Origin of the sequence: Tersicoccus sp. Bi-70, assembly GCF_001968825.1 — a bacterium.
Taxonomy (GTDB): Bacteria; Actinomycetota; Actinomycetes; order Actinomycetales; family Micrococcaceae; genus Tersicoccus.
In genome coordinates this window covers 226,659-337,467 of sequence record NZ_MIEU01000010.1, presented here as the reverse complement: position 1 = coordinate 337,467, position 110,809 = coordinate 226,659, and the positions used below count along the sequence as shown (strand labels likewise).

Annotated in this window: 110 protein-coding genes, 1 tRNA gene and 1 pseudogene (2 of these 112 only partly in view); 46 read left to right on the top strand and 66 right to left on the bottom strand. The window is 72.0% G+C overall.

Translation table 11 applies throughout. The features are described 5' to 3' along the window. On the top strand, window positions 1-515 hold the 3' portion of the coding sequence (locus tag BGP79_RS05550) for a Vms1/Ankzf1 family peptidyl-tRNA hydrolase (RefSeq protein ID WP_076693632.1). 658 nt of this gene lie to the left of the window's left edge; only the last 515 of its 1,173 coding nucleotides appear in the window; its start codon lies off the left edge, out of view; it ends in the stop codon at window positions 513-515. 43 nt (window positions 516-558) lie between these two features. Here BGP79_RS05550 and BGP79_RS05545 read toward each other — a convergent pair whose 3' ends face one another. Genes BGP79_RS05545 through BGP79_RS05535 form a run of 3 tightly spaced genes read right to left on the bottom strand, consistent with a single transcriptional unit; the run spans window position 559 to window position 1,570 of the window. Further along, window positions 559-858 (bottom strand): transcriptional regulator, encoded by a 300-nt coding sequence (locus BGP79_RS05545; protein WP_076693879.1) that lies wholly within the window; start codon window positions 856-858, stop codon window positions 559-561. Continuing rightward, window positions 855-1,319, bottom strand: a complete 465-nt coding sequence (locus BGP79_RS05540; protein WP_076693631.1) for a hypothetical protein — start codon at window positions 1,317-1,319, stop codon at window positions 855-857. Before BGP79_RS05540 ends, BGP79_RS05545 begins: the two co-directional genes overlap by 4 nt. Further along, the gene (locus BGP79_RS05535) at window positions 1,316-1,570 is read right to left on the bottom strand and encodes a hypothetical protein (RefSeq protein WP_143588313.1); all 255 of its coding nucleotides are present in this window, start codon (window positions 1,568-1,570) and stop codon (window positions 1,316-1,318) included. Before BGP79_RS05535 ends, BGP79_RS05540 begins: the two co-directional genes overlap by 4 nt. 103 nt (window positions 1,571-1,673) lie before the next feature. On the opposite strand from BGP79_RS05535, the gene arfB reads away from it, so the two are divergent. Continuing rightward, window positions 1,674-2,114, top strand: coding sequence for an alternative ribosome rescue aminoacyl-tRNA hydrolase ArfB (arfB, locus tag BGP79_RS05530; RefSeq protein ID WP_076693629.1), 441 nt, complete (start codon window positions 1,674-1,676; stop codon window positions 2,112-2,114). Window positions 2,115-2,153: 39 nt separating this feature from the next. On the opposite strand, the gene BGP79_RS05525 is transcribed toward arfB, so the two are convergent. After that, window positions 2,154-2,651 carry a GNAT family N-acetyltransferase gene (locus tag BGP79_RS05525; protein ID WP_076693628.1) on the bottom strand — a complete coding sequence of 166 codons (498 nt, stop codon included), beginning with the start codon at window positions 2,649-2,651 and terminating at the stop codon, window positions 2,154-2,156. After that, a complete protein-coding gene (locus BGP79_RS05520; RefSeq protein WP_076693627.1) occupies window positions 2,648-3,199 on the bottom strand; it encodes a putative immunity protein in 552 nt (183 codons plus the stop codon). Before BGP79_RS05520 ends, BGP79_RS05525 begins: the two co-directional genes overlap by 4 nt. A 104-nt stretch (window positions 3,200-3,303) precedes the next feature. Between BGP79_RS05520 and BGP79_RS05515 the strand changes: the two genes are divergently transcribed. Beyond that, a complete protein-coding gene (locus BGP79_RS05515) occupies window positions 3,304-4,122 on the top strand; it encodes an SDR family oxidoreductase (RefSeq protein ID WP_076693626.1) in 819 nt (272 codons plus the stop codon). Between the two features lie 462 nt (window positions 4,123-4,584). On the opposite strand, the gene BGP79_RS16365 is transcribed toward BGP79_RS05515, so the two are convergent. From BGP79_RS16365 to ychF, 3 genes are all read right to left on the bottom strand, one after another. Beyond that, window positions 4,585-5,064 carry a hypothetical protein gene (locus BGP79_RS16365; protein ID WP_143588312.1) on the bottom strand — a complete coding sequence of 160 codons (480 nt, stop codon included), beginning with the start codon at window positions 5,062-5,064 and terminating at the stop codon, window positions 4,585-4,587. Between the two features lie 60 nt (window positions 5,065-5,124). After that, a complete protein-coding gene (locus tag BGP79_RS16360) occupies window positions 5,125-6,069 on the bottom strand; it encodes a hypothetical protein (protein WP_143588311.1) in 945 nt (314 codons plus the stop codon). A 199-nt stretch (window positions 6,070-6,268) separates the two neighbouring features. Further along, window positions 6,269-7,354 (bottom strand): redox-regulated ATPase YchF, encoded by a 1,086-nt coding sequence (gene ychF, locus BGP79_RS05505; protein ID WP_076693624.1) that lies wholly within the window; start codon window positions 7,352-7,354, stop codon window positions 6,269-6,271. Window positions 7,355-7,496: 142 nt separating this feature from the next. Here ychF and BGP79_RS05500 point away from each other — a divergent pair, with 142 nt between their 5' ends. Then, entirely contained in the window at window positions 7,497-8,732 is a 1,236-nt protein-coding gene (locus BGP79_RS05500) for a DNA recombination protein RmuC (RefSeq protein WP_076693623.1), read from the top strand. 96 nt (window positions 8,733-8,828) lie between these two features. Here the strand turns inward: BGP79_RS05500 and BGP79_RS05495 are convergent, their stop codons facing one another. Further along, window positions 8,829-9,554, bottom strand: a complete 726-nt coding sequence (locus BGP79_RS05495; RefSeq protein ID WP_076693622.1) for a TetR/AcrR family transcriptional regulator — start codon at window positions 9,552-9,554, stop codon at window positions 8,829-8,831. Between the two features lie 246 nt (window positions 9,555-9,800). On the opposite strand from BGP79_RS05495, the gene BGP79_RS05490 reads away from it, so the two are divergent. Together BGP79_RS05490 and BGP79_RS05485 are read left to right on the top strand one after the other, a co-directional pair. Next, window positions 9,801-10,598, top strand: coding sequence for a hypothetical protein (locus BGP79_RS05490; RefSeq protein ID WP_076693621.1), 798 nt, complete (start codon window positions 9,801-9,803; stop codon window positions 10,596-10,598). Window positions 10,599-10,713: 115 nt separating this feature from the next. Next, window positions 10,714-11,637: a DUF2382 domain-containing protein gene (locus BGP79_RS05485; protein WP_076693620.1), complete on the top strand. Its 924-nt coding sequence runs from the start codon at window positions 10,714-10,716 to the stop codon at window positions 11,635-11,637. Window positions 11,638-11,787: 150 nt separating this feature from the next. Here the strand turns inward: BGP79_RS05485 and BGP79_RS05480 are convergent, their stop codons facing one another. Then, entirely contained in the window at window positions 11,788-12,477 is a 690-nt protein-coding gene (locus BGP79_RS05480; protein ID WP_076693619.1) for a TetR/AcrR family transcriptional regulator, read from the bottom strand. Window positions 12,478-12,610: 133 nt separating this feature from the next. Between BGP79_RS05480 and BGP79_RS05475 the strand changes: the two genes are divergently transcribed. Next, on the top strand, window positions 12,611-13,396 hold the full coding sequence (locus BGP79_RS05475; protein WP_233121168.1) for an NAD-dependent epimerase/dehydratase family protein: 786 nt from the start codon (window positions 12,611-12,613) through the stop codon (window positions 13,394-13,396). Continuing rightward, window positions 13,344-13,547 carry a hypothetical protein gene (locus BGP79_RS16865; protein ID WP_233121165.1) on the top strand — a complete coding sequence of 68 codons (204 nt, stop codon included), beginning with the start codon at window positions 13,344-13,346 and terminating at the stop codon, window positions 13,545-13,547. Before BGP79_RS05475 ends, BGP79_RS16865 begins: the two co-directional genes overlap by 53 nt. Before the next feature lie 111 nt (window positions 13,548-13,658). Here the strand turns inward: BGP79_RS16865 and BGP79_RS05470 are convergent, their stop codons facing one another. From BGP79_RS05470 to BGP79_RS05460, 3 genes are all read right to left on the bottom strand, one after another. Beyond that, entirely contained in the window at window positions 13,659-14,450 is a 792-nt protein-coding gene (locus BGP79_RS05470) for an isocitrate lyase/phosphoenolpyruvate mutase family protein (RefSeq protein ID WP_076693618.1), read from the bottom strand. A gap of 92 nt (window positions 14,451-14,542) precedes the next feature. Further along, window positions 14,543-15,622 (bottom strand): 4-hydroxy-3-methylbut-2-enyl diphosphate reductase, encoded by a 1,080-nt coding sequence (locus BGP79_RS05465; RefSeq protein WP_076693617.1) that lies wholly within the window; start codon window positions 15,620-15,622, stop codon window positions 14,543-14,545. Between the two features lie 51 nt (window positions 15,623-15,673). Beyond that, window positions 15,674-16,537, bottom strand: coding sequence for a hypothetical protein (locus BGP79_RS05460; protein WP_076693616.1), 864 nt, complete (start codon window positions 16,535-16,537; stop codon window positions 15,674-15,676). A gap of 118 nt (window positions 16,538-16,655) precedes the next feature. Here BGP79_RS05460 and xseA point away from each other — a divergent pair, with 118 nt between their 5' ends. Then, window positions 16,656-18,146 carry an exodeoxyribonuclease VII large subunit gene (gene xseA, locus BGP79_RS05455; protein WP_083701593.1) on the top strand — a complete coding sequence of 497 codons (1,491 nt, stop codon included), beginning with the start codon at window positions 16,656-16,658 and terminating at the stop codon, window positions 18,144-18,146. Then, complete coding sequence (locus BGP79_RS05450) at window positions 18,139-18,441, top strand: exodeoxyribonuclease VII small subunit (protein ID WP_076693615.1); 303 nt, start codon at window positions 18,139-18,141, stop codon at window positions 18,439-18,441. The genes xseA and BGP79_RS05450 overlap by 8 nt, the downstream gene beginning before the upstream one ends. 10 nt (window positions 18,442-18,451) lie before the next feature. Here the strand turns inward: BGP79_RS05450 and BGP79_RS05445 are convergent, their stop codons facing one another. The 9 genes from BGP79_RS05445 to BGP79_RS05405 form a co-directional block, all read right to left on the bottom strand. After that, window positions 18,452-19,390 (bottom strand): PPK2 family polyphosphate kinase, encoded by a 939-nt coding sequence (locus BGP79_RS05445; RefSeq protein WP_083701592.1) that lies wholly within the window; start codon window positions 19,388-19,390, stop codon window positions 18,452-18,454. 72 nt (window positions 19,391-19,462) lie between these two features. Next, window positions 19,463-20,683 carry a pyridoxal phosphate-dependent aminotransferase gene (locus tag BGP79_RS05440; RefSeq protein ID WP_076693614.1) on the bottom strand — a complete coding sequence of 407 codons (1,221 nt, stop codon included), beginning with the start codon at window positions 20,681-20,683 and terminating at the stop codon, window positions 19,463-19,465. Between the two features lie 147 nt (window positions 20,684-20,830). Further along, window positions 20,831-21,790 carry an ABC transporter substrate-binding protein gene (locus BGP79_RS05435; protein WP_076693613.1) on the bottom strand — a complete coding sequence of 320 codons (960 nt, stop codon included), beginning with the start codon at window positions 21,788-21,790 and terminating at the stop codon, window positions 20,831-20,833. 94 nt (window positions 21,791-21,884) lie between these two features. Beyond that, entirely contained in the window at window positions 21,885-22,556 is a 672-nt protein-coding gene (locus tag BGP79_RS05430; RefSeq protein WP_076693877.1) for an ABC transporter permease, read from the bottom strand. Window positions 22,557-22,612: 56 nt separating this feature from the next. Beyond that, a complete protein-coding gene (locus BGP79_RS05425) occupies window positions 22,613-23,263 on the bottom strand; it encodes an ABC transporter permease (protein ID WP_076693612.1) in 651 nt (216 codons plus the stop codon). Further along, window positions 23,260-24,387 (bottom strand): ABC transporter ATP-binding protein, encoded by a 1,128-nt coding sequence (locus tag BGP79_RS05420; RefSeq protein ID WP_076693876.1) that lies wholly within the window; start codon window positions 24,385-24,387, stop codon window positions 23,260-23,262. The genes BGP79_RS05425 and BGP79_RS05420 overlap by 4 nt, the downstream gene beginning before the upstream one ends. A 180-nt stretch (window positions 24,388-24,567) precedes the next feature. Next, window positions 24,568-25,983, bottom strand: coding sequence for an NAD-dependent succinate-semialdehyde dehydrogenase (locus BGP79_RS05415; RefSeq protein WP_076693611.1), 1,416 nt, complete (start codon window positions 25,981-25,983; stop codon window positions 24,568-24,570). A gap of 60 nt (window positions 25,984-26,043) precedes the next feature. After that, window positions 26,044-26,793 (bottom strand): SDR family oxidoreductase, encoded by a 750-nt coding sequence (locus BGP79_RS05410; RefSeq protein ID WP_083701591.1) that lies wholly within the window; start codon window positions 26,791-26,793, stop codon window positions 26,044-26,046. A 112-nt stretch (window positions 26,794-26,905) separates the two neighbouring features. Next, on the bottom strand, window positions 26,906-28,351 hold the full coding sequence (locus BGP79_RS05405; RefSeq protein WP_076693610.1) for a DUF6421 family protein: 1,446 nt from the start codon (window positions 28,349-28,351) through the stop codon (window positions 26,906-26,908). 122 nt (window positions 28,352-28,473) lie between these two features. Between BGP79_RS05405 and BGP79_RS05400 the strand changes: the two genes are divergently transcribed. Then, entirely contained in the window at window positions 28,474-28,929 is a 456-nt protein-coding gene (locus BGP79_RS05400; protein WP_076693609.1) for an Lrp/AsnC family transcriptional regulator, read from the top strand. Window positions 28,930-29,003: 74 nt separating this feature from the next. On the opposite strand, the gene BGP79_RS05395 is transcribed toward BGP79_RS05400, so the two are convergent. Together BGP79_RS05395 and BGP79_RS05390 are read right to left on the bottom strand one after the other, a co-directional pair. Then, on the bottom strand, window positions 29,004-29,387 hold the full coding sequence (locus BGP79_RS05395) for a PRC-barrel domain-containing protein (RefSeq protein ID WP_076693608.1): 384 nt from the start codon (window positions 29,385-29,387) through the stop codon (window positions 29,004-29,006). 116 nt (window positions 29,388-29,503) lie between these two features. Continuing rightward, complete coding sequence (locus BGP79_RS05390) at window positions 29,504-30,496, bottom strand: N-acetylglucosamine kinase (RefSeq protein WP_076693607.1); 993 nt, start codon at window positions 30,494-30,496, stop codon at window positions 29,504-29,506. A 127-nt stretch (window positions 30,497-30,623) separates the two neighbouring features. On the opposite strand from BGP79_RS05390, the gene BGP79_RS05385 reads away from it, so the two are divergent. Together BGP79_RS05385 and BGP79_RS05380 are read left to right on the top strand one after the other, a co-directional pair. Continuing rightward, window positions 30,624-31,589, top strand: coding sequence for a magnesium and cobalt transport protein CorA (locus BGP79_RS05385; protein WP_076693874.1), 966 nt, complete (start codon window positions 30,624-30,626; stop codon window positions 31,587-31,589). Window positions 31,590-31,626: 37 nt separating this feature from the next. After that, complete coding sequence (locus tag BGP79_RS05380) at window positions 31,627-32,784, top strand: phosphatase domain-containing protein (protein WP_076693606.1); 1,158 nt, start codon at window positions 31,627-31,629, stop codon at window positions 32,782-32,784. 99 nt (window positions 32,785-32,883) lie between these two features. Here BGP79_RS05380 and BGP79_RS05375 read toward each other — a convergent pair whose 3' ends face one another. The 3 genes from BGP79_RS05375 to BGP79_RS05365 form a co-directional block, all read right to left on the bottom strand. Then, complete coding sequence (locus BGP79_RS05375) at window positions 32,884-34,260, bottom strand: glucose-6-phosphate dehydrogenase (protein ID WP_076693605.1); 1,377 nt, start codon at window positions 34,258-34,260, stop codon at window positions 32,884-32,886. Window positions 34,261-34,338: 78 nt separating this feature from the next. Continuing rightward, on the bottom strand, window positions 34,339-35,283 hold the full coding sequence (locus BGP79_RS05370) for a CHAD domain-containing protein (RefSeq protein WP_076693604.1): 945 nt from the start codon (window positions 35,281-35,283) through the stop codon (window positions 34,339-34,341). Then, complete coding sequence (locus BGP79_RS05365; RefSeq protein ID WP_083701589.1) at window positions 35,283-36,176, bottom strand: aspartate dehydrogenase domain-containing protein; 894 nt, start codon at window positions 36,174-36,176, stop codon at window positions 35,283-35,285. Before BGP79_RS05365 ends, BGP79_RS05370 begins: the two co-directional genes overlap by 1 nt. A gap of 122 nt (window positions 36,177-36,298) precedes the next feature. Here BGP79_RS05365 and BGP79_RS05360 point away from each other — a divergent pair, with 122 nt between their 5' ends. Then, entirely contained in the window at window positions 36,299-36,964 is a 666-nt protein-coding gene (locus BGP79_RS05360; RefSeq protein WP_076693872.1) for an alpha-ketoglutarate-dependent dioxygenase AlkB, read from the top strand. Between the two features lie 27 nt (window positions 36,965-36,991). Here BGP79_RS05360 and BGP79_RS05355 read toward each other — a convergent pair whose 3' ends face one another. From BGP79_RS05355 to BGP79_RS05345, 3 genes are all read right to left on the bottom strand, one after another. After that, window positions 36,992-39,040 carry an NAD(+) synthase gene (locus tag BGP79_RS05355; RefSeq protein ID WP_076693603.1) on the bottom strand — a complete coding sequence of 683 codons (2,049 nt, stop codon included), beginning with the start codon at window positions 39,038-39,040 and terminating at the stop codon, window positions 36,992-36,994. Window positions 39,041-39,400: 360 nt separating this feature from the next. Further along, the gene (locus tag BGP79_RS05350; RefSeq protein WP_076693602.1) at window positions 39,401-40,426 is read right to left on the bottom strand and encodes an LLM class flavin-dependent oxidoreductase; all 1,026 of its coding nucleotides are present in this window, start codon (window positions 40,424-40,426) and stop codon (window positions 39,401-39,403) included. A gap of 39 nt (window positions 40,427-40,465) precedes the next feature. After that, window positions 40,466-41,881, bottom strand: coding sequence for an NAD(P)/FAD-dependent oxidoreductase (locus BGP79_RS05345; RefSeq protein ID WP_076693601.1), 1,416 nt, complete (start codon window positions 41,879-41,881; stop codon window positions 40,466-40,468). Between the two features lie 59 nt (window positions 41,882-41,940). Between BGP79_RS05345 and BGP79_RS05340 the strand changes: the two genes are divergently transcribed. The 6 genes from BGP79_RS05340 (at window position 41,941) to BGP79_RS05315 (ending at window position 47,213) form a co-directional block, all read left to right on the top strand. Continuing rightward, entirely contained in the window at window positions 41,941-43,395 is a 1,455-nt protein-coding gene (locus tag BGP79_RS05340; RefSeq protein ID WP_076693600.1) for a lipase maturation factor family protein, read from the top strand. 137 nt (window positions 43,396-43,532) lie between these two features. After that, window positions 43,533-43,862 (top strand): hypothetical protein, encoded by a 330-nt coding sequence (locus BGP79_RS05335; protein WP_076693599.1) that lies wholly within the window; start codon window positions 43,533-43,535, stop codon window positions 43,860-43,862. Between the two features lie 4 nt (window positions 43,863-43,866). After that, a complete protein-coding gene (locus BGP79_RS05330; protein ID WP_076693598.1) occupies window positions 43,867-44,685 on the top strand; it encodes a nitroreductase family protein in 819 nt (272 codons plus the stop codon). A 52-nt stretch (window positions 44,686-44,737) separates the two neighbouring features. Further along, on the top strand, window positions 44,738-45,319 hold the full coding sequence (locus BGP79_RS05325; protein ID WP_076693597.1) for an RNA polymerase sigma factor: 582 nt from the start codon (window positions 44,738-44,740) through the stop codon (window positions 45,317-45,319). Next, window positions 45,316-45,948 (top strand): methylated-DNA--[protein]-cysteine S-methyltransferase, encoded by a 633-nt coding sequence (locus BGP79_RS05320; RefSeq protein WP_083701587.1) that lies wholly within the window; start codon window positions 45,316-45,318, stop codon window positions 45,946-45,948. The genes BGP79_RS05325 and BGP79_RS05320 overlap by 4 nt, the downstream gene beginning before the upstream one ends. Before the next feature lie 227 nt (window positions 45,949-46,175). Next, window positions 46,176-47,213, top strand: a complete 1,038-nt coding sequence (locus BGP79_RS05315; RefSeq protein ID WP_076693596.1) for a peptidoglycan bridge formation glycyltransferase FemA/FemB family protein — start codon at window positions 46,176-46,178, stop codon at window positions 47,211-47,213. Between the two features lie 63 nt (window positions 47,214-47,276). Here BGP79_RS05315 and BGP79_RS05310 read toward each other — a convergent pair whose 3' ends face one another. Beyond that, on the bottom strand, window positions 47,277-47,966 hold the full coding sequence (locus BGP79_RS05310) for a methyltransferase domain-containing protein (protein ID WP_076693870.1): 690 nt from the start codon (window positions 47,964-47,966) through the stop codon (window positions 47,277-47,279). A gap of 100 nt (window positions 47,967-48,066) precedes the next feature. Further along, window positions 48,067-49,272, bottom strand: a complete 1,206-nt coding sequence (locus BGP79_RS05305; RefSeq protein ID WP_076693595.1) for a type III polyketide synthase — start codon at window positions 49,270-49,272, stop codon at window positions 48,067-48,069. 106 nt (window positions 49,273-49,378) lie between these two features. Here BGP79_RS05305 and BGP79_RS05300 point away from each other — a divergent pair, with 106 nt between their 5' ends. After that, entirely contained in the window at window positions 49,379-50,194 is an 816-nt protein-coding gene (locus BGP79_RS05300; RefSeq protein WP_076693594.1) for a VOC family protein, read from the top strand. Between the two features lie 34 nt (window positions 50,195-50,228). On the opposite strand, the gene BGP79_RS05295 is transcribed toward BGP79_RS05300, so the two are convergent. Further along, the gene (locus BGP79_RS05295; protein ID WP_076693593.1) at window positions 50,229-50,819 is read right to left on the bottom strand and encodes a TetR/AcrR family transcriptional regulator; all 591 of its coding nucleotides are present in this window, start codon (window positions 50,817-50,819) and stop codon (window positions 50,229-50,231) included. On the opposite strand from BGP79_RS05295, the gene BGP79_RS05290 reads away from it, so the two are divergent. Then, window positions 50,818-51,474, top strand: coding sequence for a dihydrofolate reductase family protein (locus BGP79_RS05290; protein ID WP_233121207.1), 657 nt, complete (start codon window positions 50,818-50,820; stop codon window positions 51,472-51,474). The two genes, BGP79_RS05295 and BGP79_RS05290, sit on opposite strands and share 2 nt — an antisense overlap. Window positions 51,475-51,486: 12 nt before the next feature. On the opposite strand, the pseudogene BGP79_RS05285 reads toward BGP79_RS05290, so the two are convergent. Beyond that, window positions 51,487-51,905, bottom strand: a pseudogene (locus tag BGP79_RS05285) (DUF302 domain-containing protein). Between the two features lie 227 nt (window positions 51,906-52,132). Here BGP79_RS05285 and BGP79_RS05280 point away from each other — a divergent pair. Together BGP79_RS05280 and BGP79_RS05275 are read left to right on the top strand one after the other, a co-directional pair. Further along, the gene (locus tag BGP79_RS05280) at window positions 52,133-52,828 is read left to right on the top strand and encodes a GntR family transcriptional regulator (RefSeq protein ID WP_076693591.1); all 696 of its coding nucleotides are present in this window, start codon (window positions 52,133-52,135) and stop codon (window positions 52,826-52,828) included. 144 nt (window positions 52,829-52,972) lie between these two features. Then, window positions 52,973-53,953 carry a VOC family protein gene (locus BGP79_RS05275; protein WP_076693590.1) on the top strand — a complete coding sequence of 327 codons (981 nt, stop codon included), beginning with the start codon at window positions 52,973-52,975 and terminating at the stop codon, window positions 53,951-53,953. A gap of 62 nt (window positions 53,954-54,015) precedes the next feature. On the opposite strand, the gene BGP79_RS05270 is transcribed toward BGP79_RS05275, so the two are convergent. Continuing rightward, window positions 54,016-54,897: a PD40 domain-containing protein gene (locus tag BGP79_RS05270; protein WP_076693589.1), complete on the bottom strand. Its 882-nt coding sequence runs from the start codon at window positions 54,895-54,897 to the stop codon at window positions 54,016-54,018. Window positions 54,898-55,090: 193 nt separating this feature from the next. Here BGP79_RS05270 and BGP79_RS05265 point away from each other — a divergent pair, with 193 nt between their 5' ends. The 6 genes from BGP79_RS05265 to BGP79_RS16715 are packed head-to-tail and all read left to right on the top strand — an operon-like array spanning window position 55,091 to window position 61,355. Continuing rightward, window positions 55,091-56,155 (top strand): Lrp/AsnC family transcriptional regulator, encoded by a 1,065-nt coding sequence (locus tag BGP79_RS05265; protein WP_255363061.1) that lies wholly within the window; start codon window positions 55,091-55,093, stop codon window positions 56,153-56,155. Then, window positions 56,152-57,057 (top strand): polysaccharide deacetylase, encoded by a 906-nt coding sequence (locus BGP79_RS05260; RefSeq protein ID WP_083701584.1) that lies wholly within the window; start codon window positions 56,152-56,154, stop codon window positions 57,055-57,057. Before BGP79_RS05265 ends, BGP79_RS05260 begins: the two co-directional genes overlap by 4 nt. A 26-nt stretch (window positions 57,058-57,083) precedes the next feature. Beyond that, complete coding sequence (locus BGP79_RS05255) at window positions 57,084-58,406, top strand: MFS transporter (protein ID WP_076693587.1); 1,323 nt, start codon at window positions 57,084-57,086, stop codon at window positions 58,404-58,406. Then, entirely contained in the window at window positions 58,403-59,164 is a 762-nt protein-coding gene (locus BGP79_RS05250) for an SDR family NAD(P)-dependent oxidoreductase (RefSeq protein WP_076693586.1), read from the top strand. The genes BGP79_RS05255 and BGP79_RS05250 overlap by 4 nt, the downstream gene beginning before the upstream one ends. Window positions 59,165-59,175: 11 nt before the next feature. Continuing rightward, on the top strand, window positions 59,176-60,204 hold the full coding sequence (locus BGP79_RS16720; protein ID WP_076693585.1) for a ketopantoate reductase family protein: 1,029 nt from the start codon (window positions 59,176-59,178) through the stop codon (window positions 60,202-60,204). Continuing rightward, complete coding sequence (locus BGP79_RS16715; RefSeq protein ID WP_076693584.1) at window positions 60,201-61,355, top strand: M20 family metallopeptidase; 1,155 nt, start codon at window positions 60,201-60,203, stop codon at window positions 61,353-61,355. Before BGP79_RS16720 ends, BGP79_RS16715 begins: the two co-directional genes overlap by 4 nt. Before the next feature lie 35 nt (window positions 61,356-61,390). On the opposite strand, the gene BGP79_RS05235 is transcribed toward BGP79_RS16715, so the two are convergent. Further along, a complete protein-coding gene (locus tag BGP79_RS05235) occupies window positions 61,391-62,305 on the bottom strand; it encodes an alpha/beta fold hydrolase (RefSeq protein WP_233121135.1) in 915 nt (304 codons plus the stop codon). Between the two features lie 91 nt (window positions 62,306-62,396). Here BGP79_RS05235 and BGP79_RS05230 point away from each other — a divergent pair, with 91 nt between their 5' ends. Then, window positions 62,397-62,864 (top strand): heme-degrading domain-containing protein, encoded by a 468-nt coding sequence (locus tag BGP79_RS05230; protein WP_076693583.1) that lies wholly within the window; start codon window positions 62,397-62,399, stop codon window positions 62,862-62,864. A 40-nt stretch (window positions 62,865-62,904) separates the two neighbouring features. Here BGP79_RS05230 and BGP79_RS05225 read toward each other — a convergent pair whose 3' ends face one another. The 5 genes from BGP79_RS05225 to galU form a co-directional block, all read right to left on the bottom strand. After that, the gene (locus BGP79_RS05225; protein WP_076693582.1) at window positions 62,905-63,513 is read right to left on the bottom strand and encodes a hypothetical protein; all 609 of its coding nucleotides are present in this window, start codon (window positions 63,511-63,513) and stop codon (window positions 62,905-62,907) included. 148 nt (window positions 63,514-63,661) lie between these two features. Next, window positions 63,662-63,737: transfer RNA gene (locus BGP79_RS05220), tRNA-Ala, on the bottom strand. A gap of 48 nt (window positions 63,738-63,785) precedes the next feature. Then, the gene (locus BGP79_RS05215) at window positions 63,786-64,676 is read right to left on the bottom strand and encodes a hypothetical protein (protein WP_076693581.1); all 891 of its coding nucleotides are present in this window, start codon (window positions 64,674-64,676) and stop codon (window positions 63,786-63,788) included. Between the two features lie 89 nt (window positions 64,677-64,765). Further along, entirely contained in the window at window positions 64,766-65,383 is a 618-nt protein-coding gene (locus BGP79_RS05210) for a GNAT family N-acetyltransferase (RefSeq protein ID WP_076693580.1), read from the bottom strand. Between the two features lie 8 nt (window positions 65,384-65,391). Continuing rightward, window positions 65,392-66,327 (bottom strand): UTP--glucose-1-phosphate uridylyltransferase GalU, encoded by a 936-nt coding sequence (galU, locus tag BGP79_RS05205; RefSeq protein WP_076693579.1) that lies wholly within the window; start codon window positions 66,325-66,327, stop codon window positions 65,392-65,394. A 49-nt stretch (window positions 66,328-66,376) separates the two neighbouring features. On the opposite strand from galU, the gene BGP79_RS05200 reads away from it, so the two are divergent. From BGP79_RS05200 to cpaB, 3 genes are all read left to right on the top strand, one after another. Further along, window positions 66,377-67,015, top strand: coding sequence for a 5-formyltetrahydrofolate cyclo-ligase (locus BGP79_RS05200; RefSeq protein WP_076693578.1), 639 nt, complete (start codon window positions 66,377-66,379; stop codon window positions 67,013-67,015). A gap of 79 nt (window positions 67,016-67,094) precedes the next feature. After that, entirely contained in the window at window positions 67,095-67,400 is a 306-nt protein-coding gene (locus BGP79_RS05195) for an FmdB family zinc ribbon protein (protein ID WP_076693577.1), read from the top strand. A 202-nt stretch (window positions 67,401-67,602) separates the two neighbouring features. After that, the gene (cpaB, locus tag BGP79_RS05190) at window positions 67,603-68,370 is read left to right on the top strand and encodes a Flp pilus assembly protein CpaB (protein WP_083701582.1); all 768 of its coding nucleotides are present in this window, start codon (window positions 67,603-67,605) and stop codon (window positions 68,368-68,370) included. 40 nt (window positions 68,371-68,410) lie between these two features. Here cpaB and BGP79_RS05185 read toward each other — a convergent pair whose 3' ends face one another. The 10 genes from BGP79_RS05185 to BGP79_RS05140 all read right to left on the bottom strand — a co-directional run bounded on the left by BGP79_RS05185 (window position 68,411) and on the right by BGP79_RS05140 (window position 83,818). Continuing rightward, window positions 68,411-68,788: a hypothetical protein gene (locus tag BGP79_RS05185; RefSeq protein ID WP_076693576.1), complete on the bottom strand. Its 378-nt coding sequence runs from the start codon at window positions 68,786-68,788 to the stop codon at window positions 68,411-68,413. After that, window positions 68,769-72,944 (bottom strand): DEAD/DEAH box helicase, encoded by a 4,176-nt coding sequence (locus BGP79_RS16575; RefSeq protein ID WP_076693575.1) that lies wholly within the window; start codon window positions 72,942-72,944, stop codon window positions 68,769-68,771. The genes BGP79_RS05185 and BGP79_RS16575 overlap by 20 nt, the downstream gene beginning before the upstream one ends. An 87-nt stretch (window positions 72,945-73,031) precedes the next feature. Continuing rightward, complete coding sequence (gene guaA, locus BGP79_RS05175) at window positions 73,032-74,624, bottom strand: glutamine-hydrolyzing GMP synthase (protein WP_076693574.1); 1,593 nt, start codon at window positions 74,622-74,624, stop codon at window positions 73,032-73,034. Between the two features lie 125 nt (window positions 74,625-74,749). Next, window positions 74,750-75,304, bottom strand: a complete 555-nt coding sequence (locus BGP79_RS05170) for a DUF3817 domain-containing protein (protein ID WP_083701643.1) — start codon at window positions 75,302-75,304, stop codon at window positions 74,750-74,752. A 2-nt stretch (window positions 75,305-75,306) separates the two neighbouring features. Next, window positions 75,307-76,293, bottom strand: a complete 987-nt coding sequence (locus tag BGP79_RS05165; RefSeq protein WP_076693572.1) for an SURF1 family protein — start codon at window positions 76,291-76,293, stop codon at window positions 75,307-75,309. Between the two features lie 183 nt (window positions 76,294-76,476). After that, window positions 76,477-77,013: a PTS sugar transporter subunit IIA gene (locus tag BGP79_RS05160; protein WP_076693571.1), complete on the bottom strand. Its 537-nt coding sequence runs from the start codon at window positions 77,011-77,013 to the stop codon at window positions 76,477-76,479. Between the two features lie 30 nt (window positions 77,014-77,043). Continuing rightward, on the bottom strand, window positions 77,044-78,783 hold the full coding sequence (locus tag BGP79_RS05155; protein WP_076693570.1) for a glycerol-3-phosphate dehydrogenase/oxidase: 1,740 nt from the start codon (window positions 78,781-78,783) through the stop codon (window positions 77,044-77,046). 79 nt (window positions 78,784-78,862) lie between these two features. Continuing rightward, on the bottom strand, window positions 78,863-80,002 hold the full coding sequence (locus tag BGP79_RS05150; RefSeq protein WP_076693569.1) for a GuaB3 family IMP dehydrogenase-related protein: 1,140 nt from the start codon (window positions 80,000-80,002) through the stop codon (window positions 78,863-78,865). Between the two features lie 75 nt (window positions 80,003-80,077). Next, window positions 80,078-81,601 (bottom strand): IMP dehydrogenase, encoded by a 1,524-nt coding sequence (gene guaB, locus BGP79_RS05145; RefSeq protein WP_076693568.1) that lies wholly within the window; start codon window positions 81,599-81,601, stop codon window positions 80,078-80,080. 162 nt (window positions 81,602-81,763) lie between these two features. Next, entirely contained in the window at window positions 81,764-83,818 is a 2,055-nt protein-coding gene (locus BGP79_RS05140; protein WP_233121133.1) for an acyltransferase family protein, read from the bottom strand. A gap of 391 nt (window positions 83,819-84,209) precedes the next feature. Here BGP79_RS05140 and BGP79_RS05135 point away from each other — a divergent pair, with 391 nt between their 5' ends. Next, window positions 84,210-84,878, top strand: coding sequence for a 4'-phosphopantetheinyl transferase superfamily protein (locus BGP79_RS05135; RefSeq protein ID WP_076693567.1), 669 nt, complete (start codon window positions 84,210-84,212; stop codon window positions 84,876-84,878). A 48-nt stretch (window positions 84,879-84,926) separates the two neighbouring features. Here the strand turns inward: BGP79_RS05135 and BGP79_RS05130 are convergent, their stop codons facing one another. Next, a complete protein-coding gene (locus BGP79_RS05130; RefSeq protein WP_158067142.1) occupies window positions 84,927-85,889 on the bottom strand; it encodes a helix-turn-helix domain-containing protein in 963 nt (320 codons plus the stop codon). A gap of 295 nt (window positions 85,890-86,184) precedes the next feature. Between BGP79_RS05130 and BGP79_RS05125 the strand changes: the two genes are divergently transcribed. From BGP79_RS05125 to BGP79_RS05110, 4 genes are read left to right on the top strand one after another with little or no spacing between them, the layout of a single operon-like run. After that, complete coding sequence (locus BGP79_RS05125) at window positions 86,185-86,595, top strand: carboxymuconolactone decarboxylase family protein (RefSeq protein WP_076693566.1); 411 nt, start codon at window positions 86,185-86,187, stop codon at window positions 86,593-86,595. Further along, entirely contained in the window at window positions 86,588-87,517 is a 930-nt protein-coding gene (locus BGP79_RS05120) for an NAD(P)-dependent oxidoreductase (protein ID WP_076693565.1), read from the top strand. The genes BGP79_RS05125 and BGP79_RS05120 overlap by 8 nt, the downstream gene beginning before the upstream one ends. Window positions 87,518-87,524: 7 nt before the next feature. Beyond that, on the top strand, window positions 87,525-88,832 hold the full coding sequence (locus tag BGP79_RS05115; protein ID WP_083701641.1) for an MFS transporter: 1,308 nt from the start codon (window positions 87,525-87,527) through the stop codon (window positions 88,830-88,832). A gap of 10 nt (window positions 88,833-88,842) precedes the next feature. Further along, entirely contained in the window at window positions 88,843-89,145 is a 303-nt protein-coding gene (locus tag BGP79_RS05110) for an EthD family reductase (RefSeq protein WP_076693563.1), read from the top strand. 120 nt (window positions 89,146-89,265) lie between these two features. Here BGP79_RS05110 and groL read toward each other — a convergent pair whose 3' ends face one another. Together groL and groES are read right to left on the bottom strand one after the other, a co-directional pair. Further along, entirely contained in the window at window positions 89,266-90,870 is a 1,605-nt protein-coding gene (groL, locus tag BGP79_RS05105; RefSeq protein ID WP_076693562.1) for a chaperonin GroEL, read from the bottom strand. 71 nt (window positions 90,871-90,941) lie between these two features. Then, entirely contained in the window at window positions 90,942-91,238 is a 297-nt protein-coding gene (gene groES / locus BGP79_RS05100; protein WP_076693561.1) for a co-chaperone GroES, read from the bottom strand. A gap of 244 nt (window positions 91,239-91,482) precedes the next feature. On the opposite strand from groES, the gene BGP79_RS05095 reads away from it, so the two are divergent. From BGP79_RS05095 to BGP79_RS05080, 4 genes are all read left to right on the top strand, one after another. Next, on the top strand, window positions 91,483-92,727 hold the full coding sequence (locus BGP79_RS05095) for a class I SAM-dependent methyltransferase (RefSeq protein WP_076693560.1): 1,245 nt from the start codon (window positions 91,483-91,485) through the stop codon (window positions 92,725-92,727). Window positions 92,728-92,876: 149 nt separating this feature from the next. Beyond that, window positions 92,877-93,854, top strand: coding sequence for a carbon-nitrogen hydrolase family protein (locus BGP79_RS05090; protein WP_233121130.1), 978 nt, complete (start codon window positions 92,877-92,879; stop codon window positions 93,852-93,854). Window positions 93,855-93,927: 73 nt separating this feature from the next. Next, window positions 93,928-95,340, top strand: coding sequence for an APC family permease (locus BGP79_RS05085; RefSeq protein ID WP_083701579.1), 1,413 nt, complete (start codon window positions 93,928-93,930; stop codon window positions 95,338-95,340). 94 nt (window positions 95,341-95,434) lie between these two features. After that, window positions 95,435-96,583 carry a glutamate--cysteine ligase gene (locus BGP79_RS05080; protein WP_076693559.1) on the top strand — a complete coding sequence of 383 codons (1,149 nt, stop codon included), beginning with the start codon at window positions 95,435-95,437 and terminating at the stop codon, window positions 96,581-96,583. A 36-nt stretch (window positions 96,584-96,619) separates the two neighbouring features. Here BGP79_RS05080 and BGP79_RS05075 read toward each other — a convergent pair whose 3' ends face one another. Beyond that, window positions 96,620-97,204 (bottom strand): TetR/AcrR family transcriptional regulator, encoded by a 585-nt coding sequence (locus BGP79_RS05075; RefSeq protein ID WP_076693558.1) that lies wholly within the window; start codon window positions 97,202-97,204, stop codon window positions 96,620-96,622. Between the two features lie 38 nt (window positions 97,205-97,242). Between BGP79_RS05075 and BGP79_RS05070 the strand changes: the two genes are divergently transcribed. Beyond that, window positions 97,243-98,472, top strand: coding sequence for an MFS transporter (locus BGP79_RS05070; protein WP_076693557.1), 1,230 nt, complete (start codon window positions 97,243-97,245; stop codon window positions 98,470-98,472). A 66-nt stretch (window positions 98,473-98,538) separates the two neighbouring features. On the opposite strand, the gene BGP79_RS05065 is transcribed toward BGP79_RS05070, so the two are convergent. The 8 genes from BGP79_RS05065 to BGP79_RS05030 all read right to left on the bottom strand — a co-directional run bounded on the left by BGP79_RS05065 (window position 98,539) and on the right by BGP79_RS05030 (window position 105,400). Next, window positions 98,539-99,075 carry a cupin domain-containing protein gene (locus tag BGP79_RS05065; RefSeq protein WP_076693556.1) on the bottom strand — a complete coding sequence of 179 codons (537 nt, stop codon included), beginning with the start codon at window positions 99,073-99,075 and terminating at the stop codon, window positions 98,539-98,541. Between the two features lie 151 nt (window positions 99,076-99,226). After that, complete coding sequence (locus BGP79_RS05060) at window positions 99,227-99,778, bottom strand: GNAT family N-acetyltransferase (RefSeq protein WP_076693555.1); 552 nt, start codon at window positions 99,776-99,778, stop codon at window positions 99,227-99,229. A gap of 21 nt (window positions 99,779-99,799) precedes the next feature. Continuing rightward, window positions 99,800-100,912: a tRNA (adenosine(37)-N6)-threonylcarbamoyltransferase complex transferase subunit TsaD gene (gene tsaD, locus BGP79_RS05055; protein WP_076693554.1), complete on the bottom strand. Its 1,113-nt coding sequence runs from the start codon at window positions 100,910-100,912 to the stop codon at window positions 99,800-99,802. Continuing rightward, window positions 100,909-101,394: a ribosomal protein S18-alanine N-acetyltransferase gene (gene rimI, locus BGP79_RS05050; protein ID WP_076693847.1), complete on the bottom strand. Its 486-nt coding sequence runs from the start codon at window positions 101,392-101,394 to the stop codon at window positions 100,909-100,911. Before rimI ends, tsaD begins: the two co-directional genes overlap by 4 nt. Window positions 101,395-101,558: 164 nt before the next feature. Next, window positions 101,559-102,308, bottom strand: a complete 750-nt coding sequence (gene tsaB / locus BGP79_RS05045) for a tRNA (adenosine(37)-N6)-threonylcarbamoyltransferase complex dimerization subunit type 1 TsaB (RefSeq protein ID WP_076693553.1) — start codon at window positions 102,306-102,308, stop codon at window positions 101,559-101,561. A gap of 166 nt (window positions 102,309-102,474) precedes the next feature. Beyond that, on the bottom strand, window positions 102,475-103,032 hold the full coding sequence (gene tsaE, locus BGP79_RS05040; protein WP_076693552.1) for a tRNA (adenosine(37)-N6)-threonylcarbamoyltransferase complex ATPase subunit type 1 TsaE: 558 nt from the start codon (window positions 103,030-103,032) through the stop codon (window positions 102,475-102,477). Next, a complete protein-coding gene (gene alr / locus BGP79_RS05035; protein ID WP_076693551.1) occupies window positions 103,029-104,234 on the bottom strand; it encodes an alanine racemase in 1,206 nt (401 codons plus the stop codon). The genes tsaE and alr overlap by 4 nt, the downstream gene beginning before the upstream one ends. Window positions 104,235-104,290: 56 nt before the next feature. Further along, window positions 104,291-105,400, bottom strand: a complete 1,110-nt coding sequence (locus BGP79_RS05030) for a PfkB family carbohydrate kinase (protein ID WP_076693550.1) — start codon at window positions 105,398-105,400, stop codon at window positions 104,291-104,293. Window positions 105,401-105,456: 56 nt separating this feature from the next. Between BGP79_RS05030 and BGP79_RS05025 the strand changes: the two genes are divergently transcribed. Next, a complete protein-coding gene (locus tag BGP79_RS05025; RefSeq protein ID WP_076693549.1) occupies window positions 105,457-106,869 on the top strand; it encodes a 6-phospho-beta-glucosidase in 1,413 nt (470 codons plus the stop codon). Window positions 106,870-106,895: 26 nt separating this feature from the next. Here the strand turns inward: BGP79_RS05025 and BGP79_RS05020 are convergent, their stop codons facing one another. From BGP79_RS05020 to BGP79_RS05010, 3 genes are read right to left on the bottom strand one after another with little or no spacing between them, the layout of a single operon-like run. Then, window positions 106,896-108,254: a sugar ABC transporter substrate-binding protein gene (locus BGP79_RS05020; protein WP_076693548.1), complete on the bottom strand. Its 1,359-nt coding sequence runs from the start codon at window positions 108,252-108,254 to the stop codon at window positions 106,896-106,898. Between the two features lie 20 nt (window positions 108,255-108,274). Beyond that, complete coding sequence (locus tag BGP79_RS05015; RefSeq protein ID WP_076693547.1) at window positions 108,275-109,180, bottom strand: carbohydrate ABC transporter permease; 906 nt, start codon at window positions 109,178-109,180, stop codon at window positions 108,275-108,277. After that, entirely contained in the window at window positions 109,167-110,036 is an 870-nt protein-coding gene (locus tag BGP79_RS05010) for a carbohydrate ABC transporter permease (RefSeq protein WP_076693546.1), read from the bottom strand. The genes BGP79_RS05015 and BGP79_RS05010 overlap by 14 nt, the downstream gene beginning before the upstream one ends. Window positions 110,037-110,181: 145 nt before the next feature. Between BGP79_RS05010 and BGP79_RS05005 the strand changes: the two genes are divergently transcribed. After that, window positions 110,182-110,809: the 5' portion of a glycosyltransferase gene (locus BGP79_RS05005; RefSeq protein WP_233121125.1), read on the top strand. Its footprint extends 584 nt past the window's final position; the window shows 628 of its 1,212 coding nt (coding positions 1-628); the start codon lies at window positions 110,182-110,184; the stop codon falls past the right edge of the window.

The window sequence follows — 110,809 nt, the reverse complement described above, 5'->3', positions numbered from 1 at the left end:
CGCTGTTGAAGGATGAGCTCGGCACCGAGGCGCGGGCCCGGCTGCAGGTCGTCTCCGGCGGGACGCGGGGCGTCAGCATGGAACGCGCGTCCTTCCGGGAGGAGCTCGAGCGCGTGACGCAGGAGTTCATCGACCAGCGGCAGCGTGACCTGGCAGGCCAGTTCCACGAGAACCAGCAGCGCGGCGGTGAGTCGGTGGCCGGCATCAGCGAGGTCGGCGAGGCTCTCGGCCGCGGGCAGGTGGACGAGCTCCTCTTCGTCGTCGGCCAGGAACCCGAGAACATCGAGGAGATGATCCGGCAGGCCATCGCGACGGACGCCGGCGTCTTCGCGCTCGAGGACGGTGTCGTCGCCATCCCCGAGGGCGTCGGGGCGCTGCTGCGCTGGCGCGACGAGGCAACCCCGTCGAACGAGCTCTCCAGCATGAGCGGTGACCCGCGCCGCGAGAACGCCGTCGATCCGGACCGCGACGAGCGGACCCCGCACGAGCGCGAGGAGGACGCCATCCGAGAGTGAGGATGCGCCGGCCACCGCGGCCGCGGTTCCAGACCGCTGCTGGTCAGAGCCCCGTCGTCATCTCCCGCAGAGCTGCCACGTGCTCGGTGAGCGCCTTCTGCCCGTCGGGAGTGAGGGACAGCCAGGAGCGAGGCCGCTTGCCGATGAAGCCCTTGCGCATGGCGACGTATCCGGCCTGCTCGAGGGCCCCGGCGTGCTTGGACAGAGCGGAGTCGGTGAGGTCGACGGTCTCCTTGAGCGTCTTGAAGTCGACCTCGTCGACACCGGCGAGGGTGGCCATCAGGGCGAGCCGGATGGGGTTCGTGAAGTGGTCGTTGAGGCGATGGCGGGAATGGGTGCTCACGTGCGTCGCCACCAGCCGGCAATCGTGAGGGGCGCGGCAATCAGCAGCCCGATCAGGATGGCGACGGGCCACGTCTCCCACGGCGTCAGGGCCAGGCCAGCGAGGTAGAGCGCCATCGTGACGAGAAGGCCGACCGTGTAGCGTCGCCCGCCACCGCGCGGGGTGGCGGAACGCGTGCGCAGGTACGCGTAGGTCAGCAGCAGCACCGCCACCACCCAGAGGCCCATGGCCACCAGGAACGCGGGCAGGGACGCCTGCGGCGGGAACACCACGGGCACGGTATGGGCGGCACCGATCAGCAGGGCCAGAACCGTCGAGAACCAGCCCAGGTGACGACGAGCGCGGGTCAGCATCGTCGCCCGGCGGGCCGTCACCGCGGCGATCGCCGCCTCCTCCCGCATGCTCGCCTCCTGCGCCGGGTCCCCGGCGCGCCGCACCGGACCCGTCGTCTCGTCCGTCATCGGATCGCTCGCCGGCGAGACGTCCGGTACGTGCTGTAGCCAGCGGCGAGGGAGGCTCCCCCGGCCGCCATGCTGGAGGACGCCACCACGCTGAGGCCGGGTTGACCGGTGACGATGCCGGCGACGATCAGGGTGATGCCGACCACCGAGATCACCACGGCGGCCACGGCGAGACCGATCCGGGTGTAGCGAAGCCTGTCGTTGGTCGCCGTGATGGTCATGGTGCTCTCCTCGAGGTCTCGACGTTTCATGCAATCAGTGTGACAAGTATTTTCCACTTTGGCAAGTACTTGTTCTGTTGGACGATCGGTCTCTGCTGCCTCGTCCGCGCTCAGGAGCGGTCACACTGGGACGATGGACGATCTGCAGGTGCCGCCCGGGCCCGGCGTGCCGCACGGGCTCGTGGTGCCCGGCTCGGACCTGGTCGAGCGCTTCTCCCATGCGTCCGGCCCGGGTGGGCAGGGCGTGAACACGGCCGACTCGCGGGTGCAGCTGAGCCTGGATCTGGCCGCCACCACGGCGCTGGACGACGTGCTGCGTGCACGTCTGCTCCGGGTACTGGCGGGCCGGCTCGCCGGCACCGTCCTCACCGTCGAGGCTTCCGAGCACCGCTCGCAATACCGCAATCGCACCGCGGCCCGCGAGCGTCTCGCGGCGCTCCTGCGGGAGGCGGCGGCACCGCCGATCCCGCGCCGGCCGACCAGGCCGACCCGCGGCTCCCGACGGCGTCGGCTCGAGGCGAAACGGCAGCGGGCCGAGGTCAAGCAAGCCCGCCGGCGGCCGCGCGCGGAGTGAGCTGCGTCGTCTCACGCGTCTCTGCCCAGCAGTGGCCGCTCAGGGAGCGCCGGTGCTGCCCACCCACCGGGTTCCCCCGTCGACGGCCACGGACGTCGGTTCCAGCCCGAGCCGCGCGGCGACGCGACGGGACGCCTCGTGCGCCGGGTCGATGTGGGCGATCACCCGGGTCACCCCGAGATCCGCCAGCTCGGCCAGGAGCAGGGACGCCGCCCGCCAGGCGAGTCCGCGCACCTGCCACGGCCGGCCGATCACCCAGGCGATCGTGGCCGGCCCGTCGTCGTCCGGGATGGTGGCCTGGACGTATCCGACCGGTTGCGTGCCCTGGAGCACGATCAGGTTCACCCATCGTTCGCCGCCGCCGGCGGGTCCTCCGCGCAGCTGTGCGGCGTACCGATCGTGCAACTGCTCGACCGTCGGCGGCTCGCCGCCGGTGAATGCGTAGAGGGACGGGTCCGCCAGCACCTCGGCCATCACTGATGCGTCCTCGAGGCGGAGAGCACGCAGGCTGATCCTCGCGGTGGGCTCCGGTCTCATTCGACCACCGCGTCGCCGCTGCCGACCTCCGCCTGGATCCGGCGGATGACGTCCCCCAGGATGCCGCGGGCGAGCAGCCCCGGCCCGAGTGGGCCGGACGAGTCGGCGCCCAGGGCCGGGAGGCGTCGGAGCACGGCGCGCTCGTCGGCCGTGAGGTGCTCGAGCTGCCAGCGGATCTCCGCCTGTTCCGCCTCCGGGGACCCCGGGTGGGCGAGGGAGACGGCCTTGACGGCGTAGGCGGCCGCACCGAGCGCGTGCGCGGCGAGGTGGGCGACGCCCGAGGCCTGCGCGGCCGAGCGGGCGGCGGCCGCACCGGCGGGCGTGCTCGCCCTGCTCGCGGCCTTGACCGCGATCATCCGCTGGGCGATCTTTTCGGCGGCCGTGCTCTCCCCCGCACTGTAGGCCCGGGTGCGCGTGACAGCGTCGTGCACCTGGTCCAGGGCGGCGGGCTCGACGTCGACCAGCGGGAGCACCCGCTCGGCGCAGGCCGCCGCCCAGCGGGCGATGGTGCGCCGGTCCGCGTCGCTGAGGGTCTGGATCGAGGCCACGGCCCAATCCTGTCACGGACGAGATCGGGTCACGGGGAAGTCTTCGCCGTGGTCGCGCGTTGGCGCCAGAGAGACAGCGTGTACACGATCGAAAGGACAGCACCATGACCACGACCTGGTTCATCACGGGGGCATCCAAGGGCTTCGGGCGGGAGTGGGCCGAAGCGGCCCTGGAGCGAGGCGACAACGTCGCCGGCACCGCGCGCAAGCTCGACACGATCCGCGACCTCGCCGAGAAGTACAGCGATACCTTCCTGCCGATCCAGCTCGATGTCACGGAGCGGGATGCCGACGTCGCGGCCGTCCAGCAGGCCGCCGAGCACTTCGGCCGCCTCGACGTCGTCGTCAACAACGCCGGCTACGGGCACTTCGGCATGATCGAGGAGCTGGCCGAGGCGGATGTCCGGGCGCAGCTGGAGACCAATCTCTTCGGTGCGCTCTGGGTCACCCAAGCGGCCCTTCCGATCATGCGCGAGCAGGGGTCGGGGCACATCATCCAGGTGTCCAGCATCGGCGGGATCAGCGCTTTCCCGACCGTCGGCGCGTACCACGCATCGAAGTGGGCGCTGGAGGGCTTCTCCCAGTCGCTGGCGCAGGAGGTGGCCGGCTTCGGCATCAAGGTGACGCTGATCGAGCCCGGCGGGTTCTCCACCGACTGGTCCGGTCCGTCCGCCACGCACAGCGAGGAGATGGAGGAGTACGCCTCGGTGCGTGAGGCGGCGGCGAGCCGTCCCTCCGCGAACAACCCGGGCGACCCGAAGGCCACCCGGAGCGCGATCCTCAAGGTCGTCGACGCGGAGAACCCGCCCCTGCGCATCTTCTTCGGCAAGGCGCCGCTGGGCATCGCGACGAAGGACTACGAATCACGCCTGGCCACGTGGAACGAGTGGCAGCCGGTGTCGGTGGAGGCCCACGGCAACTGAAACCGGGCTCTGACGACCCTGAGCACTCAGGACAATGACGAGGAGCAGGCGATTCCAGTCGGGTAGCCCCTTTGTCGTCGGCCCTAGGAGGCCAGGCAACCCCGCTGCACCGGAACTCCACCACGTCGCATTCATACACGGCGCGGGCCTTCACTTACCGCTCAGGATTTGTCTTCCGCCTTCGACCCGACGTCCACCGAACTAGATCATCTCGGCCTGCAAAGACCTGCTCCGAAAGCTCACGTAGCCATGCGATCGCCCGATTCGGCGTACTTGTAGTAATGCCTAGGAACTAGGCGTGAAAACATGCTCAGCAATCTCACGTAGTTTTCGATCGTATACAGACAACCATCGCTTTGGTCGCGATCTATTGCGCTGGCCGCCTTCCGCGCCAGAGCTACGAACGCACTCGCTCAAAACGAAACCAAGAAGTGCCGCAGCACTGTACGCTGATCTCATACTTCAGTGAAGAAGCTCGCCGTATGCCACTCGAGTTCGCTTGGTAATTGTCCACAACAAGGCGATAAGGTGAGAGGTCGCCAGACAAATTAGTGCCGACACCGCCGCTGGCAGTGGGTCACCTTCATTTTGCATTGTTGTAGACAGATACATCAACCAGCCCACCAAGGTCACGGAAACTATGATAGCGTGACCAACGGTAACAAACAATTCGTCAATTAGTCGTTTGAGCGCGACGTTCACGCCCATGGTGGTCGACTGCCCAACGTCAGCACGTAGTTGAAAAATGAAAACCAACAGGGTAAAGAGAAAACCGGCAAGGATTGCGATACCTGCGGTTACCTGAGACACGAATCGAAGTTGAAGATTTGCGTATAACGCCAGCGCGAAGACAAAGAGCGGCAAGATTAGGTGCGTCGCAACTTGCGACCACAAGATCGCGCGGGAAAGAAAATGCCGGTAAGTCGACGCGTAGTTGGGCATTCGCCGATGGGCTCGCTCAGTGACTGGATTTGACTCGCGATCTACGGTGATCATGGACACTCACTCCCAAGTTGAGTTCAGGGCGTCATCGTCCCAGTCCCCACTGACAGTATCCACGGGAAGCGCCTTGCCTGTCATCCCCTGGTAGTGCTCATCCGCGATGAGCCTGCATCGCTCGACGAACTCGTGATCCGCAGGTGGCGGGTCGCCCGCGTCCGACAGCACCTCTCGGACGGTAGGCGTCCGATGGTTCCCAAGCTCGATCTGCTTCGTACGTCCGTGGCTGCTGACTTGGGCCAGCACTGCATCCGGATCGTCGCCCCCGTCATCGATCTCTGAACCAATAATTGAGGAGGCAGTCATGTCTCCTCGCCGGATCTCATCCCAGAGTCGCTTCGGCAGGGATGCTTCGCCCTCCACAGGGTAGAGATGGCGCTCTAGCCTCCCTACCACGCGCCGCGGCTGGGAACCATCGCCGATGTCCCGCGACCATCTGTGGTAAACCGCCGTCAATTGCTTCAATTCGGATAGAGCGAACCAGTCCTCTTTCTCGTAGATGCGATCCAGAGGCCAATAGTCTTTATCCCAGCGCGATAGACACGCCGCCTTGAATTTATCGACGAGCGCAGCGCCTCCCGCCGATCCTGCGACCGACTCAACGGCGAATATACCTACAGTAGAGGCTACAGGCAGAATAAAGAGCAATCGACTTCGTTGAACGGTGGCTTCGTTGCTCGTGCGAGTGTGTGATAGTGAATGGGTGTAAACTTCCCAAGTGTTCCCAGGCTCACCAAAGCGGCCAGCTTCGACGGTCACTAACACGGATCGCCCTGCCGGTACCACATCAGCAACTCTTACATACGACCCTTTGTCGTCGTCGCGGATCGGATCAAGATTGGTTACCCATCCGAAAAAGCCGTGGAGTAGGTCTACACCATTCACCGCATCGAGTTTACCTCGATCCTGCTTCTTGGCGACTCTTCGACTCAGAGCAGTGAGCCCCACGCTGCGACGATGCAAGATTACCCCCTCTTAATACAGTCAATCTCCAATGATCCTATCTTGCATCACAATAATTCGACTCCTTGACGGAGTCCTTTACGAGATTCATAGCACGGTCGACCTCAAGACTTGCTCTGACACTCCGATGGCGGATGGTTACGTGAGCACGCCACCAGAGCCGTAGGGATTGCGAGCTCTCAGATCACACGTTGAAGCGGAACTCCACCACGTCGCCGTCGTGCATGACGTAGTCCTTGCCCTCCATGCGGACCTTGCCGCGGGACTTCGCCTCCGCCATTGACCCGGCGTCCACCAGGTCCTCGAACGAGACGATCTCGGCCTTGATGAAGCCGCGTTGGAAGTCGGTGTGGATGACGCCCGCGGCCTGGGGCGCGGTGTCGCCGGCATTGATCGTCCAGGCGCGCGCTTCCTTCGGCCCCGCCGTCAGGTAGGTCTGCAGCCCGAGGGTGTGGAAGCCGACGCGCGCGAGCTGGCCCAGGCCCGATTCGGTCTGCCCCTCCATCTCGAGCATCTCGCGGGCCTCCTCCTCGGAGAGTTCCACCAGCTCGGACTCCAGCTTCGCGTCGAGGAACACGGTGTCGGCCGGGGCCACCAGGTCGGCCAGCTGCTTCCGCTTCGCCTCGTCGGCGAGGACATCGGCGTCAGCATTGAACACGTAGATGAACGGCTTGGCCGTGAGCAGGCTCAGCTCCCGCAGGTGCTCCATCTCGAGCTTGTCGGAGTCGATCGAGGAGAAGATCGTGCCACCGCGCTCCAGCACGGCCTGCGCCTTCTGCAGCTCGGCGAGCTCGGCGGCGTCCCGCTTCTTGATCTTCACTTCCTTCTCGACCCGCGGCAGCGCCTTCTCGAGGGTCTGCAGGTCGGCGAGGATCAGCTCGGTGTTGATGGTCTCCATGTCGGAGGCGGCGTCGATCCTGCCGTCGACGTGAATGACGTCCGGGTCGTCGAACACGCGCACCACCTGGGCGATCGCCTGCGCCTCGCGGATGTTGGCGAGGAACTGGTTGCCGAGGCCCTCCCCCTCGCTGGCGCCCTTGACGATGCCGGCGATGTCGACGAAAGACACGGTCGCGGGCATCACGCGCGCCGACGAGAACAGCTCGGCGAGCTGGTCCAGGCGCGGATCCGGCAGGTTCACCACCCCGATGTTCGGCTCGATGGTCGCGAACGGGTAGTTCGCGGCGAGCACCTGGTTGCGCGTCAGCGCGTTGAAGAGGGTGGACTTGCCGACGTTGGGCAGACCGACGATACCGATAGTGAGAGCCACGGTCGTCCATTCTACGGGCGGACCGCCACGCGTTCCGTCGGCGACGACGTGACCGTGCACCGAGCACCTTCGTCCGCTCGACCGCCGACGACTTCAGACCGGCCTCACGAGTTCTGTCGGTGGCCGGTGAGACCGTGGACACATGGACGTTCTCGCCGCTCTGCTGCTGGCCCTGCTGACCCTCGTGATCGGTGCGGGCCTCGGTTTCGCCGTCGCCCGCCGGGCCTCCACCGCGGGTGCGGGTGACGCCCGCGCGCACGCCCTCGGTCTCGAACTGGCGCAGGCCCGCGAGGCCTGCCGGCAGCTCGAACAGCGGGCCGTGGCGTCCGACGCGCACAACCGGGAACAGCTCGACGTCCTCCGGGCCCTGGCCCCGGTGCAGGAGAAGCTCGCCGCCGTCGAGCAGCACGTCCGGGTGATGGAGCGCGAGCGGGCCGAGCAGTACGGCGGCATCCACGAGGCGCTGCGGGACGCGCGGACCGCGAACGGCGAGCTGCAGGTGGCGACGTCCTCCCTCGCCGGTGCGCTGCGGTCGACCTCGGCACGGGGCATGTGGGGCGAGGCTCAGCTGCGCCGGGTGGTCGAGGCGGCCGGCATGCTGCCCCACGTGCACTTCACCGAGCAGGTACACGGCGAGCGGACCGACGCCGATGGCGTCCGGGTGCTGCAGCGGCCGGACATGGTCGTCGCCCTGCCCGGTGGCAAGGAGCTCGTCCTCGACGCGAAGGCTCCCCTGTCCTCCTACCTCGAGGCGCAGGAAGCCGACGACGACGCCGAGCGCGCGGCGTGGATGGCCAAGCACGCCAAGGCCGTGCGCGCCCACGTGGACGCCCTCGCGGGCAAGAAGTACTGGGAGGGTCGCGCGGAGAGCCCGGAACTGGTGCTGTGCTTCCTGCCCGCCGAGTCGGCCCTCGCGGCGGCGCTCACCGCCGACGCCGGGCTACTGGACCACGCCGCCTCCCGGCAGGTGGCGCTGGTCTCACCGGTGTCCCTGCTGGCGGCCCTGAAGGCGGTGTCGTTCTCGTGGCGGCAGGAGTCGCTCGCGGAGAACGCCCGCGAACTGTTCACGCTGTCCCAGCAGCTGTACGACCGGCTCGGCTCCACCGGCAAGAGCCTGGCCGCCATGGGCACCTCGCTGCGGCGCACGGTGGAGAGCTACAACACGATGATCGGCTCGCTGGAGAGCCGCGTGTTCGTCACGGCACGGAGGATCGCGGACCTCGACCCCACCATCGTCCGGTCCGAACAGCTCAGCCCGGAGGGCATCGAGACCACCCCGCGCACGCTCACGGCGGTGGAGTTCCTGCGGGACGAAGCCGAGACGTCAGCCGTCGACGGCGACCAGCCGGAGCGGCGAGAACTGGGTCGCACCGGCTGAGACACCACATCGGCTGTGGACGCGCCGGCCGGCACGGTCGTCATGAGTAGCCGAGGTAGCCAGCGCCCTGCGCCACCGGGTCACCGGGTCACCGGGTCACTGGGTGAACAGCAGGTCCAGCCGGTCCAGCAGCGCCTCGAGGGAGCGCTCGAACTCCTCGTCGGAGTGGTCCTCCGAGAGCAGCGGCCGCAGGCGGGCGACCAGCGGGAACTGTGACAGGTCGAGGTCCTCGTCCTGGTTCGGCAGGTCCGCGTCCCCCTCGTCGAGCGGCTCCTCGGCCGGTGCCGTGGACACCCCCCGCTGGGCGACCTCGAGCAGCAGCTGCCCCAGCAGGAAACTGGTGAACACCCGGTAGACCTCGACCGCGCGATCCTCGGTGAAGCCCCGTTCGAGCAGCGCAGCGAGGAACTCCTCGACCACCCGCAGACTGCGCAGCGGCGGCCGCAACCAGGCGGCGGCCGGGTGACGCGTCGCCATCAACGGGAAGATGGCGGGATGCTCGAGGGCGATGTCACGCACCGAGTGCGCCATCCACTGCAGATAGCCGTGCCAGTCCGTCGTCAGCTCGTGACCAGCCGGCGGCGTCGCCTCGACGCGATTCACCAGGGCCGCGACGATGGCTTCCAGCAGATCCTCCCGACCGTTGACGTAGCGGTACAGCGACATGGCCTCGACGCCGAGGCGGGCACCGAGGGAGCGCATGGTCAGCTGATTGATGCTGCGCTCGTCGATGAAGGCGATGGCCTCCTGAACCACGCGATCGCGGCTGAGCGGCCGTCGCGTGCTGGCCTTCTCCTCCGTGGACCCGCCTTGCTTCGCCACCGGTGATCACCTTCCCGTCCGGTCGGATGCGGCTGTCCTTTCGTTCGACCCTAGCCCTCGACCTCGGACGATGCACGGCATACAGTTTGATCAGCCTGCTTTGCATCATTTGACTTAGCTTGTAAGCTCGGGGCAATGAGAAAGTGACTTACGTCGTAAGTCATTGACGGGTCGTCGCGAACGCCCCGTCGATCTCCCCAGCTCGACCGGTCGCCGACCGGCGAGACACCGACCTGAAAGCTGGACATGACTGATTCCCTGACCAACGGCCTGAGCGCTGCGTGGACTGCCATCGCGACGTTCGTGCCGGCGCTGCTGCTGTTCCTCGTCATCCTGATCATCGGCTGGATCGTCGCCAAGGTGCTGTCCCGTGCCATCGCGAAGCTCCTCGACCGTGTGGGCCTGAACCGCGCCATCGAGCGCGGCGGCATCGGCCGGGCGCTGCAGCACTCGAAGTTCGACGCGAGTGACATCCTGGCCAAGCTCGTCTTCTACGCGATCATGCTGTTCACCCTGCAGCTCGCGTTCAGCGCCTTCGGCCCGAACCCGATCAGCAACATCCTGACGGCGATCATCGCCTTCCTGCCGGCTGCCTTCGTCGCCATCATCATCGTGATCATCACCGCCGCGATTGCCGCAGCCGTCAAGACGCTGATCCAGAACACCCTGGGCGGCCTCTCCTACGGCAAGGCGCTGGCCAACATCGCCGCCGTCTTCATCCTCGGCTTCGGCATCATCGCCGCGCTCAACCAGGTGGGCATCGCCACCACCGTGACGACGCCGATCCTGATCACCGTGCTCGCCACCATCGGCGGCGTGATCGTCGTCGGCGTCGGCGGCGGTCTGATCAAGCCCATGCAGTCCCGCTGGGACTCGTACCTGAACAAGGTCGAGGACGAGGCCCCGCGTCTGCGCGCCCAAGCCGACCGTGCCCCGAGCGTCGAGCAGCAGGCCAAGTCGGCCGGCCAGAAGGCCAAGTCGGCGGCCAACCAGTCCGGCAACGGCCACGGCGGCGGCGCCGTCCGCGACAACCAGCACCGCTGAGCGGATCCTGGCCCCACGCGTGAAACGGCGGGCCGAGACGGAGATCCGACTCGGCCCGCCGGGAACATCGGTTCCCACCACCTTCCGCAACATCCCTATCCGAAGGAGAAGCTCCATGGCTATCGACAAGAACGCGATCTCCACCCTGTTCGGCGCTGACGTGCTGACCAACGACGACCACCGTCTCGGCGACGTCGGGCAGGTCTACCTGGACGACGAGAGCGGTTCGCCCGAGTGGGTCACCGTCCGCACCGGCCTCTTCGGCACCAAGGAGACCTTCGTGCCGATCCGCAACGCCGATCTGGACGAGCGCGGCCTGCGCGTGCCGTTCGACAAGCAGCTGGTCTCCGACGCTCCGCGCGTCGACGCCGATCAGGACCACCTCTCCCCCGAGGAGGAGCAGGAGCTCTACCGCCACTACGGCCTGACCCAGGCGGGCGGCGACGCCAACGACGATCGCACCCGTACCGGCGAGACCACCACGGGCACGATGACCGGTGACGTGGACGAGCGCCCGGCCGGCCTGGTCGGTGGCGTGGACGAGCGGTCCGCCGGCGTGACCGGTGACCGCTACTCGGACACCAACACGGACACGGCCGGCACCGTCGGCCACGACACCTCCGGCCCTACCACGGACGAGGCAATGACCCGCTCCGAGGAGCGGCTCCGCGTGGGTACCGAGAACGTCGAGACCGGTCGGGTGCGCCTGCGCAAGCACGTCGTCACCGAGCAGCAGACCGTTCAGGTGCCGGTCACCCGGGAAGAGGTCACCCTCGAGCGCGAGCCGATCACCGACGCCAACCGCGGTGCCGCCGAGGCCGGGCCGGAGCTCTCCGACGAGGAGCACGAGGTGATCCTCCACGAGGAGCGCCCCGTCATCGAGAAGGAGGTCGTCCCGGTCGAGCGCGTGCGCGTCGGCAAGGAGACCGTCGAGGAGACCACGACGGTCAGCGACCAGGTGCGCAAGGAAGAGATCGAGACGGACACCGACGGCTCGATCGACGGCAACGTCGACGGCAAGGTCGACGGCAACCGCTGACCGACCGGCGTTCGCGCCACCAGCACGACACGAGGCGCCCCGGATCGTCGTTCACGACGGCCCGGGGCGCCTTCGTCATGAACGGGATTGTGCAGCGCCCGGGGCTGTGCGTTCCGCCTCATTCAGCCGAGCGAGTCCACCGCGGACGTGTCAGACCGGGCAGATCCTCATGGCCGTGTCCTCGAACCACGCGTCGTAGTCGTCGACGCCGCGGTGCAGGTGACCGAAGAGCTGCAGGCTGATCGCGCCGAGCAGGGCACCCCACGCTTGCACCCCGCGCAGCAGAAGGTCGTCGGCGATGCTGTTCTCCGTCACCTGCCGCATGCCGGCGATGGCGCGGTGCACGGGCCGGGGCACCGGCCGCGGCTCCGGTGATCGACCGGCCGCCTGCACCTCGGCCAGCAGCCCCAGCAGCACCCCCGTCACGCGGCCCGCCGGCGCCACCGTGTCCCGCGGCGCCCGGTAGCCAGGCACCGGCGACCCGTACACGAGGGCGTAGTCGAACGGATGCGCGACCGCCCAGCGGTGCAGTCGCCGGGCGACGGCCATCCACCGGGCGCGGAACTGGGTCCAGTCGGTGACGCTCCGGTCCGCCGCCGTCAGCTCCTCGGCCAGCTCGGTGTACACCTCGACAATCAGGGCCGTCAGCAGATCGTCGCGGCTGCGCACGTACCGGTAGACGGCGGAGGACACCATACCGAGTTCCCGGGCCACCGCCCTGAGGGACAGCTCCGACGGTCCCACCTCGGTCAACTGCCGCCGGCCCTCCGCCACGATCGCGCGCGTGATCTCCTCGCGGGCGATGTCGCGGGCGGTGCGGTGGATCGAGGGTTCGGCCATGCCGACACTCTCGCATCGAAAGAGAGCAGGTGCAACAACCGAGAGCAGTGCTCTTGCCAACGTGTCGGCGGCGCGCTAGCGTACCGACCGAGAGCACTGCTCTCTTCATGGAGCATCGATACGAGGAGAACTCATGAGCACCCAGGTGATCGTCGGAGCGGGCCCGGTCGGCCGCCACACCGCCCGGCTCCTGGCCGAGCGCGGCGACGACGTCGTCGTCGTCACCCGCAGTGGACGCGGTCCTGAGCTGCCCGGAGTTCGCCGGGTGGCCGCCGACGCCGCCGACCCCGCCCGTCTCACCGAGCTCGCGACGGGTGCAGCGGCCCTCTACAACTGCGCCAATCCCCCGCACTACGGCACCTGGGAGACCGTCTGGCCCGCCCTGGCCGGCAGCCTGCTCACCACGGCCGAGCGGACGGGAGCAACCCTGGTGACGGCCTCGAGCCTCTATGCCTACGGGCCGGTGGACGTGCCGATGACGGAGGAGCTGCCGGACGTGGCGACGGAGAAGAACGGGCGGATCCGCGCGCAGATGTGGGCGGAGGCGAAGGCAGCGCACGACGCCGGGCGGGCCACCGTCGTCGAGGTCCGTGCGTCGGACTACGTCGGTGCCGGCGTCGGGGCGAACGGGCATCTGACCCGCGACGTGCCGGGCGCGCTGCGGGGACGGCGCGCGTGGGTGGTCGGCGACCCGGACCTGCCCCACTCGTGGACCGACGTCGCCGACGTCGCCCGGACGCTGGTGGCCGTGGCGGACCGCCCGGACACCTGGGGGCGGGGTGTGGATCGCGCCGACGAACGCCCCGCGCACCCACCGCGAGGCGCTGGCCGACGTGCTCGCCGCGGGCGGCCACCCGATGGTGAGCATGAGCAGCATCCCGCGCGTCGCGCTCCGGGCCGCGGGCCTGGTCAACGTTGACATGCGGGAGATGGCGACGATGAGCTACATCCAGGCCCGGCCGTACGTCGTGGACAGCAGCGCCGCCGAACGTGAGCTGGGCCTGGCGCCGACGCCGTGGTCGGAGGTGTGCCGCCGGACCCTCGACGGGGTGGAGTCGACCGCCGCGTGATCGGGCGTGATCGACAAGCGAGCCAGTTCGCCAATAGTTGTCGCATCGACCCTCTCTGGGGCCCAGATGGAGCAACTAGTGACGAGCTGGCACCAGAAAGTGGGCCGACCCTCACGCCCCGGAGGGCGCCCAGGGCTGGATCAGTTCACTCATCGACCGGGTCAGCTCGGCCTGCAGGAGCGGCCCGTAGCTGATCCGGCGCACGCCGGCGTCACGCAGCTCCTCCATGGACCCGGAGGGCGCGCCGGTGCGGGGATTGGCGGTGATGTTGACGGGGACGGACACGGCGTCGACGAGGGTGCGCACGGAGGACAGGTCCGGGACCCGCACCGGGTAGACCGACCGGGCGCCGGCCTCGACGCAGGCCTGCAGCCGGGTGACGGCCTCGCTCAGCGGGTCGGCGAACTCGTCGGAATGCAGGTAGGCGTCGGTCCGGGCGTTGATCACGAGTTCGACGCCGGCCACGTCGGCGGCAGTCCGGAGCTGACCGATGTAGTCGGCGTGCTCCTGCACGGAGCGGACGCGGTTCTCGTGGTGGACGGTGTCCTCGACGTTGATGCCGACGGCACCGGCGTCGAGCACCCGCTCGACCAGTTCCGCGGCGGGGGTGCCGTAGCCGGACTCGACGTCGGCGCTGACCGGCACGTCGACGGAGGCGCAGACCCGGGCGATGCCCTCCAGCGCGTCGTCGAGCGTCATGCCCTCGTGGTCGTCCTGACCGCGGGAGTCGGCCAGCGGGTGGCTGCCGATCGTCAGCGCCGTGAAGCCGGCGTCGACGGCCGTGCGAGCGGACCAGGCGTCCCACACCGTCGGCAGCACCAGCATGCCGGGCTCGGTGTGCAGGCGGGCGAGGGTCGCGGCGCGCGCGACCACCTCACTGCGGGCGGCGGGGGTCGAGCTCATGCGGCACTCCTTCACGCGGTGGATCGGACGCGGGGTTGGTCGGACGCGGGTGGATCGGACGCGGGGCGGATCGGACGAGGCGAAGCGACGGCTCAGGCGGTGGGCCGGCCGCCGCGACCGCCGAGACCGCGGGAGGCGTCCCCGGCGGCCTTGAGCGTGGTGCGCAGCTCCTTGGGGAGGGAGAAGAGGATGTCCTCCTCGGCGGTGACGACCTCCTCGACGTCGCCGTAGCCGTACTCGGCGAGCAGGCTCAGTACCCGCTGGACCAGGACCTCGGGCACGGAGGCGCCCGAGGTGACGCCGACCGTAGCGACGCCCTCGAACCAGGACTCGTCGATCTGCTCGGCGAAGTCCACGCGGTGGGCGGCACGAGCGCCGTACTCGAGCGCCACCTCGACGAGGCGCACCGAGTTCGACGAGTTCGCCGATCCGACGACGATCACCAGGTCCGCGGCCGGCGCGATCTTCTTGATGGCGGCCTGCCGGTTGGAGGTGGCGTAGCAGATGTCGTCGCTCGGCGGGTCCTGCAGATTCGGGAACCGCTCCCGCAGGATGGTCACGATCTCCATCGTCTCGTCCACCGACAGGGTGGTCTGGGAGAGCCAGATCAGGCGGTCCGGGTCGGCCACCTCGACCGTGCGCGCCTCCTCGGGGTTGTTCACCACCGTGGTGTCGTCGGGCGCTTCCCCGTAGGTGCCCTCGACCTCCTCGTGGCCCTCGTGGCCGATCAGCAGGATGTGGTCCCCGGCGCGGGCGAAGCGGACGGCCTCGCGGTGCACCTTGGTGACCAGCGGGCACGTCGCGTCGATGGTGCGCAGATCGCGATCCACGGCGGACTGCTTGACGGCCGGGGAGACGCCGTGCGCGGAGAAGACGACGAGTGCGCCCGAGGGCACCTGGTCGGTCTCCTCGACGAAGACCGCGCCCTTCTCCTGCAGCGTGCTGACGACGTGCTTGTTGTGCACGATCTCCTTGCGCACGTAGACGGGCGCCCCGTAGTGCTCGAGCGCCTTCTCGACGGCGACGACGGCCCGGTCCACGCCCGCGCAGTAGCCGCGGGGCGCCGCCAGCAGCACCTTCCGGTCACCGTCCACCGGAACCGCGGCGATCTCCTCGGGGGTTCGACGGCGGCGCGGCACGACCGGCATGGGCACGGAGACAGCGGTGGTCATGCCCCCATCGTACGGGCGGCCGCCCGCCCGGCCCGGTCGGTGCGGGGCGCGTCAGCGCTGGGCTGAACCGGTTTCGGCCCGGCCGACGACGAGGCGGCCGACGACGCCCACCGCCAGCAGCACCGCGCCCCAGACGGCCAGGCCCACGGCCCACGGCACGGCGGCGCCGGACGCCACCCCGACCAGCCGGTACCGCAGGTAGTCCCCCAGCCCCGGCGCGTTCTGCCCACTCGCGACCGCACCCTGGACCAGCAGTCCCGCCACCACGAGCAGCGCCGTGCCCACCAGCACCCCGATGCCGAGCCAGGCCAGTGTCGTCGTGCGGCGACGGGCGACCAGCAGCGCGAGAACCGCCGCGACGGCCGCCCCGGTGAGGGCCGCCGGCGCGAAGCCGGCGGCCCTGACCACGGTGGCGGCGACGCTCGCCTGCTGGGAGGCGCCGAGATCGACGACGACGGGGTCGTCGGAGATGACCGAGCCGTCCAGCGGCACCCCGAGGCTGCCCGCGGCCTTGTCCACGAGCAGCCTGACGATCGGCTGGATGTCGGCCTGGAGCGCGTCCGGCTTGGACGGGTCCGTCAGCGCGCCCAGGCTCAGATCGTGGCTGCGCTGCATGGTCCGCTCCCAGGCAGCGGGGAAGCCGACGTCCTCCGTCAGCGCCTGGGCGGCCCGGTCGATCACCCCGGCTGCGGCGTCCTGGAGGCCCTCCGGCAGCGCGATCCGGTTCCGCGCCTCCGTGGCCACCGTGCTGGCGAGCCGGTCGTGCAGCCCGGCGTCGGACGAGAGCGGGGAGGTGAGCGTCACGAACCCGTCCGTGTCGACGACCGTGCGCTGCACGGCGGTGGCGCTGACGCCGGCCAGGAGCAGCACGACGGCGACCAGGCCGAGCAGGAAGGACAGCACGGTGCGGGCCATGGGCAACCTCGAGACGACGATCGGAACGGGCCGGTGCACGGCCGCACGTTGTCCACAGGTTCGCCGCATGCCGACGTGCGGCCGCAGTTCTGGGGACGGTGGGTGGTAAGTGTAGAACATGAGCCAATCCCGCCAGTCGCCCGAGGCACCGCATGCCGGCGCCGAGCCGCGCGGCCTCGACCGCGCCACGGTCGGTGGTGCGGTTGCGACCGTGGACGGGGTGACGGTGACGGCGCTGGAGCCGGCGGACCCGGGCAACGGCGGTGCCGGGCAGAGCCCCGCGGCCGGGGAGGACGGCCGGGCCGAGCAGGCGCCCGCGACCCTGCCGGCCACCGCCGCCGAGACGTCCGCCGACGCGCCGTGGCCGCTGCGCGTGCTCTCGCAGAAGCTGAAGACCTACATCGACCGGGCCCCGTTCGCCTGGGTCGAGGGGCAGGTCATCGAGCTCAACCGGCGCGCCAACGTCACCTACCTGACGCTGCGGGACACAGACGCCGAGGTGTCCTTCTCCGTGGCGGTCCTCGGCCGGGTGCTGGACCAGATGCCGGTGCCGCTCGAGCGCGGCGCCCGGGTGGTCGCCCAGCTCAAGGCCGACTTCTGGATGAAGACCGGCCGGTTGTCCATGCAGACGCGCGACATCCGTCCGGTAGGTCTGGGCGACCTGCTCGCCCGTATCGAGCGGCTGCGGCAGGCGCTGGGCGCCGAGGGCCTGTTCGCCCCCGAGCGGAAGCGGCCACTCCCCCGGCTGCCCCACCGCATCGGGCTGATCACCGGCCGGAACTCGGACGCCGAGAAGGACGTGCTGCGCAACGCGGCCCTGCGGTGGCCGGCCGTGCAGTTCGAGATCCGCGAGGTGGCCGTCCAGGGCGTCACCGCCGTCGCGCAGGTCAGCGCTGCCCTGCGCGAGCTCGACGAGCACCCCGACGTGGACGTCATCGTCATCGCCCGCGGCGGCGGCTCCCTCGAGGACCTGCTGCCGTTCAGCAACGAGGACCTTGTCCGGGCCGTCTCCGCCGCCCGCACCCCCGTGGTCAGCGCCATCGGCCACGAGGCGGACCGGCCCATCCTCGACGACGTCGCGGACCTGCGGGCGTCCACCCCGACGGACGCCGCGAAGCGCATCGTGCCCGACGTCGCCGAAGAGCTGGCCCGCATCGGCCAGGCGCGGCAGGTGCTCGATCGGGCCGTGCGGTCGCTGCTGCACCGGGAGACCGACCGGCTTGCCGGCCTGCGCAGCCGCCCCGTGATGCTGCGGCCCGAGACCATGCTCACTGCGCGCACCGAGGACGTCGAACGGATGCGGCACCGCGCCCGGCGCGCCACCGAGATCGCCGTGCACCGGGCGACCGACCGCATCGCCCACCTGCGCGCGCAGATGCGCTCCCTCTCACCGCAGAACACCCTGGACCGCGGCTACGCCGTCGTCCAGCTGGCCGACGGCGCCGTCGTCCGCTCGTCCACGCAGACCCGGCCGGACGACCGGGTCCGCATCCGCGTGGCCGCCGGGGAGATCGGCGCCCGCGTGTTCGCGGTGCGAGAGCCCGACGAGGGCCCGCCCCCGATGAGCTCCCCCAGCCCCAAGTACGACCCAGGAGAACCCGATGAGTGACGCCACCCCCACCAGCACGGCACCCGGTGGAGCCGGATCCGGCTCCACCGGGTCGAAGGCCGCCGGCACCACCGACGGCGACGCGAACGGCGTCGACCAGCTCAACTACGAGCAGGCCCGCGAGGAACTCGTCGCGGTGGTCAACCGGCTCGAGGCCGGCGGCGCCAGCCTGGAGGAGTCACTCGCCCTGTGGGAGCGCGGCGAGGCCCTGGCCAACCGCTGCGAGCAGTGGCTGCACGGGGCGCAGCAGCGCCTCGAGGCGGCCCGCCCGCGTGAGGACGCCGACCGGGACTGACCCGAGCCCGTCAGAGGGCGGCGAGCCGCGCCTTCTCCGCCTCGACGTCGAACTCCGCGGCCGGCCACTGCGGGTCGATGCCGCGCAGGGTCTCCAGCAGCAGGTGCTGCACGGCGAGCCGGGCGTACCACTTCCGGTCGGCCGGGACCACGTACCAGGGCGCCAGTTCCGTCGACGTGCGGTCGAGGGCGATCTGGTAGGCCTGCTGGAAGTCGGGCCACAGCGCCCGGTCGTCCAGGTCGCCCGGACGGTACTTCCAGTGCTTGTCCGGCCGCTCCAGCCGCTCGGCCAGCCGCGCCTTCTGCTCCTCCGGGCTGATGTGGAGCATGATCTTGACGATCCGCGTGCCCGCGGCGGAGACCTGACGCTCGAACGCGTTGATCTCGTCGTAGCGCTTCTCGATCGTCTCCAGCGGGGTCAGCTTGCGCACCCGGTGCACGAGCACGTCCTCGTAGTGCGAGCGGTCGAACACCCCGATCTTGCCGGGCGTGGGCAGCTGCCGCCGCACCCGCCACAGGAAACTGTGGCGCAGCTCCTCGGCGGTCGGCGCCTTGAAGGCCGTCAACGCGATGCCCTGCGGGTCGACGGCACCGACGACATGCCGCACGATGCCGCCCTTGCCGGCCGTGTCCATGGCCTGCAGCACGAGCAGCACCGACTCCGGGGCACCGCCCTTCGACGCGGCGAACAACCGCTCCTGCAGGTTCGCGAGCTCGGGGACCCCCGCGTCCAGCTCCTCCTTCCCGGCGGCCTTGTCGCCGGAGAAGCCGGGGGTCGACCGAGGGTCCAGAGCGGCGAGGTCGAAGCCGAGCTTCACGCGCAGCAGGTCGGCGGTGTCCCCGCCCAGCAGGCTCACCCGGGCCGCGCCGTCCTCTGCCTTCCTGGCAGCCTTCGACTCGGCCTTCTTCTCTGCCTTCTTGTCGCTCTTCTTCGCGCTCTTCTTCGCCATGGTGCTCCTTCGTCGTCGCGCCGGTTGGCGACCAGCCTAGTCAGCGGCCCGGCGCAGACCCGGGAGCCGCGGTCAGCGTTCGCGCCAGTCGGCCAGGAAGTCGCCGATCCGGCCGAGGGCCTCCTCGAGGATGTCGACGCCGGGCAGGGTGACGAGCCGGAAATGATCCGGGGCAATCCAGTTGAAGCCGGTGCCGTGGGTGACGAGGATCTTCTTCTCCCGCAGCAGCTCGATGACGAACTTCTCGTCGTCGTCGATGCGGTACACCTCCGGGTCCAGCCGCGGGAACAGGTACAGCGCCCCCTTGGCCTGCCGGCAGCTCACGCCCGGCATGTCGTTGAGCATCCGGAAGGCCAGGTCCCGCTGCTCCTTGAGCCGGCCGCCGGGCAGGATCAGGTCGGTGATCGACTGGTAGCCGCCGAGCGCGGTCTGGATGGCGTGCTGCGCGGGCACGTTGGCGCACATGCGCATGTTGGCCAGCAGGGTGAGCCCCTCGAGCAGGTTCTCCGCGCGGCGCTTGGGCCCGGAGACGGCGACCCAGCCGCTGCGGAACCCGCACACCCGGTACGCCTTGGACAGGCCGGAGAAGGTGAAGGTCAGCACGTCGTCGCCCGCGAACGTCGCCGTGTGGTGGTGCACCGAGCCGTCGAAGAGGATCTTCTCGTAGATCTCGTCGGAGAGCAGGATCAGGTCGTGCTCGCGGGCGATCTGCGCGATGCCCTCGACGATCTCCCGCGAGTAGACGGCGCCGGTCGGGTTGTTCGGGTTGATCAGCACGAGCGCCTTGGTGCGGTCGGTGATCAAGGAGCGGATGTGCTCCAGATCCGGGTTCCAGTCGTTCTCCTCGTCGCACACGTAGTGCACGGGGGTGCCGCCGGAGAGGGAGACCGCGCCGGTCCACAGCGGGTAGTCCGGGGCGGGGACGAGGATCTCGTCGCCGTTGTTCACCATCGCCTGCAGCACCATGGTGATCATCTCGGAGACGCCGTTGCCGATGAACACGTCGTCGACGCCGATGTCCATGATCCCGTGCGACTGGTAGTACTGCGAGACGGCGGTGCGGGCGGAGAAGATGCCGCGGGAGTCGCTGTAGCCCTGCGCGGTGGGCAGGTTGCGGATCATGTCGACGAGGATCGCGTCGGGCGCCTCGAACCCGAACGGCGCAGGGTTGCCGATGTTCAGCTTGAGGATCCGGTGTCCCTCCGCCTCCAGTCGCTGGGCCTCGGTCAGGATCGGTCCGCGGACGTCGTACCGGACATCGGCGAGCTTGCTGGACTGGGTGAAGGTGCGCATGCGTTCACCCTGCCACGCAGCCCCGCCGCGACGACGGCGTTGCCGTGCCGTGGACGCGAGAACGCCCGGGCCAATCCGCGGTCGGTGGCACCTGTCGCGGATCGGACCCGGGCGTTCTCAGCAGAAACAGCCCTCAGGGGTGATTCTCTACTGGGTGATGCCCTTCTGCTTGAGCCACTGCGCGGCGGCGTCCTTCGGGCTCGTCTTCGCGTCGCCCGAGACCATCCGGTTGAGGTTGATCAGGTCGTCGGTGGTCAGCTGGGCCGACACCTTGTTCAGCGCGTCGGTGGCCTGGCTGGAGAGCTTGCCGTCCTTGATCACCGGCAGCACCTGCTGGGCGATGAAGTTGTTCTTCGGGTCCTCCAGCACCACCAGGTCGTTGTCCTTGATCGCCGGGGTGGTCGTGAAGATGTCGGCCACCTGGACCTTGTCCTCCAGCAGCGCCTTCTGCGTGACCGGGCCACCACCGTCGCTGTAGGGCTCGAAGGCCTTCGGCGTGCAGTTGTACTTGGACTTCAGGCCGGGCAGGCCGTAGGCGCGCTCCTGGAACTCCGGCGGCCCGCCGATGGTCAGCTGGTCGCAGACCTTGCCCATGTCCTCGATGCTCTTGAGGCTGTACTTCTCCGCGGTCGCCTTCGTGACGACCATGGCGTCCTTGTCCTCGGCCTTCGACGCGTTCAGCGCCTTCAGCCCGCTCGGCAGCTTGCCGGGCAGGGCCTTGGCGATGTCGTCGGCGCTGACCTGGGTCGCGGACTTGTCGAAGTACGTGAGCAGGTTGCCCGAGTAGTCCGGGACGACGTCGATGGAGCCCTCGGTGAGCGCCTTGATGTAGACCTCGCGGGAGCCGATGTTCGGCTTCGTCGAGGCCTTCGCCCCGGCCCCGTTGATGGCGCCGGCGTAGATCTCGGCGACGATCTGGCTCTCCGGGAAGTTGGCGGAGCCGATCACGACGGTGTCGGCGGGCGCGGCCGAGGCCGAGCTGCCGCCGTTCTGCAGCGGGTTGGAACCGGACCCGGCGCCACAGGCGGCGACGGTGAGGGTCAGGGACAGCGCCCCCGTGGCCGCCGCGATGCGGGCGACGCGCCCCCTGGTGAACAGGGCTTTCATGGTTTCTCCTCGTGGTGCGCCCGTACCGGTCGGCGGCGGGCTCGGGTGGAACGGGACGACGGCGCCGCCCGTGTCTGGGTGAAGTGTCGCACGGTCAGGCGGCGGCCGGCTCCTGCCGCGTCCGCCGGCGTCGCACGGCCGGAACGGCCCGCAGGCCCGGGGAGACGACGAGGCGGGAGAGCAGCGCGAGCACCAGGTCGACGGCGATGGCGAGGACCGCGATGAGCACGGACCCGCCGAGCATCCGCGGGTAGTCCTGGACGGCGAGGCCGTCGATCAGGAACCGGCCGAGCCCGCCGAGGTTGATGTAGGCGAGCACCGCGACGGTCGCGATGATCTGCAGGATCGCCGCGCGGAAGCCGCCGATGATGACGGGCAGGGCGTTGGGCACCTCCACGGTGAAGAGGATCTGCAGTTCCGTCATGCCCACCGCCCGGGCCGCGTCCTTCGTCTCCGCACCGACGGCGGCGATGCCGCTGTAGGTGCCGGCGAGCAGCGGCGGGATGGTGAGGATGACCAGCGCGAGGATGGGGGGCAGCAGGTCCCCGCTGAGGACGAGGACGAACAGGATCAGCAGCCCCAGGGTCGGCAGCGCGCGCAGGGCGCCGGCGATGCCGACGACGACCTGGCGGCCGCGCCCGGTGTGCCCCACGTACAGCCCCAGCGGGACCGCGATCACCGCCGCGATCACCAGGGTCAGCGCCGAGTAGCCGAGGTGCTCGACGATCCGGTGCGGGATGGCCGTGTTCATGGCCGTCCAGTTCATCGGGTCCGTGAGGAACTCCCACGTCTGCCCGATGATGCTCGTGGACGTGTAGGTGGTCACGGGCGCACCGCCTTCCGGGCTCGGGTCCAGGGCGTCAGGGCCCGTTCGATCAGCACGAGGATCGCGTCCATCACCAGCGCCAGCAGCAGCGTGATGACGATGCCGGTGATCAGCGGGGTCATGAAGTCGCGCTGCAGGCCGTCGGTGAACAGCAGCCCCAGGCTCGGGATGCCGATCACCGCCCCCACGCTGACGAGCGAGATGTTGCTGACCGACACGACCCGCAGCCCGGCGATCAGCACCGGGATGGACAGCGGCAGGTCGACGGTGAAGAAGCGCCGCACCGGCGTGTAACCGACCGCGACGGCGGCCTGCCGCACCGTGTCGTCCACCGAACCGAACGCGTCGACGCAGGACCGCACGAGCAGTGCCACCGCGTAGATGGTCAGGGCGACGATGACGTTGGCCAGGTCGAGGACCCCGGTGCCCAGGATGACCGGCAGCATGATGAACAGCGCCAGCGAGGGGATCGTGTAGAGGATCGAGCTGGCCCCGAGGATGACGGTCGACACCGGCCGGCTCAACCTCGCCAGCTGCGCGATGGGGATCGAGATGATCAGCCCGAACACCAGCGGCAGGATCGACTGCACCAGGTGGATGCCGGTCAGCTGCGCGATGTAGGGCGCGTTCTCCGCGACCCAGGTCATCCTCGGACCGCCGACTCTCCGGACGCAACCCGCGCCTGCAGACCGGCCCGGTCGCGTTCGATCACCTCGACCACCTCGGCGGGGCGCAGGATGCCGCGCACGACCCCCGCGTCGTCGACGGCCACGCCGATGCCCGAGGGGGAGCTGAGCGACGCGTCCAGGGCGCTGCGAAGCGAGTTCCCCTTCCGGTACAGGGAGCCGCCGGGGATCAGGTCCGCGGACGTGAACCGGTCACCGGCGGGGCGCTGGTCCGGGCCGAGCCACCCGGCCGGGCGGCCGGCGTCGTCGACCACCAGACGCCACCCGGGGGCGACGTCGCCGGTGGCCGCCGAGAGCACGGTCGGGTCGACCGGGTGGATGGTCAGGCCCGACGGCTCGGTGAAGGAGAGGTGCCGGAAGCCGCGGTCGCGACCGACGAAGGAGGCGACGAAATCGTTCGCGGGGGCCCGCAGGATCTCCTCCGGGGTGGCGTACTGGGCGAGCTTGCCGCCGACGGCGAAGACGGCGACCTTGTCCCCGAGGATCGTGGCCTCGTCGATGTCGTGGGTGACGAAGACGATCGTCTTGGCCAGTTCGCGCTGCAGCCGCAGCAGCTCCGCCTGCAGCTCGTCGCGCACCACCGGGTCGACGGCGCTGAACGGCTCGTCCATCAGCAGCACCGGCGGGTCCGCGGCGAGCGCGCGGGCGACGCCGACGCGCTGCTGCTGACCACCCGAGAGCTGGGCCGGGTACCGCTTCGCGAGCGCCGGGTCCAGGCCGACCGTCTCGAGCAGCTCCGACGCGCGGGACCGGGCGGCGCGCCGGTCCACGCCGTTCAGGCGCGGCACCGTGGCGATGTTGTCGAGCACCGTGCGGTGGGGCATCAGCCCGGCGGACTGCATCACGTAGCCCATCGAGCGGCGCAGCTGCGCGGCCGGCTCGGAGGCGACGTCGCGCCCGTCCACGGTGATGGTGCCGCTGGTCTGCTCGACCATCCGGTTGATCATGCGCAGCGACGTGGTCTTGCCGCAGCCCGACGGCCCGACGAAGACGGTGATCCGCCCCCGGTCGATGTCCATCGTCAGATCGTCCACGGCCCGCTGGCCACCGCCGTACGTCTTGGTGACCTCACGGAACCGGATCATGGGTTCGCCGACCGCAGTGGTCATCGCCGCTGCCCTTCCCTCGGGTGACTGGGGGTGGTGCGAAGTTTCGACCAAGCGTAGCCCGGTGGTGCCGGAAATCGAGACACCATCGCAGGTCAGCGGCCCTCCGGCGTCATGCTAGCCGCTGACCTGCGGTGATCGGAGCGGCTGCGGACAGCGTCAGTCCTGGACGTAGAGCAGGCGCTTGTTGACGAACTCGTCCATGCCGAGCGGGCCGAGTTCCCGGCCGTAGCCGGAGCGCTTGACCCCGCCGAACGGCATGCCCGCGCCCTCCGCCTCGGCGGCATTGACGTTGGCCATGCCCGAGTCGAGCTCCTCGGCCACCCGGCGGGCCCGCGCCGTGTCGGTGCTGAACACGGCGCCGCCCAGCCCGTACGGGGTGTCGTTGGCCAGGGCGAGCGCCTCGTCGTCGTTCTCCACGCGGTAGACGACGGCGACGGGGCCGAAGAGTTCCTCCCGGTACGCGGCCATCTCGGGGGTGACCCCGGTGAGGACGGCGGGGGCCAGGTACGCGCCGGGCCCGTCGCCCAGGGTTCCGCCGGCGTGCAGGGTGGCGCCGGCGTCGACCGCGTCCTTGATCTGGGCGGCCAGCGTCTCCGCCGCGGCACGCGAGGACAGCGGCGCGTACGTGTCCGGGGCGTCCTCGGCCGGGTTCCCGGGCGTGAGCGCCTGCGCCTGCCGGGTCAGCTCGGCGACGAAGTCGTCATGGATGTCGGCGGTGACGATCATCCGCTTGTTCGAGTTGCACGCCTGACCGGTGTTGCCCATCCGGGTGGCGAAGGCGGCCCGGGCAGACGCGGCGACATCGTCGGAGTCGAGCACGATGTAGGGGTCCGATCCGCCGAGCTCCAGGACGACCTTCTTCAGGTTCCGGCCGGCGATCTCGGCGACGATCGCCCCGGCGCGCTCCGAGCCGGTCAGGGAGACGCCCTGCACGCGCGGGTCGGCGATGATCTGCGCGACCGCCTCGTGGGAGGCGAAGACGTTGACGTAGGCCCCGGCGGGCACCCCGGCGTCGTCCAGCAGCTGCTGCAGGGCCAGGGCGGAGCGCGGGCAGCTCTCGGCGTGCTTGAGCACGATGGTGTTGCCGGTGACCAGGTTCGGTGCGACGAACCGGGCCACCTGGTAGTACGGGTAGTTCCACGGCATGATGCCCAGCAGCACGCCGACGGGACGCCGCTGGATGACGGCCCGGCCGCCGCCCGACGCGGTGATCTCCTGGTCCGCGGCCAGGCCGGGGCCGTGCTCCGCGAAGTAGGCGAAGATCTCGGCACAGAAGGCGACCTCGTCGCGGGCCTCCGAGAGCGGCTTGCCCATCTCCTCGGTGATGATCGCCGCGAGCTCGTCGGCCCGCTCCGCGAACAGCTGCCCGGCGCGGGCGACGACGGCCGCGCGCTCCTCGATCGTCCGGCGCCGCCACGCGGTGAAGGCCTCGTCGGCGGCGGTCAGCGCGTTGCGGACGTCCTCGTCGGAGGCGGTCGGGAACTCGGCGAGGACCTCGCCCGTGGCGGGATTGATCGAACGGTAGGCGAGCCGGGTGGAGTCGGATCGGCCGGTCTGGACCTGGGACGTCATGGTGGTTCCTCCTGGGGACGGATGCGGTCGGGATGAGGGGGGTGGCGGCCGGCGGGAGCGTCAGGACGTGCCGAGGTCGAGCGTGCTGTTGTCGAGGGTCGTGTCGTTGAGAGTGGGCGCGTCGGCGTCCCAGAGGCCGGCGACGGTGGCCGCGAGGCGCTCCTCCAGGCCGGCCAGCGCCGTGACGCGGATGATCACGGCCGCCGTTCGCAGGGGCTCACCGGCGTCACGTGCGGCCTTCGCGTACCCCTGGGCCACCGCCCGCGTCCACGCCTCGCTCGCGGCCTTGACCGCCGCGTAGTTGGCGCCCCCGGCGAGCGGTCGGGCGACGGCGCTCGAGGAGACGATGGCGAGCCGGCCGGCGGTCGAGGCCCGCAGGTCGCCGTCGAACGCGCGGCTGACGTGCCGCAGCGCGGTGAAAGAGTGTTCCAGGGCGCGGTAGTCCGCCTCCGACTGACCGGCGAGCCCCCCGCCGCCGCGCCAGCCGCCGACGAGGTGGAGCAGGCCGTGGATCCGCACCCCGTCGTCGTGCAGCCGATCGGCGAGAGCGGTCACCTCGCTCTCGGAGGTCAGGTCGACCGTCTCGGTGCGCGCCCCGAGCGCGGCGAGCGGCGAGAGCTTCTCCGCGTCGCGCCCGGCGGCGACGACGACGGCTCCGGCCGCGATCAGGGCGAGCGTCGCGGCGCGACCGGACGCACTGGTCACCCCCGCGATCAGGACGGTCCGGCCGGCCACCCCGGGCGTACCGGTGTCGTCGGTCGCGCCCTCGTCGGGCGTGCCCTCGTCGGTCGCGTCGGCCCGGTCGCTCATCGTTCCATCCTCTCCCATGCGGACTGCCCCGCGCGGTCCGTCTCGCACGGTCGGCGGACGCCGGATCACCTCAGGACGTGCGTCAGACCGTCGTTCCTCAGACTGTCGTTCCTCAGGCCGCCGAACCGCGGATCCCGGCGGTCGACGCGATCACGGTCCGCATCTTCCGCTCCAGGGCCTCGAAGAACATCGAGAGCGGGAACTCGTCGTCCATCACCAGATCCGTGTAGCCGCGCGGCGGGCCGGCCAGCACCTCGCGGGGCAGCCCGGTCGCCCACACCGAGGCGGGGTTGGGGGTGACCACCGACGCCACCAGCTCGTAGGCCTTCAACCAGTGCACGGTCTTCGGCCGGTCGATCGACTCCCAGTACAGCGCGTCGATGGCATCCCCGAGCTCGACCACCGCGTCGGCGACCCGGCTCTCGTCGATGCTCAGCTCGACGTCGCACCACTCCAGCACGTGCCGGCGGTGCAGCCAGGCGAAGAGCAGCTGGCCGCCGAGCCCGTCGTAGTTGCGCACCCGCGAGCCGGTGATGGCGAAGCGGAAGATCCGGTCCAGGAGCACCGCGTGCTGCACGAGGGCCGCATGCCGGCGGGTCTGCTCCTCGATGGGCGTGAGCGCCTCGCCGGCCGCGACGCGGGCGTCCAGGCGGCGCTGGATGGCGACGGACTCGCGGAACGCGGTCAGGTCGCAGCGCAGTTCCTCGAGCGCGTAGAGGAAGAACGGCATCCGCTGCTTGATCATGAACGGGTCGAACGGCAGGTCGCCGCGCATGTGGGTGCGGTCGTGGATCAGGTCCCACATGACGAAGGTCTTCTCCGCCAGGTCCTGGTCGGCGAGCAGGGACGCGGCGTCGTCGGACAGCGTCAGCTTCGTCGTCGAGGCGGCCGCGGCCACGACCCGGCGGTAGCGCGCCGCCTCCCGGTCCTGGAAGATGGCGCCCCACGTGAACGCCGGGACCTCGCGGACCGACACGGTCTCGGGGAAGAGGACGGCCGAGTTCGTGTCGTAGCCCGGCGTGAAGTCGATCAGCCGCAGCGAGAGGAAGAGCCGGTTGCCGTAGTCCCCGGCCTCGAGCTCGGCGATGAACTCGGGCCAGATCGTCTCGACGACGAGGGCCTCGACGTGCCGGGCCGAGGAGCCGTTCTGGGTGGTCATGGGGAAGACGACGAGATGGCGGGTGCCGTCGATGCGGTGGCACTGCGGGGCGAAGGCGACGAGGGAGTCGAGGAAGTCCGGCACGCCGAACCCGTCGTCCGCCCAGCGCGCGAAGTCCCCGGGCAGCGCCGCCAGGTAGGCCGCGTCGTGGGGAAAGGCCGGGGCCAGCGCGGCCACGGACGCCACGATCGCGTCCACCTCCGCACGCGCCGCCGGGTGGTCGGCGGGATCCGGCACCGAGCCGTCACGGGCCTGCCGGGCCTGCAGCCGGGTGGCCGCCGCCTTCAGGCCGAGCCAGGCGGTGCTGAATTCGATCGTGCTCGCCTCGACCGTGCTCGCGTCCTCGACGACCTCGGGTTCGCCGACGATGGCTCCCGCGGTCGATACCGACGTGGACATGCTCAACCCTCCTGTCGTCGAGACCGTAAATATTCCGGTCTACATGCTGTTCGACAGGATAATATTCCGATCACCGTCGCCGATGTCAATCCCGGCGTGTGTCCGGCTGGTAGCCTGCCGCCATGGATGACCCCGTCGACGTGCGGCTGGCGACCGAGGTCTCCCACGACCCACGCGCCACCCTCGCCCAGCTCTCCGACCGGGTCGGCCTGTCCGTCTCCGCGGTGCAGGCGCGCCTGAAGAAGCTCGAGAGCAGCGGGGTGATCGTCGGATACCAGGCGATCCTCGACCCCGAGGCCGTCGGCAAGCCGCTCGCGGCCTTCATCGAGATCACGCCGCTGGACCCGCGCCAGCCGGACGACGCCCCGGAACTGCTCCAACCGCTCACCGCGATCGAGGCCTGCCACTCGGTGGCCGGCGACGCCGCGTACATGCTCTTCGTCCGGGTCGAGTCCCCGAAGGCGCTCGAGGCGCTCGTCAACGACATCCGACACCGGGCCTCCGTCAACACCCGCACGACCGTGGTGCTGCAGACGTTCTACGAGCACCGCCCGATGCTCGCCGCCGAGACGGACTGACGCCCCGGCGGTGTTCCGCCGGGGCGTCAGGGTCGTGCGGGTCTCATCCGTGTCGTGCGGGTCGGGCCGGGCCGTCAGCGCAGGGAATCGCCGTCGTCGGCGCCGGGCCGCACGTAGCGGTGGCCCGCCTCCGACGCCCGCTGGTCGGCCTGCTCGCGCGTGACGCCGTAGTACCGGTAGAGCACGTCCTCCCGGCCGCGGTTCAGGTCCTTCGCCACGTCCACCTCGGGGCTGTCCTTGAGCACCTCGGCGCTGAACGGGACGGTCGCCCCGTCGTCGGTGTGCCCGAGCAGGCCGATCGGGACGAACGCGTGCTTGCCGCGGGTCTTGACGGTGACCCAGGTCGGGGCGCCGTTCTCGTTGTCCAGGTAGACCTGGCCGATCTTGCCGACCTTCTCCCCCGCCTCGTCGAGCACGGTCCGTCCGAGAAGGCTGTCGATCCTGATGTCCGGGCTCATGCGTGCTCCTGTTCGTCGTGGCGAGAACGGTCCCGCCCACCATGCTGTCTGCGTCCTGCCATCGTCGCCGAGCGGGACGACCGGCGCAACGCCGTCCGCCGCGGGACGGCCGGGCCTCACGCGTCGGTGGTCGAGTCCAGGGTGATCCCGGCGGCGCGGTCCTCGAGCAGCTGCAGCACGCCGTACACGGGCTCTTGGTCCAGGACGCGGACGTCGGGGTGCCCGCGCTCGGCCATCAGGGCAACGAACGCGCGCTGGGTGCGCGGCTGGTGCATGCCGATGCCGCTGCCGAGCACGATCGGCCCGTCGACGCGCAGCTGCCGGGCCACCTGGGTGGCGAGGTCGGCCAGGTGCTCCGCGCCGACCTGGATGATGCGCAGCGCGTCGCGGTCCCCCTCGTCGGCGGCGGTGTACACGACCGGCGACCGCGCGGCCCAGTAGCGCCGGTCGGTGCCGAAGTGGAAGTGGGCGATCAGCTGCTCGGGGTTCGTGAGGCCGCACGCGTCGAGCAGCCCGGCGCCCAGGGAGTTCACCGGCTGGTCGAGGTTGAAGCGGTGGAGGGTGGCCCGGGCCGCCTCGCGCGCCAGCCAGTAGCCGCTGCCCTCGTCGCCGAGCAGGTACCCCCAGCCGCCCGCGCGCGCGGTGTGTCCGGCGTCGTTGCGTCCCCAGGCGACCGAGCCCGTGCCGGCGATGACGGCGACACCGGTGCTGGTGCGCCCGGCCGCGAGCGTGAGCCGGGTGTCGTGCACGGCGATCACCTCGGCGCCCGGGGCGTGCGGGGCGATCAGGTCCCGCAGGCGCTGCGCGTCCTCGGGGGTGTCGATGCCCCCGGACCCGGCGATCACCAGGTCGGGGCGGGGATCGCCGAGGGCGGCGAACAGCTCGCGCAGGCTCTCGACCGCCGTCTGCTCGCTCACCGACTGGGTGTTGGCGCTGCCGGCCTGCTGCTCGTCCACGACGACGCCGTCGCGGATCAGCAGGCCGCGGGTCTTCGAGCCGCCGATGTCCATCCCGACGACGGTCTGCGCCGCTGCGCCGGGCGCGGCATCGGGCGCCGCCGTCGGCGACGCGTCGGTCGCGGCCGGGGTGGGGCCGGAGGTCTGGGTCATGGGCCCTACCCTACTGAGCGGTGTCCCTGGTCAGTTGCGTCGGCGGCGCGGTCCGGGCCGGCGCGGCGTCGTTCCGCCCGGGCACGACCATAATGGGGCGGTGATCATCGACAACGCGGTCTACGTGATGGGGGCGCGCACCACCGAGCCGCTGGACCTCGAGCAGACCATCGAGACCATGCGGGCCTACGGCGGTATGGGCTGGATCGGCCTGTACCGGCCCACCGAGACGGAGATGAGTACGGTCTCGGCCGAATTCGGGCTGCACCCGCTGGCCGTCGAGGACACCATCAACGCCCACCAGCGGCCCAAGGTGGAGCTGTACGACGACGTGCTGTTCACCGTGCTGCGGCCCGCCCGCTACGTCGACGCCGAGGAACGGGTCGAGTTCGGCGAGCTGCACGTGTTCACCGGCGAGGACTTCGTCATCACCGTCCGGCACACCGAGGCCTCCCCGATGGCCCCGGTGCGGCAACGGCTCGAGGCCGACGGCGACCTGCTGGCCTTCGGCCCCATGGCCGTGCTGTACGCGATCATCGACCAGGTCGTCGACGACTACGGACCGGTCGTGGACGGGCTGCAGACCGACATCGACCAGATCGAGGACCAGGTGTTCGCCGGCGACGCCGCCGTCACCCGGCGCATCTACGAGCTCTCCCGCGAGGTGATCGCCTTCCAGCGCGCCGTCCACCCGCTCGTGCACATGCTGGACCGGATCGGCTCCGGGTTCGACCTCTTCCCCGTGCACAAGGAGCTGCGCCGCAACGTGCGCGACGTGGCCGACCACGTGGCGCGGGTCAACGGTCAGGTGGACGGGTTCCGGACGCTGCTGCAGGAGATCCTGCAGGTGGACTCGACGCTGACGACCAACCGGCAGAACGAGCAGGCCGCGATCCAGAACGAGCAGGTCAAGCGGATCTCCTCGTGGGCGGCCATCCTGTTCGCCCCGACCCTGGTGGCGAGCATCTACGGGATGAACTTCGACACGATGCCCGAACTGCACTGGCTGTTCGGCTACCCCTATGCGCTGGGGCTGATGCTCGGCATGGGCGTGGTCCTGTGGCTCGTGTTCCGGCACAACAAGTGGCTGTGACCGGCGTCCGCCCGGCCCACCGTCGAAGGAGGAACGCATGCTGAGACGCCTCCGGGCACTGGTCCGGCGCTCCCGCCACGACGCCCAGCCGCACGTCGCCCTGCCCCGCGTCGACGCGCTGACCGGGCCCGCGCTGGACCGCTGGGTACAGGAGGCCGACCTGGAGGCGATGCTCGGCGACGTCGGGCACCCCGTGCTGGGCACCACCGCCCAGCTGCGCCTGCTGACCCGGCTGACGCACGACCGGCTCGCCGATCTCTCCGTCGCCGCCCGGGCCCGCGTGATCGCGGCCCTGCAGACCGGTGCGACGCTGAGCGTGGCCGAGCGGGCCGTTGCCCGGGTGTTCGAGGCGACCACCGGCGAGGAGGACCTGCGGCTGCTCCGCAACCTGTGCGACGGCGACGGCACGCACCAGGACCTGGCCAAGCTCGTGTTCAGCGACGTCGACGACGCCGCCGTCCGGACGCGGATCCTCGACCACATCGCGGCGCACGTCGGTGAGCACGGGGGCCTGAAGATCCTCTCCGACGTCGACGACACGCTCGTGGCCAACCTCAAGGACCGGCACTACCCGCGAGGGACCATCTACCCCGGCGCCGTCGCCCTCTACACCGCGCTCGACCTCGGCCCGGCCAGCACACCGAACCCGATGGGCGACGTCACGTTCGTGACCGCACGGCCGTCCGACCCGTTCGGATTCTTCGAGTCCGGCACGCACCGCATGGTCCGGGCCCGCGGCATCGGATCGGCCACCGTGCTCTCGGGCAGCCTGCTGAGCCTGCTCACGCACGGGTCGATGGCCTCGAAGAAGGTCGAGAACGTGCGTGAGTACGTCCAGCTGTTCCCGGACTACGGCATCGTCTTCCTCGGCGACAACGGCCAGGGTGACGTCGAGGTGGCAGAACGGATTGTCGCCGCGTGGCCCGAGGCCGTGCGCGCCGTCTACATCCACGCCGTGCTGCCGGTCCGGCCCGGCGAGCGGGAACGCCTCGCCCGGCTCGGGGTCACGCTGATCGACACGCACGTCGGCGCCGCCGTGCACGCCCGCGGACTCGGCCTGCTCTCGGACGAGCAGGTGCGCGAGGTGGCCGCGGACGCCCGGAAGGGGATCGACGCCGTCACGTTCGCCGACGCCGACGCCGAGCGGCAGGCGCGCGCCGAACTGGACCGGGACCTGGCCGCCGCCGGGCTCTAGCGACAGATCTCTCTCGCCAGCTCGTCAATAGATGTCCCACCTGACCCTTCCGGGACCCCGGATGGAACATCTGTTGACGAGCTGGCGGATGATGGCCCGTCAGCCGAGCGGGGCCCAGGTCGCCGGGCCCTTCGACCCGGCCGGGTAGGACTGCAGCGGCACGACGTCGTCCTTCCACGCCTTGCGCACGGTGTCGATGATCCGCCAGCACTCCTCGGCCGCGTCACCGCGGATCGAGAGCATGGGGTCGGCGTCGAGCACGCCGCTGAGCACCTCGCCGTAGGCCAGCAGCTGGCCCTCCCCGAACTCGTCGGTGAAGACGGTCTGATCGAGGACGAGCGGGTCGCCGGGACCATTGATGTTGACGCTCAGCTCCATCCGGTCCGGCCCCATGCTCAGGCGCAGCACGTTGGCCGGCCGCTTCCCGCCGAAACCGGTGGGCACCTCGGGCACGTCCCGGAAGGTGATCACGATCTCGGAGCGCTTGGCCGCGAGCGCCTTGCCCGAGCGCAGCGTCAGCGGCACCCCCGACCACCGCCAGTTCTGCACCTCGACGGTCAGCTCGGCGAGGGTCTCCGTCTGGTGGGCGGGATCGACGCCGTTCTCGTCCTTGTAGGCCGGCAGGCTCCGGCGCCCGATCTTGCCCGCGGTGTACCGGGCCCGTCGCGAGGAGGCGGCCGGGTCGTCACCGAACACGTGGGTCGCCCGCAGCACGGACGCCGTCGCCGTCCGGACGTCCTCGTGGTCCAGCGTGGCGGGCGGTTCCATCGCGACCACCGCGAGTACCTGCAGCAGGTGGCTCTGGATCATGTCGACCATCGCGCCGGCGGTGTCGTAGTACCGGGCGCGGCCCTCGAGCCCGAGCTGCTCGTCGTAGACGATGTCGATCTTCTCGATGTGCTCGCGGTTCCACAGCGGCTCGAACACCCGGTTGGCGAAGCGCAGGCCGAGGAGGTTGAGCACGGTGGACTTGCCGAGGAAGTGATCGACGCGGAACACCCGCTCCTCGGGCACGAGGCGCGTCAGCTGCTCGTTGAGGGCGTGCGCGCTCTTCTGGTCGGTGCCGAAGGGCTTCTCGAGGGCGAGCACCGTGCCGTCGGGCAGGCCAGTCTGCTCGAGCAGCGCGCAGCAGGCGGCGGTGATGGCCGGAGGCAGCGCGAAGTAGAGCGCCGGGGTGCCGGTGATCCCGTCGACGAGCCGCCGGACGTCGTCGAGGTCGGTGACGTCGGCCTGGACGTAGGTGGCGTGCTTGACCAGGTCGGTGACCGCGGCGCCCTTGGCCGAGCTCGTCTCGAACGAGCCCTTGAGCGTCTCCTTGAGCTTCGCGTCGTCCCAGTCCTCGCTGCCGACGCCGATCAGCCGCAGCTTGCGCTTCTTCTCGCGCGTCAGCAGCTGGCCGAGGGCCGGCAGCAGGAGCCGGGAGGACAGATCGCCGGTGACGCCGACGATGACGAGGGTGTCGATGCTCTGGGCCATGGGTTCACCCTAGACGCCCCCGCTGGACGCCGGCCGGGCACCGTCCCGACACGCGCTCGGCGTCACCCCGATGCTCGGTCAGGCCAGGGCGTCGCGGAGAGCGCGGCGCGCGGCGCGGTACTTCCGCAGGGCCGTCTCCTGCACCGCGCGCTCGGCCCCGGTGAGCTCCCCGGCCGCGAAGGCCACCGTGGCGGACAACGCGCGGCGCCCGGTGGCCGGACGCTCCGCGACGGTCTCCCGGACGAAGTCGATGAGGCCGACGCTGTCGTGGTGGGTGCCCAGGTGCTTCTGGATGCGGTGCGCCGCGTCGACGACGTCCTGCCGGCCGGGCGGGACCGCGACGTCGCGCGCGGTGATCTCCTCGATCGTGTACCGCAGCCGCTTGGCCTTCTTGCGGACCTCGTGGAGGGCGGTCGCGGCGTCCTCGGGCGCGGCCCGCTTCGCCTTCCGGGCCAGCCGCAGCACGTGGGCGGCCTGCTCGTCGATGACGCGGGCGAGCGCCGCCTCGGCGTCGGCGGCCAGCGGCTCACCCTCCGGGTCGCCGTCACCCGCGCCCTGCTCCGCGACGGCGGCCAGTGCCGTCAGGACGGCGGTCAGCGTGTCCGGCCCGAGGTCGTCGAGCAGGGCGACGGCCTGCTGCCGGTGCTCCTGGTAGGCGGTGATGGCGGCCTCGTCGAGCACACGGAGCACCTCGTCCGTGGCCGGCCCCGCGGCCACGGCGCCGCCGGCGATCGCCGCGGCGGCCAGCTCGGCGTTCACCTCGGCGTCGCGCGCGAGGCCGAACGCCCGGGCGGTGTCGCGCAGCCGTCCGGTCAGCGTCGGCAGGTCGAGTCCGGCCGCGGTGGCGGCCGGATCGAGGTCGGCGGAGAAGGCAGCCAGCACCGATCGCAGCCGGCGCAGCGTCACCCGGTCCTGGTGCACGGCGTCCGGGGCGTCGTCGCGAACCCCTCGCTCGTGCTCGGCCAGGGCCGTGACCTGCTCCTGGATCACGGCGGCGAGCACGTCGCCCAGCACCGACGCCATCAGGCGAACCGGCCCGACGGGCGGGCGAGGGACGCGAGGGCGGCGAGCATGGCGTACGGGACGAGGGCGCTGCTGGCCGGGTTGTCCGGGCTGGGCTCGTTCTCGGCCGTGCAGCAGAAGGCTCCGGCGTCGCTGATCGCGCTGATCCGGTGGGTGGTGCGGGTCGCGTCCGGGTCGGCCACCATCCGCACGGTGACGGCCTGCGGGTCGCCGACCACCAGTCCGACGGCGACGGCCACGTTGGCCGAGCGCGGGAAGAGGTCGATCACCTCCGCCGCGGTGCCCTCGAACGCGGTGACCGGCGCGGTCGCCTGCTCGAGGGCGGCGCGCCGGTCGGCGTCCATCCACGGCTGGACGAGGGAGGTGGCCTTCTTCGTGCTGGTGATGGTGACCTCGCGCAGTCCCCCGGCCTGCCGGTGCGCGGCGAGCACGTCCAGACCGCCGATCGCGCCGGTGGTCAGCACCAGCCGGCCGGGCCCGGCGGTGAGCCGGCGGGCGGCGTCGGCGTCGTTCAGGGCGCCGATCGAGGCGAGCAGCAGGGTGCGGCCGGCGGCGATGACGTCGGGGCCGAGCTCACGGGCGGCGGCGACGGACGCGCACTCCACGACGACGTCCGCGGCCGCGATGCCGTCGGCCGGCTCCACGATCGGCACGGCGACCCGCGCCGGGGTGCCGGGTCCCGTCGGAACGGTATTGCCCGCGGCCTGTCCCGGCCGACCGATGACCGCGGACAGGACGGCGCCCTCGACGGCACCGGCGGCGAGCCGGTCGATCAGCACGGAGCCGATCGAGCCACGGCCGAGCACCGCGACGCGCAGGGGCGCGGAGCCCGGCGTCGGTGTCGGCGATCCATCGCGAGGAGTGATGGGCCGGGCGGGTTCGGGGGTCGTCATCGAGCGGTTCCTCTCCCCGATCCGCCGGGGTCATGGACGCGGGTCGTCTCCCGTCCCATGATGCCGCAGGTGGACTCGTTGCGCCCGGCCTCGCCGCCAACGGTCCCGGTAGCGTGGCCGTCGTGGGTGAACTCTTCGGCGACGACCTGGTGCCGCGCGAGCCCCGGGAACTGGCGCCGGGTGCCGTGCACGTGCCCGGCTGGTTGTCGGCGCACCAGCAGCGGTGGCTCGTCGACCGGTTCCGCGAGTGGACGGCCGGGCCGGTGCCCCTGCACTCCTCGGTGGTCCGCGGTCATCCGATGAGCGTGCGTACCGTGTGCCTGGGCTGGCACTGGCGGCCCTACCAGTACACGCGGGAGGCCGTCGACGTGAACGGCAACCGCGTCCTCGACGTGCCGGACTGGATGGTGCGCCTCGGCCGGTCCGCGCTCGACGCGGCCCTCGGCCCGAACGCCGGATCGGAGTACACCCCGGACACGGCGCTGGCGAACTTCTACGACGACGACGCGAGGATGGGCATGCACCAGGACAAGGACGAACGCTCGCGCGCGCCCGTCGTCTCCCTCTCCCTCGGCGACACCTGCCGCTTCCGGTTCGGCAACACCGAGACCCGCAACCGCCCGTACGAGGACATCGAGCTGCGCTCGGGCGACCTGTTCGTCTTCGGCGGCCCCGCGCGGCTGGCCCACCACGGCGTCATGAAGGTGTTTCCCGGGACGGCGCCGGCCGACTGCGGCCTCGAGCGCGGCCGGATCAACATCACGCTGCGGGAGACGGGTCTGAGCTGACGCCCGATGGTCATGGCGGCGCGTGGCTCAGCCCTTCGGCACCTCGCGGTCCAGGGCCGCCAGCCACGCCTTCGGTGAGACGTCCGAGGGCATCCGCCAGTCCCCGCGCGGCGACAGTGAGCCCCCGGCGACGACCTTCGGCCCGTTCGGCAGCGCCGAGCGCTTGAACTGGTAGACGGAGAAGCGGCGCAGGAACACCTCGAGCCAGTGTCGGATCTCGGCCAGGTCGTAGCCGCGGCGCTCGTCCTCGGGGTAGCCCGGAGGCCAGGCGCCGGCGTCGGGGTCGGCCCACGCGTGGTGGGCGAGGAACGCGATCTTGCCGGGCTGGTACCCCCGGCGCATCAGGTAGTAGAGGGCGAAGTCGTGCAGCGCGTACGGCCCGATCGACGCCTCGGTGCTCTGCGGCTTCTCGCCGTCCTTCGTCGGGATCAACTCGGGGCTGATCTCCGTGTTGAGGATCGACGTCAGCACGTCGCCGGTGTGATCGTCGACCCGGCCCGAGGAGACGACCCAGCGGATCAGGTGCTGCATGAGCGTCTTGGGCACCCCGGTGTTGACGGCGTAGTGGGACATCTGGTCCCCGGCGCCGTAGGTGCACCAGCCGAGCGCCAGCTCGGAGAGGTCGCCGGTACCGACGACGATGCCGCCGCGCTGGTTGGCCAGCCGGAACAGGTAGTCGTACCGCAGGCCCGCCTGCACGTTCTCGAAGGTGACGTCGTAGACCTCCTCGCCCTCGCCGGCGGGGTGGCCCATCTCCTGGAGCATCTGCCGCGCGGTGGGGCGGATGTCGATGGTCTCGAACGTGACGCCGAGGGCCTCGGACAGCAGCTCCGCGTTGGACCGGGTGGCCGCGCTGGTGCCGAAGCCGGGCATCGTGAAGGCGAGGATGTCGGTGCGGGGCCGGCCGAGTCGGTCCATGGCGCGGGCGCAGACGAGCAGCGCATGCGTCGAGTCGAGGCCGCCGGAGACGCCGATGACGGCCTTCGTCGTCGGCCCGATCGCGCGGAGCCGCTGCTCGAGGCCGGCCACCTGGATGCTGTACGCCTCGTAGCAGTCCTGCGCGAGGCGCGTCTCGTCGTCGGGCACGAAGGGGAACCGGTCCAGCGGCCGCTGCAGCCCGATGTCGGTGCGCGGCGGGTCGAGGCGGAAGTCGACGGTGCGGTGGGAAGCGGACCCGGCCCGATCGGCCAGGGTGCGCCGGTTGTCGTCGAAGGTGCCCTGCCGCCGGCGTTCCGCGGCGAGCCGGTCGAGGTCGACGTCGACGACGGTGGCGCGGGGGCCGTCGGGAAAGCGCTCGGTCTCGCCGAGCAGGTCGCCGTTCTCGTAGACGAAGGTCTGCCCGTCCCACGCCAGGTCGGTCGTGGACTCGCCGTCGCCCGCCGCCGCGAACACGTAGGCGGACAGGTACCGGAAGGAGGCGGACCGGGCCAGCAGCTTGCGGTCCTCGGCGCGGGCGACCGTGATCGGGGAGCCGGAGAGGTTCGCGTTGACGGTGGCGCCGGCGAGCGCGGCCTCCGCGGCGGGCGGCACCGGGACCCACATGTCCTCGCAGATCTCCACGTGCAGCGTCAGGTTCGGCACGTCGACGGCGGTGAACAGCAGGTCAGGACCGAAGGGGGCGGTCTGCCCGGCGAGGGTGATCTCGCCGCGCACGTCGTCGCCGGGCGCGAACCAGCGCCGCTCGTAGAACTCGCGGTAGGTCGGCAGGTAGGACTTCGGTGCGACGCCGAGCAGCCGGCCGCGGTGCACGACGGCGGCGGCGTTGTAGACCCGGTTCCGCCAGGCCACGGGAAGGCCGACCACGAGGACGGGCAGCAGGTCCGCGCTGCGTTCGACGATGGTCCCCAGCGCCGCCGCCGCGTCGTCGAGCACCGAGGACTGCAGGAACAGGTCGTCGATCGCGTAGCCGGTGAGGCCGAGCTCGGGGAAGATCGCGATCGCCACCCCGTCGTCGCTGAACCGCTGCGCCTCGGCGAGGACGGCGGCGGCGTTCGCGGCCGGGTCGACGAGCGTCACCGGCAGGGTGCAGGCGGCCACCCGGGCGAACCCGTGGTGGTAGGCGGAGGCGAAGGTCACGAAGGCTCCCTGGCGTGCGGCGGACGGTTCCCGGGAGCCAGCCTAGTCAACGGGCCGGAGCCGCCCGGACGACGTCGGGGCGGCGCGCTGGGGGGTCACCGTCCGGATTACGCCGAGTGGACGGTTGACGTCGTCAAAGCGGCTGAATGAGTGCGTCATCCGTCCACTCGGCGGTGGCGCAGCCCTCAGGGGCACCGGCGACGACGTCGGTGGCGGCTGCGCCGGGGCGTCACCGTCCGGTGTACGCCGAGTGGACGGTTGATGCAGTCAAAGCGGCCGAATGATTGCGTTATCCGTCCACTCGACGATGGAGGCGGGCATCGACGACGGACGCGCCGCGCCGCCGGCGTCGGCGTCGGACTACTCGGCCCGCACGCGCGGGGCGACCTCCGTGGCGTACAGCTCGATGCAGCGCATCAGGTTCTCGTGCGGCAGGGTGCCCATGCTGTACTTCAGGTCGAAGCGGGACAGGTCGAGGTCCGCGGCGGCCTTCCGGATCCGCCGGGCGACGGTCTCCGGGCTCCCGACGAACAGCGCCCCGCCGTCCGCGCACTGCGCGTCGAAGTTCGCCCGTGACGCCGGCGGCCAGCCCCGCTCCCGCCCGATCACCGCGTTGTGCGCGCTCCAGTGCGGCCAGTACTCCTCGCGCGCCTGCTCGTCCGTATCGGCCACGTAGCCCGGGCAGTGCGCCGAGACCGGGGTGTCCGCGGGCTGGCCGAACTCGGCGAGCGCCCGGCGGAACAGGTCCCGCAGCGGCGCGAAGGCGGCGGGCCGGCCGCCGATGATGGCGAACTCCACGGCGAGGCCGTAGCGGGCGGCCCGGATCACGGACTCGGGGCTGCCGCCGACGCCCACCCACGTCGGGATCGGTCCGTGCTCGGGCTCCGGGTACACGCGCTGCCCGCTCAGCGGCGCCCGGGTGCGGCCGGACCAGCTGATCGCCCCACCGGCGCGGACCTTCGTCAGCAGGTTCAGCTTCTCCTCGAAGAGCTGCTCGTAGTCCTCCAGCTGGTAGCCGAACAGCGGGAAGGACTCGATGAACGATCCCCGGCCCACCACCATCTCCGCCCGTCCCGACGAGAGGGCGTCGAGGGTCGCGAAGCGCTGGTGGACACGCACCGGGTCGTCGCTGGAGAGGACGGTGACGGCGGAGCCGAGCCGGATCCGCTCGGTGCGCCCGGCGATCGCGGCAAGGACCACCTCGGGCGCGGAGATGGCGTAGTCGGCCCGGTGGTGCTCGCCGACGGCGATGTAGTCCAGGCCGAGCCGGTCGGCCAGCTCGGCCTCGGCCAGCACGTTCCGCAGCACGGCGGCGTGCGGGAGCGGGTCACCGTCCGGTCCCGGCTGCACGTCGCCGAAGGTGTTCAGTCCCAGTTGGAGCGTCATGCCCTCATCCTCGCAGGACCCCGGGCCGCGCCTCGTCGCTCAGCCGGGCAGGGACGCCAGGGCCCGAGTGGCCGCGTTGTACCCGCACATGCCGTGCACGCCGCCACCCGGCGGGGTGGCCGCGGAGCACAGCCACACGCCGTCGATACCGGTCGCATAGGGGTCGAGCGCCGGGCGGGGCCGGGCGAGCAGCTGGAGCAGCGAGTTGGCCCCGGTGATCACGTCCCCGCCGGCGAAGTTCGCGTTGTACCGTTCCCAGTCCGCCGGCGTCGTGACCGCCGTCCCGACGATCCGCTCCCGCGTACCGGGGGCGAAGCGCTCGAGCTGGTCGAGCACGGCGTCGGTCGCGTTCCCGGTGTATCCGTGGGGTACGTGCGCGTACGCCCACACCGGGTGCACGTTCCCGTTCGAGCGGCTCGGATCCGCGAGGTACTGCTGGCCGACGAGGACGAACGGCCGCTCCGGCATCCGCCCGTCGTACGCGTCCTGCTCCGCGTCGGCGATCTCGGCCATCGTCCCGCCCACGTGCACGGTCCCGGCCCGTCGGGCATCCGGACTGGTCCAGGGCAGGCCGCCCTCGACGGCGAGGTCGAGCTTGTACGCCGCGGGCGCCCGGCGGAACCGTTCCCAGGCCCGGCGCACCGGGGCGGGCAGCGCGTCCCCGGCCACGCGGGCGGCGACGTCGGGCGCGAGATCGAGCATGGTCAGATCCGTGGGCGGCAGCTCGGTCAGGGACCGCACCGTCACCCCGGTCTCCACCCGGCCGCCGTGCGCCTCGAGGATCCGGATCAGGGCGGCGCTGATGGTCGCGGACCCGCCCTCGGCGACCGGCCAGCCGACCCGGTGCCCCGCGGCGAGCAGGGTGAGTCCGACGGCGGCGGTCCCCGGCCGGGTGAGCGGGTGGATCAGGTGGGCGGCCGCGCCGGTGAACAGGGCGCGGGCCTGCGGCGTGCGGAAGAAGCGGGCCAGCACGGTGGCGGGCAGGGACGCCCGGGCACCGAAGCGCGCGAGGGAGACCGGGTGGCGGGGCACGTGCAGCATCGGCTGCATCACCTCGCCGAGGATGTCGTCGACGTGCGCGGCGAGCGGGCCGAAGACGCGGCGCCACTCGGCACCGTCCACCCCGAGCCGGGCGCACGTCGCCTCGATCGAGCGCTCCAGCACGCCGGCGGTGCCGTCGTCGAGCGGGTGGGCGACGTCCAGCGGCGCCCATCTCCAGGTGACGCCGTGGGAGGTGAGGTCCACGTCGGCGAAGAAGGGGGCCGCCAGTCCCATCGGGTGGAACGCGGAGCAGTGGTCGTGCAGCACGCCCGGAACGGTCAGCTCACTCGTGCGGGTGCCCCCGCCGGGGGTCTCGGCGGCCTCGAGCACGGTCACGTCGACGCCGGCCCGGGCGAGCGTGACGGCGGCGGCGAGCCCATTGGGTCCGCTGCCGACGACGGTGGCCGTGGTCATGTCCCCATCCCACCACATCGGCCCGTCCCCGGCAGCGGCCCCGGACGTAGGGTGGTGCCGTGGAGTGGTTCTCCGCGGACGACTACTGGTTCGCGCGGCTGCTGTTCCTGCGGGCACTGGCCGCCGTCTACCTCGTGGCCTTCCTCGTCGCCGTCGATCAGTTCCGGGCGCTGCTCGGAACCGACGGCATGCTGCCCATCCCCCGGTTCGTCGCCCGTGTCCCGTTCTCGCGGGCGCCCAGCGTCTTCCACTGGCACTACTCGGACCGGTTCTTCGCCGCCCTCGCCGTCCTCGGCGCCGTGCTGTCCACGCTCACCCTCGTCGGGGTCACGGAGATCCTGCCGCTGCCGGCCACGATGGCGGCCTGGTTCCTGCTGTGGGCTCTGTATCAGTCGATCGTCAACGTCGGCCAGACCTGGTACTCCTTCGGCTGGGAGTCGCTGCTGCTCGAGGTCGGCTTCCTCGCAATCTTCCTCGGCGACGACGGCACCGCCCCGCCGTTCCTGTTGCTGCTGGCCCTGCGCTGGGTGCTGTTCCGGCTCGAGTTCGGTGCCGGGATGATCAAGATCCGCGGCGACACCTGCTGGCGGGACCTGACCTGCCTGCACTACCACCACGAGACGCAGCCGATGCCCGGTCCGTTCAGCTGGTACTTCCACCACCTGCCCGCACGCCTGCACCGGGTCGAGGTGGCGGGCAACCACGTCACCCAGCTGATCCTGCCGTTCGCCCTCTTCCTGCCTCAGCCGGTCGCCGGGACCGCCGCCGGGACCATGATCCTCACGCAGCTGTGGCTGGTGATCAGCGGCAACTTCTCGTGGCTGAACTGGATGGCGATCGTCCTCGGCCTCTCGGTGCTGCCGGACGGGTTCTGGGGCGCGGTGCTCCCGTTCACCCGGGCCGCCGTCGCGTCGCCCACGACGACGCCGGTGTGGTGGGCGGTGCTCGTGGTCGCCGTGACCGCGCTGGTGCTCGTGCTCTCGTGGGCGCCGGCGAAGAACCTGGTGTCGCGGCGGCAGGCGATGAACGCGTCGTTCGACCGGCTGCACCTGGTCAACACCTACGGCGCCTTCGGGTCGGTCACGAGGATCCGCTGGGAGGTGGTGGTCGAGGGCACCGCGGATCCGGAGCCCGGGCCGGACAGCGCGTGGCGCGAGTACCAGTTCAAGGGCAAGCCCGGGGACGTTCACCGGCGCCCCGCCCAGTTCGCCCCGTACCACCTGCGGCTGGACTGGCTGATGTGGTTCGCGGCGCTCTCCCCCGGCTACGCCGAACCGTGGTTCACCGGCTTCGTCGCCCGGCTGCTCGCCGGTGACCGCGCGACGCTGCGCCTGCTGCGGCACAACCCGTTCCCCGACGAGCCTCCCCGGTTCGTGCGGGCGCGCCTGTTCCGGTACCGCTACACCACCCGGGCCGAGCGGCGGGCCACCGGCGACTGGTGGGTGCGCACCGTCCAGTCGACGTTCCTGCCACCGGTCTCGCTGCAGGACCGCGCGGCCGGTCGCCGCCGCTGACCGGCCTCTGACGTGGCCGGATGCCGCCGGCGGACGGGCCAGGGCACGCCCAGCCGGCGCCCGCGGGCGTGTGGCACGATGAGACCGATCGTCGCTGGGCGCACCCCGCGCCGCCGCCGGCCCGTCAGGAGGGAACCGTGTCCCTGTCCCGCACGCTGGTGACCGCTGCCGCCGCCGCGTACGCCGCGAACTGCGCGCTCGGGGCCTCGGTCGCTGCCCGGTGGGTCGACACCTCGAACGTGCGCTGGGTGCATCACGGCCTCTACATCGTCACGAGCGCCGCGACGGCGGCCGCCGCCGTCGTCGCCGGCGCCACCCGCTCCCCCGCCGCGATCGCGCTGGCCCCGGCCGCCGTCCCACTGTTCCTGCTGCAACGGCACGGCGCCCGCCCGCTGCCCCGCCACACCCGCGACGCCCTCGCCGCGGCTCCCTGCTACGCGGCCGGCCTCGTGCTGGCCTGGAGGTGAATCCGTGGAGTTCCTCGACGCCGTGTTCAACCGCCGGACGACGAACGGTCCGTTCCGACCGGACCCGGTCAGCCCCGAGCACCAGCAGCTGCTGATCCGGGCCGCCGCGTCCGCGCCGTCGCAGTTCAACAGCCAGCCGTGGCGGTTCGTGCTGATCGAGGACCGGGACACGATCGAGACCGTCGCCTCGATCAGCGGGCAGAGCATGACCCAGGTGATGAGCGCGGGGACCTTCTTCGACCGGTACAAGAAGTACTTCCGGTTCAGCCAGAAGGAGATGGACACCGCCCGCAGCGGCATGCTGTTCGACAAGATGCCGGCCCTGCTGCGGCCGTTCACCTCCCGGGCGTTCACCCCGTCCGGGCAGAGCCTGATGAACAAGCTGCGCGTGCCGCAGACCCTCGGCGAGGAGAACCGCAAGCTCGTGGCCGGCTCACCCCTGCTGGTCGGCGTCATGCTCGAGCGGGGCGAGTACCGCCCCGGCGAGCTCTCCGGCTTCTACTCCGTGTTCAGCATGGGCGCGGCCATGGAGAACCTGTGGCTGACGACGGTGGAGCTCGGGATGGGTATCCAGTTCGTTTCCTTCCCCATGGAGGCGCCGGAGAACTGGAAGCGGATCATCGACATGCTGGCCGTGCCCGACGACCTCGAGTTGATGGCCGTCTACCGCCTCGGCTACCTGCCGGAGAAGAAGCACCGGCCGGCCATCGACTGGTCCAGCAGCGAGCGCAAGCGACCCTCCCAGTTCGTGTTCCGGGAGACGTGCGCCACGCCGCAGCAGGGCTGGGACGACGACGTGCGTCCGGGCGCGACCCGGTCCTGAGACCGGCACCGGGCGACCTCACGAAACGCGTCGCCGCACCGTCTACGTCGTGATGAACCGTTCACTCCCTCCGCGGACGACCGCCGGTCGCGCCCCGTTCGAGACCGTCGTGACCGAGCACGGGGCCACCGTGCTACGGGTCTGCCGTGCCGTCCTCGGCCCGCATGCCGACGCCGACGACGCGTGGGGCGAGACCTTCCTCGCGGCCCTGCGGGCGTGGCCCGACCTGCCGGCCGACGCGAACGTCCAGGCCTGGCTCGTCACCATCGCCCACCGCAAGGCCATCGACGTGATCCGGACGCGCGGCCGCCAGGCCGTCCCCGCCGACCGGCTTCCCGAACGACCCTCCCGGCACGGCAACCCCGACGCCGCCCAGCCGGACCTGTGGGCGGCCCTGGCCGCACTGCCCGAGAAGCAGCGCCTCAGCGTCGTCCACCACCACCTCGGCGGCCTGCCGTACCGGGACGTCGCCGCGCTGACCGGCGGCACCGAGGCCGCCGCCCGCCGGGCCGCCGCCGACGGCGTGGCCGCCCTGCGCCGCGTGCTGGCCGACCCCGACGACGGCCCCATGAACCAGGACGGGCACCAGCACGAGCGCCCCGTTCTCCCCCGCACGAGAGGCACCCTGACATGAGCACCCCGCGCGCCGACACGCACGCCCTCGCCGATCCGGCGATGGCCGCCCTGCACGACGCCACCACCCCCACCGACGCTGATCTCGCCGCTCTCCACGCCCGGCTCGAGTCGCGCGCCGACGCCGACCTCGACGTCGTCTACCGCACCGTGGACAGCCCGGTCGGGCCGCTGCTGCTGGCCGCGACCGATGCCGGCCTGGTCCGCGTCGCATTCGCCGTCGAGGACCACGACGCCGTCCTGCAGACCCTCGCCGACCGGGTCGGCCCCCGCATCCTGCGCGCCCCCGGCCGGCTCGACGCGGCGGCCCGGGAGGTGGAGGAGTACTTCGCCGGGCGGCGTCACTCCTTCGACCTGCCCCTCGACCTGCGCCTGTCCGCCGGATTCCGCCGGCTCGTCCAGGAGCACCTGCCGCACATCGGGTTCGGCAGCACCGCCTCCTACGCGCAGGTGGCGGTGGCCGTCGGCAATCCGGGCGCGGTGCGGGCCGTCGGCACCGCGTGCGCGACGAACCCGCTGCCCGTCGTCGTTCCGTGCCACCGGGTGCTGCGCTCGGACGGCAGTCTCGGCGGCTACGTGGGCGGCCTGGACGCCAAGCGGACGCTGCTCACCCTCGAGACGGCCGCCTGACCTGCACGGCCGCCGGGCGGACCGGCCACGGCGATCCGCCCGGCGCCGTCGCTCCGAAGACTCTGCGGGGCACCGGCGTCGCCGCGGCACGGCGACGCACCGATACCTCGAAGACCGGGGTTAGATTGGCACCGAAGGCCGCGCTCACCCGCGCGGACCGTGAAGCCCCGGGTCGACGACGCCGGAGGGCGTGTGTGGGCGACCGACGTCGCCCGGGAAACGAGACGATGAACACCATCCTGCAGGATCCCGCCTGGCTCGCCGTGCAGCGGGATCTCGGCCATGACGTCCTGGACCTGGAGGGCCCGGGCTGGCACGCCCGCGGCGTCCTGCAGCAGCGCCGGGTCGGCTCCTTCCTCTACTGCCCGTACGGACCCGTCGTCGAGGACCCGGCCGCCCTGACCGACGCCGTCACCGCGCTGACCGCCGAGGCGCGCCGCGCCGGTGCCTGGTTCCTCCGGCTCGAGCCGATGCCCGACGGCGACGGCCTCGAGGCCGACCGCGGCGGGGCCGTCGTCCGGCTGCGCCAGCTCCTCGCGGACCGGGGTGGCCGGATGAGCCCCAGCGACGTGCAGCCCCGCCGCACCCGGGTGATCGACCTGCGGCGCCCCGCCGACGAGCTGCTCGCCGACATGACCGGCAGCATCCGCACCATCTACCGGAACGGGCACAAGAAGGGCCTCACGGTCGAGGCCAGCCAGGACCCGGCCGACATCGCCATCCTGCTCGGCTTCCTCGAGCTGACGGCCCGCCGGAAGAACATCCGCACGCACCCCGAGCAGTACCTGCGGCAGGTGGCCGAGACGCTCATGCCGCTCGACGCCGCCCAGCTGTACGTCACCCGCCAGCACGGCACGCCGGTCTGCGCAGCACTGGTCTACGACTCCCCCACCGAGCGGACGTTCGCGCACGCCGCCGTCCCCGTCGAGCACCGCCGACTGCGGCCCAACCAGCCGCTGATCGTGCAGGCCATCCTGGACGCCCGGGAACGCGGGCAGCACGTCGCCGACCTCTTCGGCATCGCCCCGACCGACGACCCCACCCATCCGTGGGCCGGCTTCACGGCCTTCAAGCGCTCGTTCGGCGGGGTGGACGTCGAGCACACCGGCACGTGGGACCTGCCGGTCCGGTCCGGCGCCTATGGCCTCTACCGGCAGGCGCGCCAGGCGATCGACGCGTCGCGTCAGGGGCGTCGTCGGGTGCAGCACGCGGTGGCGGCGACCCGCGCTCGGGTCACGGCGACGGCCGGATCCGTCGCATCCTGAAAGGCACGGCCGACCTGGCCGACCTGACCCCGCCGGTTCGTACCGACCCGGCCGGGTAGCGGCTCAGGTGACCGGCTCGCTCCCGCGGGTGTCCCCCGTGCGCACCGTGAGCAGCCGGAAGAAGCGCTGCGGCTCCACCGTCCAGCCCGGCGGCACCACGGCGGCCAGTTCGCCGGCCCGGTGGCTGCGCCGGATGGACAGCAGCCCGTCGAACCGCAGGAAGGTGCGCGCCCGCGCGAGCGGCAGGGTGCTGACCCAGTAGAGCAGCCAGGCGACGCGGCTGCGGCGCAGGTCGTTGTGGACGGCGACGCCGCGCGTCAGGGCCGCGGTGTCCTCCAGCAGGGCGGCCAGCTCCGCCGGGTCGAGGTGGTGCAGCACGTGATTGGAGACGACGACGTCGTACCGCTCCCCCGCGGCCACCAGGTCCCCGCTCGCGGCAGCCCGGTAGGTCAGCCCGGTGCCGTCGTCGTGCGCGGACGCCCAGGCGTGGGCGCGGGGGTCGGGGTCGATCGCGGTGACGGTGACGTCGATCCGGTCCCGCGCCGCCCACCGCGCGAGCGCGCGGGACACGTCACCGCCGCCGCAACCGACGTCGAGGACGGTGGCCGCCCGGCCCGACGCCGCGGCCGCCCGCAGCACGGGGCGGAGTCGCTGCCGGTAGACCGCCCGCCACGACGCCACGAGCGGGTTCACCACGCCGAACAACCGGTAGGTGGTGGCCAGGGCGACGGGGTCGCAGGCCGGGTCGTCCATCAGTTCCGGCTCCCCGACGCTGCGCCGGCGGAGGAGGGGGTCGAACCGGCGTCGCACCGGCGGCCCGGAAGACAGCCCGGACACCGACCGCGACACCGGCTCAGGCACCGGCGCTCTCGTCCGACGGCCTGGCCGCCTCGTCCGATGGCCCGACGGCCGTCGTCGTCAGCCGCAGCAGCGCGCTCTCGATGCTCAGGCCGGGCCCGAAGGCGAGCGCGGCCACGGTGCTCGAGGACCCGTTGCCGCTGAGGGCGCCGGGCGTGACGCCCCGGCGCAGCCGATCCAGCACGAAGAGGATGGTGACGCTGGACATGTTGCCGGCGTCGGCCAGCACGTCGCGGGACGGCGCCATCTGCTCGTCGGTCAGGGCGAGCCGGGCCTGCACCTTGTCAAGGATGCTGCGGCCGCCGGGGTGCACGGCCCACCGGTCGATGCTGTCGACGCCGGTGCCCGTACGCGCCAGCAGCGGGGCGAGCGCGTCGGTGACGTGATCGTCGATGATCTTCGGGACGTACGTGCCGAGGATCATCTCGAAGCCCTCGTCGCCGATGCTCCAGGCGAGCGCGTCCTCCCCGACCGGGGCGAGGGTCGTCTCGAAGTCCACGAACTCGAAGACCGGTGCCGGCACCCGCGCGTCCCGGGCCGTGACGATCGCGGCGGCCGCGCCGTCCGCGAAGAGGGCGTTGCCCATGACGGTGTTCGGATCGTTGCGCACATGCAGGTGCAGGGTGCACAGCTCGACGCAGACGACGAGCACGACGGCGGCGGGGTCCGCGGCGCAGTACGCGGCGGCCGTCTGCAGGGCCGGGAACGCCGCGTTGCAGCCCATGAAGCCGAGGTGCAGGCGCGTGACGTCCGCCGGCAGGCCCAGGTCCTTGGTGACCCGCACGTCCGGGCCCGGCGCGAAGAACCCGGTGCACGAGACGGTGATGACGTGGGTGACGTCGGCCGGGGTGAGGTCCGGGGCGACGTCGTCGAGCGCGGCGCGGGCGGCGTCCACGAACAGGCGGGACGCCTCGGTCGTGTAGATGGCGTTGCGCGCGGCGGTCGCGGGAGAGCCGAGGGCACCGGTCTCGTGGTCGAGGAAGTGCGTGGGCGTGCCGTCGTGCGCGGCCCGGGCCTCGGCGCCGAGCTCGGTGAGCACCGTGCGCCGGCTCCGCACGCCCGCACCGGCGAACGCGGTACGGACCAGGCGCGAGCCCAGCCGGCTCATCCCGGGCTGGACCGCAAACAGTTCCGCGACGTCGTCCTGGTCGATCGCGGTCTCCGGCAGGCGGGTGGCGATCGTCAGCAGGCGAACTGTCATGCCTCATCGTAGGCACGCGGATCACTGGTCACGGACCGGTCGATCTGGCACCATCGAGCCAGCCGTGGGGGGCTGGGTCACCATCCGATGGAGAGGACGGCACACCATGCCGGTACGACACGATCCCTGGCCGGACGGCACCCCCTGCTGGATCGACGCCCAGGTGGAGGACGTGACCGCGGCGGCGGACTACTACACCGGGCTGTTCGGCTGGGAGGTCGAGGACGCCGGGGAGGCCGCGGGCCACTACCACCTGGCCCGGCTGCGCGGCGAGATCGTCGGGGGCCTCGGGCCGCAGCCGGCCGACATGCGCGACGGTCCCGCCACCTGGACCACCTACCTGGCCGCGAGCGACGTCGATGCGGCCGCCACGCGCGTCACCGGGGCCGGCGGCCAGCTGCTGATGCCGCCGTTCGACGTGATGGAGCAGGGCCGGCTCGCCGTCGCCACGGACACCTCGGGCGCCGTGTTCGGTCTCTGGCAGGCGGGCCTGCGCAGCGGCATCACCCGCTACAGCGAGGACGGGGCGGCCGTCTGGAACGAGCTGCACACCCACACCTACGCCGACGCCCGGGCGTTCTACGCCGCGGTGTTCGGGTACCGGTACCGGGATCTCGGCGACGGGCAGACCTTCGTCTACGCCACGATCCATCCCGCCGTGGACGCCCCGGAGATCGGTGGCATCGCCGACGCCTCCGTCTCGTCCTCCGGCCCGGCGATGGACGACCACTGGCGCACCTGGTTCGCCGCCGACGACGTCGACGCCACCACGGAACGGGCCGTCGCGCTCGGCGGGTCGGTGCAGGTGGAGCCGGCGGACAGCCCGTTCGGGCGGCAGTCCGTCGTGGTCGGGGCGCAGGGCGAGGTGTTCGGCCTGATCGCGACGCCGGAGCGGAACGCCGCGGCGGCGCCGTCGGCGTGACGGTCCTCCCGACGGACCGGGGAGGCACCCGCGGTCAGAGCTCGGGGTCCACGGCCGGCACGACGGCGGTGAGCCGCCGCGCCGCCTCCCGGGCTGTCGCCGCCGGGTCGCTCCGGGGGTCGAGCGGAATCGAGAGGTGGTCGAGCAGGATCCCGTTGACCACGTGATGCAGCAGGAGAACCGTCTCCCTGCCGCCGGGCAGTCCCCGATCGACGTGGAAGCTGACATCGTCCTGCAGACCGGCCCGCACGAAGGGCGCCAGGGCATCGAAGACGTCGGATGATCGCGACGCCTCCAACCGGAGCTCGATCAGGGCGCGCGCCAGATCGGGATTCTTCGTCAGTCGTTCGACGACATAGCCCACGTACTGCGCGGGAGCATCCGACGGCTGCACGGCGACAAGATCGGCGAGCCGCTCCGGATCGGGGGCCAGACGGTCGTAGATCCGGTGCGCCACCGCGAGCACCAGCGCCGAACGGCTGGGGAAGTAGTTGGCGCACGTGCCCAGCGGGACATCGGCGAGCCGGTCGACCGCCCGATGCGTCAGGGCGCGGCTGCCGTCCCGGCCCAGGATCAGCAGGGCCGCATCGGTGACGTCTGCCCGGCGGCGAGGGTTGGCGACCATGTCGCGACCCTACCCCGACAACAACACCTGTTGTACACTCCGTCAACCAGTACATCTGTTGTTGTTGGAGGCACCCATGCGTGATCTCGTGTACTACATCGCGACGTCGATCGACGGGTTCATCGCCGACCCGGTGGGCGACACGTCGGGCTTCCCTGTCCATCCGGACACGGTGTCCACCCTGTTCTCCCGCTACCCCGAGACCTGCCCCATCCACCTGCGCGAGGCGTTCGGGATCACCGCCGAGCCGCGTCGCTTCGACACGGCCGTCATGGGCGCCAGGACCTATGCCCCTGCGCGCGATGCCGGACTGGCCGAGGGCGCCTATCCCCATCTGCGACAGATCGTCGTCACCCACGACGGCGTTTCCCTTCCCCCGGCCGTCGAAGCGGTCCGTGGCGATGTCGTCACACGGATCACCGATCTGAAGGCCGAACCCGGCCGCGACGTCTGGCTGTGTGGAGGCGGCGATCTCGCGGGTCTGCTCATCGACGTCATCGACGAGATCCAGGTGAAGATCAATCCGGTCCTCCTCGGCGACGGCATCCCCCTCGTCGCCGGCGCGGCCGCATGGCGACGGTTCACGTGCGTGGGCGCCGAACTCCTGCCCGGCGGCGTGATCCTCGGGACCTATCGCCGCACCGGCGATGCCTGACCGCCCGGGGCGTCAGGCTGCGGGGCCGTCCTCGAGCTGAGCCAGGGCCGCCTGCAGACGGGTGTCGGCGTCGTCGGCGACCATTCGCACCTCGGGGTCGTCGGTCAGCTGCACCATGGTCTGCGGGTCGATGACGTCGATCGTCGTGCGCTCGTCCCCGGGGCCACGGCGGACGACGACGTTGCACGGCAGCAGGGCGCCGAGGGCGGGCTCGGCGGCGAGGGCGCGGCTGGCCAGCGCGGGATTGCAGGCGCCGAGGATCACGTAGTCCCCCAGCTTCCGCGCCGCTCGGCGCCGAGTTTCGCGGCGAACGTGGCCGCGATGTCGGACTCGGAGAGGACGCCGAAACCCTGGTCGCTCAACGCGGCCCGGACGCGGTCGACGGCCTGACCGTGATCGAGTGCGACGGTGATGGAGTGGGTGTAGCCCATGATCGACTCCTGTGTCGCCGGAAGAGACAGGTCCGAGTGTGGCACAACGATCCGGGCCCGGCACCGGGTCTGTTCACCCCTCTGGCCCGACCGGCGCGATGAGCCTCCGGGTGCCGCGCTGGCGCCGCGCACCGGGCGCTGCCATACTTCCCCGGGTCAGGCCGCCGATATTATTGGCAACAAAAATGTCAGGTCGTCGGTGGGAACAACAGCGAGAGGGGCCGTGCGTGGAGTCCGAGGAGAACGGTGTCCGGCGCGGCGCCGAGGCGAAGGAGGTCGTCGTCGACGGCGTCCGTGCGGCGATCCTGAGCGGCGAGCTGTCCCCGGGGCAGCGCCTCGTCGAGGCCGAATTGACCGAGCTGTTCGCCGTCACCCGCGGCAGTGTCCGCTCCGCCTTCGCCGACCTGACCGCCGAGGGCCTCGTCGAGCGCATCCCCAACCGCGGGGTGCGGGTGCGCCGGGTCTCCGTCGAGGAGGCCGTCGAGATCCTCGAGTGCCGCGGAGTGCTCGAGGGGTTGATCGCCGCCCGCGCGGCCATGCGGGTGAACGACGCCCAGGCGGAGCAGTTGCGCCAGATCGGTGACGGCATGCAGGCCGCCGTGGCCTCCGGCGACGTCCTGACCTACTCCCGGCTCAACTCGCAGCTGCACGCCACCGTGTCCGAGATCGGGGCGCAGCCGGTCGCCGCGGACCTGATCACCCGGCTCCGCTCGCAGATCGTGCGCCACCAGTTCCAGCTCTCCCTGCGTCCCGGCCGCCCCCAGGTCTCCCTGCCCGAGCACCTCGCCATCATCGAGGGAGTCCTCGCCCACGACGCCGCGCGCGCCGAGCAGGCCGCCCGTCGGCACGTCGAGAGCGTCATCGCGGCCCTGCAGCAGGGCGCCGAGGCACCCGGCACGCTCGTCCAGGCCGCCGCGGACTGACGGGTCCGCCGTCGTTATCGGCGTCGTTATCGGCAAGATTGTTGCCAATTTCGTCGGTCAGTTCGTAGGCTTCGGTCATCCGCTCGCCGCCGTCGGTCGCGCCCGCTCGCGCACGGCGTCGGCACCCCGCCGGAAAGGACCGCCATGACGGACTCCACCTCGTTCGACGTCGCCCACCTCGGCAACGTCGAGCTCCTCACCCCCACGTTCGACCAGAGCCTCTGGTTCTTCCAAGACCTGCTGGCGATGCGCGTGGTCGCCGAGACCGAGCAACGCGGCAACAGGAGCGTGTACCTGCGCACGTGGGACGAGTACCAGCGGTACACGATCAAGCTGACGGCCTCCGACGACGCCGGGGTGGGCCGGACGACGTTCCGCACCACCAGCGCCGAGGCCCTGGACCGGCGGGTCGCCGCGATCGAGGCCGCCGGGCTCGGGATCGGGTGGGAGGACGGCGAGGTGGGCACCGGCCGGACCTACACCTTCCGCGACCCGGACGGCCACGACATGGGCATCTACTGGGACACCGAGCGGTACGTCGCGACCGACGAGGACCGGCCGGCCCTGAAGAACCAGGCCTCCGCGTTCCCCGGCCGCGGGGTCAACGCCCGGCGCCTGGACCACATCAACTACCTGGCCAAGGACGTCGTCGCGAACGGCCGGTTCGTCGCCGACGTGCTCGGCGGCCGGGAGTCCGAGCGGATCGCCCTGGACGACGGCGGCTACGCGGCCTGGTGGTTCCACTTCAACAACAAGTCCTACGACATCGTCTACTCGGACGACTGGCTCAAGCACGGCAACCGACTCCACCACATCGCCTTCGCCCCGGACACCCGCGAGGACATCCTCAAGGCCGCCGACATCTTCCTCGAGAACGGCATCCACATCGAGTCCGGGCCGCACAAGCACGCCATCAACCAGACGTTCTTCCTCTACGTGTGGGAGCCGGGCGGCAACCGCATCGAGTTCGCCAACGCCGGCGCGCGTCTACTGCTGGACCCGGACTCCCCCGTCGTCGAGTGGACGCAGGAGGAACGGAAGAAGGGCCAGGCCTGGGGCATGAAGACCATCGAGACGTTCCACACCCACGGCACCCCGGTGGTGCGGGACGAGCAGCACTCCTGACCCGCCCGTCCTGATCCCGCCGCTCGTCCCGGCTCAGCTGTTTCGCGCAGCGCCGGACCGCGTCAGGCGGGGTACTCGACCCAGGCGAAGCGCGTGCCGTCCCGGGACCAGCTGGGCACGTTGATGGTGCCCTGACCGCCACGGAAGGCGATCAGGTCGACGACGGTGTCCCAGTCCGGCAGCGCGACGACGGCGAGTTCGACGGGCAGGTCCGCGGGGTGGCCGGTGGTGCCGGCCGGGTAGGTGAGGTACACCGCGTGCGTGCCCGTCGGGCTCAGGTGCGGGAACCAGTGGACGCGCTCACCGTGGGTCATCCGTTCCAGTCCTGTGCCGTCCGGCCGGATGCGGGCGATCTGCGCGTGCCCGGGCACGTCCGCCCACGTCTCGGTGCTGAAGTACACCCACGCGCCGTCCGGGGAGAACTCGGCGCCGTCGTCGGGACCGGTCGTCCCGGTGGCGGCACGGTCCTCGGTCAGGCCGCGGTCATCGGCGCCGTCGACGCCGATCAGGCGCACGTGAGCGGTGTTCGGCGGGGTGGTTCTGCCGTCGTCGTCGATCGCGATGTACGCGAGGGTGCTCCCGTCGGGGCTCACCCCGTGCAGATAGTGCCGGCGCCCCGGCGTGGCGGTGATGCGCCGGGCGGGCCCGCCGAGGCGGGGCAGGCCGTACAGATGGCCGTCCTCGGCGGAGGCGAAGATGGTGGGCCCGTCGGGGGCCAGCACGTGGTCGTTGTTGACCGGCGGCAGGCCGGGCGCGTCGATGGGCTCCAGCTCACCCGTCCCGTCGACGTCCAGCCGCCACAGCCGGCCCTCGGCGTTGAGCACGAGGGTGTCATCCACCGCCCAGTTGGGCGCCTCGACATGGCGATCCGTCTCCAGGACCAGGTCCTGCGTGCCGTCGAGCCCGGACACCCACACCCGGCACCGCGGGCTCCTCTGCGTCATCGCCGCAGCCTATCGGTCCCTCCCGTTTCGGCAGCGGAGGGTGAGAGACACCAGTGAGACGTGTGAGGGCGACGGTACCCCGCGACAACCGATGCGCGACCCACCGCCGAAAATGGGACGATCTGCACTGAACAGGCCATCAATGGGAGATTTTGGCCTAGACATGCTGTTCGATGCGTGATTGTCTGGCGGAGTGATTCCCGACACGTCGATTCACCCTGGCGCCCTCACCGGACCGGACCGGACGCTCTTGGCCGCTCTCGCCACGAACGGGCGTGCCCCCTGGCAGGCCCTCGCCGACCTCGCCGGCCTGTCCACGAGCACGGCACAGCGTCGCGTCGCCCGGCTCATCGATGCCGGCCTCGTGCGCATCATCGGGGCCACCGACGTCGTCGCCGCCGGCTTCGGGATCACCGCCCTCGTGCGCATCCACTGCTCCGCGGACCACATCGCCGAGGTCCAGCGGGCCCTCACCCGGCGGGCGGACGTCCGCTTCTGCGCCTCCGTCACCGGGACCGCGGCCATCGTCACCGACATGGCCGCCCGCTCGATGGCGGACCTGGCCGCCGCCCTCGCCGAGCTCATGGCGACGCTGCCCGTCACGGGCACCGAGACGTTCCCGACCACCCGGACGTTCACCGCGCCCTTCACGGTGTTCCCCCAGGCCGACCCCCGCACCCTCGAGGCGGACACCCACGCCAACGCACCCGCCCCCGACGCCTCCCACGGCGTCCCCCAGCTGGCCCGCCACGCCACCGGGACCGAACGCGCGGTCCTCGGCGCCGTCGTCGAGGACGGACGCCGGCCGGTCACCGACATCGCCGCCCAGACCGGCCTGCCCGAGTCCACCGTGCGCCGGACCATCGACGACCTGATCACCTCCGGGCGCCTGCGCATCGGACCCCTCGTCGCGCCGCTGGCGCTCGGCCTCGAGGTCGCCCTGTTCGTCTGGCTGAGCGTGGACCCGAGCCGGGTCCGCGACGCCGCGGCGCGCCTGGCGGAGACCCCCGGGGTGCACGCCGCCTTCGCCAGCCTCGGCCGGTTCAACCTCGTCGCCCAGGTGTTCCTGCCCGGGATCGCCGACGTCTACTCCTTCAGCACCGAGCGTCTGGGCAGCATCCCCGGGGTGCGCGACCTCGAGGTCACCGTGCAGGTCCACACCACCAAACGCATGTGGATCGGCGTCACCGGCGGCCGGTTCGACGCCGAGCTGCCCGCTCGACCGACCATCACGACCACCCCGAAGGAGAACGCATGATGACCCCCGAGCAGCAACCGTGGCAGTGGGACGAGCCGACGTGGCGTGGCCACGTCGACCACGTGAGGGCCGGCAGGGCCCTGCTCGCCGAGGACCCGGCCACGCGCTGGCCCGGCGGCGCGACCGCCGCCGTCGCCCTGTCCTTCGACTCGGACCACGAGACCCCGCACCTGCGGGACGGCAATACCTCCCCCGGCCTGATGGCCGTCGGCGAGTACAGCGCTCGCGTGGGCGTCCCGCGGATCCTGGCCCTGCTCGCCGAGTACGACGTCCCGGCCTCGTTCTACCTGCCGGCGGTCTGCGCGCTCCTCCGGCCCGACGAGGCGCCCTCGTACGTCGAGCACGGGCACGAGGTCGCCGTGCACGGCTGGATCCACGAGCGCAACACCCAGCTGGGCCACGACGACGAACTCGACCTCATCTCCCGCGCGACCGACGTGCTCGAGTCCCAGACGGGCATCCGCCCCACCGGGTTCCGCAGCCCCTCGTGGGACTTCTCCGACTCGACGCTGGACGTGATCAAGCAGGTCGGCTTCGCGTACGACTCCTCCCTGATGGCCGACGACGAACCGTACGAGATCCTCGACCGCGGCGAGCGCACCGGCATCGTCGAGATCCCCGTCGAGTGGATCCGGGACGACGCTCCCGTCCTGATGATGTCCCGCTACGAGGGGCTGCGCCCCTACATGGCCCCCCGCACGCTGGCGCAGATCTGGATCGACGAGTTCGACCAGGCCCACGCCGACGGCGGCCTGTTCCAGCTGACCATGCACCCGATGTTCATCGGACACCGCTCCCGACTGGTCGCCCTGCGGCTGCTCGTCGACCACATCCGCACCCACACCGACGTCTGGTGGGCGACGCACGCCGACGTCGCCCGGCACGCCGCCGCGAACCTCTGACTCGCCACCCTGCCCTGGAGGACACCATGTCGCACAGCGACGCCGCCTCGATCAGCACCTCGGTACCGCCGCCCCACGAGACCAGACTGTCCCCGGGAGGCCGCAAGGCCATCCTCGCGGGAGCCATCGGCAACACCGTCGAGTGGGTCGACTGGGCCATCTACACCACCTTCTCGTCCGTCTTCTCCCACCACTTCTTCCCCCGCGGGGACGACGTGGCGGCGCTGCTCTCCACGCTGGCGATCTTCGCCGTCGGCTTCCTCATGCGGCCGATCGGCGCCGCCGCCCTCGGCCACTACGCGGACCGGCACGGCCGGAAGAAGGGCCTGCTGCTCTCCATCGGGTTGATGGCGGTCGCCTCCCTCGTCATCGGGCTCACCCCCGGTTACGAGACCATCGGCATCGCCGCCCCGATCGTCCTCGTGCTCGCCCGGCTCGTGCAGGGCTTCTCGGCCGGTGGCGAGTTCGGCTCCTCCTCGGCCTACTTGGTGGAGTCCGCGGCCCCGCGTCGGCGTGCCTTCGCCGGGTCCTGGCAGCAGGTCTCGGTCGGCGGCGGCGTCCTGCTGGCCTCCGGCATCGGCGCGATCATCACGTCCACCCTCGACGCCGAGGCCATCGACCAGTGGGGCTGGCGCGCCGCCTTCGTCCTCTGCGCGCTGCTCGGCCTCTTCGGCCTGGTGATCCGTACCCAGGCGGCCGAGACCGACGCCTTCGAGAAGACCCGGGACCAGGCGCCGGCCGCGCGCGTCAACCCGCTGCGGTCGATGTTCGTCGACCACCCCGGTGCCACCGCCCGGGTGTTCGGCGTGACCATCGCCGGCACGCTGCTCTACTACATCTGGGTCTCGTACATGCCGACCTACGTCCACGTGACGACCGGGATGCCCCTGAGCCAGGCCCTCATCGGCAACACGATCGCGATGCTGATCTTCCTGGTGCTGCTGCCCTTCGCCGGCATCCTGTCGGACCGGATCGGCCGCAAGCCCACGATGTCCGCCTTCGCCGGCGGCTTCATCATCTTCGCCTGGCCGGCGTTCGCGTTCATCGGTGGCGGCTTCGTCCCCTACCTGATCGTCGAGATCATCGGCATCGTCCTGCTGCTCGGCTACTCCGCCAACTGCGCCGTCATCATGGCCGAACAGTTCCCCGCCGAGGTCCGCGCGACCGGCATCGGCCTGCCGTATGCCCTCGCCGTCGCCATCTTCGGCGGTACCGCCCCCTACATCACCACCTGGATGTCCTCCTCGGGGTTCGGCGGCTGGATCTGGCTCTACTGCGTCGCCGCCGCCGTGATCGGCCTGATCGTCTACCTGACGATGCCGGAGACCAAGGGCAAGGAGCTGACGTGAACCGCCACGTCCTCGTCACCGGGGCGGCCCGCGGCATCGGGGAGGCCGTCGCGCGTGCCTTCCACGCCGCCGGCGACGACCTCACACTCGTCGACGCCCGCGCCGAGGACCTGGACGCCGTCGCCTCCGAGCTCGAGGCCGTCGCGACCGTCCAGGACCTGGCCGACCCGGACGGGACCGAGCGGATGATCGTCGCGGCGGACGAACGCCGCCCGATCGACGTCCTGGTCAACGCGGCGGGCATCTACCCGACCACCCCGTTCGCCACCCTCGACGCGGCCACCTTCGAGCGGGTCCAGCGGATCAACGTCACCGCACCCCTGACCGCCACCCTCGCGCTGGCGCGGCGGGCCACGGCGGCCGGGCGCCGGCCGTGCGTCGTCAACATCACCTCCGGCGCCGCCCTGCGGGCACGGCCGGGTGCCCTGCCCTACAGCACCTCCAAGGCGGCCCTGGAGATGGTGACGAGGGCCAGCGCCCTCGAACTGGGGCCCGCGGGCATCCGGGTGAACGCCGTCTCGCCCGGCTACGTCAAGGTCGACTCGCCGGTCAGCCGGGTCAGCGACGAGTACGAGCAGGCCGTCTCCCCCAACCCGCTCGGCGTCATCGGGCGGCCCGAGGAGATCGCCAAGGCCGTGCTGTGGCTGGCCGACCCCGAGCAGACCGGGTGGATCACCGGTCACATCCTCCGGGTGGACGGTGGCGCCTCCACCGGAGCCCACACCCTCCCGTTGAGCTGGACCGGCACCGCCTCGTGAAAGGACTTCGCATGACCACCCCCACCCCCTACTCGATCGTCGGCGCCGGAGCGATCGGCGGCACCATCGCCGTCCGGCTCGCGCAGGCCGGCGTCCCCGTCCAGGTGATCGATGCCGACCCCGCCCACGTCGCCACGATCCGCGAGCGCGGACTGACGCTGATCACCCCGACCGGCGCCCACGTCGAGCATGTCGCCGCCTTCGGACTCGACGACGCACCCCCGACGCTCGACCGGGTGATCCTCGCCGTCAAGTCCCAGGCCACCGCGGCGGCGATGGACTGGATCGCCCCCCGGCTGGCGAGCGACGGCTTCGTCGTCTCCCTCCAGAACGGCCTGAACGAGCCGCTCATCGCCCAGCGGATCGGGGCGGACCGCACGGTCGCCGCCTTCGTCGATCTCTTCGCCGACGTCCTCGAGCCGGCGGTCATCCAGGACGGCGGCATCGGGGGCATGGCCCTCGGCGAGTACAGCGGGACGGATCGTGCCCGCGTCCACCAGCTCGCCGCCGACCTGCACGCGTGGGGAACGCCGGTCGTGTCCACCAACGTCGAGGGCTACCTCTGGTCGAAACTCGGCTTCGGGGCGATGCTCAGCGCCACGGCCCTGGCCGACGAGGACATGGGCGTGCTGATCGACCGCCACCGGGACCTCATGCTGCGGCTGACGCGGGAGGTCTTCGACGTCGCCGCGCACCTGGACGTGCGGCTGGAGGGCTTCGACGCGTTCCGGCCCGACGACTTCCGGCGTGACGCCGACCCGGCGGTCACCGGGGCCGCCTTCGACGACCTGTGCGCGTGGCTGGCCACGCAGGGGAAGAAGCGCTCGGGGATCTGGCGCGACATCGCGGTGCGGCACCGTCCCACCGAGGTGCCCGCCCACTACGAGCCGGTCCTGGAGTTCGCCGAGCGCTTCGGCGTGCCGACGCCGTTGCTGCGCGACCTCGTCGCACGGATCGGCCGCCTCGAACGCGGGGAGGCAACGATGAGCGAGCAGCTGCTCGTCGAACTCGGGGACCAGCGGACGGAGCACTCGGCATGAGCGAGGCACAGGTGATCGGCGACGCGATCGGGCCGCAGCGCGCCGCCATGCTGCGCACCCTCGAGGACTACGTCGAGCTGGAGACGCCGTCGGACCGGCCCGATCTGCTCGCCGCGGCCCTGCCGCGGATCGAGCAGCTCATCGCCGACGTGGTCGGTCCCGCCGCCGACCGCCAGGTGACCGAGCCGGACGGTCACGGGCCGAACCTGACCCTCGACCTGCCGGGAACCACCGATCGCTGGGTCACCGCCCTGTGCCACTACGACACCGTGTGGTCTGCCGGCAGCCTGGAGCAGTGGCCGTTCACCGTGGAGGACGACGTCGCCCGCGGTCCCGGGATCTTCGACATGAAGGCCGGGCTCGTCCAGCTGATCTACGCCCTGCGCCTGCTCGACGACCTGGGCCTGGACCGCCCCCACGTACGGCTGCTGCTCAACGGCGACGAGGAGGTCGGATCCCCGTCGTCACGGCCGCTCATCGAGGCCACCGTGCAACGGACGGACGGACCGGTGCTGGTGTTCGAGGCCAGCGCCGGGGAAGCCGGGGACCTGAAGACCGAGCGCAAGGGCGTCGGCATCTTCGCGCTCGACGTGACCGGGAAGGAGGCCCACGCCGGGCTCGACCCCACGAAGGGGGTCAGCGCCATCGACGAGATGGCGCGGCTGATCCTGAAGGTGCACGCCCTCACCGACCTGGACGCCGGCACCACCGTCAACGTCGGGATCGTCTCGGGTGGCACGCGGACCAACGTCTTCGCGGGGGCCGCGCACGCCGACATCGACGTGCGGGTGCGCTCGCAGGCCGAGCTGGACCGGGTCGATGCCGCCCTGAAGGCCCTCACGACGCACCACCCGGATGCGACGGTCACCCTGAGCGGCGACTGGAACCGGCCGGTGATGCCCCGCACCGACGCCGGCGGTCGCCTGTTCGAGCTGGCCCGGCAGGCCGGTGCGGACCTCGGCCAGGACATCGGTCAGACCAGCGTGGGGGGCGCCAGCGACGGCAACTTCGCCGTCGGCGTGGGCGCGGCCGTCCTCGACGGTTTCGGGGCCGTCGGCGACGGCGCCCACGCCCGGCACGAGCACATCCGGGTCTCCGGCATGCTCGACCGCACGGCCCTGGCCGCCCTGGTCCTGCACCGTCTCGCCTGACGCGCCGCCCCCGCCGCGGCCGTCCACGCCCTCCCTCAGGCGACCGTCGCGCGACGGACCTCGCGGACGGCGTCGGCGAACGCGGCGGGGTCCTCCTGCGGGGTGTTGTGCCCGGTCGGCAGCCGGCGGTAGGCCACCAGCTGGGTGAAGCGCTCGGCGTGCTCCTCCTCCGGGTCCGGCGCCATGATCGGGTCCTCGGTCGGGTCGATGACGACGGTCGGCATCCGGATCGGCGGTGTCCGGGCGATGGCCGCCTCGCTCGCCGCGTAGGCGGGGTCGCCGTCGGCCAGCCCGTACCGGTGCCGGTAGGAGTGGATGACGGTCGGCACGAAGTCGGGATTGTCGAACGCGGCGGCGGTCGCGTCGAAGACCCCGTCCGGCACCGCCCACCCCGGCGACCACTCCGCCCACAACTGCCGCGTCAGCTCGCGCCGGTACCGCGCCAGGCCGGCCCGGCCGCGCTCGCTGTGGAAGTACCACTGGTACCAGACCCGGCTCTCCACATCGGGCGGCGCCGGTGTGCCGGACATGGCCGCGATGTCCTGGACGTTGTACCCGCCGACGGTGACCAGACCGGACACCGTCTCGGGCCACAGCAGCGCGGCCACGCACGCCGCGCGACCGCCCCAGTCATACCCGGCGACGATCGGCCGGTCCAGGCGCAGCGCGGCGATCAGCTCGGCCAGGTCGTGGGCGAGCGCGGCCTGCTGGCCGGAGCGGAACCCGTCCGCCTCCCGGTAGGTGCTCGGCCCGTAGCCGCGCAGGTAGGGCACGACGACGTCGGCCCCGTCGGCAGCGAGCCGGGCGGCGACGTCGTCGTAGGCGTGCGGGTCGAACGGGAAGCCGTGCAGCAGGACGACCGGCCAACCGCCCGGGTCGCCGTACCGGTGGAAGGCGATGTCGATCCGGGTGCCGGGGATGATGCGGACGTCGGGACGGGGAGAGGTCACCGTCCGGACGCTAGCAGCGACTCCCGCGAGGGGCCAGGGGCGTGCGAAGCTGGCGACACCGTCCGCTCGCCCGCCACACCGAGGAGAACCCGTGCCCGATCTGATCGCCACCCTCGAGCAGCAGGAGCGCGAGCTCGTGTTCGACGCCTTCGACCACGCCGACGCCTGGCGCCTCGGCTCCCGCATCACCGCGATCGCGCAGGAGGCGGGCCACGCGGTGGGTATCGACATCCGCCGCACCGGCCTGATCCTGTTCCGCGCCGCCCTGCCCGGCATCACGCCCGATCAGGACGTGTGGATCGCCCGCAAGTCCGCCGTCGTGCTACGGATGGAGAACAGCAGCGCCCTGGTCGACGCGCGCCTGGTCGCGGAGGGTGTCGACCCGGTCGCCACGAACTGGCTGGGGCCGGAGTACGCCGTCACCGGCGGCTCGTTCCCCGTCCGGGTGCGCGGGGTCGGCGTCGTCGCCGCCGTGACCGCATCCGGGCTGGCGTCCATGGAGGACCACGACCTCGTCGTCGCCGGCATCCGCGCCCACCTCGCCGACACGGCGGGCTGACGGCGCCGAGCGCAACACCCCACGGCTCCCGGTGGGAGCCCTACCGCGCGTCGAGCCGCACGCCCGCCCGTCTCAGCTCCAGCGCGGCGAGCCGATCGATCGTGAGGGGGTCGCCGCGGCGCCACGCCTCGGCGGCGTCGCCGCCCACGGCGAGGACGTCGCGGGCGGGAAGGTTCATCAGGGCACGCAGGGCCAGCAGATCGCGGGACGCCGTCGACGCGGCCAGCCGGGAGAGCGACGCGCGCCGGAGCGCGACGCGCAGCCGCGGCCGCACCCAACCGAGCAGGACGACGAGCACGACGAGAGCGACGACGGTCCAGCCGGCGAGTCCGGCGAGCAGGTGCACCCGCTCCTGCCACTGCGTCCCGGCGTCGGCGAGGGTCCCGCCGGCGGCACTGGCGGAGTCGAACGGCGAGCGCACCGCGTCGCCGATCAGGGGGATGCCGGCGAGGTTCTGCCCGATGGAGCTCATGGTCGAGGAGAGATTGCCGCCCGAGTCCCGCAACTTCGCACCGATCACTTCCAGCCCCACGATCGCGGTGTGGAGGGCGAGGGCGAGGCTCACACCACCGGCGAGCACGGCCACGGCGATCACGTCCCCGACGATCTCGGCGGCACGACGACGGGGGAAATCCGAGTACAGCTTCATCTCCGCCTCCTGATCATGGGCAACCAGCTCCACCCTGTCAGAGTGCCACGACGGCGTCCGCGTCCTCGCCGGTCAAGAGAAGGGCCAGAGAAGTGGGCAAGAAAAAGGCCCGCCGGATCCCGGCGAGCCTCTTCCCTCTGGTTCTTCCTGGTGGAGCTATGGGGATTCGAACCCCAGACCTTCTCATTGCGAACGAGACGCGCTACCAACTGCGCCATAGCCCCTTGCGAGGGTCCAATCTACCGCCTCGAACCCGCGATCACCAAAACGGCTCAGGCGCCCCGGCGGCGGCGCAGGACCTCGTCGAGATCGTTGAGCTGACCGGACGTCTCCTGGCCCGCGACGACCTCCCGGCGACCGGCCTCGGACGCGCGGATCGAGGTGCGGGCGGACGGGCGCGGCGACTCGGGCAGCTGCAGCGGCTCGGGAGCGGGCCGCTCGGCCCGTGCGGCGTCGACGTAGGTCGGCCGCGGGACGGCGACGGGCTGCCAGGCGGTCTCGGCGGCACGCTCGGGGCGCGGGGCATCACCGATCGACGCGGCCAGGGACCGGGCCGCCTCGCGCAGTTCGTCCGCGTTCATCGTGGCGGGCTGGTGCTCGGCCGCGGCGGCGTCGAAGAGCTGCGTGGGTCGGTCGTCCGCGTCGGCGTGGCTCTCGTCGTGGGCGTCGACCGCGGCGTCGAAGGCTGCCTCGACCTTCCGGCGCCGGTCCCGCAGGGCCAGGGCACGCAGCCCCACGACGGCACCGACGAAGAGGAGCAGCAGGACGAGCGGCACGACGACGGGCAGCGTGGTGACGAGGGAGACGATCCCGGTGACCAGGGCCGCGAACAGGGCGATCAGTCCGCCACCGGCCAGGGCCATCCGGTCCCAGCGGATCCGCAGCCCCGACGAACTCGCGGGCACCACCGCGGACGCGCCTCGCGACGCGGAGAACGAGCCGAAGGAGCCGTCACGGAGTTTGAGCATCGTCATCCCCTGGATCTCGATGGTCGCCGGCCCGGACAGGTCGGCGACCGCGGTGTCGACCGTCGCGGGCTGCAGGGAGACCTGCGCGACGATCGGGCGGTGGCGCTTGCGCAGCGCGTAGGGGACGACCCACACCAGCCACAGCCCGATCGTGACGACCAGGATGATCGAGCTGTTCAGCGAGAAGACATCCACCCTTCAACGGTAGGGTGGAATGCCCGGGAATCCGCGGATTCCGCGGGTGTGTCGGCCCATGAAACCGGCCGATCACCCGAGCCGGCGCCTCAGCCGGACACGCCACCCGTCAGCCACCGGTGCAGCACCCCGCCGGGCACCTCCTCCGCCGTCAGGGCGAAGCTGCGGTGATCCGCCCAGCGACCGTCGATGTGCAGGTAGGCGCGGCGCAGCCCCTCGTCCCGGAAGCCGAGTTTCTCGACGACGCGCAGGCTGCGGTCGTTCTCCGGCCGGATGTTGATCTCCATCCGGTGCAGGCCGAGGTGGCCGAAGCAGTGATCCGTGGCGAGGGCGACCGCCGTGGGGGCGATGCCCCGGCCCGCACTCGCCTGATCCACCCAGTAACCGAGCGTCGCCCCCATCAAGGAGCCGTAGGTGATGGAGGAGACGGTGAGCTGACCGACCAGCCGCGGCACGTCGTCGCGCGTCTCGGTGATGAGGAAGGGCAGCCCGCTCCCGTCCCTGGCCTGCGCCTTCAGCGCGGAGACCATCTGGCGGAAACTGGGCAACGCTCCCCCGGGCTGCGGGTTGCTGGCCTCCCACGGGCCCAGCCACTGCGCGTTGCGGGCGCGGACGGCGTCCCACTCGGCTCGGTCGCGGTACCGGATGGGACGGAGCGCGAGCGGGCCACGCACCAGCGTGACCGGCCACTGCCCTGACGGTGACACCGGCGGGGCTACTCGGCGGGAGCGGCGACCGTCTCCTGCGGTTCGTCCGCGAGATCGCGCGCGTAGTCCTTGATCCAGGCGCGCAGCCCGGGCCCGAGGTCCTCCCGGTCCGAGGCCAGGGTGATGACGGCCTGGATGTAGCTGAGCTTGTCACCCGTGTCGTACCGGCGGCCGCGGAAGACGACGCCGTACACGCCGCCGCCCTCGCCCTCGCGCTTGGCGAGGGTCTGCAGGGCGTCGGTCAGCTGGATCTCGTTGCCGCGGCCCGGCGGGGTGTCCTCGAGCACCTCGAAGACGGCCGGGTGCAGCACGTAGCGCCCGATCACGGCCAGGTTGGACGGCGCCTCGTCGCGCGGCGGCTTCTCGACCATGTGGTCGACCTGCACGTAGGACTCGCCGGGGACATCGTTGACCGCCGCGACACCGTAGGAGCTGATCATCTCCTCGTCGACCTCCATGAGGGCGACGACGGAACCGCCGGTCTTCTCCTGGACATCGATCATCACAGTGAGCAGCTCGTCCCGCTCGTCGATGATGTCGTCACCGAGCAGCACCGCGAACGGCTCGTCGCCCACGTGGCCGGCCGCGCGCAGCACCGCGTGCCCGAGGCCCCGCGGATCGCCCTGGCGCAGGTAGTGGATGTCGCCGAGGTTCGAGGACTCGCGGACCGCCGCCAGCTTGTCCGTGTCCCCCTTCTCCTCGAGCGTGGCCTCGATGAAGGGGACCCGGTCGAAGTGGTCCTCCAGCGCGCGCTTGCTGCGGCCGGTGATCATCAGAATGTTCTCGAGGCCCGCGTCGACGGCCTCCTTGACGACGTACTGGATGGCCGGCTTGTCGACCACCGGGAGCATCTCCTTCGGCATCGCCTTCGTTGCCGGCAGGAAGCGGGTGCCCAGCCCCGCCGCAGGGATCACGGCCTTGCGCACGTGTTTCTGATCGGTCATTCGCCTAGGCTACCGTCAATACTGTGAGCGATTGCTGGGAGGTCTCGGCATGACCGTCGAGCCGGGATCGAAGGCCCTCACGCGGGCCCGCCTGCGGCAGAACCGCGCCGCGATGGACGCCTCGGCGCGGGACGACGCTGCCGACGCGTTGCGCCGCACGATCGGCTCGTGGTGGGACGAGAACGGGCAGGATGCGGCAGCCCCGGGGGGCCGTGCGGTCGCCTCCTTCCAGCCGATGCCGTCCGAACCCGCCGTCAACACCGTCAACACCGCCCTGCACGAACGCGGCGCCACCGTGCTGCTGCCCGTGTGCGAACCGGACTTCCAGCTTCTCTGGGCCCGGTGGACGCCGACCACGCCGCTCGTGCGCTACGGCATCGTCCCGATCGACCACCCCGACGGCCCGACCGTCGACCTGACCGACCCGGACGGCGACGCTCCGTCGGTGAGCCTGATGCTGATCCCGGCCCTCGCCGTCGACGAGACCGGCCAGCGGCTGGGGCAGGGCGGTGGCTACTACGACCGCTTCCTCGCCCGCTGGCGTGCCCTCCCCCACCGCGGCGTCCTGGCGGCGGTGGTGTACGACGACGAGGTGCTGCCGACCGGCTCCTTCGACGTCCTGCCCCACGACCAGCCGGTCGACCTCGTCTTCACGCCCGAGCGGATCATCGACCTGCGGTCACGCTGACCTGCCGGCACCCGGGAACAGGACACGACCGTTCCGTGTTGTACTGGACTGTCCCAGATCTTTTCCGGAGGAAACACCCGTGCCCACCTATGCCTACGCCTGCAAGGACTGCGGTCACCAGTTCGACATCCACCAGTCGTTCTCCGAGGACGCGCTGACGACCTGCCCGGTCTGCTCCGGCACCCTGCGCAAGAAGTTCAACTCCGTCGGCGTGGTGTTCAAGGGCTCCGGCTTCTACCGCACGGACTCGCGCAGCGGCTCGACCAGCACCGTGCCGAGCGGCTCGACGGACTCGTCCGGTTCGTCGTCCTCCTCCTCCACGAGCAGCAGCGCCCCCGCGAGCAGCGGCGCCTCGACGGCGCCCGCCGCGTCCGCCGGGAACTGACGCTCCCTCCGCGGCGCGACTGCGCCGCGCTGACGGCTCTCTACCGACGCCGCATCGGACCGGGCCCCGCCTGGACGGATGCGGCGTTCGTCGTTCCGGGACGACGGGGCTTCTCCCTCCCCAGGCTTGCCGAGGCGACCGGTTGTCCACCGACCGACGACCGGGCTGCCACCACCGATCGGCGCGCGCCTACCGTGACGCCATGGTCCGCGCCCGTGATCCGCTCCCCCGTGCCACGTCGGCACGCGCCGGCCGGCTGGTCCGGTCCGTGCACACCGACCGCTCCCCACCGCGCCGCCTGCTGCGGCTGATCCGACGACGACGGCGCCTGCTGGTGGCCCTCCTGCTGTGCGGCGCCGTCGGGGTGCTCGTGGACGGGTTGACGCCGGCGGCCGCACTGACCGTGCCGGTCGTCGTCGCGGTGCGGGACCTGCCCGCCGGCGCCGTGCTCACCGGCGGGGACGTCACGCGAGCCGACTGGCCGCCCGGTGCCGTGCCCGACGGCGCGGTGGCAGCGGCGGAGGCGGTGACCGGCGGTCGGCTCGGCGCACCGCTGCGCCGCGGATCCCCGGTCACGGATGCCGCCCTGCTCGGTCCGGGACTGCTCACCGGTGCGCCCCCGGGGCAGTCCGCGGTGCCCCTGCGCGTGTCCGATCCGACCGTGCTGCGCGTCCTTCGCCCGGGTGACCGGGTGGACGTCGTGCTCGCCGACCGCCAGGATGCCGCGGGCGCCGCCGGGCCGGAGCGGGCGGCCGTGCGGACGATCGCCCGCTCGGTGACCGTGCTGTGGACATCGGCATCGTCGGCCGGTGCCGGTGCGGGTTCCGGGGCGTCCGGGGTGTGGCCGACCGCGAACGAGGACGCCCCGCTCGCGGTGGTGGCCGTGCCCCGAGCGGCGGCGGCGGAGCTGGCGGGTACGACGGGCGGCACGACCGCGGTCGGTCTGGTCATCGTCGAACCGGGCGGGTGAGGCACGTGAGCGTCGGGTCGACCACCGCCCGGAGCCGGGCTCAGCTCCAGTGCGGCGGGCGCTGTTCCCGGAGCCAGCGGTCGTGGTCCGGGGCGGCGTCGTCTCCGCGGCCGCCCCAACCGCGCGGGTCGTCCTCGGCGGCGAGGATCCGGTCGAGTCGCAGCGCGGCGAGCGGCGGGCCACTGCCGTCCGCGGCGTCCACCGGGTCGACGCGCTCCGCGTCCTCCGCCGGGTCGTCCTCGACCCGTGTGTCCTCTGTCGGCTCGGACGGGACGGTACCGGACTGCGCAGGATCGGCCTGCGGGGTGCTGGGCCGGGCCCAGCCCGCCGCGCCCGGTTCGACGCCGGCCGTCCCGCCGCCCGGCGGGGCGGCATCGACGGTGCGGGTGGGCCGGGCGTCAGCCCTGCGGTGCGCCATCGTCGTGCTGTCCGGCCGGGATCGGCGCTGCCGTGCTGCCCCGGGCTTCGTCACGAGCGGCGTCACGAGCGGCGTCACGAGCGCCGTCACGAGCATCCCGCGGGCCGATGGTCTCGGCCCGCTCGGAGCCGGCACCGCTGTCCGACCCGGCACTCCGGGTCGGATCCGAGCCGATCGTCTCGCTGCGCTTCGAGTCGTCGCCCGCCGTCTCGTCCGCGTCGTCGCCGGTCCCGTCCGGGCGGCGGCCGAGATCCTGCGCCTCGGCGTCGTCGTCGTCGCGGGACCGGTCGAGCGTCGGGGCGTCGGTCAGGAATGCCGGGGCCTCCGCGCTGAGGAATCCGGCGACCCGATCGGCCAGGCCCTCCGGGTCGCTGAAGACCTCGATGGTCCACAGCGTCAGGTAGGTCCACCCGGACCGCTCCAGCAGGGCGGGTCGCAGGCGGCTGCGCTCCCGCACGGTGTAGGCACAGTACCGATCGGAGCCGTCGGTGATCATAGCGGTCGGTTCGACGCCGCGGGCAGCCGGGAGCGCACTGAGATCGACGCCCCCGGTGTGGGCCCGCACCTCGAGCCCGCGCGCACCGATCCGGTGAGCCAGATCCGCCACGAGCGGGGACGGCGCGACGTCGGACTGCTCCGGCACGCGCCCCTCGGCGAGCGCGGAGATCCGGCCGCCGTCGGCCACGGACCCGGCGAGGATGTTCTCACCCGGCTCGTCGAGCGGCTGAAGACCTCGTTCGAGCAGCTCGTGGTAGTCGAGCGCACCCTCGCGCAGCTTCATCTTGTCCAGGTCGTCGGGGTGGAAGCACGTGAGCACGTGCAGGTGGTGACGCGCCCGCGTGGTCGCCACCGCGAAGAGACGGCGACCGTCCTCGCCGGAGAGGTCCCCGAGCGTGTGCAGCACCCGCCCGTGCGGGGTGCGGCCGTAGCCGAGCGAGAGGATGATCCGGTCCCGCACCACTCCGGCCGCACGGTCCAGGTCGACCACCCGGAACGCGTCGGGGCCGGCGGCGAAGAACTCGGCACGCGCCGGGTTGTCCGCGACGGCGTCCCGGACGGCGTCGGAGATCCTCCCGGCGTGGCGGCGGTTGCCGGCGATCACGGCCAGGGACTGGGCCGGGCGGGTCGACGCGTGTCGCATCACCAGGTCGACGACCCGGCGCACCTCGGCGTCCGTCGACTCGACGTCGCCGTCGCTGGTCGGCAGGCCGGTCCCGTCCGGCAGGTACTCCACGACGAGGCCGCCCGCGCGGCTCGGCGGCGGCGACAGCCACTCCAGCCGGCCGTCGTAGAAGTGGTCGTTCAGCTGGGCGGTCAGGCCGTCGTCCACCTGCCGGTAGACCATGGTCAGCCGTCGCTCGGGCAGCACCTCGGCCAGCGACGTCAGGGCGCTGGGAATGTGCGGGTCCGCGTTCGAGGAGGAGACACCGGCGTCGACCGTGAACGCGCTGACGGCGTCCAGGTGCTGGTCCCCGAGGGCGATCACCTGCCGGGAGCGGGCGATGGCGGGCAGGGCGGCCGGCAGGGACGTCGACTCGGCGTCGAGGATGACGACGGCGTCGAAGCGGGTGCCGACGGGAACACCGTCGGGCAGGTCGAAGGGACTGGCCGTGATGACAGGGGTCAGCGGCAGCACGAGATCCGGCGTGCGCAGGAAGTAGCCCGCGGCCGTGATGGAGCCCGACTTCAGCGCCTCCTTCAGCGCCTCGGCCTGTCCGGGCGCCGACTGCAGCGCGGTGCGCCACGCCTGCGCGAGGATCGTCTGCAGCCGGGCCGGCCCGGCGGCGATGTGCGCCTCGTCGGCCAGGCGGTACTCCGCCTCCACGGTGCGCAGCGTCTGGCCGCTGGCCATGGCCAGGAAGTCGTCCCCGCTGATCATGGCCTCGAGGGCGGACTGCCACCAGGTCAGTTCCAGCTCGGCGGCGACGGCGTCCGCGCCGACCTCGCGCCGAGCCAGGTCCTCCAGCAGTTCGTCGATGCCCTGTTCCCGCATCGACTCGAGCAGCAGGGTGCGCTCCGGCAGCGTCGCCAGCGTCTCCTCGTCGGCCACCAGCGCGTCGAGCGTGCGCTGCAGGTCCTCACCGGTCCGTGTGCGCAGCCCGGTCTCCGAGGTGACGGGCAGCACCTCGTCCAGCTGGTCGAGCAGGGCGGCGAGCGCGTCGAACTGCCGCGCGATCTCGGGCAGGCCACTGGGGATGCGCGGGTGCCGCTGGGTGCGGGCGATCGCGGTCCACTGCCGTCGCTGCCCCTCGACCTGCACGAGAGACCGGTGCAGATCGGCGATGTGCACGCCGGGGCGGATGTACTCCTTGGCGACGCGGCGCAGACGCGAGCGTTGCACCGAGTTCATCTCGATGCCCCGCTCGCGTCGCCAGGGACTCGTCGCCGTCGCGGCGATCAGGTCCTTGACGGGCCGGTCGAAGATGTCCGGGTTGAACCGGTCCAGGGTGTCGCGCACCGCGAGCAGCAGACGGAGCTGCTCCCCCCAGGCGTTGGCGCTCTCCCCCAGGGTGATCTCGGACGTGGTGGCGAGCTCGTCCAGACGGCGGAGCAGCGACGGGAGCTGCTCGGCGGCCTGCTGGGCGAGCCGGTGGGCGTCCCCGGTCTGCTGGCGGTTCATCAGCCGGGCACCGAACCACGGGCTCACGGACGCCGCCCGCGAGAAGCTGCCGAGTTCGGCGGCCCGCCGCAGCCGGTCGGCCAGGTCGGTCCGGTCGAGCATCGCGTCGAGCACGCTGCGCTTGAGCCGCACCTGGGTCGCCGGCGCAGGGTCCGTGGCCATCAGGGTCGCGAGGGCCTGCATCGCCTGGTACGGCGAGCAGTGCCAGCGGTCACGCACCTGGTGGAGGGAACGTACGTGCTCAGCGAGCCGGTCGCGGTGACGGCGCAGGGTGTCGTGCACCCGGTCCACGTCGGGCGGCACCGCCTTCTCGTTGCGCACGATCGCGCGCACCAGGGCCGAGCGCAGCGTCGCGGACTCGGCGGCGTCCTCGAGGGGCAGCACCGTGGAGCCGAGGTTGACCTCCTCCATCCGTGCCGTGAACTGGCGCAGGCTCGAGCGCCGCTCGGCGGTGACGAGGACGGTCTTGCCCTGCGCGGTCAGCGTCGCGACGGCGTTGACGGCGGTCTGCGTCTGGCCGCTGCCGGGCGGGGTAGTGACGGTGAGCGACCGGCCGGCCCGGACCAGGTCGAGGACCTCCTGCTGGGAGGAGTCGGCGTCGAGGACGAGGAACTCCTGGGCGGGGTCGCGCTCGTCCAGCGGCGGGTAGGCGTGCGTGTCCGCGCCGGTCACCGGCCGGCCCGAGACGAGGGCGCCGATCACCGGGTGGCGCGGGTCGAGCCCGTGCAGCCGTTCGGAGAGGTCGGCCAGCGTGGTGGCCAGCAACCGGTACTCGACGGTCAGGTCGGGGATGTCCCCGCCGAGCTGGCGCAGCTTCTCGAGGACCGGCTGCGGGTCGAATCGGCCCGACGCCGTGGCGGCGGCCAGCAGTTCCTGCTCCTCGATGCGCACGTCGTACTCGCGGCGCACGTGCCGCAGCAGGGCCGGGTTGACGCGGGCGTGGCCGGTCAGCTGGATCTCGTGATCGTCCGAGCCGGGACGGACCGCGAGTTCCATCCGGGCCATCAGCACGGGCGCGTACAGACGGCCCCGGGTGCCGGCGCCCCAGGAGGTGAACGTGGCGGTGCCGAACACGAGATAGGCGGCGTCGATGCCGTGCTCGGCCGCGAGCTCCTGGATGCGGGCGCGCAGGGCCCGGGCGGCGGCTGCCGCGCGGGCGCTGTGGTCGGGGTCGCGCAGCAGCGTCGTCAGCCGCGTGCGCCGGCCGGAGAGCAGCTGCGCCATGCCGGACGGATGCGCGTGGGTGAGGTCGATGACCGCCCGCGGACCGGACGGCAGGTGGAGCAGGGTGTCCACCCCGCTGTACCCGTCGAGATCCTCGAGCCAGGACGCCAGGTCCTCGGCGGTGGGCGGCGTCGGCGTCGCCGACGCCGCGGGCTGTCCGCCGGCCGGGTCGCCGGGCGCCCCGGTGACCGCGTTGCCGGTCACGTCGCCACCGGCACCGGGCACGACGTCGGTCTCCGCGTCGACGGTCCGCACCGCGTCGTCACGGGAGGACTCGGCGCGCAGGGGTCGTCGGGGAGTGCTGTCGGACATGGTGTCGAGCCTAACGGTCGTGCGGCGGGCGGAAGCGGAAGCCGGAGCACGCGCCGCCGTCGGGCGTCACCGCGCGACGGTCCGGGCTCACTCCCACTCGATGGTGCCCGGGGGCTTGCTGGTGACGTCGAGCACCACCCGGTTCACGCCGTCCACCTCGTTGGTGATGCGATTGGAGATCCGTGCGACCAGATCGTAGGGCAGCCGCGACCAGTCCGCCGTCATCGCGTCCTCGCTGGAGACCGGCCGCAGCACGATCGGGTGCCCGTAGGTGCGGCCGTCGCCCTGGACGCCGACGCTGCGCACGTCGGCGAGCAGCACCACGGGCATCTGCCAGACCTCGGCGTCCAGTCCCGCGCCGGTCAGTTCCTCACGGGCGATCGCGTCGGCCCGGCGCAGCAGCGCGAGCCGCTCCCCCGTGACCTCGCCGATGATGCGGATGCCGAGGCCGGGGCCCGGGAACGGCTGGCGGCCGACGATCTCCGCCGGGAGGCCGAGCTGGGCACCGACGGCACGGACCTCGTCCTTGAACAGGGTGCGCAGCGGTTCGATCAGCTCGAACTCGACGTCCTCGGGCAGGCCGCCGACGTTGTGGTGACTCTTGATGGTGGCGGCCCCCTCACCGCCGCCGGACTCGACGACGTCCGGGTAGAGGGTGCCCTGGACGAGGAACCGGACCCGCTCGCCGGTGGCGGAGGCCTCCGCGAGGATGGCCTGCTCGGCGGCCTCGAAGGCGCGGATGAACTCGCGGCCGATGATCTTGCGCTTCGTCTCCGGATCGGTGACGCCGGCGAGGGCACCGAGGAAGCGGTCGGCCTCGCGGGCCACGTACAGCTTCACGCCGGTGGCGGCGACGTAGTCGCGTTCGACCTGCTCCGCCTCCCCCTCGCGCAGCAGCCCGTGGTCGACGAAGACGCAGGTGAGCTGCTCGCCGACGGCGCGCTGGACGAGGGCGGCCGCGACCGCGGAGTCGACGCCGCCGGAGAGGCCGCAGATCACCCGGTCGGTGCCGACCTGGTCGCGGATCCGCTCGACCTGCTCCTCGATGACGTTGCTGGTCGTCCAGTCCTGCGCGAGCCCGGCACCGCGGAACAGGAAGTTCTCGAGCACGGCCTGGCCGTGGGCCGAGTGCCGCACCTCGGGGTGCCACTGCACCCCGTAGAGCCGGCGGTCCTCGTCCGCGAAGGCGGCGACCGGCGCACCGGCGGAGCTGGCGAGCACCTCGAATCCCTCGGGGGCGCGCTGGACACTGTCCCCGTGGCTCATCCACGCGGTCTGGGTGTCGGGCACGCCGTCGAGCAGGGAGCGGCTGCCGCCGTCGGCGGTCACCTCGGTCGAACCGTACTCACGCAGGCCGGTGCGGGCGACCTCGCCGCCGAGGGCCTGGGTCATGGCCTGGAAGCCGTAGCAGATGCCGAGGACGGGCACGCCGGCGTCGAACAGGTCGGCCTGCACGCGGGGCGCGCCGTCGGCGTACACGCTCGACGGACCGCCGGAGAGGATCAGCGCCGACGGGTTCTTCGCGAGGATCTGCTCGGTGCTCAGGGTGTGCGGCACGATCTCGGAGTAGACGTTCGCGTCACGCACCCGGCGGGCGATCAGCTGGGCGTACTGGGCGCCGTAGTCGACGACGAGGACCGGGCGCTGCTCCAGCGCGGACGAGTCAGCGAGGGTAGTCACGGTCCAAGGGTAGTGGGCGGCCGGTCACCGCCCCCAATCCCGCCGGTCAGCGGGCGACGGTCGGTCCGCCGGTGGGCAGACGCAGATCGGCAGCCGACCGTGGCCGGACCCGAGGGGAGGTCCCGTCAGTAACGGCGGACGGCCTTCGGGTTCGCGACCAGCTCGTGCTCGGCCTCCCGGTGGATCTTCCGCTCCATCACGAAGGACAGCCCCGGGATGACGCCACCGAGGGCGATGAGGATGAACCGGGTGAACGGCCAGCGCATGAGCGACCAGAGCCGGAAGTCGGAGATGAGGTAGATGACGTACAGCCAGCCGTGCACGATGAGGACACCGGTCGAGAGGTTGAGGCCGCCGGACAGGTTGTCCGCGGCGATCATGTTCAGCCCGAGCGGCACGGTGGCGTTGGTGGCTGCATCGGTGCCACCGGCGATCAGGTCGTACCCGGCGCCGTAGCGGACCACCATCTCGATGCACAGCAGGATCAGGAAGGTACCGGTGAGGTAGGCCATCACGCGGTAGAAGCCGAGCGCGGAACGGATCTGCGCGCCGGTTCCCCCGAAGCGGCGGCGCCTGGGCTTCCGGTCCGCGGTCCCGGTCCGGCGCGCATCCGTGCCCGCCCGATCGCCCGCCTGCGGGGAGGACGGGGACGCCGTCGACTGCCGATTGCTCTCTGTCACCGTCACACCTCGTTGGTGTTCCCCGCGAGGGGAACGCTGTTGCTGTCCCGGCGATTCTGCCGGGTCAGGCTGGATGGAACCCGTGTGGAGCCGGTCACGCCGCGGGGGCTCCGCGGTCCGTCACCGGCGTCGGGTCGGTCGTGGGCGTCGACGCCGTCGTCGACCGGGTCGTCGTCGGGGCCGAGGTCGTCGTCGTCATCGTCGTCGTCCTCGTCGAGGTCGTCCTCGAGCCGGCGCTGGTGGTCGTCCGCGACCAGGCGCCACCACAGGTAGATGGCGAAACCGGCGAAGACGACCCACTCGACGGCGTAGAAGATGTTGAGCCAGTTGACCGGGGTCTCGGCCGGCTGCGCCGAGGTGACGATGGGGCGCATGGTCGACCCGGCCACGCGGGCGCCCACCTCCGCGCCGGCGCCGGTCTCGGTGTCCGCGGTGACGAAGCCGGACCAGGTGGGCCGCTGCCACCGGTTGACCAGCTGCGCGGTCGCCAGCGCTCCGACCTGGTCGGCCGGGCCGGTGGTGCCGATGGCCGGCGCCTCTGTGGGCAGCAGGCGCCCGGTGATCGCGACGGTGCCGGTCGGCGTCGGGCCGGCGGAGGCCGGGTCGGCGACCCAGCCGCGGGCCACCGGGATGACGGCGGGGGCACCCGACCAGCCGGTGACGGCCGGTGCGCCCTGCACCTGGAGGGGTTCGACCACCCAGAACCCACGGTCGCCGTTGTTGAGCCGGCCGGTCACGAAGACGCGCTGCCCCGGAAGGTAGCGGCCGGTCAGGCTCACCCGGTGATCCACCTCGGCCGTCATCAACTCTCGCCCGGGCGGCGCCACGGAGAGGAGGGGACGGATCTGTTCGGTCTGCGACGGCGGCGGAGCGCCCGATTCACTGGACCGCGAGAACTGCCACTGGCTCAGGAGAACGAACACGGTGGAGACCGCCAGCGCGAGCAGGAGAGCCGCGATCCACCGCGGCTTCAGGGCGGTCCGAAGCACGGTTCAACCCTAGCGGGCGCGCCTCACCCGGCCCAACCGGGCCGGTCAGCCGCCCGGGGTCGGGACGGGCACCGAGGCGGTCGCGTCAGGCATCCTTAGGGCCACCTCGAACGGAACCCACTGCCGGTTCACGCGGAGGTCGCCACCGGGACCGTCGCCGGGTCGACCGGGTGCCGACGGCGGTCACTCGCCGGGCGGGAACCAGATCGTGGAGTTGACCAGTTCGGCGATCACCTCGACGTCGTACGCCCGCCGCAGGGACTCCCGCACGTTCGGCTGGGCCATGGACCGGGCGATGCCGGCGAGCACCTCCAGGTGCAGGCTCAGCGACCCCGCCGGGGTGGCCAGCAGCAGGATGATGTCCGCCGGCCCGTCGGTACTGCCGAAGTCGACCCGCTTCCCGAAAGCGGTGATCCCCACGGCCAGGCTCGCCTGCGTCGCGACGTCGCTACGGGCGTGCGGCAGCCCGACACCGCCGGGCAGGCCGGTGGCCATCTGGTGCTCTCGAGCGTCAACGGCGGCGGTGAACGCCTCGCCGTCGGTGACCCGGCCGGCCGCCACCAGCAGCGCGGTGAGCTGGCGGACGGCGTCGGCCCGGTCGGTAGCGACGACGTCGAGCAGCACGAGGTCCGCCCGGGTGAGCCCCTCGTCGTAGAGGCGCAGGGTGTCGAGCTCGGCGGGCGTCGGGCGGATGCCCGGGTCGCCCGCCGGCTCGCTCATGTCCGCCTCGGCGCAGGTCGGCTCATCGGCTCAGTTCGCCGAGACGATGTCCGCGACGCGGATGCGCTCCGCGTCCGCGGTGGCGTCGTCCGGCTGCTCCTGGCTGATCCGCTCCGCCTTGACCCGGGCGAGGTACACCTCGACCTCGTGGTCGCGCTGCTCGGGCGTCCAGCCCAGCGGCCCGGCCATCAGGTCCGCGACGACGGGGGCGGCCGAGTCGCCGCGGTCCCACGCCTCGATGGAGATCCGGGTGCGGCGGGTGAGGACGTCCTCGACGTGCCGGGCACCCTCGTGCGTGACCGCGTACAGGACCTCGGCGGCCAGGTAGTCGTCCGCGCCGGGCAGGGGCTCGCCCAGCGCCGGGTTCTCCGCGATCATCGCGAGCAGGTGCCGCGACATCGAGCCGTAGCGCTGCAGCAGGTGCTCCACGCGGGCCACGTGCACACCCGCCAGCTCGGCGGTGCGGCCACGCCGGTTCCAGGCGGCCTGGTAGCCGTCCGCGCCGAGCAGGGTGATCGTCTCCGTGACGCTCTCGGCCACCCGCTCGTCCAGGGATCGCGCGGCCTCGTCGACGGCGTCCTTGGCCATCACGCGGTAGGTGGTCCACTTGCCGCCGGCGATGACGACGAGGCCGGGCACCGGGTGCGCGACGACGTGCTCGCGGGAGAGCTTGGCGGTCGAGTCGCTCTCACCCGCCAGCAGCGGCCGCAGTCCGGCGTAGACGCCCTCGACGTCCTCCCGGGTGAGCGGGCGGACGAGCACCTGGTTGACGTGCTCGAGGATGTAGTCGATGTCGGCGCTGGTCGCGGCGGGGTGCGCCTTGTCCAGGTTCCAGTCGGTGTCGGTGGTGCCGATGATCCAGTGCCGGCCCCAGGGGATGACGAACAGCACGGACTTCTCGGTGCGCAGGATGAGCCCGACCGTGGACTGGAAGCGGTCGCGCGGAACCACCAGGTGCACGCCCTTGGAGGCGCGGACCTTCATCTGTCCGCGGTCGGTGACGAGGGCCTGCGTGTCGTCGGTCCAGACGCCGGTCGCGTTGATGACCTGCTTGGCGCGGATGTCGTAGACCTCGCCGCTCTCGTGGTCCTTGACCTTGGCGCCGACCACGCGCTCCCCCTCGCGGAGGAAGTCGATCACGCTGGTCCGGTTGACCACCCTGGCACCGTAGTGCGCGGCGGTACGGATGATGTTGGTGACCATCCGCGCGTCGTCGACCTGGCCGTCGTAGTAGCGGATGGAGCCGACCATGGCATCGTGCTTCAGGCTCGGCGCCGCCCGCAGGGTGGCCCGGCGGGACAGGTGCTTGTGCACCGGCAGGCCCCGGCCGTGCGAGCCGGAGAAGCTCATCGCGTCGTACAGGGCGATACCGGCACCCACGTAGGGGCGCTCGACGAAGCGCTGGTGCAGGGGGTAGAGGAACGGCACGGGCCGCACCAGGTGCGGGGCGATGCGGGTGAGGAGGAGTCCGCGCTCCTTGAGGGCCTCGCTCACCAGCGCGAAGTCGAGCATCTCCAGGTAGCGCAGGCCGCCGTGGATGAGCTTGGACGACCGCGAGGAGGTGCCGGACGCCCAGTCCCGCGCCTCGACCAGTCCCACGTCCAGGCCGCGGGTCACGGCGTCCAGGGCGGCGCCCGCGCCGACCACGCCTCCTCCGACGACGAGGATGTCCAGTTCGTGATGCTGCTCGGTGGTGGCCTTCAGCTCCGCGACCGCGTGATCGCGGTACTGCGGGCTCAGGTCGCCGGTCGCCTCGGTGAAGTCAGCCATGGTGTCCTCTCCTTCTGCGTGGGTTGTCCACGCATCCATTCTGTCCCTACCGGAACCATGACGGCGAGCGCGTCCGCTCTCAGCCGACCGTGGGCACGGGCGCGACGACGACGTCGCACCGCTGGAACTCCTTGAGGTCCGAGTACCCGGTGGTGGCCATCGTCCGTCGCAGCGCCCCCATCAGGTTCGAGGAGCCGTCCGAGTGCCGCGCCGGACCGTGCAGGATCTCGGCCATCGGACCGATCACGTCCAGGTGTACGCGCTCGCCGCGCGGCAGCTCGGCGTGGTGCGCCTCGGGCCCCCAGTGCCAGCCGCCGCCGGGCGCCTCCTCGGCGCGCGCCAGGGTGCTGCCGAGCATGACGGCGTCGGCACCCATCGCGATGGCCTTGACGATGTCGCCGCTGGTGCCGAGGCCCCCGTCGGCGATGACGTGGACGTACCGGCCGCCGGACTCGTCGAGGTAGTCCTTGCGGGCGGCGGCCACGTCCGCGATGGCGGTGGCCATGGGGGCGTGGATGCCCAGCGCCCGGCGCGTGGTGGAGCTCGCGCCGCCGCCGAAGCCGACGAGCACGCCGGCGGCACCGGTGCGCATCAGGTGCAGGGCGGGCGTGTAGCCCGCGGCGCCGCCGACGATGACGGGCACGTCGAGCTCGTAGATGAACTGCTTGAGGTTCAGCGGCTCGCTGCTGCTCGAGACGTGCTCGGCGGAGACGGTGGTGCCGCGGATGACGAAGATGTCGACCCCGGCGTCGACCACGGTGCGGTAGAAGTCCTGGGTGCGCTGCGGGGTCAGGGAGCCGGCCACCGTCACCCCGGCCTGCCGGATCTCCGCGAGCCGGGACGCGATCAGCTCGGCCTGGATCGGGGCCGCGTACAGCTCCTGCATCCGGGCGATGGTGGCCGGGTTGGAGCGGCCACCGCGCAGTTCGGCGATCTCCGCGAGCACGGGCTGCGGGTCCTCGTACCGGGTCCACAGGCCCTCGAGGTTGAGCACGCCGAGGCCGCCGAGTCGGCCCAGTTCGATGGCCGTCGCCGGCGACATGACCGAGTCCATGGGGGCGCCGAGCACGGGGATGTCGAGGGTGTAGGCGTCGATCTGCCAGCTGAGCGAGACGTCCTGCGGATCGCGGGTCCGGCGCGAGGGAACCACCGCCACATCATCGAGCGCGTAGGCCCGCTCGCCACGCTTGGAGAGGCCGATCTCGATCTGGGGAGTCACCGGACCACCCTATCGCAGCCGGTCAGCGCGCCGACGGGGCCGGTGGGGCACCGCCGGCCGCTCCTGCGGACCCGCTCACTTCGCGTAGTTCGGGGCCTCGACGGTCATCATGATGTCGTGCGGGTGGGACTCCTTCAGGCCCGCCGGGGTGATCCGGACGAACTGCCCCTGCGCCTTGAGCTGGTCGACATCGTGCGCGCCCACGTAGAACATGGTCTGCCGCAGACCGCCGACGAGCTGGTGCGCCACCGCCGAGAGCGGGCCACGGTAGGGCACCTGACCCTCGATGCCCTCGGGGATCAGCTTCTCGTCGTCGGGCACGTCCGCCTGGAAGTAGCGGTCCTTGGAGTAGGACGTATTCTTGCCGCGGGTCTGCATCGCGCCGAGCGAGCCCATGCCGCGGTAGGTCTTGAACTGCTTGCCGCTGACGAACACGAGGTCGCCGGGCGCCTCGTCGCAGCCGGCCAGCAGGGAGCCGATCATCACGGTGTCGGCACCGGCGACCAGGGCCTTGCCGATGTCGCCCGAGTACTGCAGGCCGCCGTCGGCGATCAGCGGGATGCCGGCCGGGCGGGTGGCCTTGGCGGACTCGTAGATGGCGGTGATCTGCGGGACGCCGACACCGGCGACCACGCGGGTGGTGCAGATGGAGCCCGGACCGACGCCGACCTTGACGGCGTCCGCACCGGCGTCGACGATCGCCTGCGCGCCCGCCCGGGTGGCCGCCTGGCCGCCGATGATGTCGACGTGCGCGGAGGCGGGGTCCTTCTTCAGCCGGGCGATGATGTCGAGCACGCCCTGGCTGTGACCGTTGGCGGTGTCGACGAACAGGGCGTCCACCCCGGCCTCGACCATGCTCATGGCCCGCTCGTAGCCGTCACCGAAGAACCCGACGGCCGCACCGACGCGCAGCCGGCCGGCCTCGTCCTTGGTGGCCAGCGGGAACTCCTCGGCCTTGGTGAAGTCCTTGACCGTGATCAGGCCGCGGAGGATGCCGCCGCCGTCGACCAGCGGCAGCTTCTCGATCTTGTTCTTCGCCAGCAGGGCGTGCGCCTCGTCGCGGCTGATGCCGGGGTAGCCGGTGACCAGCGGCATGGGCGTCATCACCTCGCGCACGGAGCGGCTGGCGATCTCGGCGCGCGAGAGGTAGCGGGTGTCGCGGTTGGTGATGATGCCGAGCAGCGTGCCGGCCTCGTCCACGACGGGCAGGCCGGAGACCCGGTAGTAGGCGCAGAGGCGGTCCAGCTCGAGCAGCGTCGCCTCGGGACCGATGGTGACGGGCCGGGTGATCATCCCGGACTCGCTGCGCTTGACCCGGTCGACGTGCTCGGCCTGGTCCGCGATCGAGAGGTTGCGGTGGATGACGCCGAGGCCGCCCTGGCGGGCCATGGCGATGGCCATCCGCGACTCGGTGACCGTGTCCATCGCCGCGGAGAGCAGCGGGGTGGCGACGGTGATCCGCCGGGAAAGACGTGAGGAGGTGTCCGCCTCGGAGGGGATCACGTCCGTCGCGCCGGGCAGCAGCAGGACGTCGTCGTAGGTCAGGCCGATCAGCCCGAACGGGTCGTGCCGGTCCACCGTCTCGTTCTCGTCCGCCATGCTCGCCTTCTCGTGATCGCGTGGGTCGCCGGGGAAAGGACCCGGGGCGGCCCGGACAGGTTGGGGTTTGCCGTCCATCCTATGCCGCGGGCAGGAGCCGCGTCCGGCCCCGGTGACCGATCTCACCGGACGGTGACGGCGGGCGGGACCACGCCGGGCGACTCAAGCGCCGTGCCACCCGGTGGCCGCGAACAGGCGCTCGGCCAGCGGCTCCGTCATCGTCGCCGCGTAGGTCTTCGTCACGTGGTTGTCGTCGAGGAAGACCCGGACGTTTCCCTGCACCGGCGCGCAGACCTCGGGGTCGCAGAGCAGGTCCGTGAGGTCGAGGGAGTGGAAGGCGTCGTTGCGGGCAGCGACCTCGTCGGCCGGATTGGTGGCGGCCACCTTGGTCGAGCGCGGCGGGTTGCAGCTCGGCGCGTCGACACCGTCCCGTTCGGCGCACCGGGCCATGTCGAACGTGAAGCGCGGGTTGTCCCGCAGGCCGACGACCTCGATCCCGGCGTCGGTCAGCGCGGTGACGCCGTCCTCGAAACCGGGCAGCAGGCGGTCCTGCGCCGCCGTCTTCGATGCGGCCGTGGAGACGACCACCACCGCATCGGGCTTGATGTCCGTCACCGTCGCGAGCACCCTCCGGTTGTGCTCGGCGCACTCGGACCGCGCCGAGGAGAGGGTGAACGGGCAGGCCCCGCGCAGGACGGAGACGACGTGCCAGCCGTTCCGTTCCGCGACCGCCTGCACGGGCGGGAGCCACTGTTCGGCGTGGGAGTCGCCGACGACGAAGAGCGTGCGTTCCGGGTCCACGCCGGGGACGGTCTGTCCGCAGCGCTTCGGGTCGAGGCGCTCGGCCAACTCGGGGTCGCAGCGCTTCGGCAGGGCCGCGTACTCCTTGGACAGGGCGCTGAACGCCGGGATCGGCTCGACCCCGTCGGGTGTCTGCACGTCGGGGTCGGCGAGCGCCCGCGCTCCCGGGTGGGCATCGGACCCGGCGTCGGCGGCCGCCGCCTGGGCGGAGTCGATGTGGTGCTGCCAGGCCACCAGGGGGGTCGCCACGAGCGCGCAGCAGGCCACGATGACGGCTCCGGCCCACCGCCGCCGACTCTCGATCCGGGAGCTGCTGCGGATGGGTCGTTCGACGAAGCGGGTGATCGCCCACGCCAGGAGGGCCGAGCAGGCGACGAGGGCGAGGCCGGAACGGGGACCGGGATCGCGGCCGACGAGGACCGTGAACACGATGAGCGCGGGCCAGTGCACCAGGTAGAGGGCATAGGAGATGTCGCCGACCTTCACCAGGGGCCGCGACGACAGCAGCCGGTCCGCGCCGATCGGGCTCCGGGAGTTCCCGGCGACGACGATGGCGGACGCAGCCAGGACGGGCCACAGGGCGACGATCCCCGGGAAGGCGCGGTCGACCGCGAGCACGAACCCGCACGCGAGCATCGCGACCAGGCCGGCCCAACCGAGCAGGACCCGCACCCAGCGCGGGGGCACGATCCGGTCGACGGTCAGGGCGAGGAGTGACCCGAAGGCGAACTCGAACAGACGCGCGCGGGTGTCGAAATAGGCGAAGGCCTGGTTCGACGCGGTCTCACTGATCGAGTAGACGAGGGAGACGAGGAAGACGACGGCGAAGATGCCGAACATGACCGTGCGGTGGTTGGCCCACGGTACGCGGCGTTGGATCGGCGTCGTCAGGGCGCGGCCGGCGAGGAACAGCAGCGGCCAGAGGATGAACACCTGCCCCTGGATCGACAGGGACCAGAAGTGCTGAAGCGGGCTAGCGGCGTCGTGAGCGGCGTAGTAGTCCACGGCGTTGACGGCGAGCAGCCAGTTCTGCACGTAGAACAGGCTGGCCCACGCCTGCTCGAGCACGGTCGTCCAGCTGGACGCTGGCAGCAGCAGGACGGTGGCGGCGAGGGTCAGCAGCAGGACGGTGACGGCGGCAGGCAGCAGACGCTTGAACAGGTGCAGCCAGTACCCGCCGAGAGCCAGCGGGCGATCCTGCTCGAGCTTGCGGATGAAGCTGCCCGTGAGGAGGAAGGCGGAGAGCATCAGGAAGACGTCGACGCCACCGGAGACCCGGCCGAGCCAGATGTGGTAGCAGACCACCATCATCACGGCGACGGCCCGCAGGCCCTGCACCTCGGGACGATAGGCGCGACGAGCGGATGAGGCGGGACCACGGGGCGGGCGGGTGGGCAGGGCGGCCGTGGACGACACGAAGCTCCTCGACGGGGACGGGGACCGGCCAAGACTATCCCGGTCGATCGTGGCCGCCGGGCGAGCAGCCGACGGACCGACCTGCCACCGGGCGCGGGCGCCCGCGTGACCGACGTCTCGACTTCGGACATCGTCCCACGTCAGCATAGGATTGACGACCGTATCGGGTCTGTCCCGGGGCACGTCCGGCCAAACCGTCGGCCGCGCCTGCCCCGAACTGCTCCCGGCGTCCGGCGACCGGCACCCCGGGCGCCGGAGCGGCCGAGACGCTCGGCACCACCCCTCGACGAACAGGAGCACCCGTGCAGGCAACCCGTCGCCTCGCCCCACGCGGCGGCGCCGCCGCGGGCGCTCCCCCGGCGCCGGTCCAGAACCGCCGGATGGCTCAGCGGTGAGCGCCGTCGACCTGGTCATCCAACCGGTGCTGACGCCGGCCAGCCCCGGCTGGTCCGCCGCCGTCGAGGCACTCGGCGACGCCGATCGAGCGCAGCTGGAGTTGACGGCGGGCCCGGCGGTGCGCACGCGGTTCGTCACGGGCCGCTCCGAGCTGCGCCGGCTGGCCGCCGCGCGGTTGGGCATCCCCGCCGCCGACGTGCGGATCCAGGCCTGGTGCCCCGACTGCCGCGGGCCGCACGGGGCGCCGGAGGTCAGCGCACCGGACGGACGCCGACTCGGCGCCACCATCAGCCACGCATCCGACCGTGTGCTCGTCGCCGTCGCCGACTCGCCCGTTCTCGGCGCCGACCTCGTCGAGGTCTCCGCCGCCGAGTTCCCCGGCTTCGACCGGGCCGTCCTGGCGCGACGCGAACTGGTTGCGACGGCGCCCTCGCTCCGGGATCGCCAACCGTGGCGTGCCCGGGTGTGGGCGGCCAAGGAGGCAGTGCTCAAGGCCACCGGCCGCGGGCTGCGCCTGTCCCCGACCACCGTCGAGCTCGCCGCCCCCGGCGCGGAGACCGCCGGCGCCGCCGTGCTCACCGGCTCGGCGGGGCGGACGCCGTTCACCGTGACCCCCGTGGCGGCCCCGGCCGGCCTCGTCGCCGCCGTCGCCTGCCCCGACTGAGTCGCGACTCCTTCACGCGCTCGCGGCGGCGACCGCCCGCTATGCCGCTCAGCAGGCGCGGCGGTACTCGCTGGGACTGGTCCCGAACGCGGCCCGGAAGACGCGGCTGAAGTGCGCTGAGTCGCTGAAGCCCCACCGCTGGGCGACCTGGGTGATGGTGGCGGCGGCGAGCGCGGGATCCGCGAGGTCGCGGCGGCACCGCTCCAGCCGCCGCGCCTTGATCCAGCTCGTCACCGTCGTCCCCACGCCTTCGAACAGGTAGTGCAGCCGGCGCGTGGACATGTAGTGCGCCGCGGCGATCCTCGCGGGCGTCAGGTCACTGGCCGCAAGGTTCCGTTCGATGAACTGCTGCACCTCGGCCACCGCCTCCAGCCGGGCATCCGGCCGCCAGGTGGTGCCGCCGAGCTCGGTGTGGATCAGGGTGTTGACCAGGTCGAGGGCGTTGTGGGCGAGCATGATGCCGCCGCTGCCCGAGGGGAGGTCCAGGGTCCCGGCCAGGCCCCGGAGGAAGGGCTCGACCAGCCGGCCCGTGCCGTGCTCGCTGGAGAGCGCTCGCGCCGTCACCCGGCTCGCGTTCTCCCCGGACAGGCTGAGTGCCTCCTGCGGGAACACCAGGACGAGGCTCTCCGTGCCGTCCTCGAAGAATGAACTGTAGGGCCGGCTCGTGTCGTAGAGCGCCATGTCGCCGGGCCCGAGGACCGCCTCGCGCCCGTCCTGCACCACCAGGCCCGCCCCGGCCAGGATCAGGCTGAACTTGAAGTACCGCGCCTCGCCGGCGCAGATGAAGTCCTGCAGCCGGTCCACCTGGTGCGCGTCGGCCTCGATCCGCGACAGGGAGATCTCGTCGTAGCTGCGACCGTGCAGGACGGCGTGGAAGTCGTCGGGGCGGGTGGTGCTCAACTGCAGCCGGACGAACCGGTTGGACATCCGCTGGGCCCACTCGTCGAACGTCGTGGCCTCGAAGACGTTCGTCCCGTCCGTCGTCACCGTCTCGGCGATCTGTTCCGCCACCGCTGCCGCTCCTTCGCGCCGTCTCGCCCGTCGTGGCCCCGGCGACGCCGAGGGGTCTGTGACGCGCGTCTCGCTCGTCGTCAGGGTAGCCGGTCCGCCCGGTGCCGCGCAGGAGCGGCCGGCGTCGGTGCGCTCCCGGTCAAGTCGTGTGCGCGGTGCGGCGATGCCCCGGCCGTCGTGCGTGGAGGGGCAAGCCGCCTGCGCGCCTGAGCAAGCCCGAGCGCGGCGGCGGTCACGATACTCGTCAGCGAAGCAGCCATTCCGGGCTGCGATCCGAGGAGATGACGAGGACCGCATGATCAAGGACGAGCACTACGACGCCGGGCTGGCGCTCCGGCGCGCCATGTTCGGTAGCGCCGGCGCCGAGGACCAGGTGGAGCACACCACCGACCTGAACGACAAGATCCAGGAGGTCGTCACCCGTTACTGCTTCGGCGACGTCTGGCAACGGGAGGGCCTGGACCTGCGCACGCGCAGCCTCATCACCCTGGCCATGCTCGTGGCCACCGGCCGGTCCCACGAGATCCGCATCCACCTCCGGGGCGCCGTGGCCAACGGGGCGACGGAGGAGGAGATCCGCGAGCTCATGCTCCACTCGTTCCTCTACTGCGGCATCCCCGCCGCCATGGACGGGTTCCGGGCGGTCGAGGAGATGCTGTCGACGTCCCCGGCGGATGTCGCATCGGAGGAGGCGGCCCATGTCTGAGCAGGCAGCGACGCACCACTCCCCCGTCGGTTTCATCGGGCTGGGCACCATGGGCGCGCCGATGGCCCGCAACCTGGCGGCCGCCGGCTACCCGGTGGTCCTGCACGACGCCGATCCCGCCGCCTCTGACCGCCTGGCCGAGCAGACGGGAGGCACCGCGGCATCCGGGCCGGCCGACTTCGCCGGCGTGCAGGCGATCGTCACGATGCTGCCGACGAGCCGGATCGTGGCGTCCGCGCTGCTGGACTGGGACGGCGGGATCCCGCCGCACCTGGCTCCCGGCACCGTCGTCATCGACATGAGCTCCTCGGACCCCACCGAGACCGTGCTGCTCGGCGAGCGGCTGGCCTCCGCCGGCGCCGCGCTCGTCGACGCCCCTGTCTCCGGCGGTGTCCTGCGGGCCGAGGACGGCACCCTGTCCATCATGCTCGGCGGTGACGACGAGGACGCGCTCGCTCGCGCCGTCCCCGTGGTCGAGGCCATGAGCGCCCGGATCTTCCGCACCGGGCGCCTGGGCAGCGGTCACGCGATGAAGGCCCTGAACAACTTCGTGGCCGCCGCGGCCACGACGGCGGCGTGCGAGGCCCTGATCGCCGGCGAGCGCTTCGGCCTGGACCAGCAGACCATGGTGGACGTCTTCAACGCCTCCACCGGTCAGAGCTGGGTCACCACCAACGTGCTCGGCCAGCACGTGGTCAGCCGCACCTTCGCCTCCGGCTTCGCCCTCGGCCTGTACGCCAAGGATGTCGGCATCGCGCGGCACCTCACCGAGGCCATGGACCACCCGGCGCCGGTGTGCCACGCCGTCTCCGCCGCTCTCGACGAGGCCCTCACCGCGATGGGCGACGTCGACCACACCCGGGCGATGACGCACTGGGAGCACCTCACCACCGCGCCCTCCACCACGAGTTCGAGGACCTGACATGGACATGAGCAGCACCGCGGTCGTCACCGTCGACGACCGGCAGAAGAAGCGGGTCGCCCTCGCCAGCGCCGTCGGCACCAGCGTCGAATGGTACGACTACCACGTCTACTCCATCGCCTCCGCGCTGGTGATCGGCCGGATCTTCTTCCCCGCCGTCTCCCCGCTGGCCGGCACGATGGCGGCATTCGCGACCTTCGCGGTCGGGTTCATCGCCCGCCCGCTGGGTGGCATCCTGGCGGGCCACCTCGCCGACCGGATCGGCCGCAAGAAGGTCATGGTCGCCACCCTGACGCTGATGGGCGCGGCCACCACCCTGATCGGCCTCCTCCCGACGTACGCGCAGATCGGCGCGACGGCGCCCGTCCTGCTCGTCGCCCTCCGGTTGCTGCAGGGCCTGAGCGCCGGCGGCGAATGGGGCAGTGCCGCCCTGATGGCCGTCGAGCACGCGCCTCGCGATCAGCGGGGCCGATTCGGCAACTTCGTGCAACTCGGGACGCCGGCGGGCATGTTCCTGGCCAACGTCGTCCTGCTCGGCGCCACGTTCATGCTCAGCGACGAGCAGTTCACCTCCTGGGGCTGGCGCATCCCGTTCCTGCTCAGCGCCGTCATGGTGGTCATCGGCTTCATCATCCGGGCGCGGGTGGACGAGAGCCCCGTCTTCCAGGCCCTCGAGCGCAACTCCACCCTCGAGCGCATCCCGCTGGCGGAACTGCTGCGCACGCAGAAGCTGAAGGTGATCCTCGCGGTGCTGTCCTTCATCGGCAACAACGCCGTCGGGTACATCTTCCTGGCGTTCATGACCGCCTACGGGACCAGCGCACTGAAGCTGGACCGCAACCTGATGCTGAACGTGATGCTGGTGGGCTGCGTGACCTGGTTCGGGTCCATGGTGTACTTCGCCCGGCTCAGCGACCGGGTCGGCCGCCACCGGGTCTTCTTCCTCGGGTACGGGTTGCTCGCCGTGTGGGCCTTCCCGTTCTTCGCGCTATTCAACACGGGCAACCCGGGCCTGATCCTGCTGGCGGTGGTGGTCCTGACCTTCGGCCTGGCCGCAACCTACGGGCCTCAGGCGGCACTGTTCGCGGAGCTCTTCCCCGCCCGGGTGCGTGCCAGCGGCGTCTCGCTCGCGTACGCTGTCGGCGCCTGCCTCGGCGGCGGGTTCTCGCCCCTGATCGCCACCGCGCTGTTCGGGGCGACGGGGACCGTCTACGCCGTGGCCGTGTTCATGGTCGCGTTCAGCATCGTCAGCTTCGTCGCCATCGCCGCCATGCGGCGGATCCCGAACTCCTTCGCCACGACCGACGCCTCTTGAGAGGAACCCCGTGCACAAGCTCCTCGTGCTCTACCCCGAACCCGCCGACCGGACGGCGTTCGAGCAGTACTACCGCACCCACCACCTGCCGCTGGCCGCGCGCCTGCCCCGGGTGCGCTGGTCACGGTTCTCCGTCGCCCTCGACGGCGCGCCGTACGCCGCGGTCTTCGAGGCGGAGTTCGACTCGCGGGAGGACTACGTCGCCGCGATGGCCTCCCCGGAGGGTCAGGCCGTCCAGGCCGACGTGCCGAACTACGCTCCGCCGGGCACCCTGGTCCTCGATTTCCCGGTCGAGCAGCTGACCGGCGGCTGACCCGGGGCCCGACACGGAGAAGCCCGGACACGACGAGGCCCCGCGGACCGGATGGTCCGCGGGGCCTCGTGCGTGTGACGCGAAGCGTCAGAGCCCAGGCGTCAGCGATCAGGCGTCAGCTCAGTGCTGGTGCCCGTCCTCGTCGTCCTCCGGCTTGTCCACCACGAGGGTCTCGGTGGTGAGCACGAGGGAGGCGATCGAGGCCGCGTTCTGCAGCGCCGAGCGGGTGACCTTGACCGGGTCGATCACGCCGGCGGAGAGCAGGTTGCCGTACTCGCCGGTCGCGGCGTTGAAGCCCTCGCCGAGACCGAGCTCGCCGACGCGGGAGACGACGACGTAGCCGTCGTGCCCGGCGTTCTCGGCGATCCAGCGCAGCGGCTGGGCCACGGCGCGGCGGACCAGGCCGATGGCGGTCGCGGCGTCACCCTGGAGCGCGGTGACGGTCGGGTCCTCGTCGAGGGCCTTCGCGGCGTGGATGAGGGCGGTGCCGCCACCGGCGACGATGCCCTCCTCCAGGGCGGCACGCGTCGAGGAGATCGCGTCCTCGATGCGGTGCTTCTTCTCCTTCAGCTCCACCTCGGTGGCGGCGCCGACCTTGATCACGGAGATGCCACCGGCGAGCTTCGCGAGGCGCTCCTGCAGCTTCTCGCGATCCCAGTCGGAGTCGGTCCGCTCGATCTCCGAACGGATCTGCGCGACCCGGCCGGCGACGTCGTCGCTCGAACCGGCGCCGTCGACGATGGTCGTGTTGTCCTTCGTCACGGTGATCCGGCGGGCGGTGCCGAGCACCTCGAGGCCGACCTGGTCCAGCTTCAGGCCGAGGTCCGGGGAGACCACCTGTGCGCCCGTGAGCGTCGCGATGTCCTGGAGCATGGCCTTGCGGCGGTCACCGAAGCCCGGCGCCTTGACGGCGACGACGTTCAGGGTGCCGCGGATCTTGTTCACCACGAGGGTGGACAGGGCCTCGCCCTCGATGTCCTCGGCGATGATGAACAGCGGCTTGGACGAACCGAGCGCCTTCTCCAGCAGCGGCAGGAACTCCGTCAGGTTGGAGATCTTGCCCTGGTTGATCAGGATCAGCGCGTCCTCGAGGACGGCCTCCTGCCGGTCCGCGTCGGTGACGAAGTACGGGGACAGGTAGCCCTTGTCGAACTGCATGCCCTCGGTCACGACCAGCTCGGTCTGCGTCGTCGAGGACTCCTCGACGGTGATGACGCCGTCCTTGCCGACCTTCTCGAACGCCTCGGCGAGCAGTTCGCCGATCTGGCGGTCCTGGGCGGAGATGGTGGCCACGTGCGCCACCTCGTTGCCCTCGATGTCGCGGGCGTTCTCCTTCAGGCGGTTCGCGATGGCCTCGACGGCCACCTCGATGCCGCGCTTCAGGGCGCCCGGGGCGGCACCGGCGGCCACGTTGCGCAGGCCCTCCTTGACCAGCGCCTGGGCCAGCACCGTCGCGGTGGTGGTGCCGTCACCGGCGACGTCGTTGGTCTTGGTGGCCACCTCCTTGGCGAGCTGGGCACCCATGTTCTCGTACGGGTCGTCCAGCTCGACCTCACGGGCGATGGTCACGCCGTCGTTCGTGATGGTCGGGGCGCCCCACTTCTTGTCGAGCACCACGTTGCGGCCACGGGGGCCCAGGGTGACCTTGACGGTGTCGGCGAGCTTGTCGACACCCGCCTCGAGCGCCTTGCGTGCGGCGTCGTTGAACTGCAGTTGCTTGGCCATGCGGCTCTCCTCTCAACGCATGAACACCCCGGCTGCGCGCGGACGGCGAGCCGGGGTGTTCACGGGGGTGCTTACTTGGTGACGATCGCGAGGACGTCGCGGGCCGACAGGACGAGGTACTCCTCGCCACCGGCCTTGACCTCGGTGCCGCCGTACTTCGAGTAGAGGACGACGTCACCCTCGGCGACGTCGACGGGCACGCGGGTGCCGTTGTCGGTCACGCGGCCGGGGCCCACGGCGACGACCTTGCCCTCCTGGGGCTTCTCCTTGGCGGTGTCCGGGATGACCAGGCCGGAGGCGGTGGTCTGCTCGGCTTCGAGCGGCTGGACGACGATGCGATCCTCGAGGGGCTTGATGGAGACCGACACGCGGCACTCTCCTTCGCTAGTGGGGCTGATACCTGCGCGTGCCCACGTCGATGGGGCGCGCGCGCTGATTTCTGCCCTCGGTCAGATGCCGGCCGTCGTCGCGGGTGCCGGCGGCACCGAGCTGAGGGTCAGCACTCTCACGCGGAGAGTGCCAGGATCGACTCTAGGCAGCCGCTGGCACTCGGTCAAGGCGAGTGCCAGCGATGTGACGCGCGCGGCCCCGGCGGCTCGTTAGGGTGAACGCATGTCCTCCCCCGATGCCGGCTCCCCGTCCGCCATCGCTCCGCTGCTGACGCCGGCCGGTTGGGAGCTGCTGAACCGGGTGGGCCCGTACGTTGAGGCGCAGGCGCTCACCCTCAACGAGTCGCTGCGCCGGGAGGGACACCCGCCCGAGCTGGTCGCCGCGGTGCTCAGCCAGGCCCGGCTGCGGGCCCGCGCCGCGGACAAGTTCGGGGAGTTCGCGCGCAGCATGCTCTTCACCCCCGACGGACTCGAACAGGCCACCCGGCTCTCCGTGGCGGCCCTGCACGCCCAGCGCTTCGTCACGGCCGGGCTGCGCCGGGTCGCGGACCTCGGCTGCGGCATCGGCGCGGACGCCATGGCTCTGGCGGCGCTGGACCGGGAGGTCACCGCCGTCGAACGCGACGAGACCACCGCTGCCGTCGCGACCCTCAACCTGATGCCGTGGCCGAACGCCCGGGTGGTGCAGGCTGACGCGACGGCCGTGGATCTGACCGACGTCGACGGCGTCTGGCTCGACCCCGCCCGGCGCACCGGGCACACGACCCGCACGGGCGGCGGCGCCCGCCGACTGTTCGACCCCGAGTCCTTCTCCCCGCCCTTCTCGTTCGTCGAGACCCTGGCCGCGGGCGGCACCCCGGTGGGCGTCAAGCTCGGCCCGGGACTCGCTCACGAGGCCGTCCCGACCGGGGCCGAGGCGCAGTGGGTGAGCGTCGACGGAGGCGTGGCGGAGGTGGGCCTGTGGTTCGGGCCGCTGCACCGTCCCGACGTCGCCCGCGCCGCCGTCGTCCTGCCCGCCCACGGCGCCCCCGCCGAACTGACCAGCCCGGAACCGTTCGACCCGGGCACCTGGGACGGCGAGGTGGGCCCGGTCGGGCGCTACGTGATCGAGCCCGACGGCGCCGTCATCCGCGCCGGCCTGGTCACGGACCTGGCCCGGCACCTGCAGGCGCATCAGCTCAACGACCAGATCGCGTACCTCAGCGCCGACACCCACGTGGCGACGCCGTTCGCCCGGGCCTACACGGTGCGCGAGGTGCTTCCCTTCCACCTCAAGACGATGCGCGCCTGGGTGCGCGAGCACCGGGTCGGGACACTGGAGATCAAGAAGCGCGGCATCGCGCAGACGCCCGAGCAGATCCGCCGCGACCTGGCGCCGAAGGGTTCCGGCCGGGCCACGCTGATCATCACGCGGCTCGGCGCCGCGGAGAAGCGCGTCGCCATCGTCGCGGACCCGATCCCGCGCTGACGCCGTGCACCGGCGCCCGGCGATCCCGCCGGTCGACGGTCGTGTGGCGCACACCACGCCCCTGCGGTGTGCAGCTGCACGACGGACCGGTCGATCCGTTGTGATCCTCGGTAGCGACGGGGCCCGCTGGACGCGCCTAGAGTGACCGGGTGCACATCGACACCGGCAACCGTGGGCCTCGCGACGACCGCGCACTCCCGCCCGACGGCAGGTCGCTGCGCGTGGCCGCCGTCCAGCACCGGCCCCTGGCCGCCGATCCGGCCGATCCGTCGGTCGCGTCCCGGCTGGACGCCTTCGCCGCCGAGCTGGACGAGGTGCTCACCGCGGTTCCCGACGCCGATCTCGTCGTCTTCCCGGAGCTGCACCTGGTCGGCGTGCTCGATCTGCCCGAGGACGAACGGGTGCCGACCCTCCAGGCCGCCGCCGTGCCCCTGACCGACCCCGTCATCGGAGAGCTGGACGCCATCGCCGCCGCCCGCGGCATCGGGCTCGCTCCCGGCAGCCTGTGCGAGCGCGGCGCGGACGGCGAGCTCTTCAACACGTCCCTGCTGTTCGCGGCCGACGGCACCCTCACGGCCACCTACCGCAAGATCTTCCCGTGGCGGCCGTTCGAGCCCTACACCCCGGGCGACCGGTTCGTCGTCGCGGCCCTCCCCCTGGCCGACGGTGCGGCCACCCGCGCGGGCCTGTCCATCTGCTACGACGCGTGGTTCCCCGAGCACGCGCGTCACCTGGCCTGGCAGGGCGCGGAGCTGGTCCTCAACGTCGTCCAGACCACCACGCCGGACCGCGCCCAGGAGCTCGTCCTCGCCCGGGCGAACGCCATCGTCAACCAGACCTTCGTCGTCAGCGTCAACACCGCCGGACCGCACGGGGCGGGCCGCAGCATCGTCGTCGACCCCGAGGGCCACGTGCTCGCCGAGGCCGAGGACGCGCAGGACACCGTGCTGGTGGCCGATCTCGATCTCGACGCCGTCCCCCGCGTGCGCGAGACGGGCACCGCGGGCACCAACCGGATGTGGGAGCAGTTCCTGCCGACCGATCCGGCGCTGGAACTGCCCATGTACGGCGGCCGGATCCACCCGGAGCACTGGACACCGGGCTCCGCCCCGCCGCCGTCCCCCTGAACCGCGCACTTCTGAACCACCCCTCCTGAACCACCCTCCCGCATCGCCGTCCCCTTTCGCTCCTGGAGTCCCCATGTCCTCGCCCGCATCCCCGTCCCCGTCCACGCCGTCGGGCCCGTCCGGCACCGGCACCGGCACCGGCACCGGCGCCGGCGAGGGCACGCACCTGAACCGCACCCTCCACCTGCACTCGCTCGTCCTCTTCGGGCTGGCGTACCTGGCGCCGATGATCGTGCTCGGCATCTTCGGCGTGATCGCGGAGGAGACCGGCGGCGCCTCGACCGCGGCGTACCTGCTGGCCCTGGTCGCGATGCTGTTCACGGCCAACAGCTACGGGCGGATGGCCCGCGCGATCCCCGGCGCCGGCTCGGCGTACACCTACGTGCGGCGGACCATCGACTCGCGGGTCGGCTTCCTCGTCGGCTGGGGCACGATGCTGGACTACATCTTCCTGCCGATGGTGATCTGGCTGATCGGCGCGTCCTACCTGCAGGCCCAGTTCCCCGGGGTGCCGGGCTGGATCTGGATCGTCGTCTACATCGCGCTGACGTCCGTCCTGAACGTCATCGGCATCCGCGTCGCGGACCGCGTCAACTTCGTCCTCATGGTGTTCCAGCTGCTCGTCATCGTCGTGTTCGTCGCGCTCTCCGCGGCCAGCGTGCTCGGCGGCCAGGGCACCGGCTCGCTGATCAGCGCGAGCCCGTTCACCGGCGAGAACTCCTCCCTCGCGCAGATCTCCGCCGGGGCTGCCGTCGCCGCCTACTCGTTCCTCGGCTTCGACGCGGTCACGACCCTCTCCGAGGAGACCGTCGACCCGCGCCGCACCGTGCCGCGCGCCATCCTGCTCGTCGCCCTGATCGGCGGCGGCATCTTCCTGGTGGTCACCTACGTCACCCAGCTGGTGCACCCGGGCGGCACGTTCACCGAGGCGGACTCGGCCGCGTTCGACATCGCCAAGACCATCGGCGGCAATCTCTTCAGCGCGATCTTCCTGGCCGGTCTCGTCATCGCCCAGTTCACCTCGGGCCTCGCCGCGCAGGCCTCCGGGTCCCGCCTGATGTTCGCGATGGGCCGGGACGGCGTCCTGCCGCGCCGCTTCTTCGGCCGGGTGCACCCGCGATTCCAGACGCCGTGGCTGAGCATCATCGCCATCGGCGTGATTGGGCTGATCGCGCTGTTCCTGGATGTGGCGACGTCGACGTCGTTCGTCAACTTCGGGGCGTTCGTCGCCTTCGGCATGGTCAACCTGTCCGTGATCGTCCGGGCCGTGCGCGCGCGCCGCACGGGCGAGCCGGTCAACGTCCTGCTCGACGTGGTGTGCCCGGCCATCGGCTTCCTCGTCATCGCCTACCTGCTCACCCAGCTGGACAGCAACGCCCTGACCCTCGGTGGCATCTGGCTGGTGATCGGGGTGATCGTGCTGACGATCATCACCCGCGGCTTCCGCCGGCAGCCGCCCGAGGTGAAGGCCGAGGACGCGGCCTGACCCGACGGGGCGGGACGCCCTAGACTGACGGTTCGGCGGCCCCCCTCCCGGGACGGACCGCCCACCCCCACTCTCCCGTCCCCGGAAGGCCTCCATGCGCATCGACTTCGCCCGGTCCGAGCAGTCCACGCTCGGGGTCGAGTGGGAGATCGGCCTGGTCGACGCGACGACGGGCGAGCTCGTCTCCCGCGCGGACGAGGTGCTCGACGCGGTGCACCGCGAGGACCCGCGCTGGGCCGCCGACGACGACCACCCGCACATCGCCCGTGAGCTTCTGCTCAACACGGTCGAACTGGTCACGGGCGTCTGCCGCACCGTCGGCGAGGCGACCGACGACCTGGCCCGGTCCCTGGCGACGGTGCGCGCGGTGACCGACCCGATGGGCATCGAGCTGTTCTCGGCCGGCACCCACCCCTTCAGCCACTCGGGCAGCCAGCCGGTGACGAACAAGGAGCGGTACGCCAAGCTCATCGACCGCACCCAGTGGTGGGGCCGGCAGATGCTCATCTACGGGGTGCACGTGCACGTGGGCCTCGACCACCGGAACAAGGCTTTGCCGGTCGTGGACGGGCTGGTCAACTATTTCCCGCACCTGCAGGCCCTCTCGGCGTCGTCCCCGTTCTGGGACGGCGAGGACACCGGGTACGCCTCGCAGCGGGCGCTGATCTTCCAGCAGCTGCCCGCCGCCGGCCTGCCGTACCACTTCGACGACTGGGCCGAGTACGAGCACTACGCCGGGGACATGTTCACCACCGGGGTGATCGACGTGCTCAACGAGATCCGCTGGGACGTGCGCCCCTCCCCCACGCTCGGCACCGTCGAGATGCGCATCTGCGACGGCGTCTCCTCGCTGCGGGAGGTCGGCGCGATCGCCGCCCTGACCCAGTGCCTGGTCACGGAGTTCTCCGACATCCTCGACGGCGGCGGCTCGATCCCGGTGATGCCGCCGTGGCACCGCTCCGAGAACAAGTGGCGCGCGGCCCGCTACGGCCTCGAGGCCATCATCATCCTGGGCGCCGACTCCCGCGAGCGCCTCGTCACCGACGAGCTGATGGACACGATCAACCGGCTGGAGCCGATCGCGGACCGGCTCGGGTGCCGGGACCAGCTGGCCGACGTCGAAGCCATCCTGCGGGACGGCGGCGGCTACCAGCGCCAGCGCCGCGTCGCCCAGGAGCACGACGGGGACCTGCGGGCCGTGGTGCTCGACGTCGTCGGGCGGATGCGCGAACCCGGCGCCTGACGCCGCCGGCTCTCGCGGGCGCGCGGCCCAGGCGACTCAGTCGTCCCCGGTGATGCGGGCGACGGCGGCGGCCACGCTCGCCTCGTCCGGGCCCGCACCGAGGGCCCGGTGGATGGTGAGCCCCTCGATCAGTGCGTCGAGCCGCCGCGTCGTCTCCGGCGGGAAGTGCTGCCCGAGGGTCTCCCGGCTGCGGCTCATCCACGCGTCCGTCAGGGTGCGGAAGTCGGGGCGCCGCGCGGCCAGGGTGTAGAGCTCGAGGGTGAGGACCAGGTCGCGCCGATCGGCGAAGACGCCGCCCACGATCAGCTCGACGACGCCCTGCCGCGCATCCGCGGGCGACGTCGCGGCGTTCATCCGGTCCTGGAAGCGCTGAGCGACCGTCTCCGAGAAGCGGGTGAAGGCCGCCCGCAGCAGGTCGTCCATGCCGTCGAAGTGATAGGTCATCGACCCCAGCGGCACGTCCGCCGCCGCGGCCACCCGCCGGTGCGAGGTCCCGGCCACGCCGTCGGCCGCGATCACCGCCAGGCACGCGTCGATGATGTGGTCCCGCCGGCCGGGATCACGTCGTCGCGCCCGCGCCGAGGCCCGCTTCTCGGCCCCGGACGTCACCCTCTCGCTCATGTGTACGATCGTACACATGAGGCGGTACGATCGTGCCCATGCCGTCCGCCCTCTCCGTCGCGCCGCCCTCCACCGAACTGCGGCGCGCCCGGTTCGCCGTCGCCGCCCTGTTCCTGACCAACGGCGCCCTGTTCGCCAACCTGATCCCCCGCTATCCCGGCATCAAGAGCGCCCTGGGCGCGGACAACGCCGTGTACGGGCTGGCCATCGCCGCCTTCCCGACCGGGGCCATCGTCGCCGGCCTGGCCGCGGCGCCGATCATCCGGCGGCTCGGATCCGCCCGCACCGCCGTCCTCGGCACGGTGGTGACCGCCGCGGGCACCGTGGCGGCCGCCTCGGCGCCGTCGCTCGTGGTCTTCGCCGTCACCCTCTTCCTCGCCGGTGCCGCGGACTCGATCACCGACGTCGGCCAGAACACGCACGGCTTGCTGGTGCAGCGCCGCTACGGGCGCTCGATCATCAACTCCTTCCACGCCATCTGGTCGATCGGCGCGGTGCTCGGAGGTTCCATGGCCGCCGGGGCGATCGCCCTCGGCATCCCCACCCCCCTGCACCTGACGATCGCGGCGGTCCTCTTCTCCGCGGTCGCGCTCGTCGCCTCCCGCTTCTGCCTGCCCGGCCGGGACACCGATGCCGACGACGAGGCGGACGCCGCCGCGGTGCGCGGACCGGTACGGCCGTCGCCGCGGCTCGTCGTCACGGTCGGCGCGCTGGTGCTGATCGCGATGGCCGGCGCGCTCGTCGAGGACGCCGGCTCGACCTGGGGCGCCCTCTACCTGTCCGCCGGCCTCGGCGCCCCTGCGGCGATCGCCGCCACCGGCTTCGTCGCGCTCGTCGGCGCGCAGTTCATCGGCCGGCTGCTCGGGGACCGCCTGGTCGACCGCTTCGGGCAGCGGGCCGTGGCGCGCACCGGTGGGGCGATCGCCCTGCTGGGCATGGGCCTGGCCCTGCTCGTCCCCACCGTGCCGGGCACGATCGCGGGCTTCGCGGCGGCGGGTTTCGGCGTCGCGACCCTGGTCCCGGCCGCGATGCACGAGGCGGACGAGCTGCCGGGCCTGCGGGCGGGCACCGGCCTGACCATCGTCTCGTGGCTGATGCGGCTGGGCTTCCTGCTCTCCCCGCCGGTGGTGGGCATGGTGGCCGACCACGTGAGCCTGCGCGCGGGCCTGATCGTCGTCCCGCTCGCGGGTCTGGTGGCGTTCGCGCTCGCGGGCGTTCTCAGCGGGCGGCGTCGCACCCCGGCACCGGCGGAGTCCGTCGGAGCCTGACCGGCCGGTTGCCGTCAGCGGGTCGTGGTCTGCCCGTCGTGAGCCGGTCCGTGATCCCGTCGCGCCTCAGCGGCGCCGCGTCAGCCGCCGCGTGATCCGCTCGCGCGTCGTCTCGACGCCGGCGGGCAGCGCGATCACGCCGGTCATCACCGGACGCGGCAGGGGTCCGGAGGGCCGGAACTCGTGCCGGTACCGCCACAGCGTGGGCGCCATGGCGAGGATGCCGTCCCGGCCGGAGGACCGGTGCCGGGCGACCTCGGCGAACCACTCCTGCGTGCGCAGGGGCGGTGTCGTCAGCCACACCACCCGGGTCGGGGTGGCGCCCGCGTTCCACATCTGGTGTTCGGTCCCTGCCGCCACGTCGAAGGACTGCCCGGCGGGCACGGTGCGCTGCTGCCCGTTCAACCGCACCGTCAACTCGCCCTCGAGTACCTCGACGTGCTCGTCCTGGGCCGGGTGCCAGTGCACGGGCGGGAGCCACCCGCCCGGCTCGTAGCGGGCCTCCACCTCGATCGCGTCCGCCGTCACGGACCGGAGGACGAGGTGTTCGTTGCTCCCGAGGGAGAGATGGTCGGGGTCCCCGGACGGCTGCTCCTGCGTCATGGCGTGCTCCGATGCTCGTGGTCACGGTGCGCCCGGAGCCGGGTGCCCCGGGTGGCAGCAGTGTAGGAGCGTCAGGACCGCCAGGTCGATGCCCCTGCCGTCGATGACCCTGCTGTCGATCTCGTGCCTCGGACGCGTGCGGTCGGCGTCGTCAGCCGGCGGGCCGGTCGATGCGGAACAGCGCGCAGGTGGTGTCGTAGTACCGGCCGGTGACGCCCTGCGCGGTCATCCCGATCCGCCGGGCGACGCGCTGGGACGCGGTGTTGTCCGGATGGGTGACGGCGAGCACCCGGTCCAGACCGTGGGCGAAGGCGTGCTCCAGGACCCGGCCGGCGGCCTCGGTGGCGTACCCGTGCCCCCACGCGTCGGGGTGCAGGTGCCACCCGATCTCCGTCTCACCGGAGGGGGTGAGCGTGTCGCCGTCGCCGGTCCCGGATTCGGGCAGCTCCTTGAGCAGCAGCGCCCCGTGGAGACGCCCGGTGGCGGCGTCGGCGACGGCCCAGATGCCGTGCACGGGGTGGTCGAGGCGGGAGTACCGTTCGGCGCGCGCGACGGCCTCGGCCCGTTCCGTGCTCACCCGGGGGAAGCGGCCGATGAAGCGCTGCACCTCCCACCGCGAGTAGGTGTCGAAGAGGAAGTCGACGTCGGCGTCGTCGGTGGTCCAGCGGCGCAGCAGCAACCGGTCGGTGTGCAGGTCCTCCATGGGTGCCTCCGGTATCGGCTGTCAGGCGAGGGCGATCTCGCCGACCGGCTGGGACGAGTCGGCGCCGAAGTCGAGCCCGCTCGGGGCGACGTTGGCGGCCACGAGCTGGGCGCCGAGCGCGGCCACCATCGCCCCGTTGTCGGTGCACAGCCGCAGGGGTGGGACGGTCAGCTCGATGCCGGCCTCCGTGCACCGTTGCGCGGTCAGGGCCCGCAGCCGGGAGTTGGCGGCGACACCGCCGCCGAGCAGCAGGGAGGTGATGCCGTGCTCCCGGCAGGCCAGCACCGCCTTGCGGGTGATGACGTCGGCCACCGCCTCCTGGAAGGACGCGGCGACGTCGGCCACGGGGACGGCCTCACCGCGGGCGGCGAAGCCCTCGACGACGCGGGCCACTGCCGTCTTGAGGCCGGAGAACGAGAAGTCGTACCGGTGGGTGCCCGGTGCCTCGGCCGTGCCGAGGTACTTGGCCGCGGTCAGGCCGCGGGGGAACGCGAAGGCTCGGGGGTCGCCGTCGGCCGCGGCGGCGTCGATCGCGGGACCGCCCGGGTAGGCGAGGCCGAGGATGCGGGCGACCTTGTCGTAGGCCTCGCCGGCGGCGTCGTCGAGCGTCGCGCCGAGCAGTTCGACGTCGCTCGCGATCGAGCGGACCCGCAGGATCTCCGTGTGGCCGCCGGAGACGAGCAGGGCGCCGAGATTCTCGGGGAGGTGGTTGTCGGGGAGGACGCTGTCGGGGTGCCTTGCTGGACCCGTGCCGTCGCCGTCCAGCAGCCCGACGCCGACGTGCGCCACCAGGTGGTTGACCGCGTACAGCGGCTTGCCGGTCGCCAGGGCCAGCGCCTTGGCCGCGCTGACACCGACCATCAGGGCACCCGAGAGGCCCGGCCCGGAGGTGACGGCGATGGCGTCCAGGTCGGCCAGGCCGACGCCGGCGGTGGCGAGCCCGGCACGGAGGGTGGGCAGCATGGCGTCCAGGTGGGCGCGGGAGGCGATCTCGGGAATGACCCCGCCGAAGCGCACGTGCTTGTCCATCGAGGAGGAGACGGCGTTGGCGAGCAGTCGGGTGCCGGAGACGACGCCGACGCCGGTCTCGTCGCAGGAGGACTCGATGCCGAGGACCAGCGGGCCGGTGTTCATGCGTTCCCTCCCGGCGGGTTGCGCTCGGCGTCGCCGGTCCCAAACCGGTCCAGCTGCTTGCGCATGATCAGCGCGTCCACGCCGTCCCGGTAGTAACGGGGCCGGACGTGGATCTGCTCGAAGCCGAAGCGGAGGTAGAGCTCCTGGGCGCGGGGGTTGTCGCGGCGCACCTCGAGCAGCACGTCCTCGGCCCCCCGCTGCGACGCCTCGCCGATCAGGGCGGTGAGCAGGGCGCTGCCGATGCCGCGGCCCTCGTGCGCGGGCTCGACGGCGATGGTCTGCACGTCCGCGATCGGCAGCACGCACATCAGCCCGGCGTACCCGACGATCCGCGCGCCCTGCGGCGTGAAGATCTCGGCCACCAGGTACCGGCGGGTGTCGGTCTCGGCGAGTTCGTCGCGGAACATCTGGGCGGGCCACGCGTCGACCGGGAACAGGCGCTGCTCGAGGGTGTGCACGGTGTCGAGGTCGGCGGCGGTCATGGTGCGCAGGGTCGCGGTCTCGAACGGCGCGGTCCTCTCCGGCACCGTCCCGTCCGGCACCGTCCCGTCCGGCGCTGTCCTGTCCGGCACCGTCCCGTCCGGCACCGTCCCGTCCGGCACCGTCCCGTCCGGCGCGGTTCCGTCCGGCACCGTCTCGTCCGGCGTCATGCCCGCACTCCGGGGCCGAGCGCCGACTTCCGTGCGGCGGGCACCTTCGCGTCGGAGTCCCGCAGGTAACGGGGCGCGGTGTCGGTCAGCCCCGCGGCCGCCGGATCGCCGCCGGCACGGGCCAGCGCGGCGAGCGCCACCGCGCCGACGGCGGACGCCTGCGGCAGCAGGTCGGGGTGGTGGACGGAGCCGGTGAGCCGCTCGGCGTGCAGACCGGCGCCGGCGCCGTGCACGGGCAAGTCCGGCAGGGTCTCGGGGGCGCCGACGTGCGGCCCGTCGCGGATCACCGCACCGTCGGTGCCGGCGGCCGCGCGGGCCCAGTACAGCTCGCGGCGGCGGGCGTCGGTCGCGACGAGGAACTCCCCGGTGGCACCGGCGTCGGCGACCTGCGCGGCGAGCGCGTCCAGGCTCCCGACGCCCCAGCAGGGCACGTCCCAGGCGAAGGCGAGGGCGCGGGCGGTCATGATTCCCGCCCGCAGGCCGGTGAAGGGGCCGGGCCCGGTTCCGACGACGACGGCGTCGGGGCGGGCGGCGCCGGTGGTCGAGGCGAGGTGGCTCAGCAGGTCCGCGACGGCGGGCGTGAGCTGCTCGGCGTGGTGCCGGGTGTCCGTGGTCGCCCAGTCGGCGAGGACCGCGATACCGGTCGGGGACGTCTCGCCCGTGGAGGGGACGCCGTCGGCGGTGGGGGTGCTGTCCAGCAGAGCGGCGGAGGCACCCGCGGAGGTGTCCAGACTCAGCAACAGCACCCGGACAGTGTACGCGCGTCCGCGGCGCTCCCCTCTTCCGCCCTCCGGCGCACCGCTCCTCGGTGCCGTTCGTCGAGCAGGTGTTCCCTCCGGGTCGGAGGAAACTCGACCGGAGCAGCCGGTGACCGGTCGGCGGGGACGACGGCCGGGTCAGGGGAGCCGGCCGTCAGGAGAGTGCGCCGAGGTCCCGATCGCACCAGGCCGGACCGAAGGCGACCGCCGTGATGGTGCGCGGTTCCTCGTCCGCGTCATCGCCCTCGTCGTCGCCGCCGACGTTCCTGCCCAGCCCGCCGTCCGCGGTGCCCACCGCGCGGTCGAGGGTGATGACGAGGCGCGACTCGCTGAGCTCCTCGGCCATGCCCTCGCCCCACTCGACCACGGTGACGGCCTCGTCCACGCTCGAGTCCAGGTCCAGGTCCGCCAGCTCGGCGGCGGAGCCGAGCCGGTAGGCGTCCACGTGCACGAGCGCGGGGCCACCGGGCCGCGGGCCCGTGGGCAGGTTGGGGTGGATCCGCACCAGCACGAACGTCGGGGAGATGATGCCCGGCCGCACCCCGAGCCCCTCGCCGAGACCCTGGGTAAAGGTGGTCTTGCCGGCGCCGAGGCCGCCGCTGAGCAGCAGCACGTCACCGGCGTCCAGCGCCCGGCCGATCCGCCGGGCGAGCGCCTGGGTCTGTCCGGCGGAGGCGGTGGTCCAGGTGCGGGTCCACACCGGCGTGCTCACCGGGCGGCTCCGTCGTTGCGGTAGACGCGGGGCACGCGGGACCCGATGCGCGTGACGACCTCGTAGTTGATGGTCTGCGCGGCGTCGGCCCACTCCTCGACGGCGGGCGCCCCGGTCGCGGGATCCCCGAACAGCACGGCATCGGCGCCGAGCAGGGCCGCGGGGTCGGACGGGACCGGGTCCACGAGGTCGACGACGAACTGGTCCATCGCGATCCGCCCGGCCACGGTGTGCCGCTGCCCGTCGATGAGTACCGGCGCGTCCGTGGCGATGCGGGGCACCCCGTCGGCGTATCCGACCGGGACCAGTGCCAGCGCCGAGGCGGTTCCCGTGCGGTAGCGCAGGCCGTAGGAGACGCCCTGCCCGGCGGGCACGTGCTTGACGTTCGCGATCGCGGCCCGCAGCGTCATCGCCGGGGTCAGGCCGAGTTCGGCGCTGCTGATGCCGGCCAGCGGGGAGAGGCCGTAGAGGGACACCCCGGCACGGACGAGGTCGAAGTGCGTGTCCGGGCGGGTGAGGATGGCCGGCGAGTTGGCCAGGTGCCGCGCCTCGAGGCGAGCGCCGGCGTCCTCGGCGATGGCGACGGCGGCCCGGAACGCCGCCACCTGGGCGTCCGTCTCGGGCCGGACCGGTTCATCGGCGACGGCGAGGTGGGAGAACACCCCGACCAGGCGCAGCCGGCCGGCGGCCTCGTGGTCGAGGGCGGCGCGGACGAGCACGGGCCACTCCTCGGCGGTGCAGCCGTTGCGGCCGAGCCCGGTGTCGATTTTCAAATGCACGCGGGCGGTCCGGCCGGCCGCTGCGGCGGCCGCGGCGATGGGCTCGAGCTCCCAGCCGGAGACGCCGAGGTCGATGCCGGCCTCGACCGCGGCGGCGAAGTCGGTGGCGGGGGTGTGCAGCCAGGCCAGCAGTGGGGCGTCCAGCCCGGCGCGGCGCAGGACGAGCGCCTCGGAGACGTGGGCGACGCCGAGCCAGTCGGCACCGGCTTCGAGGGCGGCGGTGGCGACCGGCAGCATGCCGTGCCCGTACGCGTCGGCCTTGACGACGGCCATCAGCGCGGCGGGGGCCACCCGGGTGCGCAATGTCCGCACGTTGTGCCGGATGGCGGCCAGGTCGACGACGGCGGAGCGCTCGGCGGCCCGCGGGTCGGTGAGGTCGGCGGGCTCAGGGGCGGTGTCGGTCCGGTCGGTCACGCCCGTCATTCTCCCATCCCCTCGCCCGCACGGGGCTCACCGTGGGAGAGACCCGGCGAACGGTGTCAGGCGTCGGAGAGCCGGCCGATCGTCGCCGTCGCACGGCGGACCGCACCGGTGGGGACGTCGGCGATCAGCTCCTCGAGGAATCGGTACCGGCGCAGCCAGTGCCGGCTGACCCCGGGCCGCTCCTCGGCCACCCCGTGCCACCAGTCGGCGATGTCGCCCCAGCCGGGGGCGGCCAGCGAGCCGCCGACCTGCTGGACGGACAGCGACGCACACAGGTTGGCGAAGCCGAGCCGGTCCGCCAGCGACCACCCGCCGAGCGTGCCGACCAGGAAGGCGGCGCTGAAGCTGTCCCCGGCCCCGGTGGGGTCCCAGGCCGTGACGGGCAGGGCGGGCGCCCACTCCTCCTCCCCGGTGATCGCGTCGATCGCGAGCGCGCCCCGCGAGCCGTGGGTGACGACGGCGATGGGCACCCGGTCCGCGAGCGCGTACAGGGCCGCCCACGGGTCCTCGGTGCGGGTCAGAGCCATCGCCTCGGTCGCGTTGGGCAGGAACGCGTGGAAGTGCTGCAGGCTCTCGAGCACGGCCGGGGACCAGGCGCCCGTCGGGTCCCAGCCGACGTGCCCGAACAGCGGGGTCCCGGCGTCGGCGGCGGCGAGCGCCCACGGCTCGACGCTCTCCCGCACCGGCACCATGGCCGCGCGCGCGGCGGGCGGATCGCCCATCAGGTCCGAGTCCGGTACGGGTCCGGGATGGCCGTGGCTGATCATCGACCGGTCGCGGTTGACGGAGAGGGAGACGGTCACCGGCGAGTGCCAGTGCGGGAAGCGGCGCGACCGGGACAGGTCGACGTGCTCCTGGTCGGCCAGGATCTCCCACGTGAACTCGCCGTACCCGTCGTCGCCGAAGGCGGCCGCGAGCGAGGTGTGCAGTCCGAGCCGGCTGGCCGCGATGGCCTGGTTGGCGACACCGCCGGGGCTGGTGCCCATGCCGTCCGCCCACACCTCCGTGCCGTCCGCGGGTGGACCGCCGAGCCCGGTGAAGATGATGTCGGTGAACACCCAGCCCGAGAGCAGCAGGTCGAACGGGGGCGTCGCGTCGCCCTCCTCGGCGCGCATCCGGGCCAGCGGGTCGAAGCGGCGCGGATCCCCGCCGGGGCTGGGGTTCATGGACGACCCTGATTCATGGACCGCACGCTACGGCAGGGTGCGGCACAATACGAGCCATGCGGCTGACCATCCTCGGCGGCGGCGGCTTCCGCGTCCCGCTCGTCCACCGGGCCCTGACCCGGGGTCGCTTCGCCGACCTCATGCAGCACGATGTCCACCTCGTCCTGCACGACGTCGACCCCGTCCGACTCGCGGGGATGGCCGCCGTCCTCGCCGACACCCCGACAGCGGAGGGCAGGACGGCGGAGGGCACGGCACCGGGTGCCGGCCCGACCGTCTCGACGACGACCGACCTGACCGCCGCACTGACCGGCGCCGACGTCGTCTTCGCGGCCCTGCGGCCCGGCGGGACCGGCGGCCGGGTGCTGGACGAGCGGATCGCGATGGCGCACGGCCTGCTCGGGCAGGAGACGGTGGGCGCCGGCGGACTGAGCTACGCACTGCGGTCGGTGCCGGTGATGCGGCAGATCGCGCAGGTCCTGGCCGAGGTCAATCCCCGGGCGTGGCTGATCGACTTCACCAACCCGGCCGGCATGGTCACCGAGGCACTCGTCCCCCTGCTCGGCGAGCGGGTGATCGGCATCTGCGACTCCCCCATCGGGCTGGTCCGGCGCGCCGCGGCCGCCACGGGGATGAGCCTGCCCGGTCCCCACGTCGAGGGCGCCCTGGCCGGCGTCGACTACCTGGGCCTGAACCACCTCGGCTGGCTGCGGGGGCTGCGCGGGCCCGGCGACGTCGTGGATCGGCTGCCCGCACTGCTGGCCGATCCGGAGGCGCTGTTCTCCTTCGAGGAGGGCCGCGTGTTCGGGCCGGAGCTGCTCGGCGTTCTCGGCGCCGTGCCCAACGAGTACCTGTTCTACTACTACTTCGCCCGGGAGGCGGTCACCGCGCTGGCCGGCACCCGGCAGACCCGCGGGGAGTCCATCGACGCGGCCCAGCGGGAGCTCTACCCCGGGCTGGCCGCGGCCCCGGACCCGGCGGCCCGGTGGGAGGCGGCCCGCCGCGCCCGGGAGGAGGGCTACCTCGCCGAGGCACGCGCCGAGGGTGAGGAACGGGACGAGGCGGACCTGGCCGGCGGCGGGTACGAGCAGGTCGCCCTCGCCGCCATGGCCGCGGTCCTCACCGACCAGCCGGCCGAGCTGATCGTCAACGTCCGCAACGACGCCGCCGGCACGCCCGCGGTGACGGGCCTGCCGGGGGACGCGGTGGTCGAGGTGCCCTGCCGGGTGGACGCCCGCGGCGCGGTGCCCCTGCGCACCGGCATCGTGCCGACCACCCACCAGCTTGGCATGCTCGCCGCGGTCAAGGCCGTCGAACGCGAGGTCGTGACCGCCGTGACCGAGCAGGACCGGGACGCCGCCCTGCGGGCCTTCGTCCTGCACCCGCTGATCGACTCGGCCCACGTGGCGCGCCGCGTGCTGGCCGACTACGAGGAGGCATTCCCGGCCCTGCCCCGGCTCTGGGAGTGAGCCGGGTCAGGATCGGGACCGCGTGATCAGTTCTGCCCGGCCGCCTTGTTGGCGGCGGCCTCCGCGGCGTCCAGCCCGGAGCCGACGTTCCGCCGACCGAGGAAGATCTCGTTGAAGATCGGGTGGAACGCGGCCTGCGCCGCCTGGAACTTCGCGTTCGCCGGCGCCTGGATGACGTCACCCTCCGCGGCCTTCGCGAACGGGGTCGGGTCCACGTCCTTGCCCTTCCAGTAGGCGTTGAAGGAGGCCTGGGCCGACTTGACCGCCGGCAGGGCCGCACCCTCCGCGCCGATGAACGTCGAGCCCTCGGCGGAGCCGAGCCACTGCAGCACCTTGGTGGTCGCGTCCTGGTGCGCGCTCTTGGGGTTGCCGACGGCGACGACGGAATTGACCACGGAGACGGCACCCTTCGGGCCGGCCGGCAGCGGAGCGACACCCCAGTCGAAGGTCGCGCCGTCGGAGACGTTCTTCAGGTTGTACAGGCCCGACTGGAACAGCGCCATCTTGCCCTGCAGGAACTGGTCGCGGGCGAAATCGCCGTTGTCGTTGGTGTTCGCCGCGGACGGGGCGACCTTGTCCTTGTTGATCAGGTCGACGATGTACTGGAACGCCTGCGTGCTCTCGTCGGAACCGAAGGCGAACCGGTCGCCGTCCTCGAACTTGCCGCCGTTGGAGCCGATGTAGTTGTAGTAGATCGCCTGCAGGTCCTGGGACGCGTTGTAGCCCCACTGGGTCACGTGGTTGCCGTCGAACCCGGGCTGGTCGGCGGTCTTCCCGCTCGCGTCCTTCGTCAGCTTCTTCGTGGCCGCGACCAGCGTGTCCTTGCTGCTGTCGGGGCTCCACGTCAGCTTCGAGACGTCCACCCCGGCCTGCTGCACGAGCTTCTTGTTGTAGTACACCGCGATGCCGCCGTCGGTCAGCTGGGGAACGCCCCACAGCTTGTCCTTGTAGGTGTACTGCTGCACCGAGGAGTCGACCCAGTCCTTCTTCTCGTCGTCGAAGGCGGAGCCGATCTCCATCAGGTTGCCGCTGTCGGCGTACGCCTTGAAGTTGGAGGCGTTCATCAGGCTGATGTCGTCGGCGTTGCCACCGGAGACGTCGGCGCGCAGCTTGTCCCAGTAGTTGGCCCACGGCACGAGCACCGTCTTGACGGTGATGTCGGGGTTCTTCGCGGTGAACTCCTTGAAGGACGCGTCGTACGCCTTCTGCACCTGGTTGTCCCAGAGGCGGACGGTGACGGTGACCTTCTGGCCGGAGCCGCCGGAGGATGCACCACCGGTGCCGCCGCCGTTGCCGGCGGCCGGCGAGCAGCCCGTGAGGGCGAGCAGCGCGGCCGCGGTGACGGCGACGAGCCCGGCGAACCGGGAACGAGAGGAGGGGGCCATGGGAGGACCTTTCGGGAGGATCAGCGGAAACCCGTGATCGCGATGGAGGAGATGATGTGCCGCTGGAAGATCGCGTAGAGGATCAGCAGCGGTGCCATGGCAATGGTCGTGGCCGCCATGACCAGCGTCCAGTTGCCGTTGTACTGCGTCTGCAGGTTCGAGGTCGCCACCGTGAGGGTCTGCCACGTGGGGCCGGTGGTGATGATGAGCGGCCACAGGAAGTTGTTCCAGTGGGTGACGACCGTGATGATCGCCAGGGTCGCCAGGATGCCGCGGGAGAGCGGGACGACGATCGAGAACAGGATGCGCACCGTCCCCGCGCCGTCGAGCCGCGCGGCGTCGATGATGTCCTGCGGGATGGACCGGAAGTACTCCCGCAGCAGGAAGATCGCATACGGGGAGCCGAAGAGGAACGGCAGCACGAGTGCCCAGAACGTGTTCCGCAGCCCGATCTGGCTGAACAGCGTGTAGAGCGGGATCACCGTGACGACCTGCGGGATCATCAGCGTCGCCAGGTAGATCCAGAAGAAGCCGTCGCGGAACGGGAAGTCGACGCGGGCGAACGCGTAGGCGGCGAGCACCGAGAAGACGAGCTGCCCCACCAGGACGAGCACCACCACCTGCGCCGTGACGGCGATCGGCGCGATGAAGCTGTAGTCCGCACCGAACAGGGCGGCGAAGTTCTCGAACGAGACGGGTGCCGGCGGGGCGAGGGCGGACTGGCTGGCGAACTGGCGGGGAGACTTCAGCGCCGTCATCACGCTCAGCACGAACGGGCCGACCGTGATCAGGAACCCCGCGATCAGCACGACATAGGTCAGCAGGACGCCCGCCGCGTTCGACCGCCTGACGGGCCGGGCCCGCTCGACGGGGTCGACGCCCCGGGCCGGGGGCGGCAGTGTGGCGAGCCGTTCAGGAGAGGTCATAGGTGATCCTCGAGCGGAAGTAGCGCTGCTGCGCGAGCGTGATGACGACGAGGACGAGGAAGAGCAGCAGCGCCATCACGGACGCCCGGCCGAGGTCGGAGGAGCCGCGGAACGCCTCGTCGTAGATCCGGGTGGCGATCACGTCCGTGGTGCCCTGCGGACCGCCGTTCGGGGTGAGGGCGTAGATCTGGTCGAACGCCTGGAAGCTGGCGATGACGCCGGTGACGAGGACGAAGAACATGGTGGGCCGCAGCAGCGGCAGCTTCACCCGCCAGAACGTCTGCCACGCGTTCGCCCCGTCGACGCGGGCGGCGTCGATCAGGGTGGTGGGGATGGCGGCGAGGCCGGCCATGAAGAACAGGGTCACGTACCCCACCTGGGACCAGATGCTCACGGCCGCGACGGCCGGCAGGGCGAACACCGGGCTGGAGAGCCACTCCACGTACACCCCGGTCAGCGCGTTCAGCGCGCCGTCGGACGGAGAGAAGATCCACCGCCACACGACGCCGAGCGCCAGCGGCGCGCACATCCACGGGATGACGTAGATGACGCGCAGGAACGCCGATCCGGGCAGGCCGCGGGACAGCAGGGTGGCCAGCAGCAGGCCGAGCGCGGTCTGGACGGGGATGACGAGCAGCACGAACAGCACGGAGATCAGCGCGGAGCGGCCGAACGTCGGGTCCGTCAGCACGGAGGCCCAGTTGTCGAGCCCGACGAACTGCGGCGGGAAGAGCAGGTCCCACTGCTGGAGGCTGAGCCAGACGACGACGCCGATGGGCAGCAGCAGGAACGCGAGGATCCCGATCAGGCTGGGGGCCAGCAGCGCGTACCCGGTCGCCGTCTCACGTCGCGCCATGGACCCTCCTCTCCGACCGGAACAGAGGTCGACGCCCTGCTCAGCATGCTCTGGCAGCCGTCACGACGGCCGTGATCGCAGGATAGTCCGCACCTCCGACGATGGAAGAATGTTCATGACCCTCGTCCGCATTCCCAGGAGAGCCGTGACCGCATCCGCCCGCGTGGGCATGGTGTGCCTGCACACCTGTCCCTTCGAGCAGCCCGGGGCCGGGGACGCCGGCGGGATGAACGTCTACGTCCGGCAGCTGGCCCGCGGTCTGGTGCGGCGGGGCTGGACCGTGCACATCACCACGATCGGCACGCTGGGCCGGGTCGAGGTGGAGCCGGGCATCGTGGTGGACCACGTTGACGTCGGCGTTCCCCGGAGCAAGGACGCTCTGGCCGCGGCGCTGCCGACGGTGGTCGAGAACCTGCGGGCCCGCGCCGCGGACGACGTCGATCTGCTGCACTCCCACTACTGGCTCTCCGGCGTGGCCGGCCTGCGCCTGGCCGCGGACCGCGGCGTGCCGCTGGTGCACACCATGCACACGATGGCCCGGGTGAAGAACGCGCACCGCGGTCCGTCCCAGCGGCCCGAGCCGGAGCAGCGGGTCGACGCGGAGCGGCGGATCGCCGCCGAGGCGGGCCTGCTGCTGGCCAACGGGGCGAGCGAGGCCGCCGACCTGACCCGGTTCTACGGAGCGGACCCGTCCCGGGTCGCCGTCGTGCCTCCCGGGGTGGACCTCGGCGTCTTCCGCCCGGAGGGCGAGGCCGAGAACGAAGCTGACGAGC

What these genes read in the sequence shown, in the direction of transcription:
- BGP79_RS16365 (WP_143588312.1), bottom strand. Translation starts at nt 5,064, where the DNA reads ATGCCCAACTACGCGTCGACTTACCGGCATTTTCTTTCCCGCGCGATC.
- BGP79_RS05440 (WP_076693614.1), bottom strand. Translation starts at nt 20,683, where the DNA reads ATGCGCACCTTCACCCAGTCCAGCAAGCTCGCCGATGTCCGGTACGAC.
- BGP79_RS05315 (WP_076693596.1), top strand. Translation starts at nt 46,176, where the DNA reads ATGAACACCATCCTGCAGGATCCCGCCTGGCTCGCCGTGCAGCGGGAT.
- BGP79_RS16575 (WP_076693575.1), bottom strand. Translation starts at nt 72,944, where the DNA reads ATGTCCGACAGCACTCCCCGACGACCCCTGCGCGCCGAGTCCTCCCGT.
- BGP79_RS05415 (WP_076693611.1), bottom strand. Translation starts at nt 25,983, where the DNA reads ATGACGTCCCAGGTCCAGACCGGCCGATCCGACTCCACCCGGCTCGCC.
- BGP79_RS05535 (WP_143588313.1), bottom strand. Translation starts at nt 1,570, where the DNA reads ATGAAACGTCGAGACCTCGAGGAGAGCACCATGACCATCACGGCGACC.
- BGP79_RS05185 (WP_076693576.1), bottom strand. Translation starts at nt 68,788, where the DNA reads ATGGCGCACCGCAGGGCTGACGCCCGGCCCACCCGCACCGTCGATGCC.
- BGP79_RS05480 (WP_076693619.1), bottom strand. Translation starts at nt 12,477, where the DNA reads ATGGCCGAACCCTCGATCCACCGCACCGCCCGCGACATCGCCCGCGAG.
- BGP79_RS05020 (WP_076693548.1), bottom strand. Translation starts at nt 108,254, where the DNA reads ATGGCCCCCTCCTCTCGTTCCCGGTTCGCCGGGCTCGTCGCCGTCACC.
- BGP79_RS05385 (WP_076693874.1), top strand. Translation starts at nt 30,624, where the DNA reads ATGGGGGCGCGCACCACCGAGCCGCTGGACCTCGAGCAGACCATCGAG.
- BGP79_RS05345 (WP_076693601.1), bottom strand. Translation starts at nt 41,881, where the DNA reads ATGACCACGGCCACCGTCGTCGGCAGCGGACCCAATGGGCTCGCCGCC.
- BGP79_RS05080 (WP_076693559.1), top strand. Translation starts at nt 95,435, where the DNA reads ATGCGCATCGACTTCGCCCGGTCCGAGCAGTCCACGCTCGGGGTCGAG.
- BGP79_RS05010 (WP_076693546.1), bottom strand. Translation starts at nt 110,036, where the DNA reads ATGGCGCGACGTGAGACGGCGACCGGGTACGCGCTGCTGGCCCCCAGC.
- BGP79_RS05015 (WP_076693547.1), bottom strand. Translation starts at nt 109,180, where the DNA reads ATGACCTCTCCTGAACGGCTCGCCACACTGCCGCCCCCGGCCCGGGGC.
- BGP79_RS05420 (WP_076693876.1), bottom strand. Translation starts at nt 24,387, where the DNA reads ATGATCCGGTTCCGTGAGGTCACCAAGACGTACGGCGGTGGCCAGCGG.
- arfB (WP_076693629.1), top strand. Translation starts at nt 1,674, where the DNA reads ATGGACGATCTGCAGGTGCCGCCCGGGCCCGGCGTGCCGCACGGGCTC.
- groL (WP_076693562.1), bottom strand. Translation starts at nt 90,870, where the DNA reads ATGGCCAAGCAACTGCAGTTCAACGACGCCGCACGCAAGGCGCTCGAG.
- galU (WP_076693579.1), bottom strand. Translation starts at nt 66,327, where the DNA reads ATGACCGATCAGAAACACGTGCGCAAGGCCGTGATCCCTGCGGCGGGG.
- BGP79_RS05260 (WP_083701584.1), top strand. Translation starts at nt 56,152, where the DNA reads ATGATGACCCCCGAGCAGCAACCGTGGCAGTGGGACGAGCCGACGTGG.
- BGP79_RS05155 (WP_076693570.1), bottom strand. Translation starts at nt 78,783, where the DNA reads ATGGCTGACTTCACCGAGGCGACCGGCGACCTGAGCCCGCAGTACCGC.
- BGP79_RS05310 (WP_076693870.1), bottom strand. Translation starts at nt 47,966, where the DNA reads ATGGACGACCCGGCCTGCGACCCCGTCGCCCTGGCCACCACCTACCGG.
- BGP79_RS05115 (WP_083701641.1), top strand. Translation starts at nt 87,525, where the DNA reads ATGAGCAGCACCGCGGTCGTCACCGTCGACGACCGGCAGAAGAAGCGG.
- BGP79_RS05200 (WP_076693578.1), top strand. Translation starts at nt 66,377, where the DNA reads ATGACCGTCGAGCCGGGATCGAAGGCCCTCACGCGGGCCCGCCTGCGG.
- BGP79_RS05065 (WP_076693556.1), bottom strand. Translation starts at nt 99,075, where the DNA reads ATGACGCAGGAGCAGCCGTCCGGGGACCCCGACCATCTCTCCCTCGGG.
- BGP79_RS05465 (WP_076693617.1), bottom strand. Translation starts at nt 15,622, where the DNA reads ATGACCACCGCTGTCTCCGTGCCCATGCCGGTCGTGCCGCGCCGCCGT.
- BGP79_RS05400 (WP_076693609.1), top strand. Translation starts at nt 28,474, where the DNA reads ATGGATGACCCCGTCGACGTGCGGCTGGCGACCGAGGTCTCCCACGAC.
- BGP79_RS05390 (WP_076693607.1), bottom strand. Translation starts at nt 30,496, where the DNA reads ATGACCCAGACCTCCGGCCCCACCCCGGCCGCGACCGACGCGTCGCCG.
- BGP79_RS05445 (WP_083701592.1), bottom strand. Translation starts at nt 19,390, where the DNA reads ATGGCGAAGAAGAGCGCGAAGAAGAGCGACAAGAAGGCAGAGAAGAAG.
- BGP79_RS05125 (WP_076693566.1), top strand. Translation starts at nt 86,185, where the DNA reads ATGATCAAGGACGAGCACTACGACGCCGGGCTGGCGCTCCGGCGCGCC.
- BGP79_RS05450 (WP_076693615.1), top strand. Translation starts at nt 18,139, where the DNA reads ATGAGTGACGCCACCCCCACCAGCACGGCACCCGGTGGAGCCGGATCC.
- BGP79_RS05350 (WP_076693602.1), bottom strand. Translation starts at nt 40,426, where the DNA reads ATGACGCTCCAACTGGGACTGAACACCTTCGGCGACGTGCAGCCGGGA.
- BGP79_RS05500 (WP_076693623.1), top strand. Translation starts at nt 7,497, where the DNA reads ATGGACGTTCTCGCCGCTCTGCTGCTGGCCCTGCTGACCCTCGTGATC.
- BGP79_RS05370 (WP_076693604.1), bottom strand. Translation starts at nt 35,283, where the DNA reads ATGGCGTCGGTGCTGGGCGACGTGCTCGCCGCCGTGATCCAGGAGCAG.
- BGP79_RS16865 (WP_233121165.1), top strand. Translation starts at nt 13,344, where the DNA reads ATGAGCAGCATCCCGCGCGTCGCGCTCCGGGCCGCGGGCCTGGTCAAC.
- BGP79_RS05430 (WP_076693877.1), bottom strand. Translation starts at nt 22,556, where the DNA reads ATGAACTGGACGGCCATGAACACGGCCATCCCGCACCGGATCGTCGAG.
- BGP79_RS05255 (WP_076693587.1), top strand. Translation starts at nt 57,084, where the DNA reads ATGTCGCACAGCGACGCCGCCTCGATCAGCACCTCGGTACCGCCGCCC.
- BGP79_RS16715 (WP_076693584.1), top strand. Translation starts at nt 60,201, where the DNA reads ATGAGCGAGGCACAGGTGATCGGCGACGCGATCGGGCCGCAGCGCGCC.
- BGP79_RS05410 (WP_083701591.1), bottom strand. Translation starts at nt 26,793, where the DNA reads ATGAGCGACCGGGCCGACGCGACCGACGAGGGCACGCCCGACGAGGGC.
- BGP79_RS05275 (WP_076693590.1), top strand. Translation starts at nt 52,973, where the DNA reads ATGACGGACTCCACCTCGTTCGACGTCGCCCACCTCGGCAACGTCGAG.
- BGP79_RS05095 (WP_076693560.1), top strand. Translation starts at nt 91,483, where the DNA reads ATGTCCTCCCCCGATGCCGGCTCCCCGTCCGCCATCGCTCCGCTGCTG.
- BGP79_RS05025 (WP_076693549.1), top strand. Translation starts at nt 105,457, where the DNA reads ATGCGGCTGACCATCCTCGGCGGCGGCGGCTTCCGCGTCCCGCTCGTC.
- BGP79_RS05060 (WP_076693555.1), bottom strand. Translation starts at nt 99,778, where the DNA reads ATGGAGGACCTGCACACCGACCGGTTGCTGCTGCGCCGCTGGACCACC.
- BGP79_RS05515 (WP_076693626.1), top strand. Translation starts at nt 3,304, where the DNA reads ATGACCACGACCTGGTTCATCACGGGGGCATCCAAGGGCTTCGGGCGG.
- BGP79_RS05475 (WP_233121168.1), top strand. Translation starts at nt 12,611, where the DNA reads ATGAGCACCCAGGTGATCGTCGGAGCGGGCCCGGTCGGCCGCCACACC.
- alr (WP_076693551.1), bottom strand. Translation starts at nt 104,234, where the DNA reads ATGACGGGCGTGACCGACCGGACCGACACCGCCCCTGAGCCCGCCGAC.
- BGP79_RS05380 (WP_076693606.1), top strand. Translation starts at nt 31,627, where the DNA reads ATGCTGAGACGCCTCCGGGCACTGGTCCGGCGCTCCCGCCACGACGCC.
- BGP79_RS05405 (WP_076693610.1), bottom strand. Translation starts at nt 28,351, where the DNA reads ATGTCCACGTCGGTATCGACCGCGGGAGCCATCGTCGGCGAACCCGAG.
- BGP79_RS16720 (WP_076693585.1), top strand. Translation starts at nt 59,176, where the DNA reads ATGACCACCCCCACCCCCTACTCGATCGTCGGCGCCGGAGCGATCGGC.
- BGP79_RS05270 (WP_076693589.1), bottom strand. Translation starts at nt 54,897, where the DNA reads ATGACGCAGAGGAGCCCGCGGTGCCGGGTGTGGGTGTCCGGGCTCGAC.
- tsaD (WP_076693554.1), bottom strand. Translation starts at nt 100,912, where the DNA reads ATGAACACCGGCCCGCTGGTCCTCGGCATCGAGTCCTCCTGCGACGAG.
- BGP79_RS05320 (WP_083701587.1), top strand. Translation starts at nt 45,316, where the DNA reads ATGAGCACCCCGCGCGCCGACACGCACGCCCTCGCCGATCCGGCGATG.
- BGP79_RS05030 (WP_076693550.1), bottom strand. Translation starts at nt 105,400, where the DNA reads ATGAACCCCAGCCCCGGCGGGGATCCGCGCCGCTTCGACCCGCTGGCC.
- BGP79_RS05395 (WP_076693608.1), bottom strand. Translation starts at nt 29,387, where the DNA reads ATGAGCCCGGACATCAGGATCGACAGCCTTCTCGGACGGACCGTGCTC.
- BGP79_RS05305 (WP_076693595.1), bottom strand. Translation starts at nt 49,272, where the DNA reads ATGACAGTTCGCCTGCTGACGATCGCCACCCGCCTGCCGGAGACCGCG.
- BGP79_RS05425 (WP_076693612.1), bottom strand. Translation starts at nt 23,263, where the DNA reads ATGACCTGGGTCGCGGAGAACGCGCCCTACATCGCGCAGCTGACCGGC.
- BGP79_RS05540 (WP_076693631.1), bottom strand. Translation starts at nt 1,319, where the DNA reads ATGACGGACGAGACGACGGGTCCGGTGCGGCGCGCCGGGGACCCGGCG.
- BGP79_RS05470 (WP_076693618.1), bottom strand. Translation starts at nt 14,450, where the DNA reads ATGAGCTCGACCCCCGCCGCCCGCAGTGAGGTGGTCGCGCGCGCCGCG.
- BGP79_RS05375 (WP_076693605.1), bottom strand. Translation starts at nt 34,260, where the DNA reads ATGGCCCAGAGCATCGACACCCTCGTCATCGTCGGCGTCACCGGCGAT.
- xseA (WP_083701593.1), top strand. Translation starts at nt 16,656, where the DNA reads ATGAGCCAATCCCGCCAGTCGCCCGAGGCACCGCATGCCGGCGCCGAG.
- BGP79_RS05485 (WP_076693620.1), top strand. Translation starts at nt 10,714, where the DNA reads ATGGCTATCGACAAGAACGCGATCTCCACCCTGTTCGGCGCTGACGTG.
- BGP79_RS05435 (WP_076693613.1), bottom strand. Translation starts at nt 21,790, where the DNA reads ATGAAAGCCCTGTTCACCAGGGGGCGCGTCGCCCGCATCGCGGCGGCC.
- BGP79_RS05295 (WP_076693593.1), bottom strand. Translation starts at nt 50,819, where the DNA reads ATGGTCGCCAACCCTCGCCGCCGGGCAGACGTCACCGATGCGGCCCTG.
- BGP79_RS05160 (WP_076693571.1), bottom strand. Translation starts at nt 77,013, where the DNA reads ATGAGCGAGCCGGCGGGCGACCCGGGCATCCGCCCGACGCCCGCCGAG.
- BGP79_RS05085 (WP_083701579.1), top strand. Translation starts at nt 93,928, where the DNA reads ATGTCCTCGCCCGCATCCCCGTCCCCGTCCACGCCGTCGGGCCCGTCC.
- BGP79_RS05120 (WP_076693565.1), top strand. Translation starts at nt 86,588, where the DNA reads ATGTCTGAGCAGGCAGCGACGCACCACTCCCCCGTCGGTTTCATCGGG.
- BGP79_RS05490 (WP_076693621.1), top strand. Translation starts at nt 9,801, where the DNA reads ATGACTGATTCCCTGACCAACGGCCTGAGCGCTGCGTGGACTGCCATC.
- BGP79_RS05460 (WP_076693616.1), bottom strand. Translation starts at nt 16,537, where the DNA reads ATGGCCCGCACCGTGCTGTCCTTCCTGCTCGGCCTGGTCGCCGTCGTG.
- BGP79_RS05365 (WP_083701589.1), bottom strand. Translation starts at nt 36,176, where the DNA reads ATGACGACCCCCGAACCCGCCCGGCCCATCACTCCTCGCGATGGATCG.
- BGP79_RS05075 (WP_076693558.1), bottom strand. Translation starts at nt 97,204, where the DNA reads ATGAGCGAGAGGGTGACGTCCGGGGCCGAGAAGCGGGCCTCGGCGCGG.
- BGP79_RS05300 (WP_076693594.1), top strand. Translation starts at nt 49,379, where the DNA reads ATGCCGGTACGACACGATCCCTGGCCGGACGGCACCCCCTGCTGGATC.
- guaB (WP_076693568.1), bottom strand. Translation starts at nt 81,601, where the DNA reads ATGGCGGACGAGAACGAGACGGTGGACCGGCACGACCCGTTCGGGCTG.
- BGP79_RS05525 (WP_076693628.1), bottom strand. Translation starts at nt 2,651, where the DNA reads ATGAGACCGGAGCCCACCGCGAGGATCAGCCTGCGTGCTCTCCGCCTC.
- cpaB (WP_083701582.1), top strand. Translation starts at nt 67,603, where the DNA reads ATGGTCCGCGCCCGTGATCCGCTCCCCCGTGCCACGTCGGCACGCGCC.
- BGP79_RS05070 (WP_076693557.1), top strand. Translation starts at nt 97,243, where the DNA reads ATGCCGTCCGCCCTCTCCGTCGCGCCGCCCTCCACCGAACTGCGGCGC.
- rimI (WP_076693847.1), bottom strand. Translation starts at nt 101,394, where the DNA reads ATGACCGCCGCCGACCTCGACACCGTGCACACCCTCGAGCAGCGCCTG.
- BGP79_RS05225 (WP_076693582.1), bottom strand. Translation starts at nt 63,513, where the DNA reads ATGAAGCTGTACTCGGATTTCCCCCGTCGTCGTGCCGCCGAGATCGTC.
- BGP79_RS05325 (WP_076693597.1), top strand. Translation starts at nt 44,738, where the DNA reads ATGAACCGTTCACTCCCTCCGCGGACGACCGCCGGTCGCGCCCCGTTC.
- BGP79_RS05290 (WP_233121207.1), top strand. Translation starts at nt 50,818, where the DNA reads ATGTCGCGACCCTACCCCGACAACAACACCTGTTGTACACTCCGTCAA.